Here is a 115343-nt window from a genome sequence, read left to right on the forward strand (position 1 = left end):
CGACCAGGGGAAACCGTCGCGATCCTCCCGCGCGATGGTACTGCAGCAGATCCAGCGTCAGCACGGATCGTCGAGCGACGCAGCGGGGGACAGGTCGTCGTCGAGCTCGATCCCATCGTCGCCGAGCGCCTCGACGCCTACGGTCATGTTCCGCTTCCTCCGTACATTCGGAAGCCTCTGCACGATCCTGAGCGGTACCAGACGGTCTATGCGACCCACCCGGGTTCGGTGGCTGCCCCGACCGCTGGGCTCCATTTCACCGAGCGGCTGCTCGCTGAACTGCGTGACCGCGGTATCGACATCGTCCCGTTGACGCTTCATGTCGGTATCGGAACATTCAAGCCGATCGAAGTCAAGGACGTCCGCCTCCACACGATGCATGCGGAGAGGTACCGCGTGCCCGCTGCGACGATCGACGCGATCCATCGAACGAAACGGACAGGGAAGCGCGTCGTCGCAGTCGGCACGACCGCTGCCCGCACGCTCGAATCGATCGCCGACGCGCTCGAGCGCGGCGAGGCTCGCGAGCTGACGGGTTGGACCGACCTGTATATTTACCCAGGCTACCGCTGGCGCGTTGTCGATGCGTTGATCACGAACTTTCACCTCCCCCGTAGCACGCTCATGCTGTTGGTCGCGAGCTTCGCCGGTCGAGACCTCATCCTCGAGGCTTACCGGGAAGCGGTTCGTGAGCGCTATCGTTTCTACAGCTTCGGCGACGCCATGCTGATTCTGTAGGAACTCCTTTCCCTCACACCGCGAAAGTAATACGGGCAGGAACACCCCGCCCCGACGGGCAAGGCATTCCTGCCCCGCTCTGGTCAACAGGACGATCGGCTCAAGCAGCCTCGTGCGTCGTCCGGCGCTGTCGCAAGGCCTCGATCAGTGCGGAAGCATCCTGCCGAGCGAGCTCCTCCAGCCCCACCCCGTACTGCTCGCGGGCCTGCGCATCCAGCTCGTCCTCGCTCATCCCCAGACGCCGAGCCATATCGCGCAGGTATTCGAGCTGTCGCGGTGTAGCCCGACCGCTGCCACGGCGACCGCCCAGTCGGCTCACGTCCACCGGCGTGTCTACAACCCGCTGTTCCGCAGCCCCGAATTCGAAATCCGGGCAGAACTGCGTGCCGTACCCGAGAGCAGCCAAGGCACGTCCGAGTGCCTTCGTCTCCGCTTTCTCCAAATAGTCCGTGAAGTCTTCAGCCGATTCGCTGCCCCATCCGGTTGCCGAGCCGCCACCCGGTATCCGCACACGAGCTCGGAAGACCGCCACGCCGTCGCGGTGCTCCACGAGTTCGGTCTCGATCTCGCCGTCCGGATGATCGGTCCGGAACCAGAGGAGTCGCCACTTGACCTCGAGGTAGTCGTTCCCGTTGACCTTCATCAGGAACTTCGACGGGTCGAACGCCTGCCGCTCGTTTCGGTCTGCTGCCATGGTCTTCGCTCCGTTCCGATATACCAGAACATCTGTGCTAATCGTAGCACCGGATGCGACCACTGTCAATGGACTGCCCGACCGTCTGCATGCGACAGGGCATCTCGCTGCTATAATTGCGCCAGGATCGTGTACGGACACCCAGGAGGGGGCTTCCGGTGGAGTTGCGGTGCCAACAAGCGGATCTGGATCAGGCATTGCATCTCGTTTCCCGCGCGGTGGCGCGCCGATCGACGTTGCCGATTTTGAGTAACGTGCTCCTCGATGCCACTGAAAGTGCCCTCCGTCTCACCGCGACCAATCTCGAGATTGCACTCAGTGTCTCGCTTCCTGCCGAGGTGCGAGAAACGGGACAATTGAGCGTACGCGCTGACGTTTTTACTGACTTCGTCGGAAGCCTGCCTCGTCAGGACGTTCTTCTCAGCGCCCCCTCGGGAACGACCGATCTCCGCGTCACCTGTGGCACCTCGAAGGCTCGTATCCCCGGCATTCCGGCTGAAGACTTCCCCACGATCGCCCGGATCGGTGATCAGCCTCCAACGGCTCTCGTCGACACGCAAGCGCTGCGGGACGCAGTGAGCCAAGTCGTTTTCGCAGCGGCAACCGACGACAGTCGTCCCGTCCTCTCGGGTGTTCTGCTCGAATTCCGAGGGGACGAACTCACCCTGGCAGCTGCCGACGGGTTTCGCCTCTCGGTGCGCACACTCGCGCTGCAACAACCCGCTGCGACCGACCTCGCGATCATCGTGCCAGCCAAAGCCCTCGCCGAGCTCGCGCGCGTGGCCGGCGAGAGCGAGGAAGCACTGCAGTTACTGGTCACGCCGAATCGCAGTCAGCTGCTCGCCCGGAGCGGCCGTCTCGAATTCCTGTCCCGTCTGATCGACGGCACGTTCCCTGAGTTCCGCCAGATCATCCCGAGGCAGTGGAAGACACGCGTGACGGTCGACCGCGAAGCATTCCTCGCAGCGGCGCGGCGAGCCAAGATCTTCGCCCAGTCCAACAACGAGGTCGTAAAATTGCAGTTCGTGCCCGGCGATTCCGAACTCGATCCCGGTTCGATGGTTGTCTCGGCTCACGCTGCGGATGCCGGCGACGCCGAAGACGTGCTGCCAGCGCGTGTCGAGGGCCCACAGGCGACCATCGCGTTCAACGGTCGCTACCTCACCGACGTCCTTTCGGTCACGAAGGCAGCCGAGATCACTATCGAGATGACGTCGTCCAACGCAGCAGGCGTCTTCCGTCCAGTCGGCGACGAGACGTTCCTGCACGTCGTCATGCCGATGGTGATCGGTACGGCGTAGCGTTCCCGCCACACCTGTGCTGTTCGTCAGTTATCGCCCCTTCCCCCACATCACCTGGGGTAAGGCAGGAACGATGCGTATCAGTCGGCTCGAGCTGGAAGAGTTTCGCTGCTTCCGCAGCTTGTCGCTGGATATTCCGCCTGCTGGATTCCGTCTCTTCGGGAAGAACGGCTCCGGCAAAACGAGTCTGATCGAAGCGCTGTACCTCCTCGCCACCACGCGCTCGTTTCGCACCACGACGGAGCGGTACCTCATCCATCGCGAGAGCGCCCGGGAGTTCGGTTTGCAACCGTACGCCCGCGTCGCTGCTCACCTGGCGTCCCCCGAAGGCGACCGTACGGCCGAAATCGTGCTTCGCCTCGACCCTTCCACGCTGACGATTACCAAGCGATACCGCCGCGACGGCCGACCGGTCAGAGCGATGGATTTCGTCGGCACCGTCCGGGTCGTCCTGTTTTCACCCGAAGACATCGAGCTGGTGACCGGTAGTCCATCGATACGCCGCCGCTACCTCGACGTGATTCTCTCGACGATCGACGCGACGTACCTGCGCGCTCTGGCTCAGTACGCCCGCATACTGGAGCACCGCAATAGCTTGCTCAAACAGCTCGCCGGCAAGGATCGACGTACGATCGACGACGAACTCGCCTTCTGGGACGAGCAGCTGGTCACGTTCGGGAGTTACCTCATCGTCGCCCGCTACCGGTTCCTGGCCAAGTGGGACGAGACGGTGAGCGAGCGCTTCCGCGAGCTCACCACTGGGAACCAACTCCTCACGACGCGGTACAGCTGTAGCCTGTCTATCCCACCCATTGTCGAAGCGGAACTCACCGAGCGACCGCTTCCCGATGCTCAGGCAACGCTCAGTCCGCTTTACCGTGAGGCACTCGAGCAACTCCGGGCCGACGAGATTCGCCGGGGCAGCACGCTCCTCGGCCCGCACCGGGACGATCTCGTCTGGCTTCTCGACGACGAACCGCTCGTTGCGGTCGGTTCTCGCGGTCTCCAGCGCCTTGCCGTCCTGGCCGGGAAGCTCGCCGAGATCACCACGATCCAGCACGCGACCGGCGACTGGCCCATCTTGCTGCTCGACGACGTGCTCTCCGAACTCGATAGCGGGCACCGGGCTCGTTTATCGACGACACTCGCTGCATTTCCAGCGCAGCGAATCATCACGGCCGCCGACCGGGCTCCGCTCGAACGACCCGAGTTCGCTGCTCTCCCGCTCGCTGTCCTCGATGAGGCGCAGCGTCGTATCTCCTTCGTCTGAAGCACGGATCACGGTCGTTCCACGATCATCGCGATCCCCATCCCACCCCCGATGCAGAGTGCCGCCGCGCCGTAGCGTCCTCCGGTTCTCCGCAGCGCGTGGACGAGCGTGACGAGGATCCGCGCACCGCTCGCCCCGATCGGGTGCCCCAAGGCGATCGCCCCGCCGTAAATGTTCAGCTTTCTCCCATCGATGCCCAATTCCCGTTGGACCGCGAGAACCTGCACAGCGAACGCCTCGTTCACCTCGAACAAGTCGATATCGCCGATGCGGAGTCCGATCCGCGCGAGAGCCTCGCGAAGCGCCGGGATCGGACCGAGCCCCATGACGCGCGGCGAGACACCTGCCCACGCCCACGAGCGAATGATCGCAAGTGGTTCCAAGCCCAACTCGCGCGCACGCTCCTCGGCCATGACCACGAGCGCCGCCGCTCCATCGTTGATCCCGGAAGCATTCCCTGCCGTCACTGTACCCTGCGGGTCGAAGACCGGACGGAGTCGCTGCAAGGCCTCGAACGTAGTGTCGGGCCGCAGATGCTCGTCCCGCTCGAAACGGTCCGTGCCACGCGCTCCCTCCACCTCCACAGGGACGATTTCGTCAGCGAAAATCCCTTCATCCCAGGCACGGGCAGCGCGACGCTGACTCTCGAGCGCGTATCGATCCTGCTCCTCCCGACTGATCGCATACTCACGGGCGATGTTCTCGGCTGTGACCCCCATGTGACAATCGTAGAAGGCATCGGTGAGACCATCCGACAACATCGAGTCGACCAGTGTCCCATGCCCTAATCGATAGCCGAAACGCGCACCTTTCAAGAGATAGGGCGCTTGGGACATGCTCTCCATCCCACCGGCGACGACGATCTCTGCGTCCCCGATCGCGATCGCCTGCGCTGCTGTTGCAACTGCACGGAGTCCGGAACCACAGACCATATTGACGGTCATTGCCGGCACCGACTCCGGAATCCCCGCGGCGATCGCTGCGCGGCGTGCTGGGTTCATCCCTTGGCCAGCCTGCAGGACATTACCGAGGACGACGTCATCGACCGCAGTGGGTTCCAGGGCCACGCTCCGCAAGGCGTCCACGATGACCGTTGCCCCGAGCTTCCAGGCTGGGACATCCTTCAACGCACCACCGAAACGACCGATCGGTGTCCGCACAGCGCTGACGATGACCGGAACCGCCATTTCGCACCTCACAACGCTCCACTAGGGTTCAGAAAATGCTTGCGGCGGGGAGAGCCCCCGCCGCAAGCCGATCAGGACGACACCGTCGCTAGGCCTGCTCGCCGTGTTCCGCGATCCACGTTCGCTTGATCTCCTCGACGACGGCGGGATCGGTCAGCGTCGTCGTGTCGCCCAGCACCCGCCCTTCGGCGATGTCGCGGAGCAAGCGTCGCATGATCTTCGCACTCCGCGTCTTCGGTAGGTCGGCGACGAAGATCACCCGCTCCGGCCGTGCGATCGGCCCGATCGTCTCCGCGACGTGCTGCCGAAGTTCCTCGGCGAGCTGCTCGCTCGGTGTGTAGCCAGCCCGCACACTGACGAACGCGACCGGCACCTGCCCCTTGATCTCGTGGCTCACCCCGATCACCGCGGCTTCAGCGACTGCGGGATGCGCCACCAGCGCGCTCTCGAGCTCCATCGTGCCCAGCCGGTGCCCCGCCACGTTGAGCACATCATCCACCCGGCCGAGGATCCAGTAGTAACCGTCTCCGTCGCGCTTCGCACCGTCACCGGTCACGTAGATCGACGGCCCGTACTTCGAGAAGTAGGTCTTGACGTAGCGGTCGGGATCCCCCCACAGCGTGCGCGAGATCGCCGGCCACGGCCGCCGGATGACGAGATAGCCTCCTTGTCCGACCGGAACGGGATTGCCCGCTTCGTCGAGGATATCCGGCTCGATGCCGGGGAACGGCAAGGTCGCCGAACCCGGCTTCGTCGTCGTGAGGCCGGGGAGCGGTGTGATCAGGGTCATGCCGGTCTCGGTCTGCCACCAGGTATCGACGATCGGGCAGCGCCCTCCACCGATCTGCTGGTGGTACCACATCCAGGCTTCCGGATTGATCGGTTCTCCGACCGTGCCGAGGAGCCGCAAGCTCGAGAGATCATGCCGGGCCGGATACTCGGGCCCCCAGCGCATGAATTGCCGGATCGCCGTCGGCGACGTATAGAGGATCGTCACATGCCGCCGCTCGACGATATCCCAGAAGCGGTCCTTGTCGGGCCAGTCCGGCGATCCTTCGTACATCACAACAGTCGCCCCATTGGCGAGCGGCCCGTAGACGATGTAGCTGTGACCAGTGACCCAGCCGATATCGGCTGTGCACCAGTAGATATCATCCGGCTTGAGATCGAACACCCACTTTGACGTGATGTAGACACCGGTGAGATAGCCACCGGTCGTGTGTAGCTGCCCCTTCGGCTTACCGGTCGTCCCGGAGGTATAGAGGAGATACAGCGGATGCTCGCTGTCGAGCGACTCGGGCGGACAGTAGCGATCTCGAACCGTCGCGAGGAGGTCGTGCCACCAGAGATCGCGACCGTCCTGCATCGGGACCGGTTGGCTCGCTCCGACTCGGCGGACGACCACGACCTTCTCGACCGACGGACACCGCTCGAGCGCCTTGTCGGCGATTTCCTTGAGTGGAATCACGCGGCCACGGCGATAGCCGCCATCAGCCGTGATGAGGAGCCGAGCGCCGCAGTCGTTGATCCGGTCTGCCAACGCATCGGCACTGAACCCCGCGAACACGACCGAGTGGGGTGCCCCGATCCGGGCACAAGCCAGCATCGCGATCGGCAACTCCGGGATCATCGGGAGATAGATAGCGACACGGTCTCCTTTTTGGATGCCGAGCTGCCGCAGCGCGAGAGCCACACGGTTGACCTCGCGGTAGAGGTCCTGATAGGTCAGGACACGCTCGTCGCCAGGCTCGCCCTCCCAGATGATGGCCGCTTTCGTCCGGCGTCCAGCGCGCACATGCCGATCGACGCAGTTGACCGATGCATTGAGCTTGCCACCGACGAACCATTTGACCCACGGCGGGTTCCATTCCAGAACGGTATGCCAGGGCTCGTCCCACTCGAGCTCCCGCGCGATCGCAGCCCAGAACCCTTCGGGATCCTGGCGTGCCCGCTCGTAGATGGTGGGATCGTTGATGTTCGCTTGGGCTGCAAACTCAGGCGGTGGCGGGAAACGGCGCGTTTCGACGAGCAACCCCTCGATCGCTCCGGCAGCACCCGTTCCGACCTGATCCGGCATGGTCGCCTCCCTTCGTTTCCGACAGCGCGGTCGTGCGAGTAGGACCGATAACGATGCATGGATTCTTGTCCCTAGTCTAGCCGATCCGGTCTCCGTGACACAAGCCACGATTGGCATACCATCGGATCACTCGACGCTCTGGGCTCCTTCGCTCGCGTGCAACACAACTGTGCCCTCGTCGAAACGGTGGTTCTCCCAGCCCCTGCCTGCCCGCGAAAAGACACGAGCAGAGCAGCTGCACACCTCCCTTCTTCCAGATCTCTTCCATCCGAGCGCAGCCGTATCGTGCACGATCCACGGCTGCGCATGTTCGAGTGAGCACGGCTGGTACCGTGTGGTATTCTGTAGTGAGATGACGGATCGTCCGGCTCGGCCTGTGAACATCGTGACAGCATTCACCAATGAGGGTAGAATAGGCCGCGAGGTGGTGACTCGCACGGTTACACAGGGTCGGCGCTGTTGCGGGGAAGGGGCAGAAAGCGTGAAGCGATGGCAGCGAACAAGTCGGCGATGGCGGTGGATCTGGTTCTTTCCACTCGTCGCTTTTCCTGCGTTCGCGAGCGGTTGTGGGGTGATCGGCGGCAAGATCGCGTCGACATCGGATCCCGCAGGTGACCAAGCGAGGAAGATCTGGGACCTCTTCGTCGTACCGGTCTGGTGGCTGACCGCCGCGGTTTTCCTCTTGGTCACGGTCTGGATGCTGCTCAATATCGCTCGCTTTCGCCGCAAGCCAGGTGACACGCGTATTCCCCCACAGGTGCATGGAAATACGAGGCTCGAAATTGCCTGGACGCTCATTCCGGCGGTTATTCTCGCTTTGATCGCGATTCCCTCGACGCGGCTCATCTTCGAACTGAACCGCGACCCCGGCCCCGCGAGCGATGCATTGCGCGTGCAGGTCATCGGCCACCAGTGGTGGTGGGAGTTCCGCTATCCGGAATACGGCATCGTCACCGCGGGTGACCTGCACCTGGTCGTCGGCCGACCAGTCGTGCTCAAAATTACGTCGCAGGACGTTATCCACTCGTTCTGGCCACCTCGTCTCGCTGGGAAAGTCGACGCCGTTCCCGGTCGGGAGAACACCATGGTCTTTACCCCAGAGGAGACCGGCGTTATCTATGGCCAGTGTGCGGAGCTGTGTGGTGCGCAGCACGCCCACATGCAGTTCCGCGTGGTGGTGCAGACGCAAGAAGAGTTCGACGCCTGGGTGGCTAAACACAAGCAACCGGTGCCGCAGCCTGAGCAGGGTACCCTTGCTGCGACAGGAAAGCAGCTGTTCGAAGGTGAAGCCGGCTGCACGGGCTGTCATTCGGTCAACCCCACCTATGATCCCAGCACACCGATCAACAAGCCCCTCATGATCGGCCCCAACCTCGCCTATGTCAGCGAGCGTCACACACTCGCTGCTTTCGAGACGAACACACGGGAAAATCTACACCAGTGGATCGCGCAGACGTGCGATGTGAAGCCCTATTCGGTCATGTGTGAGAAGTGGCGGAGGATCAGAGCGCAGCAGAATATGGTGCTCACCGAAGACCAGGTCAACGCGATCGTCGCCTACCTCGAATCCTTGCGTTGATGTTCGGGTCGACATGGCGGAGCAGGGAGAACCGGGAGTGGAGTAAATGCGGAAAACGAGTCGCACCATCGATCCAAAACGTCGGAACCCGACGACAGTGAAGACAGCCCAGTGAGGGATTCGGGAGGGCAGCATGGCTGAGGCAGCGATTCGACTCGAACGAGCGGAATACCGGCGATCAGCACTGGTCGAGTGGTTGACGACGGTCGACCATAAGAAGATCGGCATCCTGTATTACTGGACGTCGATCATCTACCTCTTACTAGCGGGCTTCCTCGCTCTACTCATGCGCATCCAGCTCGCTCAGCCGAACATGCACTTCCTGGGTCCCAAGACCTACAACGAAGTGATGACGATGCACGGGACCATGATGATCTTCGCGGTCGCCATGCCCCTGAACGCAGCATTCTTCAACATCGCGGTCCCGCTCATGATCGGCGCCCGGGACGTCGCGTTCCCGCGGCTCAACGCCTTCTCCTACTGGTCCTTCCTCTTCGGTTCGCTCTTGATGTGGTCGAGCTTTCTCTTCGGCCATGCACCGGATGCCGGCTGGTTCGGCTACGCGAACCTCTCCAGCAGCCGGCTCTACTCGGCCGGTCCAGGCCTTGACTTCTGGGATCTCGGACTTCAGGTTCTCGGTATCAGTTCGATTGCGGGCGCGCTGAACTTCTTCGTCACGATCGTCAACATGCGCGCTCCGGGCATGTCGCTCATGCGGATGCCCGTCTATGTCTGGATGGTCCTCGTCACGGCAGTGCTCATTTTGCTCGCCTTCCCCTCGCTGACGGTCGGCCTCTTCCTGATCATGTTCGATCGGTTCTTCAATACCAACTTCTTCAACCCGCTCCACGGCGGCGACCCGGTGATCTGGCAGCACCTGTTCTGGATCTTCGGGCATCCTGAGGTCTACATCCTCGTCTTGCCCCCGATGGGAATCATCTCCGAGATCCTTCCCACCTTCTCGCGCAAGCCGCTCTTTGGTGCACCGTTTGTCATCTTCGCCGGTATTGCGATCGCCTTCTTGAGCTTCTTCGTCTGGGCGCACCACATGTTCACGGTCGGCCTCGGGCCGGTGCCCAATGCGCTCTTTGCGGCATCGACCATGATGATCGGAATCCCAACCGGCGTGAAGGTTTTCAACTGGCTGGCCACGATGTGGGGTGGGTCCATCGACTTCAAGGCACCGATGAAATTTGCCGCTGCTGCTGTCTGGCTCCTGATGATGGGTGGTGTCACCGGCGTCATGCACGCGACCGTACCGCTCGACTACCAGCAGCAGGACTCCTATTTCATCGTTGCCCATTTCCACTACATCATCTTCGGTGTCATTGTCATGGCCCTGCTCGGTGCAACCTACTACTGGTTCCCCAAGATGTACGGACGCCTGCTCGATGAGCGACTCGGTACTGTCCACTTCTGGTTGACCTTCCTCGCGATGAACCTCACCTTCTTCCCGATGCACTTCGTCGGACTCGACGGCATGCCGCGTCGCTACTTCACCTACTCAGCGGAGACGGGCTGGGGCACCTGGAACCTGGTCATCACGGTCGGTGCGTTCATCCTCGGGTTCTCGCAGCTCCTGCTCCTCGTGAACGTGATCAAGACGCTGCGCCAGCCAGCGACTGCACCCGCCGATCCATGGGACGGTCGCACACTCGAGTGGTCGATCCCCTCACCGCCACCGGCCTACAACTTCGCGGTGATTCCGACCGTCCGAGGGCGTGACGCCTTCTGGATCGAGAAGTACGGTGACGGGCACCATGCGGCGACCGATACGACACAGCGACGCACTGTACCGGTTCACCGCGACAATCCTGGCCACGGTCTTCCGGCAGGCGTCCATTTGCCCAAGCCGTCCTGGTGGCCGATGATCGTCTCGGCCGGACTCACGGCGATGGCAGCGGGCATGATCATGCATGGAACAGAAACGCTCGGGGCCATCGGATTCCCGATCGTCGGACTCGGTGCGTTCGTCGTCTTCTTCGGTCTCCTCGGTTGGCATTTCGAGCCAGCGATCGAGCACGTCGAGCACCAGGAAGTTCATGCGGCGTGAGTGTGCGGGTGTGACGGAGACCTCACTCCGTCACACCCTTCTCGTGCGAGAGACCGTACGGTGTTTCGGGGGAGGGTTAGTGCAGTGAGCCACGCACAGGCAGCAGCGTCGCACCCGGTCGAGGAACACACGACGACCGGAATCTCCCACAATCGGTTGATGATGTGGACCTTCCTCGCGAGCGACTGCATGTTCTTCGGCTCGCTCATCTGGGTCTATTTCGCCTACCGTGGTCGCTACTTCGAACCGCCCTACCCGCGTGACGTGCTCGATATTCCCTACACGTCGGTCTCGGCTGCCGTCCTCCTGCTTTCGAGCTTCGCCATCGTCATGGCACTCACGGCACTCGAGCGGGCCGACATGAAGGGCTTTCGTGGCTGGTTGCTCGGCACAATCCTCCTCGGTGCGCTCTTCCTCGGTGGTCAGTACTACGAGTTCACGACCTTCTATCATGAGGGGTTAACACTGACTTCCAATCTCTTCGGAACGACCTTCTTCGTGCTCACCGGCTTCCACGGTACGCACGTCTTCATCGGGATCGTCTGGCTCCTCGTTCAATGGCTGCTCTCGCTCTTCGGGAAGCTCACGCCCGCGCATGTCGAGCGCTTCTTCGTTACGACCCTCTATTGGCACTTCGTCGATATCGTGTGGATCATCATCTTCATGTTGGTGTATCTCATGCCATACTGATGGCACCGTACGGTTCTTGACGGGAGGAGCGAGCGAATGCACGACCAGTCGACTGCCCACGCCCAGCCTGGACCGGCAACCTGGATCCGTGTCCTCATCCTGCTCACGATCGCAACCGTTCTCGAGGTGCTCACCTATGCCCTCGAATCGACCCTCGGTGCCCTGACCGCTCCGATCCTGATCGTGTTCGCGATCGTCAAGTTCGTTCTCGTGGTGGCCTACTACATGCACCTCAAGTTCGACAATCGTATCCTCACGGGAATCTTCGCGTGGGGTATGCTCATCGCGATCAGTATCTTCGCTGCGATGGCCGCACTCTATCATATCTATGGCCAACCACTGTTGACACCGTAGCGCGCGATCGGCATATTCTCGACTTGTCGCCCTCCGGCCATGATGGCACCATCTGGCCGGAGTCTCGTGTGTCCGGACGACGTTGAGTCCGATCTGACCGGGGACGAGAGCAACCGATGTCGAGTCCGATTAGGGAGGGGTGACAGGACGATGGAGAATACGGCACTCTATCTCGCTCTCGCTGCTGCCCTTCTAGCGGTCTTGTACGGCGTGTTCCTCATCCGCTGGGTCCTCGCCCAGCCTCGAGGAGACGAGCGGATGCAAGCCATCGCCTCCGCCATCCAGGAGGGCGCCGAGGCCTATATGCGTCGACAGTACAGCCTGGTCGCCATCGTTGCCGTGATCGTCGCGCTCATCCTCGGCCTGGCAGTCGACTGGACGACCGCGATCGGCTTCCTCGTCGGTGCCGTGGCATCCGGCCTCGCCGGATTCATCGGCATGTCGATCGCCGTCCGAGCGAATGTCCGCACTGCCGAGGCAGCCAAGCGCGGACTCGAGCAGGCGCTTGCCGTTGCATTCCGCGGTGGCGCGGTAACCGGACTTCTGGTGGCCGGTCTCGGTCTCCTCTCGGTCACGGTCTTCTATCTCCTCACTCGGAACGTGACGGCCCTCGTCGGTTTGGGCTTCGGTGGGAGCTTGATTTCCGTCTTCGCGCGTATCGGCGGAGGTATTTACACGAAAGCAGCGGACGTCGGTGCTGACCTCGTCGGCAAAGTCGAGGCTGGTATCCCGGAGGATGACCCGCGGAACCCCGCCGTCATCGCCGACAACGTGGGTGACAACGTCGGGGACTGTGCTGGGATGGCGGCTGACCTCTTCGAGACGTACGCGGTGACCGCGATCGCTGCCATGCTCCTCGGTCACCTCGTCTTCGGCACCGAAGTCGCCGTCGTCTACCCGCTCGCACTCGGCGCGGTCTCCATCGTCACCTCTATCATCGGCACCTTCTTCGTCCGCCTCGACCGCAGTGGCTCGATCATGCGCGCCCTCTACAAGGGCGTCATCGCCGCGATGCTGTTGGCAGCGATTCTCTTCTTTCCGGTCACCGCCTGGCTCATGAGCGACAATCAAGTGGTGACCGATGGGCCGGTCTCGCTCTTCGGCCTTACCTTCTCGCTGTCCGCGACTGCGAAGCTCTGGTTGAGTGCACTCGTCGGGCTGGTCGTTACCATCGGGATGGTCGTCTTCACCGAGTACTTCACCTCGGAAAAGTACAGCCCGGTCAAGCGTATCGCCACTGCATCGGAAACCGGCCATGCCACGAACATCATCTCCGGCCTCGCTGTCTCGATGCAAGCCACCTTCCCACCGATCGTTCTGATCGCTCTGGCCATTTATGTCGCGTACAGTCTCACCTACAACCCGGATGTCGCGCATAGTGGGCTCTACGGTCTGGCAGTCGCCGCGATGGCCATGCTCTCGATGACAGGGATGATCGTTGCTGTCGACTCCTTCGGGCCGATCACCGACAACGCTGGCGGCATCGCCGAGATGGCCGAGTTACCGGATGAAGTGCGTGCGGTCACTGATCCGCTCGATGCTGTCGGGAATACGACCAAGGCGGTCACCAAAGCCTACGCGATCGGCTCAGCTGGTCTCGCCGCGTTGGTGCTGTTCGCCTCGTACTACCTCGAGCTTTCGGAGCAACTCGTCTTCGAACTCTCCAATCCGCGTGTGGTCATCGGCGTCTTCATCGGCGCAGCTCTTCCCTACTTCTTCGCGAGCTTTCTCATGGAGGCGGTCGGTAAGGCCGGTGGTGCTGTCGTCCAAGAGGTACGCCGGCAGTTCCGCGAGATCCCGGGCCTGCTCGAAGGCCGTGCCCGGCCCGAATACGGCCGCGCGGTCGACATCGTGACGCGCGAAGCGCTGCGCCAGATGCTCACGCCCGTCCTCGTGACTGTGCTGGCTCCGATCATCGTCGCGTTGCTGCTCGGCAAGGAGGGTCTGGGTGGCCTTCTCATCGGGTCGATCGTGACCGGTCTCTTCGTCGCGATCTCGATGACGACCGGCGGAGCTGCCTGGGATAACGCCAAGAAGTTCATCGAAGCTGGCGCACACGGCGGGAAGGGAAGCTTCGCCCATCAGGCCGCTGTGACCGGCGACACCGTGGGTGACCCGTACAAGGACACTGCTGGCCCAGCCATCAACCCGATGATCAAGGTGGTCAACATTGTCGCGTTGCTGATCGTCAAGGCGCTCGGCTGGGGCTGATCATCGAACCGCGCGATGCGAGAGGGGGCCGTCTCTGCGATTCAGCAGGACGGCCCCGGTCGTTTTCCCTCCCCTGCCTCGGCGCCGCGCGCGTCCTACTGCAGCCAAGCACCGACCACGCAATCGCACCGTGCTCCGCTCCAGAAAGCCGCTCCCGTCGGTGACTGGATAGCTAGTCTGCACTACTCTCCGCACGCCCACTGTTCCGGACGCGCATCCAGCTCGGTCACCGGGACGCACGACTTCTCGACTGCCAGCACGGTGGAGGCATACTCATCCGCGTGGATACCTCTTGCTCCGGGCCCCGAACCATCGAGCCAATGGCGCAGTACGGACGAGCTACGCCGAGCGGTCAGTCGCTGGCATCGACATCTCACGCCTGGGTCACAGGTGTTTACCGGCTGCAACTCACGAGCGAAAGCTGCTCGTCTCCGAACCAGGGGTCGAAACCTCTGTTGCAGCCACCTGCCGCTGACTCAACCGGAGGACTGCACGGATCAGCCGTGGGCGGACGATTTCGCGCCACCCGCGCGCGACGACGCGAATTTCCTCCGCTTTGGCCGGTTGCCGCCCATACCGTTCGCGCATGTAGAGCTCGGCGATCGCCACAGCTGCCCGGCGCGTACCCGGCACGGTGCGGCCGATCTCCCACGCGAGTTCCAGAGGAGTGGTCGCATCACCGACCTGCACCCCTGCCAAGCGGGCTAGACGTTGCATGCGCACGAAGAGGCGCGCGATCGGCGAGAGCCGCCACGTCCCCCACGTCCACCACAACATCGCGCCCGCGATTCCCGCACCGATCAAAGCGAGCAGGACGAGCAGAACATTCCGTACCGGATGAGGCTCGCTCGTGTCGACTGCTGCACTACCGACCGCACCTGCCCGCTCCGGTCCACCCAGTTCCGGCAACAGCAGTCCGAGCCGCTCATCTGTCGGCAGGTTGGCTCCGAGCGTAGGATCGAGCGGGAGAAGATCACCCGACGCTGTGCTCGTCTCGCGCGGGAGCGGCGGGCGTGACGCGGTCGGCTCGAACGGAACCCAGCCGTAACCGGGAAAGTAGACTTCGACCCAGGCATGGGCATTCCGATCCCGATAGATGAAGCCGCCGAGTTCGCTATCGTACTCAGCGGGATAGTACCCGACCGCGACCCGCGCCGGGATTCCGAGGATTCGCAGCAGCACCGCCATACTCGATGCGTAAAACGTGCAATATCCCTCCGGCCGCTCGAAGAGGATCGTATCGACCGCGTCGATGCCGGACGGCACGGGGGCTGATTCGTTGTACGCAATCCGCTGGCGAACGAACTGCTCGATCGTCGTCGCGATATCGTAGAGGTTCGATCTGCCTTCGGCCAGGGTATAGGCGAGCTGGCGCGTCCGTGCCGTCACCGTATCCGGCAACTGGGTATAGCGCTCGTACAAGTCACGCGGATAGGCGACACCGTACGCCGTCATCACCAGATCACCAGCAGCACGCTCGGTGTCCTCGCCGGATCCAACCTTCCGTAGATCCTCGGCACTCACCGGATCGGACTCGCTGACGAACTCGTAAGTCAGACCGCGTTCCAGCCCGTCCGCAGGGTAGACCGCCTCGAGATCAGCGTAGTCGGGGAACCGACCACGGTAGGCGATCCGCGTGATACGAAACGCCCCATCTCCATTCGTCTCCCACCAGAACCGCACCTCAATTCCCCGGGCGGTCAAATCCCGGACCATACTGTCGATGTCGTCGAGGACTGGCGAATCGCGCATGAACCACCAGAACCACGGCTCGTTCTCGTAGCGGCTCGGCGTTATGGTCACGCTGCCCTCGGGCTCCGGCGCCGGACGGAACTCCGTCCGAGCCAAAAGTTCCGTGAGCGGGCGCAGTTCGACCGGGATATCTTCCTCGCCAGTCGCTGAGAGGTCGATCGTGTGCCATTCGGTGGTACCGGTCCACCCATACAGTGCTCGCACCGGAATGCTGAAAGAAACAGGACGTCCCGCGTAGGGGAGCGCAGCTCCTCGCGGTTGCAGGACTTCGATACGGTACGTTACGGTCTCCTGCTCGTCCGCCCTGCGGTGATCCCGCGGCAATGCATCGTTGGCTCCGAATTCGACGAGGGGAACAGGTTCGCTCGATTGACCAGAAGCTCCTGGAGTCCCGCTACTCGACCCTTCGGCAGTCTGGTCCTCCGGTACCGCACTCGACCGCCACCCTTTGCCAGTGTACGTGTCGTACGTCCGGACGGTCAGGTATTCCCCGCGGTTCCCGCTCAACAACAACACGGCCTCGTCGCTCAAGCGCAACGGGCCACCGATATCGAAACGATCACCGAAACTCGCGAAGCCACCGGCCCCTCTCCCAGTACCCCCCGGCCCCCGTACGGATGGAAACCAGCGCGCCAGCGTATCACGTACTTCAGTCCACGGCCGACTCGTGGGTCGAAGCGCTGCTGCCGCACGACTCGAATGCGTCCCGAATGGCACGATCCACCCAGCGATCAGGATCGCCACCGCGAGCCAGCTCAAGACCCACAACGACTGCCAGGTAAGGCCGGATGCGACCGGAACAGCTCGCCGACGCCAGAGCCGTACCCGGTGCATCAGCGTGACGCGGCCGACGATCAAGAGGTCGATGATGACCGCAATCGCGACGAGGACAGCGGAAACGTGTCGCGAGTACCCCGCATTGATCAAGATCACGACTGTCGGCAACAGAACACTGAACCACGCATGATTGTGGCGGACGAGTAACCACGTGGCGATGTAGCCGATCGCGAGATGGGTTGCCGCAATCAAGAGGAGGAAGAGGTAGACATCCTCCGCTCGCCCCCCTTCTCGCACGGCAAGATACCACCGTTCCCACCGGATCCAGAGAAAGGACAGCTTCGCGCGCCAGTCACCGATCTGATCGCTCAGGAGTCCCTGCATCAGCCAGAGAACCGCCACAGCACCGGTCGACACACCGACCGGATGCGCGATCCACTCCGGGAACGCGAGCGGCTTGGCCAGCAGGTACGCGAGGACGATGCCGACCAGCACCGCCCGAACAGCGATTCCCAACCCGTCCGACCAGTCAGCACGATACGTCGAAACTCCAGCGAGGAGACAGAGAACGGCAAGAAGCGAAAACGCGAACCAGCCCGTGTCTGGAGTGAGTCGACGCCAGAGAATTCGTCCCACGACCGCCTCCTAGCGAGTCCCGTTGGCGAGCGCGAGTCCCGCCGGCGTCGCGAGCGCCCGTCGCAGGTCGTCACCGTACTTGACCAACACGAACGGCACACCGAGGGCTGCCAATTCGCTTACCACCAGCAACGAACTCTCGGTACCACCGAAGGTGCTCGGCTCGACGAGCACCGCCAGAGCTCGCACTGAACGGACGACCAGATCCGCCAATACCCGCACCCATGCCTCATCAGTCGACGGCGTGATGATGATGAGCGAACTCTGGCGCCCGAAGTGAGCCTGCTCAGCGAGCAAGACGTTCTGCAGCGGCTCGGTTCCCTCCGCATGAAAGTCGGCGAGAAACTCGAGCATCTTCACCAGCTGACGCGCTCCCCGATCGGTCGGTAAAACGATCGGACGCGCTCCCTGTGCAATCAGACCGACCGCGCGGTTCTGCTCGAGAAAAAACCGGGCCAACGATGCCGCGATCGTTACGGCATATTCTTCCGTCGAATCGAGCCATGCTTCGATACCAGTGCTCCCTCGTTCTCCACCGTCGATCGAGAGACGAACATGATGGCGGCGATCGCCATCGACAACGAGCCACAGATCGGTGCTCGGATCGAGCTCGAACTCCTTTACCATGAGCTGCCCAGCCCGCGCCGAGGCACTCCAAGCGATGCGGTTGAAACTATCCCCTGGCTGATACTGCCGAATACTCGCCACGTTGGGCGTCACGTACGGTGTCCGCTTTTGTAACTGGCTCCCTCCCGGCAGTTCCCCGGCAGGGAGGCGAACAGTCGAAAGATCGACGACTGCGGGGTAGACGACGAGTTGGTGCGTCGCCGGAATCAGCACACGGCACTCGAAAAGCCCAAAAGGATCACCGCTACGCAAAACCATGGGGCCGAGGCGGAAGCGACCACGTCGGGTGCACCAGGTTTTCGCTCGCCAGCTCACCTTCGCATGGCCACCGAGCGTCACGACGCGGCTGAGCCGGTGGCCCGGTAGGTCGGACTGATCGATGACTTCGACCCACAGTTTCCCCAATCGGCTCCGATTCTCGAGTTCGACGTACTCCACCAGCTGGTCACCGACGTGCGCGCGGTCCGTCACGGTGCGGCGCCTCACCGCGAGGCCGGAGAGTGCCAAGCGGCTCCAAACGAACGACACGAGGAGCACCGTCACCAGCACGAAGAACAGCTTGTCGAAGACCACCCATCGATTGAGCTGGGAGAGGAACAACACGATGAGAGCGAGAGCGACGACGCGAACCCATCCCATCATGCACCACCGAAGGGAAGTCGCCGGCGTGTCGTTGATTCGCCCGTACCGATCGGGCGAGCACCAGGCACCGGAATCGTCTGGACGAGCTCACGCACGATCGTCCGTGCGTCGACGTTGCGCATCCGTGCTGCTGGGCTCACGATGATCCGATGCGCCAACGTTGCCTCTGCCAACTCCTTTACGTCGTCCGGGATCACGTAGTCACGGCCCTGCATCGCAGCCCACGCACGCGCAGCGTTGTAGAGTGCCAGGGAGCCGCGCGGGCCTGCCCCGAGGTAGACATCTTCGTGCCGTCGCGTCGCCTCGACCAGCGAGACCACGTATTCTTTGAGGAGATCGTCCACGTACACCTGCCGTACCGCCAGCTGCGCACTTCGTAATTCATCCAGCGTCGCGACTTGGCCGATGCGGTCGAGCGGGTGCTCGAAGTGCTGCCGGCTCAGCATCTCGATCTCACCGCGACGACTGGGGTACCCGAGCGAGATGCGAATCAAGAAGCGATCCAATTGCGCCTCTGGCAGCGGAAACGTTCCTTCGTACTCGATCGGGTTCTCGGTCGCCAGAACGACAAACGGTTCTGGCAAAGGATAGGTGACACCGTCGACGGTCACCTGCCCCTCTTCCATCGCTTCCAGGAGTGCAGACTGCGTCTTGGGAGTCGCCCGGTTGATCTCATCGGCCAGTACGATGTTCGCGACAACCGGTCCTGGCCGGAACTCGAAACGACTCGTCTGCTGGTTGAAGACGTTGACACCGGTGATGTCGGAGGGCAGCAGGTCAGGCGTGAACTGGATGCGCTTGAATGACGAGCCGATACTGCGGGCGATCGCCTTCGCCAGAACGGTTTTACCGACCCCGGGGACATCCTCGATCAACACGTGACCACGGCAGAGCAGCGCGACCAAAACGAGACGAACCTCCCGGCTCTTCCCGACGATAACCTGTTCGACGTTCGCGGCAATGCGCTCGGCGAGCGTGCGGACATTCATCATCGCTGTACCGTCCTAACACCCAGCATGGGAACCTGTTCGTCCATCTCGACGGCAATTCGGAGATTCCTCGATGAACCGATCAGCCGAGACACGACTCACGACCCGCGGAAGCATGCGAATTATAGCAAGCGCCTGATCTCCCAACCTGTCGCATCCCACTGCACAAGCCTACCGAGTGAACCTGAGAAATTGCTGAGACGACGAGACGCGAAGCGGTCTATAATCCCCGCGAGCTGAGGAGCTGGAGCCGATGACCGAACGCTCGTCACGTTCCACATTGGTCCTCGTCGATGGACACGGTCTCGCCTATCGTGCCTACCATGCGCTTCCGCCGACACTGGCAACGAGCAGCGGCGAGCCGACGCATGTCGTTTTCGGTTTCGCCAGCATGCTGCTCGAGGTACTGAACGACTTCCAGCCCGATTACGTGATCGTCTGCTTCGATAGTGGGAAAAGCTTTCGGCAAGACCTTTTCCGTGAGTATAAGGCGCACCGGCCGGAGACCCCGGACGACCTCAAGCGACAACTCGACCGCATTCGTCAGCTGCTTGACGCGCTGGCGATACCGATCGTTACATCGGAAGGGTACGAAGCGGATGACCTCATCGGAACACTCGCTCGCCAGGCTGTCGAACAGGGACTGGACGTCCTGATCGTCTCCGGCGATACCGATCTCCTTCAACTGGTCGACGAGCGCGTTCGCGTTATCTTGCCTGGTCGTCAGCGCTTCGGTGATTACCGTGTCTACGACCGGCAAGCAGTCCTCGAACGGTATGGGTTCACGCCTGAGCGGCTCCCCGAGTACAAGGCGTTGGTCGGAGATCCGTCCGACAACATCCCAGGAGTACCAGGTATCGGCGAGAAGACCGCGGCCAAGCTCATCCAGGCATTCCCATCGCTCGAGGCTCTGCTCGAACAGCTCGAGACAGTGGAGCCAGCACGGGTACGCGAGGCGCTCCGAGCAGCCCGCGAGACGGTGCTGACCAGCCGCTCGCTCGCCACGATCGTTCGCCACACCCCAGTCAAGCTCGATCTGGAGCGTGCCCGGTTCGGCTCGTTCGACCGCGAGCGTGTCCTCGCACTCTTCCGCGAGCTCGAATTTCGCAGCCTCGTTGCTCGGTTACCGCAACCTCGCCAACCGGCCCAACGCAGGACTCCTCCACCGAGCCAACGCCGAGCTGTTTTTACCGAACACGACTTGGAGCAGCTGGCGGGCGACTTGGCCAGCTGCCAGGCTTTCGCACTCGACGTCGAGACCACTGCCCTTCATCCGATGTATGCCGATCTCGTCGGACTCGCGATCGCAACAGCACCCGATCGGAGTTACTACATCCCGCTGGGCCATACAACTGGCGATGCGCAGCTCGAACCAGCGCGTGTGGTCGCGACACTGGGGCCGTATTTCCGTGCTGAACACATCCAGCGGTATGCCCACAACGGCAAATACGATGCACTCGTCTTGGAACGGGCGGGCTTTCCCCGCCCCCGGATCGACTTCGACACCATGATCGCTGCCTATCTTCTCGGCGAGAACGCCGTCGGTCTCAAAGAGCTTGCCTTCACCAAGCTCGGTTGGGAGATGGAGGAGATCACGGAGCTGATCGGCCGCGGGAAGAAGCAGCTGACGATGGACCGTGCGGAGATCGCTCGGGTGACCCACTACGCCTGCGCCGACGTCGAAGCGACGCATCGACTCGTCGACATCCTTCGGCCCCAACTCGAGCACCAGAACCAGGTGCGGCTCTTCACCGAGATCGAGCTCCCTCTTATCGACGTGCTCATCGATATGGAGAAGGCAGGCGTCGCGATCGACGTACCGTATCTCCGGGATCTATCGAAAGAACTGGAGCGTCAACTGCTCCAACTCGAGCGACGCATCTACGAACTTGCCGGTCGCCCGTTCAACATCAATTCACCGCAACAGTTGAGCACTATTCTCTTCGACGAACTGCGTCTCCCGCGTGGCAAACGCACGAAAACCGGTTACTCCGTCGCGCAGGAAGTGCTCGAGAGCCTGCGTGATGCGCATCCCATCGTCGATGCGATCCTCGAATACCGGCAACTCGCCAAGCTCAAGTCCACATACGTCGATGCGCTTCCCGAGCAGGTGCATCCAGAAACCGGACGCGTCCACACGATCTTTCACCAAACGGTCGCCGCGACAGGTCGGTTGAGTTCCTCCGATCCCAATCTGCAGAACATTCCCGTGCGCGGCGATCTCGGCCGTGCGGTCCGACGAGCCTTCGTTGCCGACAACCGCCCCGGCCTCCGGATCGCCGACGAACCGATTCTCTTGCTGTCGGCCGACTATTCGCAGATCGAGCTGCGATTGATGGCGCACTTCAGTCAAGATCCCGCCCTACTCCGCGCCTTCGCCGAAGGGAAGGACATCCACGCTGCCACCGCGTCTGAAGTCTTCGGTGTTCCGCTCGAAGCGGTGACGCCCGAAATGCGACGCATCGCGAAAACCGTCAATTTCGGAATCATGTACGGTATGCAGGCGTATGGCCTCGCCCGTGACACCGGCATGAGTCGCCAGGAAGCGCAGAAGTTCATCGAGGCATATTTCCAGCGCTTTCCTGGCGTTGCCCGCTATCTCGAGGAGACCAGGCAGCGTGCCGCTGAGCGCGGGTACGTCGAGACGCTCTTCGGTCGCCGTCGCTACCTTCCCGAAATCAACTCGTCCAATCCAGCTCGACGCCAGGCGGCTGAACGTATGGCTGTGAACATGCCGCTCCAGGGTACAGCCGCCGACATCATGAAGTTGGCGATGATCCGTATTCACCGAGCACTCCAGGAACGCGGCCTGAAGTGTCGTATGCTCCTTCAGGTCCATGACGAGCTGGTTTTCGAGGTTCCTGAATCCGAACTCCACACGGCCGCGGAACTGGTTACCTCGGTCATGAGTTCGGTCGTCGAGCTGACCGTGCCGCTCGAGGTGGACGCGAAGGCCGGTCCGAATTGGGCCGATCTTGAGCCTGTCCATATCAAACTCTCCCACTAGACCTTGCTCAACTTCGCGAACCCGGTTACAATACGACGCGGAGACTTGCGGCACGGTTGGCGCGGGAGGGGTGCCGATGCCGATTTACGAATACGAATGCACGAGCTGTGGCCATCGCTTCGAAGTGAAACAGCGCTTTTCCGATGACCCGGTGGCGACATGCCCGACGTGCGGGAACTCCGTCCGTCGTCTCCTGCATCCTGCTGGCATCATCTTCAAGGGATCCGGCTTCTACATCACGGACTACAAGCGCGGCAACTCGTCCAACGGGAAGAGCGAGACATCGTCCGAGAAAGTCTCCTCGAGCACCAGCGACTGAGTGAACGATTCGAGCACGGGGCGGTCGCTTGACCGCCCCGTGCTCTTTTCTGGCCTCCGCATCGGCGAACTCGATGGGGTATCCTCCAGGCAGCGAGTTTGACTGGTGGCTGGAGAGGACGCCTCTGATGGGCTTGCGTGTCACCAATACGCTCACGCGCGAAAAGGAACCCTTCGAGCCGCTGGAACCGGGTCATGTCCGCATGTACGTCTGTGGGCCAACGGTGTACGCCGACGCGCACATCGGGCATGCGATGTCGGCGATCGTCTTCGACATGATCCGACGCTACCTCGAATATCGCGGATACCGCGTGACCTTCGCGATGAATTTCACGGACGTCGATGACAAGATTATCCAGCGTGCTGCGTCACTCGGTATTCCACCGAACGAACTTGCCGAGCAGCTGATCGATGCCTGGCTCGACGAGACAGCTGCACTCAACATCAAGCCCGCAACGCTCTATCCCCGCGCGACGCAAGAGATTCCGACCATCATCGCAATGGTTCGCGGGCTGATCGCAAAGGGCCATGCGTACGTCGTTGACGGTGACGTCTATTTCCGCGTCCTCTCGTTCCCTGAGTACGGAAAACTGTCGCATCGGACCCTCGACGAGATGATGGCCGGTGCCCGGGTCGAGATCGATCCGCGCAAGGAACACCCGATGGACTTCGCGCTCTGGAAAGCGGCCAAACCAGGAGAACCAGCCTGGGAAAGCCCTTGGGGACCGGGCCGACCAGGCTGGCACATCGAATGCAGTGCGATGATCTACCACCACCTCGGTGAGCAGATCGACATCCACGGAGGCGGTGCCGATCTCATTTTTCCGCATCATGAGAACGAAATCGCCCAATCGGAGGCGTTCACTGGCAAGAAGCCGTTCGTCCGCTACTGGTTGCACAACGGTCTCCTCCAGCTCGGCGGTGAGAAAATGTCAAAATCGATCGGTAACCTTATCACGATTCGCGAACTCTTAGAACGGGATGGAGCCGGGCCTTTCCGCCTTCTCGTCCTGAGCTCTCATTATCGCAGTCCGCTTACCTTCACCGACGAAGCGTTCGACGCAGCAACCCGCGGTTTCGAGCGCCTTCGGCAGGCCGTCCGCGGCGCACCGACTGAACCCGTCGTGCGCCCGGTTCATGCACTCGCCTCGCTGGCTGACGAAACGCGCGAAGCCTTTCACGACGCGATGGACGATGACTTCAACACCCCTTCCGCGCTGGCACGGCTCTTCGAACTCGCCCGGGCGATCAATCGGGCGCGAGCCACCGGTGATCCGAAGGAAGCGATCGCGTACGCGCAAACCACGCTGCGTGACTTGACCGGCGTGCTCGGTTTTCGTTTCGACGATGTCGTTCCCTCGCGACGATCGGCCGAGCCGTTCGTCGAACTGCTCATCGACATCCGCAGCCGGTTGCGTGCAGAACGGCGATGGGAACTGGCTGATTTGATTCGCGAGCGGCTGAACGAACTCGGGATCATCGTGGAAGATACACCAGCCGGTACGACCTGGCGCTGGGCATGAGGAAACTCCAGCGGGGAAGACCGACCGAATACCTGTACGGCCGAAACGCTATTGCGGAAGCGCTGCGAGGCAGGCGTCGTCACCGTCGCCTCTACGTGGCCCAGGGTATCGAGCACCATGCGCGCGTTGCCGCGCTCATCGAGCAGGCACGCCACCTCGGTCTTCCTGTCTCGCTCCTGCCGCGCGAAGAACTCGACCGATTGGTGGGCTCAGTCAATCACCAGGGTGTCGTCCTCGAGACGAGTCCTTATCCGTACGTGGACCTTGCGACGTTCTTTTCCCCGGGACCGACCAGCGTCCTTCTCGTTCTCGATCATCTCGAGGATCCGCAGAATCTCGCCACCTTGCTGCGGACCGGTGAAGCGGTGGGCATCGATGGAGTCGTCATCACGGAAAGACGATCGGCCGGTATTACGCCGGCCGTCGTGAACGCCTCGGCCGGTGCGGTGGAGCACTTGCGCGTGGCCATCGTGACGAACCTCGGTCGTGCCGTGGACGACCTCCGCGAGGAGGGATACTGGGCGATCGCCCTGGAACCCGGTTCTCAGGCACAATCACTGTTCGTCGCACCGCTTCCGCGCCCCCTGGTCCTCATGGTCGGCTCGGAGGGACGTGGACTCTCTCCTGTTCTGATACGACGTGCCGATGTGCAAGTGATGATCCCGATGTTCGGACGGGTCACATCGCTCAATGCCGCAGTGGCCGGCTCGATCGCACTCTACGAGATCGTCCGGCGAGCACTTCTGGCGGACGCAGGCACAGGGTAGAGCGGCGATACAGCACACCGACCGACGGATCTTGCTCAGCCGCTAGAACAGGGCAACACGCTTGCGGCCTGCTCGCCGGAGCCCTTCGCGATTCTTGTACAGGGTGAGGATCGATTGGCCGTCGCGGTCCAGAACGATCACCAAACCGTGGAGACGCTCGACCCAACTACCCAAGTAACGGTACCGCTCTACTTCTTGCTTCCCGAAGAACACGACCAGACTGTCCGGACCTCGGTACAAGCGGCCATGCTCGAGGGCAAACGACAGAGCGTGTGGACGTACCGCACGTTGTGCACACCGTTCGACGGCGTGCCGGGTCAGCCGAGCGATCTTCTCGGTGATGGGACCCCTCCTTTTCTGGACTCGGCTGTATCGCCGCCTGATCCCCGTGCAGCTCCAAGTATCGGTCGGCCTGCTAGGCCTGTCGAGTGAACGCTGCGAACGCGCAGGTGCGACAGGAACGAGAACCGTGTGCCCGGCAGGCAAAATTGCGATGAGCACGCAGCAGTCGGTATAGTTGACGACGTGATACACTGGGTGTACGGACACCCGTCGGTTCGGAGCAGAAACCAGGGGAGGAACGATGAAGGTCATTCTGCTACGCGACGTCCCCAATGTGGGCAAGGCCGGCACCATTACGGTGGTCTCCGACGGGTTCGCGCGCAACTACCTGTTTCCGCAGCGGTTGGCCGAGCCGGCTACGCCTGACCGCCTCGCTATCGCCGAGGCGCGCCTCGCTGCCGAGCGACGACGCATCGAACGTGCCGAGCAAGCGATGCGCGAACTCGCAGAACGGCTCGAAGGATTCCGGCTCGTCATTCCGGTTCGTGTTGGCGAAAGCGGGCGCCTGTACGGGTCGATCACGGCTCGTGACATCGCGGCGCGCTTGAGCCAGGCCATCGGGCAGGAGATCGATCGCCGCACGGTGCACCTCGAGGAACCGATCCGCTCGCTCGGTGAACACCGTGTCGTGATCCATCTCGTCGGTCGGCTGCGCCCGACGATCGTCGTCGAAGTCGTTGCGGAGGAAACACCGGAAACTTCAGCCCAGTGAGCGGGGGATGGCGATGACGAGCACGGCACCGGAAGCCGTCGAGCGGCTACCACCGCACAACATCGAGGCCGAGCAAGCCGTGCTCGGAAGTCTCCTCATCGATCGCGACGCGATCATCCGCGTCGCGTCCTTCCTTCGTCCGGACGACTTCTATCGCGGTAGCCACGCGGTGATCTACCAGGCGATCCTCGATCTCTACAACCGTCGGGTGCCAGCCGATTTCGTGACAGTCGTGGACGAACTCGAGCGTACTGGCCGGCTCGACGATGCGGGTGGCGTGGCCTATCTGACCGAACTCCTTAGTGTCGTCCCGAGTGCCGTTCACGTCGAGTATTACGCGCGGATCGTCGAACGAACGGCGACACTGCGCCGGCTCATCAACGCCGGGACCGAGATCGTTCGCCTCGGGTTCGACGAACGGATCGAGGCCGATGAGGCGATCGAGCGAGCCGAGCGCCTCATTTTCGATGTCTCGCAACGACGCTCCGCTCGCGATTTCGTGTCCGTGGGCCAGGTGCTGGAGCAATTTTTCGAGAAACTCGACTACATCCAGCAGCACCGTGGCGAAGTCATCGGCATACCGACCGGATTTGCCGACCTCGACAAGCTCACTGGCGGGCTGCAGCGCTCCGATCTGATCATTCTGGCTGCGCGACCGTCGGTCGGAAAGACGTCGTTCCAGCTGAGCATCGCGCATCATGCGGCTGTCAAGGCCGGCAAGGTCGTCGCGATCTTCAGCTTGGAGATGTCGGCTGAGCAACTCGTCCAGCGGTTGCTGGCGATGGAAACCGGGGTCGACACTCACCGATTGCGGCTCGGGTATATCGACGAGCAGGAGTGGGACGCGATCTCTCGCGCGTTCGGCCGCCTCGCCGAAGCCAAAATTTTCATCGACGACACGCCTGGCATCAGCGTGATGGAACTCCGCAGCAAGGCCCGGCGCTTAATGGCGGAGCACGGCCTCGACCTCGTGATCGTCGATTATCTCCAGCTCATGCATGCGCGCCGCGCCGAAAACCGTGTCCAGGAGATCTCGGAGATTTCACGCGGCCTCAAGGCACTCGCTCGCGAGTTGAACGTTCCCGTTCTCGCGCTCTCGCAGCTTTCCCGCGCAGTCGAAACGCGAACCGATCACCGCCCGCTCTTGAGCGACCTCCGGGAGAGCGGAAGCCTCGAGCAGGATGCAGACGTTGTCATCTTCATCTATCGCGACGAGATCTACAACCCTGACACTGATCGTCGCGGTATCGCCGAAATCATCGTGGCCAAACATCGGAACGGCCCAACGGATACGGTGCACCTCCGCTTCTTCGACCGGACTGCCCGTTTCGCCGATCTCGAACTGTACCGTGAACCCGGTACCTGAACGAGGGGGAGAGCATGGCAGGCTATCAGCCCTTGGTAACCCCCTATTGCCTTCCGCTCGACCTCGCCGAACGTCTGGTGCGCGAAGCGGGCGATATCGCGACACTCAAAGTTGTCCTGGCAGTCGCTCGCCTGGCCATCCGCCAGGGACAGCCAGCCGTTCCCATCGCTGCCGTGTACAGCGACCAGGCGCTCCGCCAGGGCCTGCGTCCGGGTGGAACGGATCGTGAACCGCGCAATGAGATCGCTCACGCGATCGACATTGCGGTCGCCCGGGGCTTCCTGATCCGGCTCCGCGGCACGACGCTCAGTGGGCAGGACCTCGAGTGGGTAGCCCTGGCGAACCCGGAGACCATCGCTCTGGCACACCATCAGCCACACCAGCTCGTCCCGCGGGGCACCGAGCCGCCACCCTCCATTGTCATCGAACGTCCCAATGTCTTCTCCCTCTACGAGCAGAACATCGGCCCGTTGACGCCGCTGATCGCCGAACAGCTCGCCGAGGCGCTCGAACGCTACCCTCCAGCCTGGGTTGAGGCAGCGATCGTCGAAGCGGTACACTACGGACGCCGAAACTGGCGCTACATCCAGCGGATCCTCGAGCGGTGGGCGACCGAAGGACGGAGCGATGAGACCCATTCGCGAGATCAACGCGCTCGGCGACTCGATCCGGACAAATACCTCCGGGGAAAGTACGCTCCACTCTTCTGGAGTACCGAATAGTCTTTCGGTGGAGCCCCTCCTCCAGCGATCACCTGACACCTGCCCAATCTGTAAAGGGGCAGGCTATCTGCGGCTCGATGTTCCGGTCGGTCACCCGAATTTCGGTCGCATCATTCCTTGTGAATGTAAGATCCGCGAGCGGGAAGCGAAGCTCCTCCGCCAGTATCTGGAACTCAGCGGATTGGAGCAGCTCGAAGACTGGACGTTCGAGACGTTCGATCCGACCGTTCCCGGAGTCGGCGACGCCTATCGCATTGCACTCGAGTATGCGCGTAATCCGGATGGTTGGTTGCTGCTCATGGGGACCTATGGTTGCGGCAAAACGCACCTCGCAGCAGCCATCGCCAACTACGTGTTGCGCCACCAGCGGCTCTTCCCGCTTTTCACCGTCGTACCCGATCTTCTCGATTATCTCCGGGCAACGTTCGCACCTGATCGAACCCAAAGTTATGATGATCGCTTCGAGCAAGTCCGGAACGCGGGCCTTCTCGTCCTCGACGACCTGGGAACGGAGCACACGACGCCATGGGCGACCGAGAAGTTGTTCCAAATCATCAACTACCGGTACAACCAGCGCAAACCGACCGTCATCACGACGAACCGCGACCTCGACGATCTCGATGAGCGTATCCGCTCGCGTCTCTGCGACCGGGCTATCTGCCGAGCCGTTTTCATCCGTGCAGGGGACTATCGCCTCCGGCGTTCACGGGTGACACCTTGAACGACTTCAGCTCCTGAACCGTCATGCCGAAGTTCATCATGAGCGCTTCTGGACGGGATTCGCATCGTGAGTTCGGCAACGCCACGACACCAGCACGATGCAGGTTCGATCCGTTACGATCGGATCGACGGCATTCTCGATCACTGGCGACTGGAGTCGCTCGCCCTCGGCGGTGACCTCTCCCGTAGCGCGCACACGCGAGCCTGGAACGCGGTACTCGACGCCATCCTCACCGAAATCGCCGCACATCCGGATTCGCCTGACCCGTACAGTGCGTTCGTCGAATACGCCGTGCTCCGAGGTCGTGTTGCGGATGCCAGACTCCTGCTCCGCACGATCGAGCGACAGCTGCAGATCGATCCCTCGTGGCTTCACCCGACCACCTATCGAACGCTCCTGTGGCTGGTCGAGTCGATGGAGCCCGCACGACTCATCGAACTCGGCTGGGCGCTCCTGGACGGACCGGCCCCACTCCGTCGTGCCTTCCTTCCGTCCATTGTCGCGGAGCTCGCCACGACCGACGATGCGACGACGCTGAGCAGGGAGTGGAGACAACAGTATCCCAACGAACCCGAAGCCTGGTGGACTGCCGTCGCCATCGCTCTCGAGCACCACGACTTCCAGTACGCGAGAACCCTCTGCTCAGATCTGCAGCTGCCCCTGACAGCACGTCAATCGGTCCTCGCAATTCTGCTCCTGCCCGTTCTACCCGAGGAAGTTCGGTGGTCCTATCTCGCCGACTTCCTTGACCTCTTCCGCCAACGGCCTGTTCCACTCGAGCCTGTCACGAAAACGATCGAACGCCTCCGTGCAACCGGACAGCTGGATGCACTCCTCGTCGCTGCACTGCTCGCCTACCGGCTCGGAATCGCATTCGACGCTCGGGAACTCTGTTCACTTCCGGAGCCGACAACTCCGATAGCACGCGCGCTGCTCGCCGGTCTCGCGTCGCTCCTCCTTGCTCCGGACGACACCTCGGCAGCAATTCGAAGTTGTTTCGAAACCCTACTCCATGAATTACGGGAGCATTCCGCCACAGCACGCACCGTACTCCGGCTCCTGCCGACCCTCCGGCCACACCACGTTGTCGAGTTCGCTTGCCTGCTTCCGGACGACCATCTCGCCGGACGTATTCAGCAGATGCTCGAGGGCCCGGATTTCACGCTGCACCAACTCGATGAGCTGGCGACGCGCCTGTACGAACGAGGACGGATCGACCGTGCAGTCGTCCTCCTTCGGCTGGCTGCACGCCGGGCTGGGCAGAGGAACGACCGCACGAATCTCGTACGTTTTCTGCGACAACTCGCGCGACTCGACCCCTTCGACGATCGCACACTCGAGTTCGTTATCTCCCACGATACGCGTACCGGCCACTATGCTGAAGCCGTAGAGACCCTCATCGCTGCCGCTGCTCGTGCGAACGCGCTCGGCGATACAGCACGACGGGTGATGCTTCTCGAGCGCGCTGCAGCGATCGCTGAACTCGCGGACGATCGTGGTCGTCTCGCAGCACTCGCTGAGCTCCTCGCCTCGAGCGATCCGGACAATCCCGACCGTTCTGTCTACGCGGCGACTGCTGCTGTTCGGGCTGGGCAGACCGAGCGTGCGCAGGCGTATCTCTGGACGGCGCTGCGCGCCGCACTCCGGCAACGCCGTCCGCTCGATGCACTGAGTATTGCCGAGCAACTCGTGGCACTGGCACCGGAAGACGATGCAGCGCGCGCACATCTGGAAGAACTTCGAGCCTTACGCGCCCGCCTGCAGCGACTCAATGCGAACCGAGCGGATCTGCAGGCCTCCTAGACCGTTTCCGGCAACCGAGGCGAGGAAAACCCGCGGGGTGTTAGAATTCCCCGCAGCACGCAGGTGCGGCGAGCTGTAGGGGCGTCGGGAATGGTCGACCTACCATGGATCTTCACCCGCATTGACTTGCGGGCTATCGTTGACATTCTCTCTGTGGCACTGATCTTTTATTGGCTTCTTTGGGTCGTTCAGGGGACACGTGCTGCTCAGTTAGTTCGTGGATTAGCGATCCTCATTATTGCTGTCGTCGGTGTAGCCAATCTTTTTCAGTTACAGGCATTGAACTGGTTACTCCGGCAAGCATTGCCAGCATTGATCATCGCGATCCCCGTCGTCTTCCAACCAGAACTGCGGCGCGCGCTGGAGCGACTCGGTCATACCGGAGCCTGGTTGCGGACACCGTTGAGCAGCCACGAGGTGCAGACCGAGGAAACGATCGAAGAGATCACGCGTGCTGCTCTGCAACTGTCGCGCTTACGTTATGGAGCGCTGATCGTCATCGAGCGAGAAACTGGCCTGCAAGACTACGCAGATCGCGGCATTCCGCTCGATGCCACGCTCACCCAACAGCTCCTCGTGAATATCTTTTTTCCGAACTCACCGCTGCATGACGGGGCAGTGATCATTCGCGGCAATCGCATTCTCGCTGCCGGATGTGTTCTCCCACTCAGTGAAAATCTTCCCGATCCGCAGCTCGGAACACGACACCGAGCTGGCCTCGGAATGACCGAGGAATCCGATGCGGTCGCGATCATCGTTTCCGAGGAGACCGGGCAGATTTCGCTCGCGGTCAATGGTCGCCTCTACCGCAATGTGGATGCTGAACGACTCCGTCGTGCACTGCGCGCCTTACTCCACGTGGAGCGTCCGAGCCGACGTCGGCTCGCCGAACTTCTCGACCGTTCCACCCGTTCGACCAGCCCCGACGGAGAGCCTCCCGCAAAGGAGCCGGAGAGTGGCCCGACTCGCGAAGATGCGCGCGCGTCTGCTTCGCGCCTGGGATAACCTGCGACCGACGATCCGACGAGAAAACGTCGCACGTTTCATCGTTGCAGTGGCACTCGCTTTTGCACTCTGGGCTTGGGTCGAAGCGACGAACGATCCGGAAACACAGCGCACGATTTCCAATATCCCGGTCATCCCTGCCAATTTGCCGCCATCACTCGTCGTGACGAGCGAACTCCCCACCGTCACCGTACGGATCCAAGGGGCGCAGAGCCGCGTTCAGGCGCTCGAAAGCGGAGCGATACAGGCAACGGTCGACTTGGGCGACGTTACGGAGCCGGGGATCTATACGCGGCGCGTCCGCGTCGAACTGCCCGCCCGTCTCCGCCTCCGTGAGGTCATTCCGCCGGAGGTTACGGTGCAAGTCGACCGGCTCGCTGAACGACCGGCCGTTCCGGTCGAGGTGACGATCGCGAACGAACTGCCACCGAACCTCGAACTGGTGTCCACGCAGGCCGATCCCCAGACCGCCACCATCCGCGGCCCTGAACAACGAGTCAACCAGGTCGCCCGCATCAGCGCCCCCATCCAAATCTCCGGTCAGTCCGAGGTCGTACGCGAATCGGTGGCCTTGGTTCCAGTGGATGGAAACGGAATCACCGTCCAGGGAGTCACTGTCGAACCATCGACAGCGAGTGTGACAGTCCAGCTCCGGATTCGCGGACAAGTCCGACGCGTCGTCCCGACCATCGTCGGCGCCGATCGTCTCGCACCGGGCTACGAGCTCGCCGGCCCGCCGACAGTCTTCCCGACTGACGAAGTCGTTGTCGAAGGACCCGAATCAGCCCTCGCCGCGATTCCGTATCTCACGACCACGCCGATCGACGTGAGTGGATGGAGTGAATCACGCATCCTTTGGGACGTTCCGATCGATACGTCCCGGCTTCCGGCTGGCGTCACGGTGGACCCAGCGGCCGTCAACGTCTCGATCCAGATTCGCCGGGCTGAGGAATCTCGAACGCTTCAAGGCATACCGGTCACACCGATGAATGTGCGCCCCGGAACGACGGCTGAACTCTCACCAGCCACCGTCGATCTCGAACTCAGCGGCCCCAGCGATCTCCTGGACCAGTTGAATCCTGCGGAGATCCTTGTCTTCGTCGACGTGGAGAATGCGGATGCCGGCGTGTATCAGCTTCCCGTGCGGGTAACCCTTCCTCCCGGCGTACGATTCGAGCGTGTGACGCCGACCGTGATCCAGGTCACGGTTCGCACGCCGACGACACCGATTCCAACTCCGTCGCCATGATCGGAGCAATTGGAAACGCGGAACCGAAGCGGGCTACTGCCGTGTCTCGCTGGAACGACTGCCGCTCTCCAGCTGATGAGCGAGCAGGATCGCTTCAGCGATCTCGCGCATCGACTTCCGGCTATCCATACTGAGACGGCGCATGCGCTGGAACGCTTCGGCTTCGGTGAGTCCATGAACCTGCATCAGAATGCCCTTGGCCCGTTCGATCAGCTTCCGCGCCTCGAGCGCCTCCTGCAGCTCGACGACCTGCTGTTCCAGTCGCTGGAACTCGCGGAACTGGTTCAGTGCGAGCTCGATGACCGGCATGATCTCGCTTTCGCGGAACGGCTTCACCAGGTAACCAGCGACCCCAGCACGGCGCGCGCGCTCGACAAGCTCCCGTTCACTGTAGGCCGTCAGCAGGACCACAGGCGCGAGGCGCTCCCGATGGAGCACTTCCGCCGCGTCGATACCGTCGACCTCAGGCATCTTGATGTCGAGGATCACGAGGTCTGGCTTCAGCTTCCGGGCAAGTTCGACCGCAGTTCGGCCATCCGCCGCCTCACCGACGACATCATAGCCGAGCGAGGTGAGCAGCTCACGCAGATCCAGCCGAATGATCGGCTCGTCGTCAGCGATCAGAATGCGAATCGGTGTCGCAGCCACACTCATCGGAACCTCGTAGCGAGAAGGCCGCACCCCGAGGTGCGGCCGCATCGTCGGGGCGAGAGGATTTGAACCTCCGACCTCCGGTACCCCATACCGGTGCGCTACCGGGCTGCGCCACGCCCCGAAGTTCGCTCGCAGTATAGCATAGATTCCCGGGGGAACGCCAGTCGGCGTTCCCCCGGGGACGCGCGCCTACTTGATTTCCACCTTCGCGCCGACAGCTTCCAGCTTCTGCTTGATCGTCTCCGCTTCCTGCTTCGAGACACCCTGCTTCACCGGCTTCGGCGCTCCCTCGACGAGATCCTTCGCTTCCTTCAACCCGAGCTGGGTTAACTCGCGGACAACCTTGATTACCTGGATCTTGTTCGGCCCAACTTCCGTAAGAATCACGTCGAATTCGGTCTTTTCTTCCTCTGCCGGTGCAGCAGCTGCCGCGGGAGCTCCGGCCGCTGGTGCCGCAGCCACGGCAACGGGAGCCGCTGTGACACCGAAGCGCTCTTCGAGCGCCTTGACGAGCTGCGACAGCTCAAGCACTGTCATTTGCTCGATCGCTTGGATGATCTCTTCGAGCTTCTCTTGTCCGACCGCCATGCTTCACCTACCTCCGATCGTCCTCAACGACCCATTCTCCGTCACCTCAAGCCGCTTCCGCCTCTCCACCGAGCTGCCGCATCCGCCCTTGCAAGACGTAGAGCAACCCGCGGATCGGCCCCGAAAGCACCCAGACCAGCCCGTACAGGGGTGCTTGGAGACCACCGACGACCTTGGCCAGGAGTTCCTCACGGGACGGTAGCGTCGCGAGCGCCTCGACATCGGCAGCCGAAAGCAGTTGCCCGCCGAGCAAAGCTCCCTTGACGGTGAGGATTCGGGACTGTCGGGCGAACTCGACCGTCAGCTTCGCTGCCGTCACAGGGTCACCACTCGTGTAGACGAGCGCTGTTGGTCCCTCCAAGAGTGGAGTAATCACCGCCGTGCCGGTGCGCTCCGCCGCGATGCGGGTCAGCGTGTTCTTGACGACCCGCAGATTCGCCTGCTGCTCCTGGAGCCGGCGCCGGAACGCGGTCATATCCGCGACGGTGAGTCCGCGGTAATCGGTAAGAATCGCCAGGCTCGCCGTACGGAGAATCTCGCTGATCTCCTCGATTTGTCGAGCCTTCTCCGGTGTCGGCACGAGCACCTCCTTTCACCAAAAATCCCCTGCGCATGTGCGCAGGGGGACACGTTCGGCACGTCCAGAATGCGCCGTGGTCTCGTCCACCCCGCGCCTCGGCTGGATGATTAAGCGCTGCGCGCCCCAGCGGTCAGCGGCGCGGCGTTACGCCGGAAGAAGAGTGTATCACTTCACGAAAGCCCGTGCCTCCTCCAGCGTCGTCGCGACATCCAACGGAATCCCCGGCCCCATCGTCGGCGCGATCGTCATCGACCGGAAAAACTGACCCTTCACTGCAGCTGGACGCGCCCGGGCGATCGCATCCACTGCGACGTACAGGTTCTCCAGGATCTGCTGTTCGGTGAAACTCTTGCGCCCGATCTGGATGTGAATGTTGCCAGTCCGATCGTTCCGGAACTCGATGCGGCCACCCTTGATCTCACGGATCACCGCTGGCAGATCCTCGGGATTCCGCACGACCGTACCTGTACGCGGGTTGGGCATCAAGCCACGACGGCCGAGGATCCGTCCCAAGGGGCCCACTTTCCCCATCTGATCCGCCATCGCGATCGCTGCATCGAATTCCAACCAGCCGCTCTCGATTTGTTTGATGAGCTCATCCACACCGACGTAATCGGCACCGGCCTCCTCGGCGATCCGAGCGGCCTCGCCGACGGCGAAGACCAAGATGCGAGGCACCCGCCCGGTCCCGTGTGGCAACGTCACGGTTCCGCGCACATTCTGATCCGCCTGCCGCGGATCGATATTCAGATTGATGTGCAGGTCGATACTTTCGTCGAAGTTCGCGTGTGCGACCTGCTTCACCAGCGCGACCGCCTCCTTCGGCGGATAACGCCGGGTGACATCGACCAGCTTGAGTGCCTCGAGATACCTTTTCCCATGCTTCGGCATGATCGCACAACCTCCTCGTGGTTCTCGCGGAGCCGCCGCTCCTCCCACGTCACCGTTTAGCCGACAACCTCGATCCCCATACTCCGTGCCGTACCCTCGATCATCCGCATGGCCGCCTCGAGATCGCGCGCATTGAGGTCAGGCATCTTCAGCTGCGCGATCTCGCGGATCTGGTCACGCGTGACTCGTCCAACCTTCTGACGCTTGGGATCGGAGGCCCCCTTCTCGATACCGGCCGCCCGGCGCAGGAGATCGGCGGCCGGCGGCGTCTTCAAAACGAAGGTGAACGATCGATCTTCGTAGATGGTGATAACGACTGGAATGATCTGCCCAGCCAAGTGCGCCGTCTTCTCGTTGTACTCCTTGACAAAATTCATGATCGGCACTCCGTGTTGACCGAGTGCCGGTCCGACCGGTGGTGCCGGCGTCGCCTTTCCAGCGGGTAGTTGCAACTTGACGATCGCCTTTACTTTCTTCGCCACTGCGCTTCACCCTCCTCGCTCGGACACGACGAACCGCGGCGAGTCGAAACTGCCGCGGTTCGCGATTATGTCTCACGTTCGACCTGAAGGAAGTCGAGGGTAACCGGCGTTTCCCGTCCGAAGAAGGACACCAGTACGCGCACCTTACCCTTTTCGTTGTCGACCTCGTCGACAACACCACGGAAATCGGTGAACGGCCCGTCGATGATCCGTACCACATCGCCCGGCAAGAGCGTCGTCCGCACTTTCGGTTGCTCCGTCTTGGCACCGCGAATGATCGCCTCGGCCTCCGCACGGTCGAGTGGCACGGGCCGGTTTCCGACTCCGACGAACCCGGTCACCCCAGGGGTGTTCCGGACAACGTGCCAGGACTCGTCGTCCAGGATCATCCGCACGAGCACATAACCAGGAAAGACCTTTCGCTGCACCGTATGTCGCTGCCCACCCCGGATTTCGATCTCCTCCTGAGTAGGGATCACGACCTCGAAGACCTTGTCGGCGACGTCCATCGTCTCGACACGATGCAGCAGGTTCTGCCGCACCTTGTTCTCGTACCCCGAGTAGGTATGCAGCACATACCACTCGCCCTGCTGCTCCGCACCTTCCTGCGCGGCACCGCGCTTCTGGGCGAGTCGTTCACGAAGTGTCCGCGGCATAACGCTCACAACCCTCCGAGTAGATTCCACAGTCGGACGAAGAGGGCGTCGACAGCACCGAGAATCAACCCCAGCACGGTGGCCAAGCCGATCACCAGGAGCGTCAACTTTCTCGTCGTCTCACGATCCGGCCAGGTGATCTTGCGCCACTCGGCCCGGATGTCCGCGATCGCTCGCCTGAGCCCTGCCAGGCGCCCCGTCCCACCCCGAGCCGGTCGCTCCTGCGCCTTCACCTTTGCACTCGCCCGGGCCGTCGTTTGCGTCTTCGTCGCCATTTCGCCCGTCCTCGTCATCGTTCGAGACGCCCACCGTACACGCAAAAGGGGCGAGCCGCCTGGCTCAACCCCTCGGCAGGTTCCGGCCGGGGCTTCTCACTGCGAGCTACCAGGTGGCTCGGCAGGGCCGGAGGGACTCGAACCCCCAACCTGCGGTTTTGGAGACCGCTGCTCTGCCAATTGAGCTACGACCCTGTACTGCCCCGGCCGGCTCCCGCTTACCGCGTCTCGCGATGCACCTGATGGCGGCGGCATCGCGGGCAGTACTTCCGAAGCTCCAGCCGCCCCGGATCGTTGCGCCGGTTCTTCTCGGTGACGTAGTTCCGCTCGCGGCAGACCGTACACTCCAACGTGATGATGATCCGGTCGGCCTTCGCTTTCTTTGCCATGATACCACAACTCCCGCGCTCGCTGCCAGTCCCTCAGCCTACTTGATGATCTTGGTGACGACGCCGGCGCCGACCGTGCGGCCCCCTTCGCGGATGGCAAAGCGCGACCCTTCCTCCAGCGCCACCGGCTTGTCCAACACCACCCGCAGCCGCACGTTGTCCCCCGGCATCACCATCTCCACCCCCTCCGGCAGCCCCGCGACCTCCCCCGTCACGTCCGTCGTCCGAATGTAAAACTGCGGCCGATACCCCGCAAAGAACGGCGTGTGCCGCCCCCCCTCCTCCTTCGACAACACGTACACCTCCGCCTCGAACTCCGTGTGCGGCGTGATCGACCCCGGCGCCGCCAGCACCATCCCCCGCTCGACCTCGTCCCGCTCGATCCCCCGCAACAAGCACCCGATGTTGTCCCCCGCTACCGCCTCGTCCAACACCTTCTGGAACATCTCGATCGACGTCACCACCGTCTGCCGCGTCGGCCCCAGCCCCACGATCTCGACCGTCTCCCCAGGCCGCAGCCGCCCACGCTCTACCCGACCCGTCACCACCGTCCCACGCCCTTTGATCCCAAATACGTCCTCGATCGGCATCAAAAACGGCTTGTCCACCGCCCGCACCGGCGTCGGGATGTACTCGTCCACCACCCGCAACAGCTCCCAGATCGGCGCATACTCCGGCGCCTCCGGATCCGTCGCACTCGACTCCAGCGCCCGCAGCGCCGACCCCCGTACCACCGGCACGCTCTCCCCCGGATACCCATACTGGCTCAACAGCTCCCGGACCTCCAGCTCCACCAGCTCCAACAACTCCGGATCATCCAGCATGTCCACCTTGTTCAAAAACACCACGATCGCCGGCACTTCCACCTGCCGCGCCAGCAAAATGTGCTCCCGCGTCTGCGGCATCGGCCCATCCGGCGCACTCACCACCAAAATCGCCCCGTCCATCTGCGCCGCACCCGTGATCATGTTCTTGATGTAGTCCGCATGCCCCGGACAATCCACATGCGCATAGTGCCGCTTCTCCGTCTCATACTCCACGTGGCTGATCGCTATCGTGATCCCCGCGCCCGCTCCTCCGGCGCCTTGTCGATCTGCTCGTACGGCTTATAGTTCGCCCACCCCTTGAAACTCAACACCTTCGTGATCGCCGCCGTCAACGTCGTCTTCCCATGATCCACATGCCCAATCGTCCCTACGTTCACGTGCGGCTTCGTCCGCTCAAACCGCGGCTTGCTCATGCGTTGTCCTCCTCGTCGCCGCTCTGACTCGCTCTCACATCAAAGAGCCCACGTCCGATCCCGTGGGCCCATCCGCCGATCCGCGGCATCGTGGGGGGAGAGGGATTCGAACCCCCGCAGCTTGCGCACCTGGTTTACAGCCAGGCCCCTTTGGCCACTCGGGCATCCCCCCGATTTGGCGCGCGAGAGCCGATGGTGGGACTCGAACCCACAGCCCGCGGTTTACAAAACCGCTGCTCTGCCAATTGAGCTACACCGGCCTGGACACCGCGCCAGTACCAGCGCAATTCTACGGTGCCGTGCCACGCCTGTCAATCCAGCCGAGAATCCACGTTCCACAGAGGAGGTACAACCAGGCCATGATCCAACCGGGAGGACTTATCGTGACACCCGTCGCATTCGGCATACTCGCCAAACTCTCACCGACTGCGACGATCCAGCGACCGGCCAGCCAGGCCGGGAGCCCGACGACTTCACCAACTCCCGGTACGACGAGATCGACCAGCACCGCCACAGACACCGCCATCAGGACGGGCACGACGGGTTCCACCAGGACGTTCGCGAGCGGTGCCACGAGCGAGTACGTCCCGAAACGCTGGAGGAGCAGAGGCGTTACTGCGAGTTGCACGAAGACCGGCAGAACGACACTCTCCCACCGGCCTCGATAGACTAACCCTCCTACGCAGAGAACTGCCGTCGCGATGCCTGATAACTGAAACGCCAGGGAGTCGATCAATGCTGGTCGGGCGAGCAGCACGATGACAACCGCCCAGCCGAGTGCAGAGATCGGTTGGCGTGGCCACCCCCGCCAGCGAGCGAGCAAGTACAGACTCGCCATCGTCGCCGCACGCAGGACCGGCGGGTCCAGACCGGTCACGACCGCGTAGCACCAGACGCCCAACCCCACCGGCACCAGCCGGACCCATGTCCGCCAGCGTATTCGGCGGAACAAACCTTCCAAGAAGCCAGCGACGACTGCGACGTTCCAACCACTCACCGCAGTCAGGTGGGACAGTCCGACTCGACGGAGCACCGCTCGAGTCTCCGTCGCTAGTCCTCGATCGTCACCGATGAGCACACCCAGCGCGAGGGAACCGCTCGGCTCCGGTATGGTGCTGAGAACAGTCTCCCGCACCCGCGCACGGACGCCCGCGAGCAGCGCGTCGGCGCCAGTGATCACTCGAATGCTCTCCACCTCGTACGTTCCGATGACCTGGATTCCGGCCACGCGCCGCCGCCCGGGTCGATACGCTCCGCGCCAGGCAACGCGCTCTCCTGCTCCTACCGTCGCACCGGATGGTGCTGACAACGCCACGAGCCTCCCGTCATCCCGTAGGGCGACGAGATCGCTCCCGAGTCCATCTGCTGACCACTGCACGATGCCCACCGCTTCCGCCGTTGCCGGAGATGGTTCGTGAAGGACCACGATACGACCGATTCCCAGAGCGAAGCCGACTCCGAGCATGACCACCGTGCGAGCGAGGTCTTGGGGAACCCGCCACTTGGTGAGCGCGACGACAACGAGAACCGTCGAGCACAAACCGACCCCAGCGAGCCAGGATGATCGGGCGACCAGCACACTGGTCACGATGCCGAGCGCCAGCCAGGAGCCGATCACTCGGTACCCCCGATCGTGACCAGATCACCCCACTCAGCGACCATCCGTTCCGAGATACCAGCAACGTTCGCGAGCTCGTCGACCGAGCGAAACGGACCATGCTCCTCTCGATACGTTACGATCCGCTGTGCTAAGGCAGGTCCCACGCCGGGCAAGCGCTGGAGTTCCTCGACGCTCGCCCGGTTGACGTCGATCGGCCCTGATCGGTCAGCTGGATTTCCCGGTTCTCGGGGACTAACACCACCTTCTTCCGAACTACCAGCGACAGGGGACTGGTACGGAACAGTGATCGTCTGCCCGTCACGGACTCGCTCTGCCATCGGTACCCGTGCGAAATCCGCTGTTTCCAGAGGACCTGCCAATTCGACGACGCTCCCCACTCGTGCATCGCTCGCCACCTCGTACAGCCCAGCACGACGAACCGCTCCCTGCACGTACACGACCACTCGCGTCGGGGTCACCGCCGGCTCGACCCGAACCACCAGTTCATCACCCGAGAAGAGTTGCGCTGCGATTCCTGCACCGATGAACGCGCCGAGCACAGTACCGAGAGCGAAGAGTGCCCAACCGGGCACGTTTCTCTGCAGCATGGCTACGGTCCCTTCTGGACCATGGTATCGTTGTACGATGTCCGTTCGCACCCGCCCCAGTTCCTGGCGGTGGGGCGATACCTATTGTCCCAGGAGCCTTTCTATCGGTCGAGGAACATGGCTCTGCAAGCGGTCGTTCGGCGCATCGCACAGACGAGATCGTTTCAGGCTGTCAGCACTCAGATCACCTCCGGACGCTCGGCCACGATCGAAGGGCTTCCTGCAGCGGCACGTCCGTGGGTGGTCGCCGCACTCGCGCTCGAGCTGCACCGTCCGCTCCTTCTCATCGTGCCGCGCCAGATCCATGCCGACGAGTTCGCCGAAACGATCGGGCAGCTCGTCCCGCAGGTCCCAGTCATGACGTGGCCGGCGCCGGAGACGTTGCCGTACGACATTTTCACCCATGACCGCCCGACCGCAGCGGACCGCAGCTGGTTCCTGGAGCGTCTCGCGAGCAACCATCCCACGATCGCGATCGTGCCAGCTCGAGGTCTCACTGAGCTGCTTCCACCAGCCGGCGCACTCCGCGACCAGCGACTCCTGCTGAAGCCAGGCACGCGACTGACTCCCGAGCGCCTGGTCAACCACCTCCTCGCGAGTGGCTACGCGCTCAGTCCACTCGTGCAACAGCCGGGAAGCTACAGCCGTCGTGCCGGCATCGTCGACTTCTGGCCACCCGGTACCGAGCAGGCGATACGCGTGGAATTCTTCGGTGATGAGGTCGACTCGCTGCGCGCTTTCGACCCGGTGACGCAGCGAACCGTCTCCCGTCTCGATACGGTTACCATTCTCCCGGTCAGCGACGTACCGATCGCGTCCTATCGAGAAGCAGCGGCTCACCTCCGTGCGCTCGATCTCTCCACGCTCCGCCCGGAAGTCGTCGCGGAGTGGCAGCGGCTCTGCGACCGATTGGAGCGTGGACAACTTGTTCCGGCACCGGAACTGGTGCGACCGTTTGTATTCCCTGCGGCAGCATCGCTCCTCGACTACCTGGGCCCGGGTAGTTCGGTTGTGGTTATCGACCCGGGTGCGGTCCATCTCGCGCTCGAACAGTTCGAGCGTCAAGCCGAAGAACTCCGCGAGGCGAGCGAACAGAGCGGAGAGTTACCGTTCGGGCTACCCCGTCCCTACCATCCTGCCGAATCGGTCTGGCGCGCCCTGACGGAACACGCAACACTCTGGCTCGGGACGACTACCGCTGTTGAACAAACACCGGACGGGAGCGCCACTTGCATCGGCTTTTCGACTAGCGTACCCACGCTGGGGGGCCGCTTGAACGCACTGCTTGAGCAGCTCGGTCCCTTTCGGGATGCCGGCTACGCCATCGTTCTGGTGACGGAACAACCCGATCGCCTTACCCAGGTACTGGAAGAGCACCGTCTCGACGCCCATCGGGGGGACAGTGCAAACGGCGCCATTGCGATCGAGCGCGGCCGCCTTTCCGGTGGATGGGGGCACGAGGAAGCACGCCTGCTGCTTCTGACCGACCGCGAGTTGTTCGGGTTGCGGCGTTTCCCACGTTCGCCGCAGCGTCGCCGGGCTTCCGTATCCTCCGGCGATCTCCTCAGCCGACTCGTCCCCGGGGCCTACGTCGTGCACGTCGATCACGGCATCGCCCGGTACGGTGGGCTCGTCAGTCTCACCATCAACGGGGTGCACCGCGAGTATCTCCTCCTCGAATATGCGGACAACGACCGGCTCTACCTCCCGGTGGATCAACTCGACCGTATCACGCTCTACGAAAGCTTCGACGGCGAACCGAAGTTGACACGTCTCGGTTCGCCTGAGTGGAGCCGGATCAAACGGCGCGTCCGCGAGGCGGTTCGCGAACTCGCCTTCGAGCTCTTGCAACTCTATGCGGCACGCGAAGCGACCCCCGGGATCGCATTCGGCCCTGATACCCCTTGGGATCGGGAGCTGGAGGAATCGTTCCCGTATGAGGAGACACCGGATCAGTTGCGGGCCATCCAGGAAGTCAAGGCGGACATGGAAAGCCCGCGACCGATGGATCGCTTGCTGTGCGGTGATGTCGGCTTCGGCAAGACTGAAGTCGCCCTGCGTGCCGCATTCAAAGCGGTGAACAACGGCTACCAAGTGGCGGTGCTCGTTCCGACGACAGTCCTGGCGCTCCAGCACTACGAGACCTTCCGCGAGCGACTCGCTCCGTACCCGGTGCGGGTGGAGATGCTGTCGCGGTTGCGCCCTAAGAGCGAACAACGGGAAATCGTCCAGGGTATTCGGGACGGCACCGTCGATATTGTGATCGGAACCCATCGCTTGCTCCAGCGTGACGTCCAGTTCAAGCGGCTCGGCCTCGTCATCATCGACGAGGAACACCGGTTCGGTGTGGCGCAGAAGGAGCACTTCAAGCGACTTCGCACCAACATCGATGTCCTCGCTATGACCGCGACACCGATCCCCCGAACGCTCTATCTCGCTCTCTCGGGGCTTCGTGATCTCTCGGTCATCGCGACACCGCCTGTCGAGCGGACTCCAGTGCGCACCTTTGTGACTCCTGCACGCGACTGCGTCATCCGCGAGGCGATCCTGCGCGAGCTCTCGCGCGGTGGGCAGGTCTACGTCGTCCACAACCGGGTTCAGTCCATCCAACGCTTTGCTGAGCACCTCCAGACACTGGTACCTGAAGCACGGATCGCTGTCGCCCACGGCCAAATGCCGGAAGCCGAACTCGAACGGATCATCATCGCCTTTATCGAGAAGGAATTCGACGTCCTCGTCTGCACCGCGATCATCGAGTCCGGCATCGATATTCCCTCGGTGAACACGATCATTATCGACCGGGCCGACCAGCTCGGTCTGACACAGCTCTACCAGCTCCGCGGGCGAGTTGGGCGCCGACACATCCGTGCCTACGCATATCTTCTGTACGACGACCGACGCCCGCTTTCGCCGGAAGCCCAAGCACGGCTCGAGGCGATCCAGGAGGCAACAGAACTGGGTGCGGGGTTCCAGATCGCGCTGCGTGATCTCGAGATCCGCGGCGCTGGCAACATCCTCGGACCCGAGCAGAGCGGCCACATCGCAGCAGTCGGGCTGGAGCTCTATACCCAGCTCCTCGCGCGCGCCGTCCAGGAAATTCGCGAGGGACGGCCGATCGACGAGCCACCGAGCGTGACGGTCGACCTTCCGCTCGATGCAACGATTCCACCCGAGTATTGTGGAGATGAAGCGGTTCGCATGAGCCTCTACCAGCGCTTCGCCGCTCTTCGCACCGCGACCGAGCTCAATGATCTCGTCGCCGAGCTGCGCGATCGCTTCGGCCCCTTGCCAGAACCCGTCCAGCGGCTCGCTGACCTCGCGGCACTGCGGATCTGGGCGAATCGACTGGGATTGGCCTCGATCCTGGAACGCGATGGCGAGGTGTACATTCGGCCGGTGGTCGGTGCACGACTGGATCGCGAGCGACTCCGCCGTCTCGTCGGTTCAGGTGTCTACGTGACCCCGAACCAGGTTCGCCTCGTCCTCGCCCGTCTGGAGGTTCCGCTGTGGGAGGCCGTCCAGGCCGTGCTCCGCGAGATCGAGACGCGCCGAGCAACGGTCCTCCTGGGGGCACCGCTACCGGAACGGTCCGCCAGTACGCGATAGTCCCTTATGACTCGCCATTCCGGCTGTCTTCGAGGGATGCCAGCACAGCCGCTGCCCGCGCGACATCGCTAGCCCGGACATACAGTGCATGTTCGGCCGCGAGCGTCGACCAATAGGCAGCACCGAGCCCCAGGATTTTCACCAGGACGGGTATCCCCTCCGCCTCGAGCGCTCCGCGCCACAGCGCCGCGACGAGCTCGTTGGGAGCCAAAGCGAGTCGGACCAGTTCGTCCTCGTCCTTCATGATCCTGCCCTCATGAGCGAAGATAAACGATCGTCACACCATGTCCACCTTCACCTGGTCCAGCGAGCTCCCAGCGCTCGACGAGCGGATGGTCGCGCAGATAGTCATGAATCGACTGACGGAGCGTACCGGTTCCTTTCCCATGGACGATGCGTACCCAGGGTAGGCCAGCCAGCGCTGCCCGGTCGAGATACCGATCCAGCCGGGACAACGCTTCGTCGACCCGGAGACCGCGCAGGTGCAGCTCGGGCTCGACAGTCGACGTCGGAAGAATGATAGTCGAGCGCGTACGCAGCTGGTGGATCTGCGTTGGCGACTTCTCTCTTTCGATTCGACGCACCGCCGTGAGCGGCTGACGCACACGGAAGTTCCCCACCTGGACTTCGACCTCGTCTTCGTCAGGGAGGACAGCCACCACCTCACCTTCGAGACCGAGCGCTGGAACTTCCACCCGATCACCCACTCGCACCGCAGCGGCTGCCGAACCTGGAGCCGAAGCCGCGCGAAGTCGCCGACGTGCCTCTTCCAGTGCTCTGATACTTTCCTCGACCACACGGGGTGCTGGATAGACAGTCGATTCAGCGCGTCGCTCGAGACGACGCACCAGCTCGCGCACCCGACGGAGTTCGGTTTCAACCTCGACCAGCGCTGCCGCCCGTGCTTCGTCTCGCTCCCGTTGCGCCTCAGCGAGCAGCCGTTCGGCCTCGGCGCGGAGACTCTCCGCTTCTGCTCGTGCCCGCGCTGCTTCCGCTGCTTCCTTCTCTGCCCGAGCGAGACGAGCCTGCAGTTCCGCGATCCACCTGTCGAGTTCCAGTTGACCACCTGTAACCAGCTTCTGCGCTCGGCGCACGATCGATTCCGGCAGGCCGAGACGACGGGCGATCTCGAGCGCGTGTGAACGTCCCGGTAACCCGATACGGAGCCGATAAGTCGGACGCAATGTCACTGGATCGAACTCGACGCTGGCATTCTCCAACCCGGGCGTACCGGCTGCGAACGCTTTCAACTCCGGGTAGTGTGTCGTCACGACACCGAGCACGCCGAGCTCCAACAAGCGCTCGAGAATGGCGCGCGCCAGCGCCGACCCTTCCTGCGGATCGGTGCCAGCTGCCAGCTCGTCGAGGAAAACCAGGCTCTCCGCGTCCGCTTGCTGGAGCGTCGCCACGATTCGTTTCATGTGTGATGAGAAGGTCGAAAGGTTCTGTTCGATGCTCTGTTCGTCACCGATATCGACGAAGACTGCTGGGAAGACGCTCAGGCTGCTTCCCTCCGCAGCGGGGATAAAGAGGCCAGCTTGTGCCATGAGGACGAGCAAGCCGACCGTTTTCAGTGCGACCGTTTTGCCGCCGGTGTTCGGACCGGTGATGACGAGAATCCGGAAGCGTTCGCCGAGTTCGATGTCGAGAGGCACGGCGGTCTTGGGATCCAGTAGCGGATGACGAGCCTGGCGCAAACGGATGCGCTTGTGCGGGTGGCCACCGGGGAAGGCCGTTCGGCGAGCTTCCACAAGCTCCGGTTCAGTCGCAGCGAGATCGGAAGCGAACCGCGCTTTCGCCAGGGCGAGGTCGAGTGCCGCACCAGCTTCGACCAAGCGCAGGAGTTCCTCGCGATGCTCAGCGATCAGCTGCGTCAACTTCCGCAGGATGCGTTCGATCTCGTGCGCCTCGGCTGCTTGCAGCTCCCGCCAGCGGTTGTTCAAGTCCAGAATTTCGAGCGGCTCGATGAACACCGTTTGGCCACTACCGGAAACGTCGTGCACGATACCGGGAACGCTCGAGCGGCGATCAGCACGAACCGGAATCACGTAGCGCCCTTCACGAACCGTAAAATAGGCTTCCTGAACCGCATCCTCGCGCTCGACAAGGAGCCGCCGCAGTCGCTCGAGCAACCGTTCGTGGGCGTCTTTCAGCGCGTGCCGGATCCGCGCCAGCTCGGGCGATGCCGAGTCGAGAACCTCACCGCGCGGCCCGATGCTCCGAGCCAGTTCAGCGCGAAGCCCGGGGAGATCCGGCATCGCCTCGATGAACTCGCCGAGATTCGGAAAGCGCTCACGCCAGCGCTCCTGCTCACCGAACTGACGTCGGACGACGCGGGCTGCTTCCAGTGTGTCCAAAATAGTCCGGAGCCCGATCGGCTCGAGAACCATCCCGTGACACGCCTGCTCGATCAACGAACGGATGTCGCGAAAGCCGCCGATCGAGAAGTCGGGGCGTTCGGCCAGGAGCCGCACCGCTTCACGCGTGACCGCCAGGAGATACGTCACGTGAACGGGATCGGCTGATGGTACCAACTCGAGCGCACGTTCACGTGCCACCGAGTATTGGCACCGTGCTGCCAGCATTTCGCGGACTTTATCGAATTCGAGCAGTCGAACCAGATCGCTCATCTTGCGTTTCACCGACCACCGAGGAGCGACGGTGGCTCCCCCGGAACCCAGTCGATAGCGACCGTACGGAGCCACGGCTCGCTATCGCGTACGATCGGTACGAGTCGCGAGCGCGTCATCTCAGCACGCAGTCGTTCACTGAAGGCATCCGGGGGCAGCTGCTGGATCGTGTTGCTCGCGACCATCACGAGAGAGGCGACGAGCAAGACGGCAAAGACCATCGCCAAGAGCGCTTGCGAGAAGAGCCCGAGCGGGCCGACTCTCTGGCGTTGCCAGCGGCCAGCGACCACCGGAGCTGCTCGGAGCGACCAAAGACTGCCCCAGACCCCGAGCACGCCGATCGATACGACCACGAGCACGAACGCGAGCAACTCGCTCGCCCAACGCGACATCGCTGGTACCAGGCTGCGCAGCGCGGCAGCCATCGGGCCGGTGAAGAATGCCGCTGCAACCATCACCACGAACCAGCTCACGAGCGCTGCGATCGTCCGCGCGCGACCTGCGAGAAAGCTGACAGTGTAGATCGCCACGAACAGCAGGAAGATCGCCCCATCGACCAACGACATGCTCCGTTACGCTCCGCTCGCGCAGCCAGACACCATTCGAACCTTGACACGAACGGATGTTCGCACCTATACTGGTCCCGATGTCGAGTGGTTCGAGAAAGCGAAGGGTTCGCATGGGCAAGCGGTTGACCAAGCGCCAACAGGAGATCCTCGAGTTCATTCGAACGTTCATCGACGAGCATGGCTTTCCGCCCACGGTGCGCGAGATCCAAGCCGGACTCGGCATCTCGTCCACCAGTGTCGTCGATTATAACCTCAACGTTCTCGAGTATCTCCGCTACATTCGTCGGAACCGCAATATCTCCCGTGGAATCGAGCTACTCGAGCGCCGCCAAGTTGCCTCCGATCGCATTGTCCGCGTGCCGCTCGTCGGCACCATCGCAGCGGGGCAACCGCTACCGGTTCTCGAGCCGGTTGAGGCGAACGGCGCGACGGAATATATCGAGATCGGGAGCGCGCTGGTTGGCCAGTCACCACACGAGCTGTATGCCCTGCGGGTCAAGGGTGTCTCGATGATCGACGCCTTGATCGACGACGGGGATATTGTCATCCTGCGTCGTCAGGCGAGTGCAGAAAACGGTGACACCGTAGCCGCTTGGCTCAAGCGTGAACAAGAGACCACACTCAAGCGCTTCTACCGCGAGGGCAACCTGATTCGACTGCAACCTGCCAACGCCACGATGCAACCGATCTACACGACACCGGACAACGTCGAGATCCAAGGGAAGCTTCTCCTCGTCATTCGACGCTTGGAGTAACCCACTGCGGCTGCCGTCAGGACGGGAGAGAAAATCGCGTTCCGCCCTCACCGGTACAGCCGCGGCAGCTCCGTGGTCCGACGCCTATTGTCCACTCGCCCGCAGCTCGACGAACCGTGCCCCGGCAGCCGACGCGGCTGCCGCCGTGCGCGGTCGGACACAGAACATACGCTGTCCTGAGACCGCCGCGCGTCGAACGTGCACGACCTTTTCGCTCATTCTGCCTTACGTCTACCAACCCAGCACCGAGTCAGCACCAGAGCAAGAAAGGCTTGCCCTTCCGGAAGTCAGGCACTACACTGCTCGCAGCCAGGCCGACGTACCGCAACAGAGGGAAGGGATAACGGAAGATGGATATCGGTCGCGCATTCTCCTACGTGTTTCAGGATCCTCAATGGCTCAAAAAGCTCCTCATCGCGCTCGTCATGCTGATCATCCCGATCATCGGCTGGTTGATCCTGTTCGGGTACATTCTGCGTATCGTACGAGGAGTAGCCAGCGGCTCGGACGTCCCACTCCCGGAGTGGGACGACTTCGGGCGAGACCTCGCCCTCGGCTTCAAAGGTGCGGTGACGTCCTTCGTCTGGTCGCTCCCCGCCACGCTCATCGGCGTGTGCTCGCAGGTGGCGAGCGTCCTGTCTACCGATAACGGCGGGCGCGGGAGCGGGCTCGGAGCGTTCACACTGGCTGCGATCTGTCTCGGTTGCGTCTCGTTCATTCTTTCTTTCGCGACCACCTACGTTCTCCCGGTTCCGCTCAGCCGGCTCGCGGTGACGGACCGGCTGAGCGAAGCGTTCGCGCTCTCCGAAATCTTCAGGGAGATCGGTCGGGCAGCGACGCCCCTCCTGCTCGTGTTGCTGATCACGGTTGGTCTCAGTTTCTTCGCCTTGTTCGGCGTCTTGTTGTGTATCGTCGGTATCGTCGCGACGATCCTCTATGCGTACCTCGTGCAAGCACACCTCTGGGGGCAAGTCCGCCGCCAGCTCCAGTCCGGCGAGACTACCGGTGCTCCGGTACCGGTCGTGACGTGACGGCACCCTCGATCGGCCAGAGGAAGCACGGCGATGCGGCACCGCGTTCGCGAAAACCAGTTGTTCGGTCGGTTGCGCACGCATGCACCTCAGCGGAAGGAGAGTCCAACGAGGACAACCGTGTCGATAACCACCGATCGGCAAAGGGACGAACCGACGTGAGCACGAAAGACCTCGAACTCGGCAGTCAGCCGGTCTGCTCAGGCCCATCGGCACCCGCTCGACTCGAGATTCCAGACATCGAGCGGACTGAAGCGGCGCGGGTGGTCCGGGAGCGGCGGAGTGTGGGGCGCGAGACAGCGCACGGCTGGAGGGACCGGCCGATCTTGCACCCGCCGATCGCACGAGGGTTGCTACGGAACGACTCAAGGGTTATACTCCTCGAGCGAAGTATGAGAACGGTCGAGGTGGCAGGCGGCGATGGAGTTCAAGGATTACTACAAGATCCTCGGCGTGCCGCGCGATGCGGATCAGGAGACGATCCGGAAGGCCTATCTTCGTCTCGCGCGGAAATACCACCCCGACGTCAATAAGTCGCCCGAGGCTGAGGAAAAATTCAAGGAAATCAACGAAGCCTACGAGGTACTCCGCGACCCCGAGAAGCGCGCCAAGTACGACCGCTTCGGCGCCGACTGGGAGCGTTACCAGCAAGCGGCTGGCGCGCAGGGCGCTGCCACCGACTTCGCCGAGTGGTTCTTCGGTACTCGCGAGCGGGCACGCGAACGACGCCGACGCTCGAGCGATTTCTCGGAGTTCTTCGATCTTCTCTTCGGTGACCTCGGCGATCTGTTCGCGAGCGGCGGGGAGCATGTCCGTGTCCGGGCGCGGCCGGAGCGCGGCCAGGACTACGAGCACCCGATCGAGGTGACGTTGCGCGAGGCGTACCGTGGTGCGACGCGACGGATCGATGTGAAGATCGACGAGGTCTGCCCCACCTGCCACGGTACCGGGCTCAACGGACGCGGAATCTGCCGCACCTGCGGTGGAAGCGGCTACATGACACGAACGAAGACGCTCGAAGTGAAGATCCCACCCGGTGTACGGGAAGGTTCGCGCATCCGTATCGCGGGTCAGGGGGGGCCTGGGGTCAACGGCGGCCCGCCAGGCGACCTCTACTTGCGCGTTCATCTCCTCCCCGATCCGCAGTTCACGTTGGACGGGGACAACCTGCGCACCGAAGTCGAGGTGCCACTGTATACCGCCATTCTCGGCGGCGAAGTAACGGTACCGACGCTCGACCGGCCGGTCGTGTTGCGCATACCACCCGGGACCCAGAACGGGCAAGTCTTCCGGCTGCGCGGGAAGGGGATGCCTTCGCTGCGCACCGGAGAGCGGGGCGATCTCCTCGTAAAGGTGAAGGTCGTCCTCCCGACCGACTTGACCGAGGAGGAACGTCGCCTGTTCCAGCGACTGCGTGAGTTGCGTGAGGCGCGCGTCCGTGCCTGACGACCAGCGAGTGCTATAGTTCTGGGGGCATCGTGCCCGCACAGCAGGCTGAGTACGAGGAGACCGTCCATGCCAGTTGCCATCGTCCTGGGCGGCCAGTGGGGCGACGAGGGGAAAGGGAAGATCACCGATGCCCTCGCTGCCTCCGCCGATGTGGTCATTCGCCCGAACGGCTCGACGAACGCCGGGCATACGGTGGTCACCGACGACGGCGTCTTCAAGTTGCACGTGATCCCATCGGGCGTCCTCTATCCGCACTGCACGTGCGTGATCGGTGCCGGGGTTGCGGTCTCGCCACCTGACCTCTTGCGCGAGATCGCCACACTACGCGAGCGGCATTCCCGACTCGGGCAGCTGTACTTGAGCGATCGCGCCCACGTCATCATGCCCTACCATCCGCTCCTCGATGCCTACGAGGAGCAGCGTCGCGGTGCGGCAGGAATCGGCACGACCCTCCGCGGCAACGGACCTGCCTTCACCGACAAAGTCGCCCGGCGTGGGATCCGTGTCGCTGATCTCCTACCCGGCGCGGAGGCGTTCTTGCGCCAGAAGCTCGAAATCCTCCTCCCGGAAAAGAACACCCTCTTCGTCCACCTTTATGGGCGCGAGCCGATCGATCTCGAGGAACTGCTCCGCGAGGCCCGGTACTGGGGCGAGCAACTGGCGCCGTACGTTATCGCGGCGGAGGTCTTCGTTCAGGACGCGATCGCAGCGGGGAAGCGCGTTATCGTCGAGGCTGCCCAAGGAACGATGCTCGACCTCGACTACGGTACCTACCCTTATGTGACATCGAGTCCGCCGACCGCTGCTGGAGCATGTCAGGGGGCCGGTATCGCACCGACCCAGGTCGACCGTGTCGTCGGTGTGTTCAAGGCCTACACGACTCGAGTCGGAGCAGGTCCCTTCCCCACCGAACTCCACGACGACATCGGCCAGCTCCTGCGTGAGCGTGGCCGTGAATACGGGACGACGACCGGTCGGCCACGCCGTGTCGGCTGGTTCGATGCAGTAGCGGCACGGTACACGGCCCGCCTCAACGGTATGACCGAAGCGGCCTTGACCAAGCTCGATATGCTCGATCCCTTGCCGGAGATCCGTATCTGCACCGGCTACCGGCTCGGCAATCAGCTCCTGTCTGCCCCACCGGCCCGCATCGATCTGTACGAAACGATCGAACCGGTCTACGAGACGCTACCGGGCTGGCGCTCCGATACGAGCCACGCGGCCTCGTTCAGCGAGCTGCCGCTCGAAGCACGTCGCTATGTCGAACGCATCGAGGAATTGATCGGCGTACCGATCACGATGATCGGCATCGGGCCAGCCCGGCGGCAGATCGTCTGGCGGCATGCCGAAGCGTTGGCTTGAGGGACGGGTGTCGATGATCCTCGAAGCCTGGCAGATTCAGGAAATTCTCCCACACCGCTATCCCTTCCTGCTGGTCGATCGCATCGTCGAAATCGAGTGGGGACAGCGCGCCGTCGGCATCAAGAACGTGACGGTGAACGAGCCGTTCTTCGTCGGACACTTTCCCGGTAATCCCGTCATGCCGGGCGTCCTGATCGTCGAAGCGCTCGCTCAAGTGGGTGCCGTGGCGCTCCTCGGTCATGAGGAATACCGCGGGAAAATGGCCTTCTTCGCTGGCATCGATCGCGTGCGCTTCAAGCGCCCCGTGCGACCGGGCGACACGCTCCGCCTCGAGGTTCAGCTCGGCAAGATCCGCCGGAATATCGGCACCGGTACGGGGAAAGCGACCGTCGATGGGGAACTCGCCGCCGAAGGCGAGATCCTCTTCGCGATCCTGGATCCGGACATGGCTCGATCGGCGCGCTGACGGATGCAGCGCATCCTGGTCGTGAAACCATGTTGCCTGGGCGACGCGCTGATGGCGACACCAGTGCTCCGTGCGCTCCGCACGGCTTACCCAAAGGCCACCATCGACGTGGTCGTCTCTGCTTGGGCTGCTCCGGCCTTCGACGAGCATCCCGCGGTACGACGGCTGATCGCGTACCCTGAGCGACCGACAATCGCGCGGATCGTTCGTTTGGCCAGCCGCCTGGCGAGGGAGCGCTACGACTGGGCGCTCGGACTCGATCGCTCACCCTACGTCGGAGCACTCCTCTGGCTGAGTCGCGTACCGCTTCGAGCCGGGCTCGGTTACGGCTGGCGTGCACGGTTCTACACGCACCCCGTCCGCCCGAACCCGACACAGCATGAAACGGAAGCCTACCTTGCCGTCAGTCGCGCGCTCGGTGTACCGGACCAGGGTTTCGAACCCGAATACTTCGTCCCGCCTTCAGTACGGGAGACGATGCTCGCCCGTACTGCTCCCTTTGCGCGACCGCTTATCGTTCTGCATCCCGGCGGTGCTGTGAACCCGGGGAGTCACCTGCTCGCTAAGCGGTGGCCACCCGATCGTTTTGCAGGCCTCGCCGATCGACTCGTGAACCGGTTCGGTGCGACCGTCATCCTGGTGGGTGGACCCACCGACCGCGAAGCAGTCGAGGCTGTCCGTCGTCTGGCTCGGCAATGCCTGGTCGATTGGTCCGGCCAGCTGTCGTGGAAGGAACTGGCGGGTCTCCTGGCCGTGGCTGACCTCTTCGTCGGGAACGACACGGGCGCGGGGCATCTGGCAGCCGCTGTCGGGACAGCGACCGTCTCCATTTTCGGTCCGACGAGTCCGCTGCGGTACCGGCCGCTCGGTCGCCGTGCGATCGTCTGTGCGCCGCCAGCCAGCTGGCACATTGCAACCGAGCAGGACTTGCGTCGGCCGTTCGCGATACCGGAGCAGTTCGACATGCGCTTGGTAACGGTGGAAGAGGTCTTCGCAGCGTGCTGCGCCCTCCTCCAGATCGATGGGAAACTGGTATGATGCGTGCTGTGGCACGCGCACTCGCACGAGCCATCGGACGCTCGCTTCCATCACCGGTGACTCCACCTGCACCGCGCCGAGAGATTCTGCTGATCCAGCCGGATCACCTCGGCGATGGCATTCTCGCGCTCCCAGCACTGTGGTGGCTCCGGCGCTCGGTACCGTCACTGCGCCTGACGCTGGCGATCGGCCCATGGAATGTCCCTCTGTTCAGCACCGTGCGAGGGTACGACGGTCTCCTCGTCCTTGCCTTCCCCGGATTCACTCGCCAAGGTCCACGGACACCGCTCGCTCCGTATCGCCTTCTCCTCCACGAAGCCGCCCGACTCCGGCGACGGAGCCCGCTCGCCGCAGTGATCTTGCGCGACGATCACTGGTGGGGTGCGTGGCTTTGCGAACTGGCCGGCATTCCGCTCCGTATCGGCGCTGATCATCCGCATGTCCGTCCCTTCCTCACGCACCCGGTGTCGCTCCACTCGACGCATGTCGCGGCCCGTAACATCGAACTCGTCAGTGCGCTCCTCAGCCTCCTCGGAGCCGACCGCGAGGTCGCGGAGATTTCCCCGACTCGTTTCCCGCTGGTCTGGCCGATCGACGAACGTGCACAGGAACACTTGGACTGTATCCTACAAGATCACGCTGTCACCCAGCCGTTCGTCGTCGTGCATCCCGGCTCCGGTGCTACTGCCAAGTGCTGGCCAGCCGATCGCTGGACGATCGTCATCGATGCGCTCGCTGAACGCGGAATGCATGTCGTCCTCACCGGTTCCGCGAGCGAGCGGCCAGAACTCGAGGCGATCGCCCGCTCGACCGGTGCTCGGGTCACTGTCCTCGCTGGCATTCTTTCCCTACCGATGCTCGCCGAGCTTTTGCGATGCGCCCAGCTGGTGATCGGCCCGGATACTGGTCCGCTCCATCTGGCAGTCGCCGTGGGGACGCCCTCGGTGCATCTTTTCGGACCGACCCACCCAGCGCGGTTCGGCCCCTGGGGACCGTCGGATCGCCATCGCGTCATTCGCTCACCGTTGGTCTGCTCGCGGTGCGGCGATATCGGACCGGATCGAAGCCTCGGACTCGGTTGTATGATCGCGCTGACGCCCCAGCAGGTTATCAGCACGGTGGACGAACTCCTGTCATCGAGCGCACCGAGATGAAACCACGTGTTATCGGCATCGACGCGAGTCGCATCGCAGTCCCGAAGGTGACTGGCACCGAGCGGTACGCCCAGTGCATCGTCGAGCACCTGCTCCAGATCGCGACTCCATTCCGGTTTCGCCTCTTCGTCAGAGGCCCGCTCGAGCTTTCGGTTCCGGCCGAGCGGGCCGAGTTCCGCGTGATTCCCTTCCCACGCCTCTGGACGCATGTCCGTCTGGCTGCCGAGCTCGTGCGACACCCTGTCGACCTTCTCTTCGTCCCGGCACACGTCCTTCCGGTCTGGTGTCCGGTGCCAGGCGTCGTCACGGTGCACGACCTCGGATACCGGTACGAACCGGAGGCGCATCCTCTGCTCCAGCGCCTCTACCTTGAGTTCGGCACGCTGCGGAGTGTCCGTCAGGCACGACGAGTGATCGCGATCTCGCAGGCGACCGCTCGCGATCTCGTTCGCTTCTATCGCGTACCGCCCGAGCGAATCGCCGTCGTCCCGCATGGTGTCGATCGCCAGTTCTCACCTCGGACTGCCGAAGAGGTCGCGCGCGTTCGGGAGCGCTACGGATTACACAAGCCTTTCCTCTTGCATGTCGGTACGCTGCAACCACGCAAGAACCTCGTCCGGCTGATCCGGGCTTTCGAACGCGTGGCAGCGACCGATCACGAGCTCGAACTAATTCTCGCCGGAAAACGTGGCTGGCTGGCCGAGCCGATCGAGACAGCGATAAGGTCGAGCCCGGTACGACAGCGCATCCGAGTGCTCGGGCACGTCGTGGACAGCGATCTCCCCGCGCTCTATAGCGCTGCTGAGCTGTTCGTCTTCCCGTCGCTCTACGAGGGGTTCGGGCTACCAGTGCTGGAGGCAATGGCCTGTGGTATCCCGGTCGTGACGAGCCGCCGCGGCGCGCTCGCCGAAATCGCCGGGCCAGCGATCACCTGCGATCCGCTGAGCGTCGAGGACATCGCTCGTGCGATCGCTGAGGCGCGAGACCCGGTGCATCGGCCGCAACTGGTGCGGGCTGGGCTCGAGCACGCGAAACAATTCACCTGGGAACGATCGGCGCACCTTACTCTGGATGTTCTCGCGGAGGCGATCGGAACACGTCATGCTGACACGGTTTCATCGCATACTCGTCGTGAAGATCGCTGATCTCGGCGACACGGTTCTCATCCTCCCGGCTATCCGCGCCCTTCGGCGTGCCTTTCCCGAGGCGAGGATCGATCTTCTGACGTCACCGGTCGGTGCGGAACTCGCCGCCCTTTGTCCCGATATCGACGGTATACACGTCGTGGACAAAGCCAAGCTGCGAGAAGCGCGCGGTTTCCTGACCCTCGGTCGAACCTGTTGGACTCTCACCCGCGCCGGTTACGATGCGGTGGTCCTGCTCCATCACCTCACGACCAGGGCCGGATGGTGGCTGTATCGCTTGCTCCTCGCAGCGACGCGCAGTCCGGTAACCGTCGGTCTCGATAACGGAACGGGCGGATTTTTTACCCATCCGATACCAGATCGAGGCTTCGGTGCGTCCTCCGAATGGCAGTACGCACTGCAGGCAGTCGAGGCACTCGGTGCCACCGGCCAGGTGAGTGGCCCCTATCTCGTCATACCGGAGGCGGCGCGGCGAGCTGCATCTCGACTTCTGGCATCCGTACCCCGGCCGTACGTGGTGATCCATCCCGGTGTCGGTCCGTTCGCACCAGCCCGACTGTGGCCGCCCGACCACTTCGGAACCGTTGCCCGTCAGCTCGCTGACGCTGGATTCGGCATCGTCGTGACCGGAACAGCGCACGAGACAGACCTGGCACGCCCCATCCAGCGAGTAGCGCGTGCACTCGATCTGGCAGGGCGCACCAGTCTCCCGGTGCTGGCAGCAGTACTGGCCGACGCTGCCCTCGTCATCGGCAGCGACTGCGGTGTGGTTCACCTCGCGGCAGCACTCGACCGGCCGACGCTCGCCCTGTTCGGCCCGACGAACGTCGAAGCCTGGCGTCCACTCGGCAGCACGATCGTGACACCGGACGGCACGCCGCCTTCCGGCACGCGGATCGTTGCGCTGACGCGACAGCTGCCGTGCTCGCCCTGCTGTTACGTCGGCTATCGGATCGGTCGCCCACATGGTTGTCGTGTCCGGAGCTGTTTGCGCCAACTCCAGCCCGAACCGGTCGCCCGCCTCGCACTGGCACTGGTCGGGAATGCTCCGTCTCCTACCTCCGATAGCGGGATTCCTTCTGCACGGTAGAGCCCCGCGGGCACGAAGACGCGAAGACCGGTCGCATTGACGGGGGCTCATCGTCGCTTTACAATCGCCCCGGAACTGGAGACCGTTTTCGTGTTGGACTCGTCTTGAGGAGAGGAAAGCGATCGGCCGTGGGAGATCGAAAGATTCGTGTCGCGATCATCGGCGTCGGAAACTGTGCTTCGGCCCTGGTTCAGGGTGTGCACTACTACCGCAACGCCGATCCGAAGGAGTTCGTCCCCGGGCTCATGCATGTCGATCTGGGTGGGTACCATGTCGGCGATATCGAATTCACAGCCGGGTTCGACATCGACGTGAACAAAGTCGGGAAAGACCTCTCGGAGGCGATCTTCGCACCTCCCAATAACACCTATAAGTTCACCGATGTCCCCTTCCTCAATGCACCGGTGTACCGGGGGATGACGCATGACGGACTCGGCAAATATCTGTCGCAGGTCATCACCAAGGCACCGGGTCCGACCGCGGATATCGTCGGCATTCTCAAGGAAACGAAGACCGACGTCGTCGTCAATTTCCTCCCAGTTGGCAGCGAGATGGCCACCAAATGGTATGTCGAGCAGGTACTCGATGCCGGTTGTGCGTTCGTCAACTGCATCCCGGTCTTCATCGCGCGCGAAGAATACTGGCAACGGCGTTTCCAGGAACGCGGCCTGCCGGTGATCGGCGACGACATCAAGAGCCAGGTCGGTGCGACGATCGTCCATCGCGTTCTGGCTCGTCTCTTCGCTGACCGTGGCGTGCGCATCGATCGGATGTATCAGATCAACTTCGGCGGGAATACCGACTTTCTCAACATGCTGGAGCGTGAACGACTCGAATCGAAGAAGATCTCCAAGACGAACGCCGTCACGAGTATCCTCGACTATCCGATTCCAGAAGAGAACGTCCACGTCGGTCCGAGCGACTACATTCCGTGGCTCAAGGATCGCAAGTGGTGTCATATTCGGATCGAGGGTACGACCTTCGGCGACGTACCGATCAATCTCGAGCTCAAGCTGGAAGTCTGGGATTCTCCGAACTCGGCTGGCGTTGTCATCGACGCTATCCGCTGCGCCAAGCTCGCGCTCGATGCTGGCATCAGTGGCGCACTGATCGGTCCGAGCGCCTACTTCATGAAGTCGCCGCCTGTGCAGTATCGCGACGAGGAAGCCCGCGAACTCGTCGAGGCATTCATCCGCGAGACCGTCGCGCAGCGCGAGCGGCTGGCAGCGACCGAGAACGCGTGAACGTATGCAAGGCAAGGAGACCAGCCCGGGGGGTGGTCATGCGTCGCACCACCCCCTCGCTGTCTCGCCAGCTCCACCAGGATCGCCTGCTCTCGTCGCGCCCGATCCCGGGGCGCTGCGCGTCAATCTCTCCTATGTTCTCCACGAACCGTCCTGGAGTCGGGTGGTAACCGAGCACGTCCAGCTCGTCCTGAGGCAAGCAAAGCGTGCTCGGCGTGCGGTACACCAACTCGCGAACCTTCCTGATGGCGCTTTGGTGACGCGGATCGTCGCCCGCGACGACCGCGCCCTCGATCGCCTGCAACGCGATTGCCCGTCGTGCATCGTCTCGATCGATCTGGGCGCCAGCCCGCTTCTCCGCCGTGTCCTCCCGCTCATTTTGCCGTCTGGTAGGCCTCCTCCCGACATCATCTGGCTCGATCGACCATCCCCACAGTCCATCGTCCTCGAACTGTTCGGTCGATCGGTGCGCTTAGCAGTACCACAACTCGACGCTCCGATCCTGTGGTTCGCTATTCTCGTCTCCCGACCTGGTTGGAACTCGTTACTCCTCGATGCGGTTTGGGTGACAGGAGAGCACCTCGTGTCGCACCTCGCTTTGACGATCGAACGAGTGCTCCGTGACTACACGGATCAGTGGTGGGCACAGCGCGCCTGGTGGGATCGTCCCGCTGAGATGGCCTACCCCGAACTCCGCGAGGAGGCACAATGAGCCTCCTGTGGGCCCTCCGTATCGGAGCCTTGTTGACGCTCGTCGTTCCGGTGCGTCTCGGCTACTGGCTCTGTCGATTGATCGGTATCACCGTTTTTCTCGTTCATCGGCGAGCACGACGAAACGTCCTCGAGAATCTTCACCACGTGTGTCCGCGCTGCTCGGCCGTTTGGCGCTATCGCCAGGCAGCGCGGGTCTTCATTACCGCAGTCATGAACTACTACGACTTGGTGCGCCTTCGCTCCGTCGATCGTGACCGGCTTCGCGACCTCGTCGAGGTACGGGGATGGGAACATGTCGAAACTGCTCTCTCGCGGGGTCGAGGAGTCATCGTCATTTCCGCACATCTCGGGAACTTCAACGTCGTCGCGCAATATCCGGCCGCGCTCGGTTTCGAAGCTGCCATCGTCGTCGAGCGAGTGCGACCAGCCCGGTTGTTCGCCTACCTCTGTCGCTTGCGGAGTGCCACCGGTGTACGGGTCCTCCCGTCCGGCCCTGAGGCCGTACCTGCGATTCTCCGGCTTCTCAGGCGCAACGGCATTCTGCTGGTAGCCGGTGATCGTGATGTGACCGGCCACAGCCGGTGGGTACGTTTCTTCGATGCTCCTGCTCCCTTACCGATCGGGCCAGTCGCGCTCGCGCTCCGGACCGGAGCGACGCTCCTTCCGGCATTCACGATTCGTTTGTCGACGCGTCGCTCGCTCGTCGTTGTCGATCCACCACTCGAGCTCATTCGCACGGGTGATCACGAGCATGACATCGTCGCCAACCTGGAAACGGCCGCTCGTTGCTTGGAGCGGATGATACGGACCGATCCAGGTCAATGGACCGTTCTGCAGCCGATTTGGGCAGCACCTCAGGCGAGAACGCCGCTCGCCGAGGCACTCGGCAGTGTTCCCCTCGTCGAGCACGCGCCCGGCGAACAGGACAACGCCACGCAATACCGACGCAATACTCCCGAGAGCTGAGCCTCGTCCGAAGACCCGTTTCGTGTCTCCATCCGGTTACCGCAGGAGTCCGACTATCGAGTAGGCCCAGCGATTTGGTACGATTGAGCGGCATTGGAGTGAATGGACGACGCGACGATGAGCGACAATCGGATCGGCCGAGTACGGGTCATCAGCATCGAAGAAGAAATGAAGCGCTCGTATCTCGATTACGCGATGAGCGTCATCGTGCAACGAGCGCTTCCTGATGTTCGTGACGGTCTCAAGCCCGTGCAGCGACGAATTCTCTACGGTATGCACGAGATGGGCTTGCGGCCGAACGCGAAGTATCGCAAAAGCGCCGGTATCGTCGGGGAAGTCCTGAAGTCGTACCATCCGCACGGCGACAGCGCAGTCTACGATGCGCTCGTGCGCATGGTGCAGCCCTTCACGATGCGCTACCCGCTGATCGACGGCCAGGGGAATTTCGGTTCCGTCGACGGTGACAGTGCAGCCGCGATGCGCTATACCGAAGCACGCCTCGCTCCGATCGCCGAAGAGCTCCTGGCCGATATCGACAAGCAAACCGTTGACTTCGTACCGAATTACGACGACAGTACACGCGAGCCTTCGGTCCTGCCAGCCCGGCTCCCGAACCTGCTCGTCAACGGTGCGAGCGGAATCGCCGTCGGGATGGCGACGAATATCCCGCCACACAACTTGGGCGAGGTCGTTGACGCGCTCGTGTATCTGATCGACCATCCCGAAGCGACTGTCGAAGAGCTGGTCGAGCACCTGCCGGGTCCGGATTTTCCGACCGGTGGCATCATCCTCGGCCGCGAAGGTATTCTGGCCGCCTACGCGACTGGCCGGGGACGCATCGTCGTCCGGGCGCGGGCGCATATCGAGGAGACCGCGCGTGGCCGGATGAGCATTATCGTCACCGAGTTGCCGTACCAAGTCAACAAGGCAGCACTGATCGAGAAGATTGCGGATCTCGTCAAGAACGGCCGCCTCGAAGGAATCCACGACCTGCGCGACGAGTCTGACCGCGACGGGATGCGCGTCGTCATCGAACTCAAGCGCGATGCGCAACCGCGCGCTGTCCTCAACAATCTCTTCAAGCACACGCAGCTCCAGACGACCTTCGGCGTCAACATGCTGGCGCTCGTCGATGGGACGCAACCACGTGTCCTGACTCTGAAGCGGATGCTCCAGCTCTACCTGGAGCATCGGCAGATTGTTGTCCGGCGACGTACGGAATACGAGCTGCGGCAAGCCGAGCGTCGTGCCCATGTGCTCGAAGGGCTCAAGATCGCACTCGACCATCTGGATGCGGTCATCTCGACCATTCGCAACGCGCGCTCGGCAGATGACGCGCGCCAGCAATTGATGAGCCGTTTCGGTCTGACAGAGGTACAAGCAACCGCGATCCTCGACATGCAGCTGCGCCGGCTCGCTGCGCTCGAACGACAGAAGATCGAAGACGAGTACCGCGAGCTTCTCGAGCGTATCGCAGAGCTGCGTGCACTGCTGGCCGATCCTGTGAAGATCCTGGCGGTGATCCGTCAAGAACTCCTGGAGCTGAAGGAACGGTACGCTGATAGCCGACGTACCCAGATCCAGGAAGTGAGCGGCGAACTCAGCGATGAAGACCTGGTGCCCAAAGTCGACGTCCTCGTGACGCTGACGGCGCGTGGTTACGTGAAGCGAAGCACCAATGGCCACTATCGCATCCAACATCGGGGGGGTCGTGGTGTCAACGGCATGGCAGTGAAAGACGAGGACTACGTCCAGCATATCGTGCTGGCGAGCACGCACGACTCGCTCCTGTTTTTCACCAACCGAGGCCGGGTCTTTCAACTTCCTGTGTACGAAGTGCCTGATGCCGGACGGAATGCGCGCGGCATGCCGATCGTCAATTTCCTCAACCTGCAGCCCGGTGAGGAAGTGACGACGCTCCTGCCTGTGCACGATTTCGACAACGCGACGTTTCTCTTCTTCTGCACGCGCCAGGGTCGGGTGAAGCGCGTCCGTCTCGAGGAGTTCTCCAACGTCCGCTCGAGCGGACTCATCGCGATGTCGCTCGACGCGGGCGATGAGCTGGCGTGGGTCCGCCCGACGAGCGGCTCGGACGACATCATTCTGGTTACCGCACAGGGGCAAGCGATCCGCTTCGCCGAAAGCGAGGTGCGGCCGATGGGACGCCAGGCCGGGGGGGTGATCGGTATCCGGCTTGAGGAAGGGGACTCCGTCGTCGCAGCCGAAGTCGTCCGCCCCGGTGCTGACCTACTCCTCGTTTCGCGAGCTGGCTACGGGAAACGCACCGCTCTCGACGAGTTCCGGACACAGGGACGCGGCGGAAGCGGTGTCATCGCTATGAAGGTGACTCCTCGCACGGGCCATGTCGCCGCCGCAACCGTCGCTCGCGAGGAGGACACTGCCGTCCTCGTCAGTCGCCGCGGTCGCCTCATCCTGATACCGGTCCGACAAATCCCCAAGCAGGGGCGGTCGACACAGGGTGTAAGCCTGATGCGGTTACAAGAGGGGGACGAAATCGCCTCGATCGCGGTCGGCCTTCTCAGCGAGACGCTCTCGACGGACGGTGCCGAAGCCAAGTCGAGCCTCGGAAACGGTCTGGAGAGCGCGTAGGATGCGCTCTCGCACCGGTGAAAGAAGGAAGCTCAGTCCAGCCACCATCTGGATGATCCAGGCGAGCAGTGCCACCGGCGGCCGGTCGGCGAGGATGTCCAAAGCACCACTGGAGAGGATCAGCACGAAGTACCCGATCGTCCCAGCGAAAACCACCCATGAGGCAGCGCGAACTGGCGCGACACGCGCCGCCAACGTCACCAGGGAAGCGGCGAGAAAACAGCCACCGAGAGAAAATGCCAGTGCTGGCGATGTCGCCGCGCGAGCCGAAGCGAGCACCGCAGCTGGGAGAATGCACCCCGGCCAGAGGACGAGGGTACGTGCTGTTGCACTCCACACTTCGCGACGGCGCTCGATCGCGATCGCCTGCCCGACTTGAGCGAAGAGCAGGGCAACCGTGGTCTCCAGTACGAGAGACATCCCTCCTCTGGTCAGGATGGCCCCCGGATGCGCGACGTACGCTTGGATGACGGCCACCGGGGCAATGACACCCACGGTTATCGCTTCGATACGACTCGCTGCCCGCAAGCGGTACGGCAAGCGAAAGACCGCGGCCGAGGACAGCACGCACGCAGCAGCGAGGAAGCTGACTGACAGCAAGAGCAAAGGACGGTCTGGCCACAAGACCGACGACAAGAGCAACGCAGCGACACTTGTTCGGATCGCGATCAGCCATCCTACATCCAGCCGTAGTCCGGCTGGACGTGGGGACAGCGGCTGGACCTGCCCGAGCTTGCGCCGTGGTGGTTCCCACCGTTCGAGCGTCTCGTCCCGGAAGAAGGACTCGTCCACGCTCTCGTCCCTTCCGCGCAGAGTGTACGATTGCCGACAGAGGAGTGAGATCCGACAGGGGAGCGACACGGTGGCACGTATCGGGATTTTCGGTGGGACGTTCGACCCGGTTCATCACGGACATCTCATCGTTGCTGAGGTCATGATGGAAGAACTCGGCCTCGACCGGGTTCTTTTCCTTCCCGCTGGTCAACCGCCGCACAAACTCGACCGTCCCATCACACCGGCTTTTCACCGGTTAACCATGCTGCAACTCGCCCTGCAAGGAAACCCGCATTTCGGCATCTCGTTCGTCGATGTCGAACGTCCCGGACCATGCTATACGGTAGACAGTCTAGCCATCCTCCGCCGGGAGTACCCAGGTGATGAGCTCGTTTTCCTCATGGGAGAAGATTCCTTGCGTGATCTCCCGACCTGGCGGGAGCCGAACCGGATCGCGGAGCAGGCGTTGCTGGGCGTTGCCCTCCGACCCAACGTCGAGGTCGACCTCGCGACGGTCTTCGCGGCGGTGCCAGCAGCCCGTGACCGTGTCCTCCTCGTTCACGTCCCACTGATCCAAATCGCCGCCAGCGACATTCGTCGCCGCGTGGCCGAAGGGCGTACGATCCGTTACCAGGTGCCACGCGCGGTGGAACAGTATATCGAGCGGCACGGACTGTATCGAACCGTTACGACACCGGTCGGCCGACAGCGAGCCACCGAAGTTCGGGGAGTATAATCCCGGGGTGTCGCACGGAACGGCGACGGTGGAAGCGAGGTAGAAGGAACAGTGCGCATTCGACCGTGGCAGACGCTGATCGTTATCGTCCTCTTGAGTCTCGCCGCAATCTGGGTCGACCTACCCGGGCAGAGGCTCGACCCGTTCGGCTGGAAGCGCAATATCACCGTTCGGCAAGGACTCGATCTCCAAGGCGGTATCCAGCTCGTGCTCCAGGCGCGGCCACCAGCTGGTACTGTCGTGACGCAAGAGGTGCTGGAAGGAACCCGCGATACGATCGAGCGTCGCGTGAACGGTCTCGGCGTCAGCGAGCCGGTTATCCAGACCCGCGGGAACGACCAGATTCTCGTCGAACTGCCAGGTTTCCAGGATCCGGAACGGGCCGTCCGTGTCCTGCAACGCACCGCTCTGCTGGAAATCATCGATACGCAGGGCCAGTTCCTCCCCGTGGGAACGATCGTCAACACGACCGCTGGGCCAGCGCCCGAAGCGAACGCGACACCCACGCCCACTGCCGGTACGGCGACACCAACCGCTTCGGCTACTGCTGCGAGTAGCGCAGCAGCGGGCGCTACACCGCAAGCCACCACAACTCCTGGAGCGACGCCGACCCCCGAAGCGACAGCGACCCCGAGCGGTCCGGTGTATGAGACGATCATCACCGGCGCGGACCTGAAGGACGCCTATCCGACAACGGATCAGTTCGGCAATCTCGTCGTCGGCTTCGAACTCAAGCCAGAAGCTGCTGACCGCTTCTACCAGTACACGAGTACGCACATCGGCCAGCCGATGTCGATCGTCGTCGACAAGCAAGTGATCAACACGGCGACGATCCGGGATGCGATCCGCGATCGCGGCATCATCCAGGGACTGAGCGCACAGGAAGTGCGTGATCTCGCGCTCCAGCTCAAGTCCGGCGCGCTCGCCGTTCCGCTGGAGGTCGTCCAGAGCCGAACCGTCGGCCCCACGCTGGGTCAGGACTCGATCCAGAAGAGCATCATCGCTGGATTGGTGGGCCTGGGGCTCGTTGCCTTGTTCATGATCCTGTACTATCGGTTGCCTGGTGTGATCTCCGTGATCGCGCTCTTGCTGTACACGGCGTACGTCTTCGCACTCTTCAAGCTGATTCCGGTCGTACTCACGCTCCCGGGCATCGCCGGCTTTATTCTCTCGATCGGTATGGCCGTGGACGCCAATGTCCTCATCTTCGCGCGTATCCGCGAAGAATTGCGGCTCGGCCGGCCAATCGCGCGCGCCATCGAGGAAGGGTTCAACCACGCCTGGCCATCGATCCGCGACTCGAACATCTCGACGATGATTTCCTGCATGATTCTGTTCTGGTTCGGCCGCTACGTCGGCGCCACGATCATTCAAGGTTTCGCCCTGACGCTGTTCATTGGTGTCGCTGTGAGTATGTTCACTGCCATCGTCGTCACGCGTACCTTCCTACGTTTGCTTCTGACCCGTCCGTTCTTCCGCGACGTCCGGTGGTACGGTATCGCGCCGTCTCAAGTAGCAACTGCACAAGCAACAGGTGACTGAAGGGGTCAGAGAGATGCTCGATCTTGTCGGCAAGCGCTACTACTGGTTCCTTCTCTCGTTCTTGGTGATCGTCCCTGGTCTCATCTCGCTGGCTGTCCACGGATTGCGCCTGAGCATCGACTTCACTGGCGGTTCCCTCTGGGAACTCCGGATGAGCCGTCCTGTCCAACCGGGAGAGGTACGACAGGTACTCGCCCAGCACGGCATCGACGATGCGATCGTCCAGACGGCGGACAACAACGTCGTCTTGATCCGCATGCGCGAGTTGAAGGAGGGATCTCCCGAGAAGAATCAGTTGGCCCAGGCCCTGCGCGACACCTTCGGTGACTTCACCGAGCTACGCCTGGAATCGGTCGGTCCCACATTGGGCATAGCCATCCGTAACCGTGCGATCGCGGCTGTCGCGCTCACCACGCTCGGCATCCTGGGGTACATCGCCTGGGCATTCCGGAACACGAACAACCCATTTCTGTACGGCATCGCCGCCATCATCGCGATGTTGCACGATGTCGCGGTCGTCGTCGGGATCTTCTCCATTCTCGGATGGCTTCGTGGCGTGGAAGTGGACGCGCTCTTCGTGACGGCCTTGCTCACTGTGATCGGCTTCTCGGTACACGATACGATCGTCGTCTTCGACCGTATCCGGGAGAACCTGGCTCGTCGGGCTGCCCCGACGTTCGAGGAAATCGTCAACTACAGTCTCGTCCAAACGCTCGTGCGCTCGCTCAATACGTCGCTCACCGTCGTCTTCACGCTGCTCGCGCTCTACCTCTTCGGCGGGGAAACCATCCGGACGTTCGTTCTCGCCCTCCTCATCGGCATCATCAGCGGAACCTACTCGTCGATCTTCAACGCGAGCCAAATCGTCGTCGTTTGGGAGAATCGGGAGCTGCACCGCCTGTTCGCCCGCTTGCGAGGCCAGCACGCCCCGGCGTGAGGAGCAGTCGATGTCCGTCCGGTTGCGTATCGGCGTCATCGGTGGTGGAATCGCCGGACTCACTGCTGCCTACCGACTGAGCCGTCTCGGCCACGAGGTCATTCTCTGGGAACGACAGCATCAGCTCGGCGGACAAGCCGCAGCATTTCCGCTTCTCGGTACCGCGATCGAGTACTTCTACCATCATCTCTTCATGAGCGACCGGGAGATCGTCGCACTCATCGAGGAACTCGGTATCGGTCACCACCTCGTCTGGTTGCCGAGCCGGGTCGGCTTCTACGCACGAGGCCGGATTTACCCGCTGTCCTCGGCGCTCGATGTCCTCCGCCTCGGTATCGTCCCCTTGCACGATCGGCTGCGCGTCGGTCTCGTCACCTTCTACCTTCAACATGTTCACGACTGGCGCCGCTTCGAGGAGGTGACGGCCGAGCAGTGGCTGCGCCGTTGGGTCGGGAACCGTGCATTCGAGCGCATTTGGGGCGCTCAGTTGCGAGCCAAATTCGGCCCTCGCGCCAGCGAGGTCGCGATGGCCTGGTTTTGGAACAAGATCTACCTGCGGACGAGTTCCCGGCGTTCCCTCTTCGAGCGCGAGCGGCTCGGCTACATCATGGGCAGCTTCAATGTGCTGATCGATCGTTTGGCCGATGCCATCCGGGAATCGGGAGGCGTGATCTATACCGGGATCGGCACGGAGTCGATCGAGCGCTCGGAAGGTCTGTGGGTCATTCGCGATTCCACTGGCCGAACGACACCGGTCGATGTCGTCGTCGCGACCGTCCCGTCACCGTTGGTCGCCAAGCTCTTTCCGCAGCTTCCCGAATCGTACCGGGCCAGGCTCCTCGGTACTGTATACCAGGCAGCGGTCACGCTGCTCCTCCAGACGCGCCACGCACTCAGCGACATCTATTGGCTCAACATCGGTGATCCGAACTTGCCTTATACCGGTATCATCGAGCACACGAACTTCATCCCGCCCACCCACTACCAAGGGCACCACTTGATCTACGTCAGCAAATACGTTGAGCAATCGCACCCATATCTGGCGTTGCGGGACGAGGAAGTTCTGCAAGCAGCCTTGCAGCAGCTCCCCAAGGTCAACCCGAATTTCTCCGCCGAATGGGTGGAGGACTACTGGGTCTTCCGTGAACGCGCAGCACAACCGATCGTCACGCTCCGGTACAGCCAGCAGATTCCTGAGCACCGCACGCCACTCCCGGGAGTCTATGTCGCGAACACTGCGCAAATCTATCCGGAAGACCGCGGAACGACCTACTCCGTCCGGCTCGGGAACGTCGTGACGTCGCTCGTGCAGGAAGATCTGGTTGCAGGACGTCTCACGCCGACGGTGAATGCCAGCAACGCCCATTCGGCTCGGTGAAGCGAACGCTGCTCGGCACCCATAAATGCGCCTGTTGCGAACCATAACCTCGCGCTTGACAACCCCGCGTCAGCTCGGGTATCGTCGCCGTCTGGGCTTGGCATGCGTGGAAGCGCGTCGCCGCGTTCGGGAGAGGATGCGACACGAGCATGAAGTATGTAGTAACGCCGGAAGGGAAGAAACTGGTCACGCTCATTCCGGGTGACGGCATCGGCCCGGAAATCGTGGAAAGCGCCTGTCGTCTCATCGAGGCAGTCGGCGCTCCGATCGAATGGGAAGTCCGGCGAGCTGGTGCGAGTGTCTTCCGCGAAGGTATCGCCAGCGGCGTCCCCGACGACACGATCGAGTCGATCAAGCGGACGCGCGTCGTGCTCAAAGGCCCGCTCGAAACGCCGATCGGCTACGGCGAGAAGAGCGCCAACGTCACGCTTCGAAAGCTTTTCGAAACCTTCGCGAACGTCCGGCCAGTCCGCGAACTCCCGTCCGTTCCGACCCCGTACCGTGGTCGGAACATCGATCTCGTCGTCGTGCGCGAGAATATCGAGGATCTCTACGCGGCGATCGAATATCGCGAGACAGCCGGCGTCACGACCGCGCACAAGTTGATTTCGTACAAGGGAAGCGAGAAGATCATCCGCTTCGCCTTCGAACTGGCCCGCGCCGAGGGTCGCCGCAAGGTCACCTGCGCCACCAAGTCCAACATCCTCAAGTTGACCGAAGGCTGGTTCCAGCACATCTTCGAGGATATCGCCCGCGAGTACCCCGACATCGAGTCGAACCATCTCATCATCGATAACTGCGCCCACCAGCTCGTCAAGGCACCAGAGCAGTTCGACGTGATCGTCACGACGAACCTCAACGGGGACATCATCTCCGACCTCGCTTCTGGTCTGGTCGGTGGGCTCGGCTTCGCTCCCTCCGGAAACTACGGTCACGAAGTCGCGATCTTCGAGCCCGTCCACGGTACCGCTCCCAAGTACGCTGGGAAGAACGTGATCAATCCGACCGCGATGATTCTCACCGCCGTGATGATGCTGCGGTACCTCGACGAGTTCGAGGCTGCCGAAACGATCGAGCAAGCGCTGATCGTGACGCTGGAGGAAGGGAAGGCGCTCACGCGTGACGTCGTCGGTGACGAGCGTGCCGTCTCCACGACCGCGTTCACCGATGCCATCATCGCGAATCTGGGCCGCCGATCCGCGACATGGACCTCGCGCCCCTATCGGCCCATCCGCATTCCTGAGCAGCGGCCGGAGTTCGACCCGGTACGGCCAGCACAACGCCGGACGGTCGGCATTGATGTCATCGTCGAGGCGAGCGAGCCGCCCGATGCGATCGGTGCCACGCTCGAGGGATTGATCGGCGACCTGCCGCTTCGCCTGCACTTGATTTCGAGCCGGGGCCTGCAAGTGTATCCAGAAGCGGACACCAGGATCGATTACGTCGATCATTGGCGCTGCCGTTTCCTGGCCACCGAAAGCGAGGTCACGATCCCGACGGTCCTGACGCTCGTCGAGCGCATCAGCACGCGTTATCGCTGGGGTCATGTTCAGCTCCTATACGAGATGGACGGACAGCCTGGTTTCACGAAGGCCCAAGGCGAAGACTGAGAACCGGAGGGACAGGTGGGAACCGGCAACGAGGTTCCAACACATCCGATCGTCGGCATCATCATGGGGTCACGGTCGGATTGGGACACGATGAGCCATGCCGCAGCGACACTCGAGACCCTGGGGATCCCCTACGAGGTCCGTGTCGTTTCCGCTCACCGGACCCCTGACCTGATGTTCGAATATGCGTCCGAGGCCGAGCGGCGTGGTATCGAGGTCATCATCGCGGGAGCCGGAGGCGCGGCACATTTGCCAGGCATGACGGCTGCGAAAACGGTCTTGCCTGTCCTGGGCGTGCCCGTGCAAACCCAGGCTCTCCATGGTCTCGACTCGCTCCTGTCGATCGTCCAGATGCCAGCCGGAGTCCCGGTCGGCGCGCTGGCGATCGGACGAGCCGGTGCGGTCAATGCAGCGCTCCTGGCTGCCGCGATCCTCGGCAACAAGTACCCGGCCATCCGTGAGGCGCTCCGCGCTTTTCGCGAGCAGCAGACACGCTCTGTCCTCGATCACCCCGACCCTCGAGAAACCGAGTGACACTGTCCAGGACAGGAGCGTTCCGTGCTGATCGGTATTCTCGGCGGCGGACAACTTGGACGCATGCTCGCGCTGGCCGGCTACCCATTCGGCTTGCGGTTCCGCGGTCTCGATCCAGCGCCCGATGCACCTTTAGGCCAGCTCGCTGACCTCGTCGTCGCCCCGTACGATGACTCCTCAGCGTTGGATCGGTTCGTCCGGGACCTCGATCTCGTCACGTATGAATTCGAAAACGTTCCCGGTGCCACAGCGCAGTTCCTGTCAGAGCGTGTCCCGGTTTTTCCGCCGCCGGAAGCACTGATCCACGCACAGGACCGCCTCTTCGAGAAACAGCTCTTCGAGACCTGTGGCATCCCGGTGCCACGTTATGCTCCGGTTTCCAGTCCGGATGACTTCGCGCGTGCCCTGGAGCAGGTTCCCTTGCCAGCGCTCCTCAAGACACGGCGTCTCGGCTACGACGGGCGCGGTCAGGCACGCGTGGAGAGAGCGGAAGACCTCCCGCTGGCTTGGGAGCAACTGGGCGGCGTGCCGTGCCTGCTCGAGGAGCGTATTCCGTTCGACTTCGAGGTCTCGCTGCTCGCAGCACGCTCTCGCAGCGGCGAACTCGCTTTCTACCCGCTCGTCGAGAACCAGCATACGGAAGGTATTCTCGCCATTTCCCGCGCTCCGGCACCACGTGCATCCCGCCAGCTCCAGCATCTGGCAGAACGGTACGTGCGCGCTCTGCTGGAACGGCTCGCGTACGTCGGCGTCCTCGCTGTCGAGTTCTTCGTCGTCGGCGACCAACTGCTCGCCAACGAGATGGCACCGCGTGTTCATAACAGTGGGCACTGGACGATCGAGGGAGCCGAAACGAGCCAGTTCGAGCAGCATCTCCGCGCTCTTCTGGATTGGCCCCTCGGCTCGACCACGCCACGCGGCCATGCGGCGATGGTCAACCTACTCGGCACGGTCCCACCGATCGCATCGCTCCTCGCCATACCGAACGCGCACGTCCACCTGTACGGGAAGGCACCACGGCCACGGCGGAAGCTCGGGCACGTGACGGTGCGCGCAGATACAGCGGACGAGCGAGATGCACTCGTCCGCCGCGTGCTGGAGGTCGTCTCGCTTCCCGCACCGGTCTCGATCTGAAAGCCGAGGGCCGGAACCTGTCCGGCCCTCCGTGCGAGGACTTGTTCCTCGATCGCCGATCACATCCATCTCGGCGTGCGCAAGATCGCACCTTCGGACGCCGAACTGACCAGCGCGGCATAGCGAGCGAACACACCGTGCGTGAATCGGGGCGGTGGCGGCGTCCAGCGCGACCGGCGCTCCGCGAGTTCAGCCTCCGTGACCTCGAGATCGATACGCCGGTTTTCGACGTCGATCACGATCGTGTCACCGTCTTGCACGAATGCGATCGGTCCACCGACCGGTGCCTCAGGCGCGACGTGACCGATCATCAACCCCTTCGTACCGCCGGAGAAGCGACCGTCGGTCACCAGCGCGACGTGCGGCCCTAGCCCTTCCCCGACGATCGCGGCGGTGATCCCCAGCATCTCGCGCATACCGGGACCACCCTTCGGTCCCTCATATCGGATCACCACGACGTCTCCCGGCTTGATCTGTTGATCGAGGACCGCCTGCATCGCGTGTTCTTCGGCATCGAAGACACGCGCCGTACCGCGGAAGTACATCTGCTCCGTGCCAGCGATCTTGAGCACTGCTCCCTCCGGTGCCAGCGAACCACGCAGGATCACGAGTCCACCATGCGGTTTTAGCGGGTTGGACGGATGGTAGACTACCGGCTGACCCGGGGCTTCCTGCGCATCGGCAACCGACTCGGCCAATGTCTCGCCTGTCAGCAAGCGCGCTTCACCGTCGACGAGACCAGCTTCGAGCAACCGCTTGACGACCAGCTTCGTTCCACCGGCCTTGTAGAGACTCCAGGCGACGTACTTGCCCCACGGCTTGAGATCGGCGATGACCGGTGTCCGCCGGCTAATTTCGTCGAACTCGTCGATGCTCAATGGGATGCCGAGCTCGTGCGCGATCGCCAGGAGATGCAACACTGCGTTCGTCGAGCCACCCGTCGCAGCCACCGCCGCGATCGCGTTCCGCAACGACGTCTTGGTGAGGAAATCCCGCGGCGTGCGGTTCGCTCGGACGACATCCATGAACCGTCGTGCCGCCTCGCGGGTCGCTTCTGCCTTTTCAGGAGCGACCGCCGGTATCGCGTTGTAGCCCATCGGCGAAAGGCCCATCACCTCGAGCGCCATGGCCATCGTATTGGCGGTGTACTGTCCACCACAGGCGCCAGGGCCGGGAATCGCTCGCCGCTCGATCTCGCGGAGCTCTTCGAGCGTGATCTTCCCGGCCGCGTACGCACCGACCGCCTCGAAGACCTCGACGATCGTCAGCTCGCGATCGCGCCAGTGCCCAGGTGCGATCGACCCTCCGTAGAGCACCATCGCTGGCACACCGGCTCGGATCACCCCCATCGCCCCGCCTGGAATCGTCTTGTCGCAGGAGACGATGGCGACGAGGGCGTCGAACTGGTAGCCGTATGCCATCAGCTCGATGGAGTCGGCGATCACCTCCCGGCTGATGAGCGAGGCCTTCATCGCCTCGGTGCCCATCGAGATGGCGTCATTGACCGCGATCGTGTTGAACTCGACCGGTACCCCGCCCGCTTCGCGAATCCCTTCGCGCACGTACTGGGCCAGCTCGCGCAGATGGTAGTTGCAGGGCATCGCGTCAGTCCAAGTGTTCGCGATCGCGACGATCGGCTTCTCGAAATCCTCGTCGCGAAAGCCAACCGCCCGCAACATCGCGCGAGCCGGCGCTCGATCGATCCCGTGCGTGATCCGTTCGCTGCCCATCGTCGATTCGACTCCTTTCCCGTCACGCCACCGTGTTCCAGCGCATTGTACCGCCGCATTCGCGTGGCATGCGGGTTTGCTTTTCTCAGATGCCCCTGACTACCATCAGCGCAGCACGTGCCGCGGGCCAACAGCGAGGGAGGGAGCATCAGTGGAGCACGTACCGTTCGTCTGTCTCGTCGTCCTGGATGGCTGGGCGATCGGTCCGGACTACCCTGGCAACGCGATCCGCGCAGCCCACACACCGGTGATGGATCGCCTCCAGGCGACCTACCCGATGACGACGCTCCGCTGCTGGGGCCGCGACGTTGGACTCCCCGACGATCAGATGGGCAACTCGGAAGTCGGTCATCTCAATCTCGGAGCCGGCCGCATCGTCTATCAGCTCATCACGCGCATCGATCTCGCGATCGAAGACGGGTCATTCTTCCGTAATGAAGCCTTCTTGAAAGCTGTCCAGCGAGCCCGCGAGCCCGGTCGCACGTTGCACCTTATGGGACTCATCGGCGATGGCGGCGTACACAGCCACCAGCGGCATCTCGTGGCGCTGCTGGAACTCGCTGCGCGCACTCAGGTTTCACGCGTCGCCGTGCACGCATTCACCGATGGTCGCGACACCTCCCCGAATAGTGGTATCGACCACATGCGCGAACTCCTCGCAACGATGGAACGTCTCCACACGGGCTTCGTCGCCTCCGTCAGCGGACGGTACTACGCGATGGACCGCGACAAGCGGTGGGAACGAACGAAACGCGCCTATGACGCGATCGTCTGTGGCCAGGGACGAACAGCCCGCTCGCCGCTCGAGGCGATCGAGCGGAGTTACGCCGAGGGCGTGACCGACGAGTTCATCGTTCCGACCGTGATCGTCGACGAGAACGAGCGACCACTGGCGACGATTCGCGACGGCGACGCGGTCATCTTCTTCAATTTCCGGGCCGACCGAGCCCGGCAGCTGACGCAGGCGCTCACCGATCCGCACTTCACCGCCTTCGAACGCTGTTCCTGGCCGGGCGACCTGTTGATGGTGACGATGGCTGAGTACGAACCGCACTTTCCTGTCCTGGTTGCGTTCACCCCGGATCTCGTCGAAATGCCGCTCGCACGCGTCCTGTCCGAAGCTGGCCTCCGCCAGTTCCATACTGCGGAAACGGAAAAATACGCGCATGTCACCTATTTTTTCAATGGCGGACGAGAGGAACCGTTTCCCGGTGAGGACCGCTTGCTCGTCCCCTCACCGAAGGTGCCGACCTACGACTTGAAACCGGAAATGAGCGCTCCTGAAGTGACCGACGCCGCGGTCGAGGCTATCCGTTCAGGAGCGTACGCGTTCGTTCTCGTCAACTACGCCAATCCCGATATGGTCGGCCATACCGGCGTGTTCGAGGCAGCAGTCAAGGCGGTCGAATGCGTCGACACCTGTGTCGGCCGGATCGAAGCAGCCGTGCGCTCGGTCGGTGGCTATCTCGTCGTCACGGCCGATCACGGGAACGCTGACGAAATGCTCATACCGGGCACGAACGAAGTCTGGACCGCCCACACGAAGAATCCCGTGCCCTTCGTTCTGGTAGCCCCGGAGGGAAGCCGCTTCCGGCATGTCCCGCTGCGTCGTGGCGGACGACTCGCCGATGTCGCCCCGACTATCCTCGAGCTGATGGGGATCCCGCAACCGACTGAAATGACCGGGGTGAGTCTCACGCGGCTGGATTGAAACGATCGAAGTACCGCGCTAGCTGGAACGAGCGCGACCCGAATCGGTCACGATCGCTCCGATCCGGGTCGCGCTGAATCTGACGCTCACCTGTACCGCACCGGTTATCAACCGAGACGACGCAGTCCAGCGGGAAACCCCTGCCAGCCGGCATACACGGCGTCGGGCCCCAGCTCCTCTTCGATGCGCAACAGCTGGTTGTATTTCTCGACACGGTCCATGCGCGCCGGAGCACCCGTTTTGATCTGGCCTGCATGCACCGCCACAGCGAGGTCCGCGATGAAGCTGTCGGCCGTTTCACCGCTCCGGTGCGAGATAATCGTCGCGTAGCCGTGCGTACGAGCGAGGCGGATGGTGTCGAGCGTCTCGCTGAGCGTACCGATCTGATTGGGCTTGACGAGTACGGCGTTCGCTGCCCCGAAGAGGATCCCGTGGCGAACGCGATCCGGATTCGTCACGAAAAGGTCGTCGCCGACCAGTTGAATGCGCTGGCCCAGTCGTTGCGTCAAACGTTGCCAGTGGTCCCAGTCGTCCTCAGCCAGCGCATCCTCGATCGAGACGATCGGATAGCGGTCGACCCATTCCCCCCAAAACTCGATCAGTTCGTCAGGCGAAAGCGACCGTCCTTCACCCGGCAAGCGATACGTTCCATCTTCGTACAGTTCGCTCATCGCTGGGTCCAACGCGAGGCCGACCTGCTCACCTGGACGGTACCCGGCACGCTCGATCGCCGCGAGGACAGCCTCGACCGCCTCGCGATTGCTCCCGAGCCGCGGAGCGTAGCCGCCCTCGTCACCGACCGTCGTCGCAGCGCCACGCTCGGCCAGCACCTTCCGCAGCGCATGGTAAATTTCGACTCCCCAGCGAAGCGCCTCGCTGAAACTCGGTGCGCCCACCGGGACGATCATGAACTCTTGCATGTCCACTCCAGAGCCAGCCGCATGCTTCCCACCGTTCAGGATGTTCAGCATCGGTGTCGGCAAGACATGCGCATCTGGGCCACCCAGATAGCGGTAGAGGGGAAGCCCGACTGCCGCTGCCGCCGCACGGGCTACCGCGAGCGAGACGCCGAGCAACGCGTTCGCACCGAGTCGGCTCTTGCTCGGTGTCCCATCGAGTTCGATAAGCGTCCGATCGACCGTCCGCTGATCGAGCCCGTTCAGGCCGCGGATCGCGTCCGCGATCGGGCCGTTGACGTGCGCGACCGCTCTGCGAACGCCCTTTCCGCCGTAGCGCGCCTCGCCGTCTCGCAACTCGACCGCTTCGTGCCGGCCAGTGGAAGCCCCCGACGGAACGGCTGCTCGCCCGAGCGCACCGCAGGCCAGACGAACCTCCACCTCGACCGTCGGGTTGCCACGCGAGTCGAGAATCTCGCGGCCGTGAACCGATACGATCGTTGTCCCGCTCATCCTGCGCCCTTTCCCGTGACAGGACTCCCTCGTCCGCTGGCCGAAGTGTACCGACGATTCCGCGCGATCGAAACGATCACGGTATAAACGTTTTGGGCAATTCGCGCTTGACACCCGTCATGGCGCATTCTTATGCTCAGGCCGCGTCCTCCGGACGCGCGACGAGAGACCGGAGTCGACGATGCTCTCGAGTCCCGGGAGGCATGGGGTGAGCAGCGGGGAAATCGATCAGCTCCGTGAGCGCGCACTGCACGAGTTGCAGGAAGTGACGACGCACGAAGCGCTCGCACAATGGCATGCGCGGTACCTCGGCCGTCGCGGTGAAATCACGCAGCGGTTGCGCGGCCTCGGATCGTTGCCAGCGGACGTCCGGCCACAGGTGGGGCGTGCGCTCAACGCGCTCAAGGAAACGCTGGAGACCGCGTACGCGGAACGCGAGCGCATCGTCCGCGAACTCGAACTCGCCGCTCGCATCGAGGCCGAGGCAGTCGATGTCACCTTACCTGGCCGCAGGCCAGCGATCGGCACCCTGCACCCTGTCACGCAGATGATCCGCGAGGTAACGGATATCTTCGCGCACCTCGGTTTCCAGGTCGTCGAGGGACCGGAGGTCGAATATGGCTACTACGCGTTCGACGCACTGAACATTCCGCCTGAGCATCCGGCCCGTGACGTCTGGGACACGATCTTCATCGAGTCGGACCAGAAGGAGATCGTCCTCCGGCCGCATACATCTCCAATGCAGATTCGCGTGATGGAGCGGCGGAAGCCGCCGGTCCGCGTCGTCGTACCGGGGCGATGTTACCGGTACGAGGCGGTCGACGCGACACACGAATGGCACTTCCACCAGATCGAAGGGCTCGCTGTCGACGAGCACATCACGATGGCTGACCTCAAGGGGACACTCGCCGAGTTCGCGCGGCAGCTCTTCGGTCGTGAACGACGCGTGCGCTTCCGCTGCGACTTCTTTCCCTTCGTCGAACCAGGCGTCGACTTCGCGATCGATTGCATGTTCTGTCGCGGGGAAGGCTGCCGGGTCTGTGGGGGATCTGGTTGGATCGAGATCCTCGGTGCCGGAATGGTCCATCCGCAGGTGCTCCGGAACGTCGGCTACGATCCCGAACGCTACACTGGATGGGCATTCGGGATGGGTGTCGAACGCCTCGTCATGCTGAAATACGGTGTTCCGGATATTCGCTACTTCTACCAGGGAGACCTCCGTTTCCTGAGCCAGTTCGAGCGGATTCCGATCTGATCGACACCTCGCACGGAAGGTGGGCGGATTCCGATGAAGGTACCGATGCGCTGGTTGCGCGAACTGGTTGCGACCGACCTCACAGCCGACGATCTCGCGGAGCGTCTCACGCTGGCGGGACTGGAGGTCGAAGCGATCGAGCGAATCGGTGCGCACTGGGACAACATTTTCGTTGGCGTCGTTGAACGCATCGAGCCGCATCCGAATGCTGACCGACTCGTCTTGGCGACTGTCGCTGCTGGAGTCCATCGACTGACCGTCGTGACCGGCGCTCCCAATATCGCTGTCGGGCAAAAGGTCGCACTCGCCCTCGCTGGCGCCAAGCTCTACGACGGGCACAGCGCCGAACCACGCCTCATCACGCTCAAGCCAGCCACCATTCGCGGGGTCCGCTCCGAGGGAATGGTCTGTTCGGAAAAGGAGCTGGGGCTCTCGGACGAGCACGAGGGGATCATGGTGCTCGATCCTGACGCTCCGGTGGGCACACCGCTCCGGGACTATCTCGGCGACGAGATTCTCGAAATCGCGATCACACCCAATCGGGTCGACGCCTTCTCGATTATCGGTATCGCACGGGAAGTCGCAGCGCTCACCGGTGCACCTTTGCATATACCACCCTTGGCACCACTCGAGGCACCGATCGATCCCACCCTCGCGACGATCGAGGCGCCCGATCTCTGCTATCGGTTCGTTGGCGTCGCCTTGGAAGGGATTCGCGTCGCCCCTTCGCCCTGGTGGCTTCGCCGACGTTTGCAGCTCGTCGGCATCCGGCCGATCAACAACGTCGTCGACGTCACCAACTACGTCATGGTGGAGTGGGGACAACCGCAGCACGCGTTCGACCGTGCGCGTCTCAAAGGCAATCGGATCGTCGTCCGGCGCGCCCGACCAGGTGAAGCGATCGAGACACTCGACCACGTACAGCGGACGCTCACCGCTGACACCCTAGTGATCGCAGATGCCGAGCGGCCAGTCGGGATCGCTGGTGTCATAGGTGGTCTCGACAGCGAGATCACCGACGAGACGACGAGCGTGTTGCTCGAGACCGCAAACTTCGACATGCTCAGCATCCGTCGCACCGCACGGGTACAGCGCCTACGGACCGAAGCATCGGCACGCTTCGAACGCGGTCTCGATCCGAACCTGTGCTGGCCAGCTGCCCAGCGTGCTGTTTACCTCCTGAACGAACTGATCCCGACTTGCCGCGTGGTCTCGATCGTCGATCACTATCCCTCCCCGCGCCTTCCCCGTCGCATCGAAATGCCGCGGACGGAGATTCCGCGCTTGCTCGGCGTGGACTATCCCGATGAGGAGATCCGCAGTGTCTTCGAGCGGCTCGGATTTTCGGTCGAAATCCAGCCGTCAGCCTCCCGCCCGCTCTGGGTCGTCGAAGTTCCGACCTACCGGAGCGATGTCACGATCCCAGCCGATCTCGTCGAAGAGGTTGCCCGTGTGATCGGTTACGACACGTTGCCGGAGCGCCTGCCCGTCGGCCAGACCGTACCGGTGGAAATCGACCCCGAGCTTCGGCTCGTGCGGCAGCTCCAGAACGGCTTCGTCGCAGCTGGCCTCCACGAGGTCATCACCTATCCCATGGTCGACGATGTGAGTCTCCGAAGCCTCTCGAGTTCCGGTAGCGAGCTTCCGGAACGACTCGGTTTCTACGCCCGACCCGACCGCGACTTCGTCCGCGCTCGCAACCCGATCCGTCCGGAATGGTCGGTCATGCGGCCGACGCTCGTCGCGACCCTCCTCCGTAATGCGGCGGAACAACTCAAGTTCAACGACGCAGTCGCTGTGTTCGAGACCGGTAAAGTCTATCTGCCGCGGGATCGCGACGAATTACCGGACGAACGGCGCGCTGTCGGGTGCCTCCTAGCCGGTCTCGCCACGCTGCGCGATCTGTATCACGAGGAACGGCCGGTCGACTTCTTCGACCTGAAGGGTGTGCTCGAAGAGGTGTTGCCACGCATCGGTGCTCGGTCGATCGCCTTCCGTCCGATTCGCCATCCCAGCTTGCATCCGGGACGCAGCGCTGAGATCGTGTATCGCGACCAGCCGATCGGCATCGTCGGTGAGGTGCTCATGACAGTCAGCGAACGGTTCGGCATCGCTCCCCAGCACCGGGTCGTCGTAGCGGAGTTGGATATCCCGACCTTGCTCGCACTCGGTCTCGACTCTGTTTCGATTCGCCCTGTCTCGCGGTATCAGCCGGTCGAACAAGACTTCGCGATCGTCGTCGACGAGGCAACTCCTGCCGCCGAGGTCGAAGCGGCGATCCGAGCGGGTGCTGGCCCACTCGCTGTGGCCATACGACTCTTCGATGTCTACCGCGGTCCAGCGATTCCGGAAGGGAAGAAGAGTCTCGCTTTCCGCGTCATCTTTTCGGCACCAGACCGGGCCTTGAGCGACGAGGAGATTCAGCGCCTGCGCGAGCGGATCGAACAACACGTTCGGCGACGCGTCAAGGGAGAGTTTCGCCGGTGACCGCGAACCAGTCGTCCGACCTCCTCCAGCCGCTCGAGCGGTTGCGCGGCATGCACGACGTGGGGCCGGAGCGATTCCGCCGCCGGCAGCGTGTTCTTCGGCGTATCCAGCACGTCATCGAGCGGCACGGCTACGAATTCGTCGAAACGCCCATTCTCGAGCCGACCGAGCTCTTTCTGAGAAAGGCTGGGCCGGAGCGGATCGCGCAACTGTACGCATTCACGTTCCGGAATCGCGATATCGCCCTGCGGCCCGAGCACACGGCCTCGATTCTTCGCTACTACATCGATGCGCGCCAGAACGACCCGCTCCCCCTCCGGTTAGCGTATGCCGGCCCAGTTTTCCGCTACGAGCGTCCCCAGGCCGGTCGCACCCGGCAATTCACCGAGATCGGTTGCGAGCTCCTCGGTGCACCGGGAGCGAGCGGTGATGCGGAAATCATCCACCTTGCCAGTGAGATTCTCGAGTCGCTGGGCATCAGACCGCGGATCGTCATCGGTCATGTCGGCATCGTCCTCGACTATCTTCAGCGTCTCCCGCTTCGCCAGCGGGCCCGGGATTGGTTGCTCTGGTCGATGGAGCGACTCCGCAAGGGACAGGAGGTCGATCTGGAAAAGGACCTGCCTGGTCTGACAGGCGGCAGTACTGTCGCGCAGTTATCGCGCGAGCTCAGCGAGAAACTTGCACCGCTCGACCGCGCTGAACTCGAGCGACTGGTCCTTGCGCTCCTTCGCGAGGTCGGCCTCCAGGTTACGAGCGGTTCCCGCACACCCGACGAAATCGTGCGCGGCGTGCTCGCCAAACTGGAGCGGAGTACCGATACCGAAACCCTCCGACGGGGCTACGCCTTCGCCCGCGAACTCGCGGGTCTCAACGGAACGCCCGACAGTGTCCTCCCGGAGCTGCACCGCTTGATCGAGCGTTACGCGCTGGATCCCGAGCCACTCCGACAGATCGACCAACTGCTCACGCTGCTCGCTGGCTACGGCATCACGACGGATCGCATCGAACTCGCTCCGGGCATGGCACGCGGACTTCACTACTACACCGGCATTCTATTCGAAATCTATCCTGAGGGCGATGGAGACCTCCAGCTGTGCGGCGGCGGCCGCTACGATGACCTCGCCCAACTGCTCGGTGCACGCAGTCCCTTGCCGGCTTGTGGTTTCGCTGGCGGCATCGAGCGTATCGCCGATGCAGCGACGCTCACCAATCCACCAGCTATTCCGCGCCTGCTGGTCATGGCGACCACCGTCGATGCCCTCCCGCAGGCGGAACGCGTGGCGGAGCAGCTTCGCGCCCAAGGAGCGATCGTCGAACTCGACGTCCGGCAGCGGTCGTTGAGTGCCAACCGCCGCTATGCTCGACGCCGTGGCATCCATCGGCTCATCGTCGTCGACTTGTCAGGTACCGTCGAAGAAATCGATCTCCTCCAGGGCAGGGCCGGCGATGGGTGAACCGCTGCGTCTCACGATCGCATCCAAGGGTTCCTATGAGGAAGCGACGCTTCGTTTCCTCGAAAGTGCCGGCCTGAGCGTTTGGCGTCCGAATCCGCGTCAGTACGTCGGTCGCCTCTCCGGAATCGATGGCGTCGAGGTTCTGTTCCAACGGACCGCCGATATTGTCCACCAGGTCGCGAGCGGTGGCGCCGACCTCGGCATTACCGGGTACGACCTCGTGGCAGAACTGGCCGGGGATGATCCGAACGTGCTCGTGGTCATCGACGATCTGGGATTCCGCCGCTGCGAGCTGGTGCTCGCTGTTCCAGAGAGCTGGCTCGACATCACGACGATTTCCGATCTCGCTGACCTCGCTGTGGAGTGGAAGCGACAGGGTCGGACCTTGCGCGTTGCGACGAAGTTCCCCAATTTGACGCGCGAATTCCTCTTGCGGAACGGTGTGAACTACTTCACGCTCGTCGAAGGGCACGGAGCACTCGAAGTGGCTCCGGCACTCGGCTACGCCGATCTTATCGCTGACCTCACCGAAACCGGTGTCACGCTGCGCGAGAACCGGCTCCGCGTGCTCGAAGGCGGCGTGATCCTGCGTGCACAAGCATGCCTCATCGCGTGCCGCCGGACACTGCGTCAGGCGCCAGAGAAGCTCGAACGCGCACGGTTGATCATTGAGATGCTCGAAGCGCGGCTCCGTTCTCGGCGCTATCGCCTCATCACTGCCAACGTACAAGGACGCGATGAGGACGAGGTCGTCCGGCACGTCACCGCTCATGTCGCCACGACTGGTGAACTCGGGCCGACCGTGGCTCGTGTCTATCCGAAGTCCGGCGACACGCGGTGTGGCTGGTACGAGGTCACGATCATCGTTCCGGCTCATCTCCTGATGCAGGCCGTCGATCATCTCCGCTTGGCTGGGAGCACCGGCATTACCGTCACATCACCGGACTACGTCTTCGATTCCCGATCGCACGCGTACGAGCGGCTCCGTCGCGCTTTGGAGGAACCCGTATGACGATCGCCATCCGCTGGTTCGAAGACCTCGCCGAAGCAGAGCGCTGGCTGGTTCGCCCGAGGCAGCTGCCGACCGAAGTCCCGGAACCCGTTCGGGAACGAATCCGCGATGTCTTCGGTGAGGAGCTTTCTCCCTTGCACGTCGTCGAGCGTATCCTGCAAGCCGTCCGCGAACGCGGTGACGAGGCGCTCCGCCAGTTCACCCTGGCGTTCGATGGTTGCCGCCTCGAGGAGCTGCGCGTCTCGGAGGAGGAGTTCGCACTCTCCCGTGACTCTGTATCAGCTGACGTGCTGGAGGCGCTGCGCTTCGCGCGCGAGCGGATCGAACGCTTCCACCGGCGGACGCTGCGGCACTCGTGGATCGAGTTCGACCGCGAGGGCGCGCTCGGGCAGCTGATCCGGCCCGTCGAATGCGTCGGTATCTACGTGCCGGGGGGACGAGCACCATTACCATCGTCGCTCTTGATGACCGCGATTCCAGCCCAGATCGCCGGTGTCCGTGAAATCATCGTCTGCACTCCACCAGGGCGCGACGGCCGGGTCGCCCCGGTGATCCTGGCTGCTGCCGATCTTCTCGGTATCCGCACCGTCTTCAAAGTCGGGGGAGCTCAGGCGATCGCTGCGATGGCGTTCGGGACCCAAACGATCCCGAAAGTCGATATCGTCGCCGGACCAGGCAACCTTTTCGTCGTCCTCGCGAAGCGACTCGTCTACGGGGAAGTCGGGATCGATCAGCTGCCGGGACCAACGGAGACGTTGCTGATCGCCGACGATTCGGCGAATCCGGTGCTCTGCGCTGCTGACCTGCTTGCCCAGGCTGAGCACGACCCGCTGGCGAGCGCGATTCTCATCACGACCTCCCGTCTCGTTGCAGAGCGGACCGTCGAGGAGCTCAACCGCCAGTTAGAACGCCTGCCACGCGGAGACGTCGCGCGCAGTTCGCTCGAGCACAACGGTGCGATCGTTCTCGTGCCTGACCTCGAGCGAGCGTTCGACCTCGCGAACCGATTCGCCCCCGAGCACTTGTGCTTGCTCGTCCGCGAACCATGGCGCTACATCGATCGGGTCCGCAACGCTGGTGGCGTCTTTCTCGGTGAAGCATCGCCCGAAGTGATCGGCGATTACACGGCGGGGCCCAGTCACGTGATGCCGACCGGTGGGACAGCCCGGTTCGCTTCTCCGGTTACCGTCGATACGTTCCTCAAGGTCACGAGCCTGATCGCGGTGGCCCCAGGAGCGCTCGAACTGCTGGGCCAGCCGGCGATGCGCCTGGCCTACGCGGAAGGGCTACAGGCGCACGCGTCGGCAATCGAACACCGGCTGGAACGCTTGCCTCCCGCATAATGCCAGTTCTTTCATGCCGGAGCGAGATGGCGGAGCGCGGCCACGATGCGCTCTTCGAGTGTCGTGGCTGCCTGCACATCCGGGTGTACAGCGACCGATCGCGCCTCTTGGGCTGTATAGCCCAGCGCCTGCAACGCGGCGACCAAATCGGCATCGATCTCCGCTCCAGCAGCACCCGGAGCGGTTGCTGGCAAGCGACCGCGTAGCTCGAGCACGATACGACTCGCCGTCTTCTTCCCGATACCCGGAGCGCGTGCCAGCTGGTCGACGCGTTCCTCGCGGATCCATTCGGCGATGTGCTCCACAGGAGCCAGCGACAGGAGGCTCAGTGCAGCCCGAGGCCCGACACCGCTGACGGAGAGGAGGGAGAGAAAGAGCTCCAGTTCGGCCTCCGTTCGGAAGCCGTAGAGTGCGAGTTCCTCCTCGCGCACCTGGAGATGGGTGACGAGTTCTACCTCGTCCCCCGGATCACCAACTTCCTGGAACATCGTCGCTGGAGTCTGCACACGAAAGATGACGCCATTGACATCCAGCAGGATTTCGCCCGGTCGCTTGGCAACCAGCCGACCACGGAGACCGCGGATCACGCGCGCTTTCCCCCCAGCGAGAGCCCGTAGACACGCGCCGCATTGTGAGCCAGGATGTTGGTGAGTTCTGCCTCGTGCAATCCACCCTCGACACGGACACGCTCGAGGAAGCGCTTCTGTTTGAGCACAGGGAAGTCGCTGGCGAAGAGGACGCGATCGGCTCCGACCAGGTCAGCCACGAGGCGGAATACCCGGAAACGGTACAGGTACGTGCTCGCAGCCGAGTCATACACGACGTTCGCAGTTACCCGTGCGACCTCCGGCATGAGCTCGTAGAAGGGTAGCCCACCTCCCCAGTGAGCGGCCACGACCGTCAGTTCCGGGAAACGCTCGACGAAACGGATGAATCGCTGTGGCCAGGCTGTCCCCTTCCCCGCATAGTCGTGCCCGAGCGGTTCACTGACATGCGCCATGATCGCCCGATGCTCGACGAGACACACCTCGACGAGTCCAGCCAGCGCTTCCGGTTCGTCCCAGCTGAACCCCTGAGCGTCGGCATTCAGCTCCCCGATGCCGCAGGCACCGAGCCGGAAGGAGCGCAATGCTTCCCCCGGTGCGTGTCGATCATGGGGCACCACTGTGGCTAGCCAGGCGATACGGCCGCCACTGCGAGCAGCGGCGTCGGCGAGATAATCGTTGTGATACGCGCAGAGACCGGGATCTGCCCAAGGGAAGCCAGCGGCGATCGAGACGTGCACACCGGCCTCCTCCATCGAGGTGAGTAAGTCCTCGGCCGTCGCGAGTCGGGCCCGTTCGTTTCGATACAGGTGATGGAACCAGGGGTCGCGGTCGCAGAATGCCTGCCGGTCTCGCACGATCTCCGGCGGGAAAATATGCACGTGGGCGTCAACCACCCAGTTCATCCACCATACCCCAAGCTCAGAATGACACCGATGATCGCGATGAACACGACCAGCCCGAGGACGATGAGAACGATCATCCAGCGGTTGCCGGTGGACTCTTCAGCTTGCTGTTCGGCCTCATGGATATGCGGTGGTTTCAACCAGGCGACCACAGCTGAGGCATTGTCTTGACTGCCTCGCTCGATCGCTCGCTCGACGAGGAGGCGCGCGGCACGGTCCGGCTCTTCGCTGAGGACGATCATCGCCAGCTCCTCGTCAGTCAAGACGTCATGCACTCCATCCGACGTCAGCACCACGCGATCATCACTCATGAGACGGATCTCGAAGATATCGACGTCGACTTTCGGTCTATAGCCGAGCGCGCGCGTGATCACGTTCCGGTACGAACTGCCACGCGCTTCCTCCTGTGTCATGAGCCCCGCTTCGACCTGCTCCGCGACGAGCGAATGGTCGCGCGTGATCCGCGTCGGCCGTCGAGCTCGGATCAGATAGGCGCGTGAGTCCCCCACATTGGCCACCACGAGCGCGTCACCCCGAATCACCGCCGCAACGAGTGTGGTGCCCATCAGTTGTTCTTCACCATGGGGTTGCCACTCGCGCAGGATCCGCTCGTTGGCTCGCCGGAACGCTTGCTGCAAGCGCGTGGCGATCTCGGCGCGCTCGACCGGCGCAGCATAGTACTCCTCGCGGAGCGTCTCGATCGCGATGTGGGCAGCCACTTCTCCGCTGCGATAGCCCCCCATCCCGTCGGCCACCGCGAGAAGCACGCCATCCTGCTGTGCCTCCGGACTCGCCGGATCGACGACGAGAACGGCATCCTCGTTCTGTTCTCGCACCGGACCGGGATCGGTTGCCGCCCCCACCAGAAGAGTCGTTTCGCGCACTCGCGTCCGTGCAGTCACGGTCGACGCACCCTTCCTCCCGCATATCGCGCTCAAGTATGGGGTGCCGGAGAAGGGCTCGCAACAGCTCACCGCCTATTGTGCACACTGCTCAGGCGAAGTTATCTCGCGCAGGCATGTTCTGTCACGATGTCGTAATACCCTCGGCCCCGCTGGTGGCTAGGCTAGAGACGTGCGGGAAGCACGCCTCGCACGATCGGGAGGCGAGCGATGACGACCACACTCGTGTTACCAGAGGTACCTGCGAAGTCCTGGGTCGAGGAGTGCGTCTGCGGATACACACTCCGGTATTCTGTCGATCAGCCAGCGCCAAACCAGTGGGTTGCCGTCGGGCTCCTGTACGTCGCCGGTCGAACGATTTTTCTCGCGATGTCCGCTCCGTCCGAAGCGGCCGCCCTCGCGGGTTTGCATGCTCGGGTGATCGAACGTATCGATCGCGAGGCCGCGGCTTCCTCGCGCGGCATCGAGCTCTACGCGAGCGATTACAGAAACGATGCTGCGTTGGCCGCCTCACAGTCTCATTCACCGGGCATGGATGGCACACGTCTTCCGTGAACTCCCTACCCTTGCTTATGCTGGGCTGGCGACCGGCACTGGCTCAAGTACGCGTGAACCGACTGGGTAGTTTCATTCCGAGGCGACTTCCCTCAACACGCAAGTGAGACGCCACGCCCAGTCTGACGACGCGTAGGCTGCCATGAGGCTCCCAACGCACTGCTTTCGCCGCCGAGTGACGCCACCACCAACTCGCTCCACAGGAGCGAGTTGCTCAGTTAGCCGCGACGAGCGGTTCAGCGAGAAGATACCCGAGCCCAGGGCGCGTCAGGATGATCCGGTGGGGTTCGGCTTCGTCTCGCAGCTTGGCGCGGAGCCGGCTCACCCACGTGCGTAGGTAGTACGTTTCTCGAGCGAATTCCGGCCCCCACACGTGCGTCAACAGCTCGGCATGACGCATCACGCGCCCCGGACTGCGAGCCAGTTGCTCGAGTAACGCCCATTCGGTCCGGCTGAGTTGCACTTCTTGACCGTCGACGTAAACGCGACGCTTGCCGAGATCGATCGTGACGCCATCGTACTCTAGGACGAGACACCGGCGCTCCGCGGAACAGCTGCGCCGCAACACTGCGCGCACGCGTGCCAACAACTCATCGAGATGGACCGGCTTCGTGACGACATCGTCAGCCCCAGCCTCGAGCGCACGAATGCGCTCCTGGCGTGATGCATCCTGGGAAATCACGATAAGCGGCACGTCGGAAGACGAACGCAGCTCCTGGAGCATCGCGAGCCCTTTACGGCTCGACACAACGGTATCCAAGAGCACCAGATCGGGACCATGACGATCCAGCACTGCGAGCGCACCGCGCACCGATTCCTCGACGAGGACACAATACCCGTTCGTCTGCAGCGACGTCGTCAGTAGACGCTGCAGAGCCAGATCGTCGCTGACGATCAGGACAAGCAGCTTCCCCATGAACACACCCCACCGTCCCGTCACGAAAGGACGGACACATTCCGAACTGTCGACCCACCCCGCAGCATTCATCGTACCGATCGCTCTAGGCACGGTCAAGCTCTGCATGACGCATCCGAGCACAGGTGAGTGAAAGCACAACGAGCCGGAACGGACAGCACGCAGCATCGAGGCCGCTCGTGCCTGCCGGAATCACCCAGATCAGCGGCCTGTGTTGCGTTTCGGGAATGAAACAGCTGACTCCCCGAGGTTGCACGCCCAGCATCTGATCTCGCATACTGGCGCTCGGCTCAGAGTTGAGGAGCGACCGATGGCCGATCCGATCGGAACGCGCCTACCCAACGAATCGCACGTCCTCTTGCGCCTGAGCGGTGCTCGTGAGCAGCTGGCGATCCTGCGCGAGGCACTCCGCACGCAGCGGCAGGTAGTTGCCGAAGCGGCAGCCTGTGCGGTCGTCGACCAGGCGATGAAGTCGGTCACCGCCGCGCTGCACGGCTTCAACCTTCTGCTTCCGCAGCCACTCCCGGCTGAACGGGTCAACTGGCGAAACTTGCGAGCACGCTTCGTCGCCGTCCAGGCCGAGAGCGCTGTCCTCGATCTGCTCGACGAGCATCTCCGCCCACGGGCTGGATGGCTCTGGTGGCTGGAGCGTAAGGAGCACGCGAGCGCGTTCGCACCGCTCCTCCGTTTCGACCCCGACGCCAGCTCCGTCGCCGTGTGGCGGGATCCGCTCGATCCCACGCTCGGGACGGAAGCCGGAACACCGGAGGAATACTTCTCCGGGATCCTCGATCGAATCGACGATCTGGTCCGCGAGATCGGGCGTCTGGCGCGTCGCGACGTGGACACCTTCCGCCAAGCTGCCCGCCGCCAGCCAGGACGAATTGCCTGATTGTCTGCTCCAGCCTCACGGCCTGTCGAGCCATTCGTGCGCGAGTATGTCGACAACGGGCACTCGGACGTTCCGCTTCTCGATCTTGACAGCATTCCACGCTTCTGGTAGGCTGCAAGAGAGTGACAGAGAGCCTCGGGAGGACGATCCCTGTGAGCCGTCGACTTGTGAAGAGTGTTGAAGCAACCACAAGGCGCAGTACCGCGCAGGGATCGGTCATGCATGCTCCCGACTGCCGCAGTGCGCTCGCACTCCCGGTAGTAGGCATTCTCGTACTTACGGGCCTGCCGTCGGCGGGAGGCTGAGCGAGCGCACGATACCGGAAACGAAAACGATGCGCATCGCGAGCCTCCCCAAGCGGGAGGCTCATGGTGTATCAGGGATGGCGAAGGGAGGACAAAGAGATGGCGATCGAGACACGCGAGCGCCCTCGCGTCAGTGAGGAACCACAGCGCGAACCGCAACTGGGTGCCCACCTGGTGCTGCAAGCACTGGTGCGTGAGGGAGTGGAGGTGATCTTCGGGTATCCAGGTGGCGCGATCCTGCCTGTGTACGATGCGCTCCCGTATTACCCGATTCACCACGTGCTGGTGCGTCACGAGCAGTCGGCTGCGTTCGCCGCCGACGGCTACGCACGGGCGACCGGCAAAGTGGGCGTCTGCATGGCGACCTCAGGACCAGGTGCAACGAATCTGGTAACCGGCATCGCGAACGCGATGATGGATTCCATACCGATCGTGGCGATCACGGGTCAGGTGCCACAGAGCGTGATCGGTATGGATGCCTTTCAAGAAACGGACATCACAGGTATCACGCTGCCGATCACGAAATACAACCTGGTCATCCGCAGTGTCGACGAGATCGGTCCCGCGATCCAGAAAGCGTTTTACCTCGCCCGCACCGGTCGCCCTGGCCCGGTGTTGGTCGACATTCCCAAGGACGTCCAGCTCACCAAGGGGTTTCTCGCACCGCGCCAGGAACTCAATCTCCCAGGGTACCGGCCGACCATCGTGCCGCATCGCCGCCAGATTCGCCGGGCCGCAGAACTCATCCGTCGGGCAGAGCGACCGCTCATCCTGGCCGGGCACGGCATCATCATCAGTGGGGCGACCGAGGAACTGGTCCGTTTCGCTGAGCGTACGCAGATCCCGGTCGGCCTGACGCTCCTCGGTATCGGCGGCTTCCCTGCTTCCCATCCACTCTGCCTCGGCATGGTCGGCATGCACGGTCACGCACACGCCAACCGCGCGATCCACGAAGCCGACCTCATCATCGGGATCGGCATGCGCTTCGATGACCGAGTGACGGGTCGCCCGAGCGAGTTCGCGCCGAACGCTCGGATCATCCACATCGACATCGATCCAGCGGAAATCGGCAAGGTGCTGAAGACGGAAGTTCCGGTGGTGGGCGACGCACGGGAGGCACTGCGTCTTCTGCTCGAGGAAATCGAGCCACTGGAACACGAGGATTGGCTCAGCCAGATCCGGAGCTGGTATCGACCGATCCGCACCGAGCCGTCCGGACCGGATGGCGTGCTGCAACCACAGTACGTGATCGCACGCCTGCACGCCCTCACCGAAGGCAAGGCTATCGTCACCACCGATGTCGGCCAGCACCAGATGTGGACAGCCCAGCTCTATCGTTGTGACATACCCAAGCAGTGGATCAGCTCCGGCGGCCTCGGCGCCATGGGCTTCGGTGTGCCATCGGCGATGGGCGCGGCGATCGGTCGTCCTGAGGCTGAAGTATGGGCGGTCGTCGGGGACGGTGGCGTCCAGATGACACTCAACGAGTTCGCAACCATCGTCGATGAGCAGTTGAACGTAAAGGTGGCCATCATCAACAACGGCTATCTCGGAATGGTGCGGCAGTGGCAGCAGCTCTTCCACAACCGGAACTATTCCGAGACACCGATCTCGAGCCCCGACTACGTGCTGCTCGGCCAGGCCTACCGCATGCCGGCCCGCCGCGTGACGCGGCCCGGCGAGGTCGATGAGGCCATCCAGTGGGCACGGTCGTTCCGGGGACCGGCACTGATCGAGTTCGTGGTCAACCAGGAAGAGAACGTCTATCCGATGATCCCGTCCGGTGGTTCCTTCCGCGATATGATCGACGATACTCAGATCGAGGGGGAATGGTGACGGTGCGCAGCCATACACTCGTGGTGCTGGTCGAAGATAAGCCGGGTGTGATGAACCGGATCGTCAGCTTGTTCCGGCAGCGTGGTTTCAACATCGATTCGATCGCTGTCGGTCACTCGGAGACGCCGGGGCTGTCGCGGATCACGCTGGTAGCGCAGGGGGATGACCGCAAGATCGAGCAGCTCGTCAAACAGCTGTACAAGATTCTCGAAGTGATCAAGATCACCGACGTCACCGACGACAACCCGATCCAGCGGGAACTGGCCTTGATCAAGGTGACCGCAACGGAACGCAACCGGAGCGACATCATCCGCCTGGTGACCGATGTCTACCAGGCACGCATCGTCGACGCGACGCCTGATTCGCTCGTGATCGAAGTCACCGGATCGCCGGAGAAGGTCGACTCGCTCATCACGATGGTGCGCTCCTACGGTATCAAGGAGATCGCACGCTCTGGCGTGATCGCCATGGCCCGCGGCGCTCGCGTCGTTGCGCCGGCCGCACAACCCGTAGTAGCATGACGACGATGCTGACATGATCGCTTGTCGGATGGAGGGCAAGAGAACCGATGGCAACCATTTACTACGATAAGGATGCTGATCTCAAGTACCTCGAAGGGAAAACGGTCGCGATTCTCGGCTATGGAAGCCAGGGGCATGCCCATGCGCAGAACCTGCGCGACAGCGGTGTCCAGGTCATCGTCGGTCTGCACGAGGGCAGCCGCAGCCGGGAGCGTGCCCAGAACGATGGCTTCGAGGTCGTGACACCACGCGAAGCCGCGGCACGTGCTGACATCATCTCGATGCTCATGCCCGATCATGTGCAGAAGGGGGTCTACGAGGAAAGCGTTGCTCCCGAGCTGAAACCGGGCAAACTCCTCATGTTCGCGCACGGCTTCAATATCCATTACGGACGGATCGTTCCCCCGGCTGACGTCGATGTCGCGATGGTCGCACCGAAGAGTCCGGGACACATCCTGCGTGACCTCTATGTTCAGGGTATCGGCGTCCCGGCTCTGCTCGCTGTCCACCAGGACGCCAGTGGTCAAGCCAAGCAGATCGCCCTAGCCTACGCCAAAGGACTGGGCTGCACCAAAGCGGGCGTCATCGAGACGACGTTCAAGGAAGAAACAGAAACCGATCTCTTCGGTGAGCAGGCCGTGCTCTGCGGAGGCGTCAGCCATCTCATTCAGGCCGGGTTCGAGACGCTGGTCGAAGCAGGCTATCAACCGGAGATCGCCTATTTCGAGGTCCTCAACGAACTCAAGCTGATCGTCGATCTCATCTACGAGGGTGGCTTGAAGTTCATGCGGTACTCGGTGAGCGATACGGCCGAGTACGGTGACTACGTGAGCGGCCCGAAGATCATCGACGACCACGTGCGCGAGACGATGCACCAGATTCTCCAGGACATTCAGACCGGGCGCTTCGCACAGCAGTGGATCCAGGAGAACGAGGCTGGGCGCCCCAACTTCTACCGCCTGCGCGAGGAGCACCTCAAGCACCCGATCGAGGAGGTCGGCGAGCGGCTCCGCGCGATGATGCCCTGGCTCAAGCAGCGGCAAATTCCATCGTAAGCGACGGAGCGGCCGAGCGGAACGCTCCGCTGGTGGCCGCGGAGCGCTCCGCTCGCGCTTCGCATGCCTTCCGACAGGAAACGTTTCTGCTATACTGCAACTGTTGTGAGTGGAGAAGCGCTGATTGCGCAGAGCGATCGGGGGATTCGCACAGCGATGGCGTTGTACAAGGCGCAAAAGGCTGCGATCATCGAGCAATTCCGCCAGCACGAGAACGATACAGGCTCTCCCGAGGTGCAGATCGCGCTTTTGACCGAGCGTATCAATATCCTGACCGAGCACCTGCGTGAACACAAGCACGACTACCATTCACGCCGCGGCCTCATGAAGCTCGTCGGCCAACGACGCAGACTGCTGCGCTACCTGAAGCGGACCGATGCCGACCGGTACAAGGCACTCATCGAGCGACTTGGCCTCCGCGGATAATCGCGGCGGCGGTCACAATACGGCTGATCACGTAGGGTGCAACGCGATCCGCCGCACCCACAACGGTCGAAAGCGTTCCCGCGCAGACCGGCCCAGGGTTCGACTCCCTGGGCCAATTCGTTGCACCGCATCCGAAATGGGCGAATCCTGACAGCCGGAGGAGTGTGAGAACATGCCACCAGTCATCCATGAGCGTTCGATCGAAGTCGCAGGCAGAACCTTGACGATCGAAACCGGACGAGTCGCCGAACAAGCGGACGGCGCGGTCCTCGTGCGGTACGGTGAAACCGTCGTGCTCACGACTGTCGTCGGAGCCAAACAACCGGTTGAGGGTATCGACTTCTTCCCCCTCACGGTGGAATACGAAGAGAAAATGTACGCGGCAGGGAAAATCCCTGGTGGGTTTTTCCGTCGTGAAGGTCGCCCGTCCGAGCAAGCCATCCTGGCCGCACGGCTGACCGACCGACCGATCCGGCCACTCTTTCCGAAAGGCTATCGTAACGAAGTTCAGGTCATTTCCACCGTGCTCTCGGCCGACCAGGAGAACGAGCCCGACGTCCTTTCGATGATCGGTGCGTCGGCAGCGCTCACGCTTTCGGATATCCCCTGGTACGGGCCGGTCGGAGCGGTACGCATCGGCGAACTCAACGGCGAACTCGTCGTGAATCCGACGAGTCACCAGCTCCTCGAGAGCACGATGGACATCGTCGTCGCCGGCACAGCCGATGCGATCTTGATGGTCGAAGGCCAGGCAGACGAGATCAGCGAGGACCGTTTCATCGAAGCTGTTGTCCTCGCCCACGAAGAGATCAAGCGCATCGTCGCGATGCAACTCGAGCTGCAAGCCGTCGCGGGGAAGCCCAAGCGGGAGTTCGTGCCACCGCAGGAGAATCTCGCACTCAAACAGCAGATCGCCGAGTATCTCGGTGATCGTCTCCGCCAGGCTGTTTTCAACCCTGACAAGACGCTCCGCGTCGAGGCAACCGCAGCACTCCGCGAGGAGGTCATCGCTCATTTCGTACCGGCCGAAGCACAGCCCTCACCCGTTCCCATCGCGGGTGTCCCGACTACGAAAGAAGTCGGTGACCTCTTCGATTCGCTCGTGAAGGAGCTGGTCCGTCGCACTATTCTCGACCAGGGTGAACGTCCCGATGGGCGTCGCCCAGACGAGATCCGAGAAATCTGGATCCAGGTCGGTGTTTTACCGCGACCGCACGGATCGGCGCTCTTCACGCGCGGGCAGACGCAGGTGCTCACTGTCTGCACGCTGGGCACGAAGGAAGAGGAGCAGTTCCTCGATACGCTCGGCATCGAGGAGACCAAGCGATACATGCATCACTACAACTTCCCACCGTTCAGTACCGGCGAGATCCGTCGCCTGCGCGGGCCGAGCCGCCGAGATATCGGTCACGGCGCGCTGGCTGAACGAGCGCTCCTCGCTGTCCTGCCGAGCGAGGAGGAGTTTCCCTACACGATGCGCCTCGTCTCGGAAGTCCTCAGCTCCAATGGCTCGACTTCGATGGCCAGCGTCTGCGGATCGAGTCTCGCGCTGATGGACGCGGGTGTGCCGATCCGCAAGCCGGTCGCAGGCGTAGCCATGGGCCTGGTGACCGATCCGGAGACCGGACGCTATACGATCTTGACCGACATTCAGGGAATCGAAGATGCGCTGGGCGACATGGACTTCAAGGTCGCCGGGACACGCGACGGCATCACGGCCATTCAGATGGATATCAAGGTCATGGGCATCACGCCACAGATCATGCGCGATGCCCTCGAACAGGCACGTCGCGGGCGACTGTACATCCTCGACAAGATGTGCGAGGTGATCGACGCACCGCGGCCAGAGATGTCACCGTACGCGCCGCGCGTCATCCGCATCAAGATCAAGCCGGAACAGATCGGGGAGGTGATCGGTCCGGGCGGCCGCGTCATCCGTGCCATTCAGGAGCAGACCGGCAGCAAGATTTCGATCGAAGAGGACGGCACCGTCTTCATCACCGCAGCCAACGAGGACAGCGCACGCCGTGCGGTCCGCGAAATCGAACGCCTCACTCGCGTGCCGGAGGTGGGCGAGATCTTCTACGGTCGTGTCGTGACGATCATCCCGTCCGGTGCCTTCGTCGAAATCCTCCCTGGCAAAGACGGCTTCCTGCATATTTCCGAAATCGCACCTGGTCGTGTCCGTTCCGTCGAGGATGTCCTCAAGGTCGGCCAGGAAATCAACGTCATGGTCATCGGCGTTCGCCCCGACGGGAAAATCAACCTCTCGCGTAAGGCGCTCCTCGAGAAGGAAGCGGCCGAACAAGCTGCCGCTACCGCAACCCCGGCCGATGGACGGAGTGCCCAGTCGCGGACACCACAGCGACCAGGAGCGTCCGGTAGTCGTCCCGACCGCCAGGGACCACCGCCAGGCAAACCGGAACCTCGGGGCCCGAACCGGCCAGCGCGGCCACAGGCCAAGCGCCCCGGACCACCTCCCGGTCAGTACCGGATCGGGGACCGACTCAAGGAACTCCTCGGTGACGAGGACGCCAGCTGAGTTCGCGTCAGAAAACCCCTGAAAAGGAACTCGCTTGCGGTCGAGCCGGGTTTTGGATCGACCGCTCTTGTGTCTTCATCGCTCGCTCGAGTCGAGAAGCTGTGCGACCACCGCTCCCTGGCGCGGTTGCAGTGGAAGGAACCGTAGAACCTTTCTCTGCAGCCACAGGAGCGCAGCACAGCCGCTCAGGACACCGAACCAGAGGGTACCGAAGCGGATCAGCACGGTCGCCGTCGCTGCCTCAGCGGGCGTCATCCCAGGGCGAAGGAGCAACAGCAATCCAGTGATTCCCGCCTCCGCCGCCCCAAGACCGCCAGGAAGCAGGGACAACGCTCCTGCGATCGACGAGACAGAGAGAACGAACGTCGCCACTGCCAAGAGTTCGACGCTCGGTTCAGCTCCGACACCGATCAGGATGACGAACAAGCCGAGACATTCCAGCGACCACGAGAAGATGCTCAAGCCGCTCGTGGCCACCAGCCGACGCCAGCGAAGAATCGCCCGCGTTGCATCGTAGAGCCCATTCAGTGCCTCCGCCCGGCTCCGCAAGAGCGGTGCGCGCGCAGCGAGTCGCAAGAACGGGCGCGCGACGCGTTCCTCCTGGACCAACCACAATCCAGCCAGCACCATCCCAGCGAGCACCACGAGCGGCTGCCAACCACCGAGCCCACCGAAGCCAGCGACGAGCGCGAGGATCAGCATCGCGATACCGTCCGTCAAGCGTTCGACCGCGACGACCGGCACCACCGGTGCGACCGGCCCGCCCCCCAGTCGTGCGACGAGGAACGCCTTGATCCATTCACCGACTTTCCCCGGTGTGATCGACATCGCGAAGCCACTCAAGAACACGGCGAGACTCTGCGAGCGCCGAAGGCGCGGCGCACCGACCCACCGCAGGTACAACTCCCACTTCACGAACCGGCAGGCGTAATTTCCCGCAGTCAGAAGGAGGACGAGTGGGAAGAGCGACCAGTCGAAGTGCCGCAAGGCCGGGAGCACCCGGCGGAGGTCACTGAGCACCATCAGCCCCGCGACGATGACGATACCGAAGACGATACCGAGTACGATACGTCCCCACAGACGCTCGACTCCGACCGTCGCGTGCGACGTGGTTGGGCTGTTCGTTTCCTGCTGCACCACCTGTGCTACCCTTGTCATCCGGTGCCGAAAAGGTACGATCGGAGCACCGTATGCGAGACGAGCTCCGCGCCAAGTATGAACGATTGCTGGAACGACTCCGAGCCCTCGGCTCGGTCGTTGTTGCCTTCAGTGCTGGCGTCGATTCGACACTCTTGCTCTACGCTGCTCGCCAGGCGCTGGGCGAACGGGTGCTGGCGGCCACCGGTCTTTCCGAGACATACCCCGAGGAGGAAATCGCCGAGGCGCGCCAGCTCGCCGAAGAACTCGGCGTCCGCCACGTGCTCATCCGGACCGAGGAGCTGACCGACCCACGTTACACGATGAATTCCCACCAGCGCTGCTATTTTTGCAAGAACGAGCTGTACGGGAAGCTACGCGCACTCGCGGCCGCCGAGGGATTCGCGGCAGTCGTCGACGGGACGAATGCTGACGACTTGCACGACTACCGCCCGGGCCTCCGCGCTGCTCGCGATCTCGGTGTCGCTCATCCACTGGCTGAGGTGGGACTGACCAAGCAGGAAATCCGCGAACTGAGCCGGGAATTCGGCCTCCGGACCTGGGACAAGCCCGCCTATGCCTGCCTCTCCTCGCGCTTTCCTTACGGTACGCCGATCACAGTCGAGAAGCTCAGACAGGTGGCGGCGGCGGAGCGAGCATTGCGCGAACTCGGCTTCCGCGGCTTTCGCGTTCGACACCATGACACACTCGCACGCCTGGAACTGCAGCCTGGGGACCTTCCGCGAGCCCTCGAGTTGCGGGAAGAGATCGTCGAGCGGCTGCGCTCGGTCGGATACGAGTTCGTCACCCTCGACCTCGAGGGTTATCGAAGCGGCAGCTTCAACCGCGCTCTGCCCGAACGACTCGTCACGCATGGACGGGAGAAAGCTGGTAGTCGATGAGCCTGCGCCTCAGTGAGCAGCCCGACGGTAGTCTGGAATTCTGGGTACACGTGCAACCACGAGCAGCGCAGACAACACTCGTCGGAATCCGCGACGGAGCCCTGGTCGTCCGAATATCGTCACCGCCAGTCGACGACGCAGCGAACGAAGCACTCCGCCGTTTCCTCGCCGGGTTGCTCGACGTCCCGTATCGCTCCGTCACGATCACGGCGGGTGCCCGAAGCCGACGTAAGCGCGTGCGCGTCATGGGTATACGTGCATCGGTCCTCCGCTCGCGGCTCGGCGCATTCGACGCGAATGGCTAACGCTCGTCTTTCCGGATGAATCGCCGCAGCATCCACCATGCGGCGGAAAGACCGAGCAACGCCAAAGCACCAGCCCGGACCACCTGTGCGGATCGGGGTTGCGGACGACCACGCCCGAGCCCCTGTGGAGGTCGGTACCAGAGTAGCAGCCACCAGAGCTGGAGCACCTCCCGCATCGCCCGCAGGATGACGCGCACACTGCCGCCTGAAGGCTCGCCGCTCAACCGTGGATAGTGGTGTACTCCCACTTCGACGATGGTGGCACCAGCACGCTGAGCTTTCGCGAGGAGTTCCGTATTGACCAGTGCCCCGTTCATGCGGAGATCGAGCGCACGGACGAGGTCGCCGCGCAAGACCTTGAACGCACAGTCGATATCACGCACGGTGATTCCGAAGAGCAAACGCATCGCCGCATTGAACAGCGCAGCATAGACTAACCGGATCCAGGGATCGCGACGCCGGACACGGTACCCGGCTACGATATCGGCATGCGGCAAGAATGGTGCGAGGTGCGCGAAATCCGCCGGATCGAACTGCTGATCGGCGTCCATGAACATGACGAGCTCACCGTGACTCGCCGCGAACCCCGAGCGCAACGCCGCACCATAGCCGCGATTGACCGGATGGTGAACCACCCGGATGCGTTGGTCTTCGCGAGCGAGCCGCTCGGCGATCTCATCGGTTCCGTCTCGACTGCCGTCATCGACGATAATGATTTCGAAGCGCTCGACCAATTCCGGGAGCACAGCCAGTGCACGTCGAACGACTGCTTCGAGATTCGCTGCCTCGTTGTACGCTGGCAGAACGAGCGAGAGGCTGCCACGCACTGGCAGCACTCCCGCCCGCTCACCGTCCACGCGCTGTTCCCTCATTTCGGCATCTCCTGCAGAGCCCGATAGGCCGGTCGCGGACTCCAGTCGGTGTACACGACTGACCAGGGAAACTTCTCGTCACTGGGATCGGTGATGGTGCTGAAATTGAGGTTCCACACGAGCATCACACCGACCCATGGCCATTCGGTCCGCGCGATTTCGAACGCCCGCACCAGGTACTGGGCCTGCTGTTGCTCGCTGATGTAGTTCCCATACTCGTACCCGGGCGCCTGGTTGGCCGTCGACCACCCGAATTCGGTCAGCCAAACCTGCTTCGCGGCGTCCCCGTTCTCCACCATGACCTGCCGCAACTGCTCCGCGCGCCGGAAATAGAAGCTCGGGTGGTCCAGCCAACCTGGGCCGGGACCGGGCCGATCTGGCCACAGCGTATCAGGTGGGTTGAGCGTTCCGCCCGGATGCGTCGCGAGATGATCGAAGTACTGCTTCACTTCACCGTTGTTATAGGCGTACACCATACGGAGGTATTCGACATCGTCGATCGCGATCGATGGATCCATGACTCCCGTGGGCGTCAAGCCGCCGAACAGCACGATCGCGCGCGGATCGGACTTCTTGATTCCCTGGTACGCCACCTTCAGGAGGTTCACGTATCGCCCCACGTCGACATGTCCACCAGTCTCGTAGGCGAGGTTCTGCTCGTTCCAGATTTCCCACGCATGGACCTTTCCAGCATAGCGCTTGGCGAGGAACTCCATGAGTTTTCCATAGGAGGACGGGTCAGCCGGCATCATCCCGTTCGGATCCACCCACGTCGGAGGCGGTCCCACCACGCTGACGACGATCTTGACACCGTTCGCAGCTGCCGTGCCGATGATACGATCGAGAGCGTGCGTATCGTAGCGCCCTGGGCGCGTCTCGATGTCCCGCCAGATTGCCTGGAAGCGGATCCAGGAAAAGCCGGCTCCCTTTACCAGATCCATGGTTCGTTGGTTGAAGCCATCTCCGTCATGGTCGCCCCGCCAGGCGATGTTGAATCCATAGCCGACATGTGGGCCGTATTGCCGGTTGCGGATCGGATCGTACGGCGGCAGAGCTGGATCCTGCCGGGCGAGCGCCTCCTGAGGCGCTCCTCGCACTGCCAGATACTCTCGTCCGAGCAGGCCGAGCAGCACTTCATACGGCGTACCGGCATATTCGGGGTGATACTCGAAACGCGCCCGCTCGAAATACTGAACCGTGTGCACCGCCCCGTCACCAGCCGGCGGGGGCGGGTTCTGTTCGGAAAATTCCTCAGACAAGGGCAGGCCGAAGACCCGCCAGCCGCCGTAGCGATCCCAGTACGCCTTGAAACCGAACGCCAGGGAGTGTCGAGTTTCTGGGAAATAGCGGCGGTCTCTCGTGTCGGGGAACCACTCGATCGGGCGGAAGGGTTCCTCGTCCTCGCGTCCGCTCACTCGCCAGGCTCCCACCCGGACGAGTTGCACTTCATCCTCGGTTCCGGCGGACTCGGGGTGATACTCGAAGACCGCCCGTTCGAAGTATTGTCGCCAGTAGCCGTCCTGCTTGAAAACACCGGTGATCGGGTAACCGAAGATGAAGAGACCGCCGTGCGTCTCCCAGAAACGGCGGAAGGGTCCTTGTACCCAGAAGCCTGTCTCGGAAAAGTAACGCGGCATTTCCAAATCTTCGGGAACGCTCGGTGCAGCTGCTCGAACGGGTAGCGGAGACGCAGGGGCGACCGAGCCGAGCAGCAGCCATACCAGCGCGAGGCAACGCAGGATTTTCACCAATCCCCCCTTCCCCTGAAGGTCGACCCCTGTACGGCTACCGAAACATGCTGCCGGACAAGACACAAGAGAAGCGGCCAGCTACCCGCTTCTCCTGCTCCCCGTTTTCCCTCATCCTAGCATCGGGAGTACACTCCTGCACGCACTCGCAAGCTGCCGTTCAGGGTGCCAGCACCAAACGGACATCACCGAGTTCGATCACATCCCCGTACCGCAGACCAGTCGGCGCCGTGACCGGTCGGCCGTTCACGCGCGTACCGTTCGTGCTCTTCAAATCGGTGATCCACCAGCGACCATGCTCCCAGGTGAGCTGCGCGTGTTCCGTCGAAACGAACGCATCATCGAGTCGGATCGTGCACGAAGGGTGACGCCCGATCACGGTCACTGGATCGAGCGGTAACCGCGTACCGGGACGGAGCCCAGTCGTACCCGGCGACTGGACGATGAGATGGCCAGGCGGGCCACCACCCTCGCTGCTGCTGCTCGCCACAGCGGCCAGTTCACGAATCGTGATCCGCGCGATGAGGAAAATGAAAAAGTACAGCAGGAACGCGAAGACCAAACGGAGGAGCAGGACGAACCACTCGAACGGCAGCTGAACGAACCCGTCCATCCGGCTGACTCACGCCCCTGGAAGCGAGAACTCGAGTACGACGGTACCGAACACAACTCGATCACCGTTGCGGAGTGGAGCACGCTCCACACGCATGCCGTTCACGAGCGTGCCGTTGGTCGAGCCTCGATCGATCACCTCGAATCGACCGTCCACGTACTCGATCCGCGCATGGTGCCGGGATACATCGAGCGCTTCGAGGACAATGTCGTTGTCCAACGCGCGACCGATCGTCGTCACGCGCTTTCGGATCAGATACGTCTGTCCGGTCAGCGGCCCCTCGACCACGCGGAGGAAGGCTCGCGGAACGTTGCCGGTATCTTGGAGGACGCGATAGACCTCCGTCCGCTGCCACGTTTGCCGCCCAGCGAAGTCGTCCGGAGGAAGCTCAGCCATTCTCGCCTCGACAACGACTTGCCGCCGCGGCACCGCCGGATCACCGACGAGTCGCACACGCACCTGGTCCACGAACCCGTAGTCACGCTCCTCAGCGATATCCAGCAACCATTCCTCGAGCTGGAGTGATAACGAGTCAGCGAAGTCCGCGAACTGCACGAAATCGTCAGGATGCAGCCGAACGAGGAAATCGTTCGGTACGATCGGTCCTTCCGGTGTGGCCAGCTGCTGGGCATCCATCGCGCGCTCGAGCCGGCGCGCGATCTCAGCCGGTTGGACCGTCGTCCGAAAGATTCGCCCGACGGTACCTTCCATCAAACGCTCGACGAAGTCTTCGAACTGCTGCAGCCGGTTCAGCATCCCTCATCCCGTCACCCGTGGCGAGTATACGCTGCACCACCGGTCACGACCCCATGCTCCGACCGGAGCGCCAATCCCGCGGGAGTCGTGCCTGATAGGTATCTTCGAGTAGCCCGCCATGTGCGAGCCGGGCAAAGAGCGACCGGCCTACCGGCTCCCCGGCCAGCACGTACGGTACGACGAGGTCGAACACTGAGACTCGACCGTACAGCTCGCAGCTCGCGAGCCCGAGGATGGGCACCTCGCTCCGGTAGGCAACCCAGAACATGGTTCCAGGATCGACCGGTGCACCACGCACCGCGAGTCGTGCACCGATCGGCCGAAGAGCCCGCAGGAATGCATCGTCCGGGTCGAGCATGATCGATCCAGCCGTCAAGACCAGCTCGATCCCCTGATCGATCCACTCGGCGAGACGCTCGGCGATACGCTGCGCCTCGTCCCGGTCGAGTCGTGTCGTTTCGACGAGCTCAGCACCGAACCGGGCGAGTTTCTCGTGCAAGGCTCGTGCAGCGACATCGACGGCCGCTGGCCGCACTCGCTCGCCGGCTAGCAAAGCAACCCGGCGCAGTCGGAACGGTACAACCCGCACGACCGGTCGCCCACCGAGCTTGCCGAGCGCTCGCGCCAGTCGATCCTCAGGGACGAAGTAGGCCGGTGCCTTGACGATCGCGATCGTCTCACCCGGCTGTGCGACTCGCCCGTCGAGGACAGTCGCAACAAGCGCCAGCCCGCTTCGGACCAGCCGCTCGAGTCGCGTACTGTCGACGCGCACGACACCGGAGATCGACGCCCGCACATTGACCTGTCCCTGATGCGGTGGGTCGAGTTCGGTACCATCCCCTGTCACAGCTTCGGCGATACGCGCGGAAGCAGCGTGCTGCTCGATTTCACCCGGGTCCGGAACTGCGATCGGCACACGAATGCCCGAATACCTCCCGATCTTTTCGAGAAACTGCTCGAGCGGAAGACCACGCCGAAATTGTTGCCGTCCGTCCGCTTCGAGAACGACATCGCGCCGCAAGATCGCACCAGCTGGGACGGGATCGCTTCCGACGACATACCAGGTTCGCCTCATGACCCGTTCTCCTTTCGATCCCTCGGCAAGCGTAGCGAAGGGCCGAGTACACTCAGTGAGCGGTCGGGTTGACCGCCCGGAGAAGCTCATCGAGGGATCATCATGGCACTTTCATTCGGCTCCAGACGGCCGATGCTCTCACCATCGATCTTGAACGCCGATTTCTCCCGCCTCGGAGCGATCGTCCAGGAACTCGAGCAGGCGGGCGCAGATGCTGTGCACCTCGACGTGATGGACGGCCGTTTCGTCCCGAACATCAGCTTCGGTATCCCGGTCGTTGCTGCAGTCCGGCGTTCGACACATTTGCCGCTGGACGTGCATCTCATGGTTGTTGAGCCGGAACGCTACCTGTCCCAGTTCGCCGAGGCTGGCGCGACCCTCTTGACTATCCACGTCGAGGCGACCGTCCATCTGCATCGCACCGTCAGTGCGATCAAGGAACTCGGTCTCCTCGCTGGAGTCGCGCTGAACCCAGCAACACCCCTGGCTGCCATCGAGGAAATCCTCCCCTTCGTCGATCTGGTACTCGTGATGACCGTCAACCCCGGCTTCGGTGGCCAGACCCTCATTCCGGCCGTACTGAAGAAAGTCGAACGGTTGCGTCGAGCGATCGACGACGCCGGACTCTCGTGTCTCATTTCCGTCGACGGGGGAATCAAGCTGTCCAACCTGGAGTCCGTGCTGCGTGCGGGTGCCGACGTGATCGTGACTGGCTCAGCGCTCTTCGACAATCATAGCCCACCGGGTTCGCTCCTTCGGCTGTTCCGGGAGCGGCTGGACGCGGTCGTCGCGCGTGGAAGGCCGCCTTCCGGGCAATAAGGCTCGCGTGAACTAGCTGGAAGTGCAGCCTTGCACACCGGGTCCGGAGCGTGCTATACTGTCGGGTGCCGGTGGCAGGGAACACCGGCAGACGAAACGAAAACGTGCGCCCGTAGCTCAGTGGATAGAGCGTTAGGTTGCGGACCTAAAGGTCGGGGGTTCGAGTCCCTCCGGGCGTACCAGGTATGCGTGCAGGGCTTCGGCCCTGCATCTGCCATGTGGAGGGGTGTCCGAGTGGTTTAAGGTGCCGCTCTCGAAAAGCGGTAGGCGTGACGAGCGCCTCGTGGGTTCGAATCCCACCCCCTCCGCTCTCTCGCGCCGCTGCGCACTGACGAGTGTGCGGGCGCGTTTTTCGTTCTCGAAACCACGGGAGACAACTTCCCGCGTTATTCTGCATTCTGCTCCGCACCGACTGAAACGCGAGTCCATCTCAGAGCTTCCCCTTCCAGCATGCAAGAAAAGCGGTTCCCCCATAGTGTGCAATCACCGGTCAAGCATTCTGCCGAGAAGCATCCGTGGCGCCCAGCTCGGGGCAACCAACACGCTGAGATATGGTCGATACCAGGCGACAAAGCCACCGAATGCGAAAGCCATTGCGGCGATGAGCCCACCGAGCCGAGAACGCCAGAGTACCTACGCCAGCGCACAGGTTCCGATAGCTGCCCAGAGGACATGGCTCGCAGCGAAGAATTCCATCCAGAAATACGGGAGAAGCTCGGTGCTCCAGGACAGGAGATCCATCAGCAACGCCGGGGGATAGAACGACAAGGTCAGTGGATCAGCGACGATGGGATAGCCGCCGAGAATGAAGGTGCCCAACAGGCAGACTCACCATCCACCAAAGCCCGGTGGAAGAACGCTCGGAACAGGTCGTGCTGGTCGATCAGGTCGTACGGAACGAGATACTCTCGACGACCCAGGAGAGGCCAGAAAAAGAGCCCCCAGAACGATACAAGGAAAAGAAGATCGAGTACCAGCGACCAGGCATGCCGCATCCGCCGATGCATCACACCGACGATGACCGGGCTCTTCATCGTTCCGGACGAACCTGTTCCTGATCACGGCCGAGCAGGCAGAGCGCCTTCCACTGCGATGCGTTGACGGTCGGCCAGTGCGGAGCACGCCCCCTGCCGACACCAGCGTCCCAGACGCGGTCGGCGAGAGAGCTCGGCAGTGGCGCAGGCCGACGATGATCCGGTGCGTTCGCGCAGGAGGAGCACCTTCCCACACCGCAGAATGACCACGGCCTTTTGCACGCCACCCATCGCTTGCTCCGGAGCGCATCGTCCAGGTAGACTTCAGTATTGGCACACGATCGATCAGCCTTGCGCGGAAGGGTCGCATAGTGGCCGAGTGCGCACGGCTGGAAACCGTGTGGGGGCGCAAGCCCCTCGTGGGTTCGAATCCCACCCCTTCCGCCGTGACGAGCCATCGGTGGGCAGAACGGGCCGGGTGCAAAGCCCGGCCCATGATGCGTCTTTCGATCCTGCCAGCCAGAAGTTCAATACGCACGCGCCCAAATGACCTGATACCGGCCAGGAGAACCACACACGAGGCACGGCTCCATTTCGGACGGTTGTTCGAACGGTATGCACCGGATCGTCGCCTTGGTTTCCGCCTTGACGCGGGCCTCACAGTCCGGGCTGCCGCACCAGAAAGCCCGATTGAATCCTGCGTGCGTCGCGACGCGCTCCTTCAACCGCTCGTAGTCTCGAACGTCCTCGGTATGCCGATCGAGCATCTCGCGAGCCGCTCGGAACAGGCTCGCCTGAATCGACGCGAGTTCCTGCTGCACGGCATCGACGACATTCGCGATTGGTACCGTTCGACGCTGGCCCAGCACGTCACGCCGCACCAACGTGACCTGGTCGTTCGCCACGTCACGCGGCCCGATCTCCAGTCGGATCGGTACCCCCTTGAGATCCCAGTCGTTGAACTTCCAACCGGGTGTCTTGTCGTCGCGGAGATCGGCATGGACACGAACCGTCCGTCGCAACATGGTGCGCACGCGCTCGACCGCCTCTTCGACCTGGCGGCGCTCCTCGTCCTTGCGCCAGATCGGAACGATGACGACCTGGATCGGCGCCACGCGAGGCGGGAGTTTCAGGCCACGGTCGTCACCGTGCACCATCACCATCGCACCGATCGTCCGATGGGAGAGTCCCCAGCTGGTATTGAAGGCATACCGCCGCATTCCTTCTCGATCCAGGAACATGATCTCGAAGACCTTACCGAAATGATCCCCGAGGTTATGCGAAGTGGCGGATTGCAGGGCCCAGTGCTTGCCACCCATCATCGCCTCGATGGTGTAGGTGCGGAGCGCACCAGCGAACTTTTCCGATTCGGTCTTCTGCCCCGGAATGACCGGAATCGCGAGTTCGGACTCGACGAAGTCCCGGTAGACCTCGAGCATCAATCGAGCCCGTTCTTCCGCCTCTTCCAGCGAAGCGTGGACGGTATGGCCCTCCTGCCAGAGAAACTCCAGTGTACGGAGAAACGCGCGTGGACGCTCCTCCCAACGGACGACGCTGCACCACTGGTTGATCAGGATGGGCAAATCGCGGTAGGACTGTACCCAGCGCGCGAACATCGGGCAGATGATCGACTCGGAAGTCGGACGAACGGCCAACGGCTCCTCGAGTTCCTTGTCGCCGCCGCGCGTGACCCAAGCGACCTCCGGCGCGAATCCCTGGATATGCTCCGCCTCACGCTCGAGGTAACTCTTCGGGATGAAGAGCGGGAAATAGGCATTCTGCACGCCCGTCGCCTTGATCCGGCGGTCGAGTTCGGCTTGCATGTTCTCCCAGAGGGCAAAGCCATAGGGCCTGATCACCCGGGTGCCGCGTACCGGCGACTCGTCCGCCAGCTCAGCCTTTTGGATCACTTCGACGTACCAGCGGTCGAAATCGTCTTCTTGCTCGATGAGTTCCTCGACGTACTTCCGCTCCGTCGTCATCGCTCGTACTCCCCCAGGGAAACTCCAGCACCATGCTCGCCATCACCGCGCTCGCGTAGAATGCGCAGGGGCTCTGTCGGGGCGGACATCGGTTCGTTCTCGACGCTGAGTATACCTGTCTGTCCGCGGTACGGAGCCGAAACGGGGGGCCGAGGTGGCGAAACGACGCATCGGAGTGCTCACCGGTGGTGGCGACGCACCGGGCCTGAATGCTGCTCTCCGCGCCGTCGTCAAGACAGCGATCCTCCGTTATGGTTGGACGGTCGTCGGCTTCCTCGACGGATACGAAGGTGCCATTCTGGGCCGGGTCTGCGAACTCGGCCTGGACGACGTGCGCGGCTTACTCGTGCGCGGCGGCACGATCCTCGGTGCTTCCAACCGCGCGAATCCATTCTGGTTCCAACACCCCGATTTGGGTGATACCGAGCCGCGCGACCACAGTGCCACCCTCATCGCGACCCTGGAGCGGTTCGCCCTCGATGCGCTCGTCGTCATCGGAGGAGAAGGAAGCCTCACGATCGCGCACCGGCTGCACCAGCTCGGCGTCCCGATCGTCGGTATCCCCAAGACGATCGATAACGACGTCCGCGGTACGGCTCAGACGATCGGCTTCGATACCGCGGTTACCACTGCGACCGACGCGATCGACCGGCTCCACACGACCGCGGAGAGTCACCATCGCGTGATGCTCGTCGAACTGATGGGTCGGGACGCTGGTTGGATCGCGCTCCATGCAGGCGTGTCGGGTGGCGCGGACGTGATTCTCATCCCGGAACTTCCCTTCACATTGGAACGCGTCGCAGCAGTCGTCCACCGGCGTCGCGAGCGCGGCCGTCACTTCACGATCGTCGCGGTCGCCGAAGGAGCGCGACCGTCCGGCGGCGAAGCGGTGTTCGAGCGCACCGGTCCGCTCCCCTATCAGCGCAAGTACGGTGGTATCGCAATCGCCTTGCAACAGCAGCTGGCCCAACTGGTTCCAACGGAAGTCCGTGCGGTAGTGCTCGGTCACTTGCAGCGTGGCGGCTCGCCGACCCCAGCAGATCGCGCACTGGCGACAGCTCTCGGCGCAGCGGCAGTCGACGCGCTCGCCCAGGACGAACAGGGGATCATGGTCGCCGTACGAGCCCATCCGACCGGTCAAGTGACCTGGGGGATCGTTCGCGTGCCGCTCGCCGAGGTCGCCCGCGGCCCACGATTGGTACCGCTCGATCATCCGCTTCTGCTCGCGGCCCGCAACATCGGCATCAGCTTCGGGCAGGCAGACGAGGGGTGAGAGGCGTGCCGGAGCAGCGACTGCACATCGGCAAGTTGCCGGCCGATCTCCTGGCGAGTTTCCTCGGCAGGATCGCACTCGACGATACGGTCGTTCTCGGCCCCGGCATCGGCCGTGACGCCGCTGTCGTCCGCGTCGGCGAGCGACTCGTGGCACTCAAGAGCGATCCCATTACGTTCGCGACGGACGCGATCGGTTGGTACGCCGTGAACGTCAATGCCAACGATATCGCCTGCCTGGGCGCTATCCCCCGCTGGTTCTTGGCTACCGTCCTGCTCCCCGAGACAGCGACGGTGGAACTCGCCCAGCGTGTGCTGGACGACCTCGCGCACGCTGCCAGTAGCCTCGGCATCGCGCTCGTGGGTGGCCACACGGAAATCACAGCTAGCCTGGATCGTCCGATCGTCAGCGGGACGATGGTCGGCGTCTTCGAGCGAGAGCACGTCTTGCGACCCGAGCTCGCTCGCCCAGGCGACGCGATTCTCCTCGTGCGCGGCATCGCGATCGAAGGCACGGCGCTCCTCGCGAGGGAGTGCGCACGCACACTCGAGCGAGCGCTCGGCCCCGAACTCCTGGCACGCTGCCAGGCCTTCTTGACCGATCCCGGGATCAGCGTCCTCGGTCCGGCCAAATTACTCTACGAGCAGCTCGGCCCAGCGCTGCGATACCTGCACGACCCGACGGAAGGTGGCCTGGCGACTGGCCTGCACGAGCTCGCAACCGCGTGCGGCACAGGCATCCGGGTCCGGCAGCAGGCGATCCTGGTGTACCCTGAGACAGAAGCGGTGTGTCGTGTGCTCGCTCTGGACCCGCTCGGACTCATCGCATCCGGTGCCCTCCTCGCGGTCGTCGCACCCAGTGTGGTCGAAGAGGCGCTTCGCGTGCTCGCCGAGTCCGGAATCCCCGCCACGCAGCTCGGCTGGCTCGACCCTGACCCTGACTGCCGCATCCTCCTGACCGAAACCGGTGCGCAACCGTTACCGACGTTCGTCGTCGATGAAGTGGCGCGGCTATTCGCCGACGGAGGCTGCACTTAGCGGGGCTTCGGCATCGCACTCAGCGCACGGTAGGCTGGACGCGGCGACCAATCCGCGTTGAGCACTGACCAGGGGCCTTTCTCGTCATCCGGCCCGACGATCGTCGAGAAGTTCAAGTTCCAGACGAACATCCCGGTGACCCACGGCCACGCGCGCCGTGCAAGATCGAAGGCTTCGACAAGGTACGCCGCCTGCTGCTCCTCGCTGACGTACTGACCGTACTCGTAGCCGGGAGCGGGATTCTTCGTCGTCCAGCCGAACTCAGTGATCCAAACCGGTCGCTGGTCACCATGTTTTTCCATAATCGCGCGCAGCTGCTCGACGCGGCGGAAATAGAAGCTCGGATGATCCCGCCAGCCAGGGCCCGGACCGGGGCGCTCCGGCCAGAGGGTATCGGGGGGATTCAGCGTCGCGTTGGCATGAGTTCCGAGAATATCGAAGTAGCGCGTCCATTGGCCACCGTCGAGCTGGTAGAAGGCCTCCAAGTACAGTGCGTCATCGATCGCGAGGTTGGGGTCGTTCACGCCGGTCGGTGTGAGACTCCCTGACACGACGATCGCGCTGGAGTCGCCTTCCTTGACGCCCTCGTATCCCGCCCGGAGCAACCGCGCGTAGCCGTCGACCCGGATCGGGCCGTAGACGTTGCTCGCGATATTCTGTTCGTTCCACACCTGCCAGGCCTGTACCAGCCCTCTGTACTGCGCAGCGAAGCGGCGCATCGCCGCACGGAAGACACTGAGGTCCCGCACGATCGCACCCGACGTCTCTCGCGCCCAGGCCGGAGCCGAGACCACCGACACCAGGATCTTGAGTCCGTACTCCGCATAGATCGGGAGCACGCGATCGAGCGGACGGAGGTCCCACTGCCCCGGTTGCGGCTCGTGCGATTCCCACTGCACCTGGACGCGCACCCAGTCGAAACCAGCAGCCCGCACAGCCTCGGCCGTGCGACGATTGAACGGTTCCCCGTCCTCGTCACCGCGCCAGGCGACATTGAAGCCGTAGGCGAATCCCGATCTCGCGCTCGGCGGTGTCGCGGTTGCTTGCTCCACGCGAGTTCCCGGTGTCGTGCTGTTCGGTGTCCGGGCGGCTGACACCGAACTGGAAACCGGCGTCGCAGTCGGTGTCGGATAGACGACCGGGCTACGGCAGGCCGGGAAGAGCATCCCCCCGACCAGCACGAGGAACCGTCGACGGTCCATCGCTTCCACGTCCTTTCCGCTCGGTTCACAAGCGTACCTTCTCCGTCGTCCTCGCGCGTCTCCTTTTTGCAGCGAACCATCGCCTGCCACCGCTCGCCGCGAACGAATGCCGAGAAATTCCACAACTTCTTCCTTGACGAAGTGTCGTAACCCCGGTATAGTGAGAACGGTTCCGCTCGTCCTCGACGGTAGGAACCGGTTTTGGTGTTGCAAACGTCCTCCCTCCCCTGCCACACCCATCCCCCACCTCACCGTGCGGGCGTCGGCCGGAGCCGGCGCCCGCTGGTGTATCCTCAATGGCGGCGATCGGCCAGAACATGGAGCGGGAGATGGTCGGACGGCACGAATACCCGGAACTCACTGTGCTCGAGGCGGAGGCGATCGGGCAACCAGGCCAGCGACGGTTCCGGTTGATCGCTGGAGTCGGCCTCGACCTCGTCTCGCTGTGGATGGAAAAAGAACAGCTGCAAGCGCTCGGGCTGGCGATCGAGCAACTGTTCGAGCAACTCCGGCTGGCCGGACTCCTCCGCTCGCGTATTCCGGAAGAACCTGCCACCCGGCAAACCCCGCTCCCCCCGGACATTCCCGAGTACGTCGTCGGGAAGATGGCCATAGGGTACGACGAGGAGCACCAGCGCATCGCGATCTTCGCGCACGATATCGAACAGGACGAAGATGAAGATCCCGTCTTTGCAGGACGTGCGACGCTTCCGGCCGCGAAGGCGCTGGCCAGCCAGATCGCACGCGTCGTCGCAGCTGGTCGACCCCGTTGCCCACGCTGCGGCGCGGTCATCGGTCCGGAGGGCCACGTCTGCCCGCACGACAACGGGCACCTTCCGCTCGAATGATGCTCACCAGCCCAACGCGCACCCTTCGGCCCGCGGGTCCGACGCCCCACGCAGAACACCATCGTCTCCGATCAGGATAAGATGCGCGTGCCCCATGAGCGAGGCCCATGGCTCGGTCACTTCGACACGATGCCCACGCCGGACCAGTTCCGCACGTGCGCGCTCGGCGAGCAGCGGCTCGAGATAGACCGTCTCGTGCTCCTCACCAGGCTCCCGGCGAGAAACCCATCGCGGTGCCTCGATCGCCTGCTGTGGCTCGAAACCGAAGTCGACGATGCCTGTCACCAGCTGCAGATGGATGACCGGCTGGCTGTGCCCCCCCATCGTGCCGAATACGGCCCACGGCCGACCATCCTGCAGCAACATCGCTGGTATCAGCGTGTGCAACGGTCGCTTTCCCGGTTCCAGCACGTTCGGCGACCGCTCGTCCAGGACGAAGCACGCCCCGCGGTTGTGCAAGACCATGCCAGCAGCCACGAGCCCACTACCGAACGAGTTATAAAGACTCTGGATCAGCGAGACGGCCCGGCCCTCTCGGTCGACAACGCACAGCGCGATCGTGTCGCTTTCCCAGTTCGGCGCCGGGGGAATCGCCGCCCGGTCTGGATCGATCCGGGACCGGAGCTCGGCAGCGTACGATTTGTCGAGAAGCCGGTGGACCGGCACAGTGACGAAGGCCGGATCACCGAGGTACCGGTCGCGGTCAGCGAAAGCGAGCTTCTTCGCTTCCAGCATGAGGTGCAGGAGCTGCGGCGATCCCCAACCGAGGTCGGTGACCGGAAAACCCTCCACGATGTTGAGCAACTCCAGCGCTGTCACACCTTGCGTGTTCGGTGGGAGCTCGACGACCTCGACAGTACGGTACGTCGTGCGCAGCGGTTCGGTCCACTCCGACCGATGCGCAGCCAAATCGTCGGTGCTCATGACCCCGCCCTGCTCACGAATGACTGTGACGATCTCCTGCGCGATCGGCCCACGGTAAAAGACATCCTGACCACCCTCGGCGATCGAGCGCAGTGTCTCGGCCAGCGCCGGCTGGCGAAGCACCGTGCCAGGGGACGGTACGCGCCCTCCGGGCAGGAACCGGGCTGCGGCGGCAGGCTGGCGACGGAACGTTTCCACCTCTTGCGCGATCGCCGCCGCGAGTTGCCGGCTCACCGGGAAGCCCTGCTCGGCATACCGGATCGCTGGCTGCAAGAGCTCGCCGAGTGACCGCGTGCCGCAGCGCTCGAGGACGGTCGCCCAGGCGTCGACCGCACCAGGTACCGTCACGCCCCAGGGGCCCTTCGGTGGGACGGTGCGATAACCACGAGATCGCAGATCCTCGGCTGTCAGGCTACGCGGTGCTCGCCCGCTACCGTTGAGCGCCAGGAGCCGTTGCTCGCGGGGCTCCCAGATCAAGAAGAAGGCATCGCCACCGATGCCGCACATGTGCGGGTAGACGACCGCCAGAACCGCATTCGCCGCGATCGCCGCATCGACGGCGTTGCCACCCTCCTGGAGGACGCGCAAACCCGCCACGGTCGCCAGGTAGTGCGGTGTCGCGACCATCCCCTCGGTCGCGAGCGTCGTCGGTCGACCCGTCACGAAGTCCACCATCGCTCGCCTCCAACGCACGAACGTCTCGTCCCGGCCGGCATCCTAGCACGTCCGGCCGGAAGGCCCAACGTGGTACGATTCGCGACCGGTGCAGCGAAGGGACGAGTCGTTGGGCATGATCGACGTCTGCTTACTCGGCACAGGCGGGATGATGCCGCTCCCGGAGCGCTGGCTCTCTGCGCTCCTGGTGCGGTGCGAGGGGCACACGATCCTGATCGACTGCGGTGAGGGAACGCAGATCTCCTGGCGATACACCGGCTGGGGGTTTCGCGAGCTCGACACGATCCTCCTGACACACCTCCACGCCGACCATGTGGCTGGCTTGCCGGGCATTCTCTTTTCGCTGGCCTTCGCGGAGCGCGAAGAACCCGTCCGCATCGTCGGCCCTCACGGGACGACTCGTATCGTTCATGCGCTGCGCTCGATCGTCCCCGTGCTCCCGTTCGCCGTCGAAGTGACCGAACTGGAAGGGACGAGCGAGCTGGTCCTGCCCGGCGGGATGCTCGTCCGGAGCCTACCGGTCGCGCATCGCGTTCCCTGCCTAGCCTACGCGATCCATCGCCCACGTGGCCGACGCTTCTTGCCGGAGCGGGCTCGGGCACTCGGCATTCCGGTGGAGTTCTGGCGCCGACTGCAGCATGGCGAACCGATCGAGCTCGCTGGCCGCACGATTTCTCCCGACGACGTCCTCGGCCCTCCCCGGCGCGGCATTACCGTCGCATTCGTGACGGACACCCGCCCGACACCCGATCTCCCGGCGTTCGTCCGCGACGCCGATCTCCTCGTCTGCGAAGGGATGTACGGAGACCCTGCCATGTTGCCGCGTGCCGTCGAGCGAGGACATATGGTCTTTCACGAAGCCGCTGAACTGGCCCGCACGGCTGGCGTACGACGACTCTGGCTCACGCACTTCAGTCCTTCGCTCACCGATCCCGAAGTCTGGCTCCCGCTCGCGCGTGCGATCTTTCCTGCGACCGAGATCGGCCCCGTCCACCGTACCGTCACCTTGCGTTTCCCCGACGAGTGAACGGCCGATCTTCTCCAGCGGCCGCCATATGCCCCGTCTTGCGGCAACACTCTGGGAAGTCGAACCCGAGCGCAATCGGTTCACTGCGCCGCCCCGACGATCCGGACTCGCCGCTCTGCACCGGCTGCGACTGTGATAGACTGTCCAGCAGAGTGGGTCTCTCGCTGACACAACCTGCACTCGGTCGAGCTAGCGATCCAGCGCGCCCAGCTCGCTGAACCGGTTCATCGCGACCCGAACGCACACCGTACGTGGGGTGATCGAGTTCGTGCCTCGGAGGTGAGGAGATGAACAGAGCCCTGACACGCCGTGAGATCCTGATGCTAGCCGCCATCGTCCTCCTTGCTTGTCGCCGACAGCGCGGTCAATTGGTCACGACTGTCAATGTCGAACTCGATGAGTACGTCATCCGCGTTGACACGGCGCAAGTACCGGCTGGGCGAGTGCGCTTCGTCACCACGAACGTCGGGCAGCTCGAGCATGAACTCATCGTGCTGCGCACCGATCTACCGGCAGACCAGCTTCCCTACAGCGAGGCGAAACAGACCGCTGAGGAAGAAGAAGCCGGTGAGGTCCTTGGCGAAATCGAGCCGGAGGACTTACCACCAGGCAAGACCGCTGAAATGACGCTCGAGCTTCCCGCTGGGCACTACGTTCTCCTTTGCAACATCCCCACGCACTATAGGTTGGGAATGCACCTCGACTTCCGCGTCGTCTAAGGGTGGCGTATTCGTCCCCGGTAACGGAGGCTCACCCGAGTCGGACGGGGAGGTGCTGGCGAGAATCAATTCGCCTGGCTCCGGACGAGCTGGTAGAGTAACGGGTCGCTACGGAAGATCTCGGTCAATGTCTCCAACCTCGCGATCTCCTCGCCGATATGGAGCTCACGGCCGAGAACGTCCATCACGAGGACTTCGACCGCGGTGAAGATCTCATTGGCCGTCGGTGAGACATCGGCCGGAAGAATGGCGACGATCCGCTCGAGCCGCGTCACCAGCCGATCGCGAAGGCGTGCGTGCTCTTCAGCTGGCACTGCGGTATCGAGCAGCACCTCGAGTTGATACAAGGCACAGATGACGGGCGTCAGCCGATCGAGCACGGCAAGCGCCGCTGGCGAAAGAACCGGTTCGAGCACGGCCCGGTAGGTCGACATCGGCGTCGCCTTCGCTCCTCGATGCGTGACCCGGCACGCGCACACGAACGAGATGGGCTAACCATACCACGAGCACCCATCCTCTAGGAGAAACGGGCTCCTCGCGGTTTCAGCAGTACGTAGCGCGCCGTGCCGCTCCCATTCCCATGTCGACCAGCGCACCATCGGCGGCCGTCAGTACGAGGCCAGCACGAAGCTCGCTGCGAGCACCCCGAGGCTCGTCAGGAGATCGTAGGCGAAGAAGAAGCCCCCAATAACCACCAGGACCCACTGCCAGACACTGACCCGATAGGGCAGCGGTCGGCGCTCGACCGCGTCCCAGTACGCGTTCAACGCCTGTTGCCCGTAGACAACGAAGCCGACGAGGCGGAAATACCCAGTGGCCTGTCTCCAACCGGAAAGACTTGACGAAGCTCCGCGATTTTGCTACCGTCCTGTCTCGCCAACCGAGACGGCCGCGGGAGCTCGGGGTTAACCGGGCTGAGAGGGTGGCTCGACACCCCGCCACCGACCGTGGAACCTGAACTGGGTAATGCCAGCGGAGGGAAGGCCGTGCACGAGAACCCCCCACACGACGAAAATTCGTCCCGCCAGTCGAGCGGTTCGTTCGTCCCATTCTCCTACGCTGTCGTCCGCCGGTCGCGATCGCGCACTCGTCGACCCGGGGG

General features: G+C 63.0%; 99 protein-coding genes, 7 tRNA genes, 1 pseudogene and 1 riboswitch (1 of these 108 only partly in view). Of the genes and pseudogenes, 63 read left to right on the forward strand and 44 right to left on the reverse strand.

What is annotated here, in order from left to right; genetic code table 11:
- On the forward strand, nt 1-738 hold the 3' portion of the coding sequence (gene queA / locus OO015_RS01525; RefSeq protein ID WP_265941004.1) for a tRNA preQ1(34) S-adenosylmethionine ribosyltransferase-isomerase QueA. Its footprint begins 324 nt before the window's first position; the window shows 738 of its 1062 coding nt (coding positions 325-1062); the start codon falls outside the window, past its left edge; its stop codon occupies nt 736-738.
- Between the two features lie 100 nt (nt 739-838).
- Here queA and OO015_RS01530 read toward each other — a convergent pair whose 3' ends face one another.
- The gene (locus OO015_RS01530; RefSeq protein WP_265939107.1) at nt 839-1432 is read right to left on the reverse strand and encodes a hypothetical protein; all 594 of its coding nucleotides are present in this window, start codon (nt 1430-1432) and stop codon (nt 839-841) included.
- A 158-nt stretch (nt 1433-1590) separates the two neighbouring features.
- On the opposite strand from OO015_RS01530, the gene dnaN reads away from it, so the two are divergent.
- Nucleotides 1591-2733, forward strand: a complete 1143-nt coding sequence (gene dnaN / locus OO015_RS01535; RefSeq protein WP_265939109.1) for a DNA polymerase III subunit beta — start codon at nt 1591-1593, stop codon at nt 2731-2733.
- A 73-nt stretch (nt 2734-2806) separates the two neighbouring features.
- Complete coding sequence (recF, locus tag OO015_RS01540; protein ID WP_265939111.1) at nt 2807-4003, forward strand: DNA replication/repair protein RecF; 1197 nt, start codon at nt 2807-2809, stop codon at nt 4001-4003.
- Nucleotides 4004-4011: 8 nt separating this feature from the next.
- Here recF and OO015_RS01545 read toward each other — a convergent pair whose 3' ends face one another.
- Together OO015_RS01545 and acs are read right to left on the reverse strand one after the other, a co-directional pair.
- The gene (locus OO015_RS01545) at nt 4012-5190 is read right to left on the reverse strand and encodes an acetyl-CoA C-acetyltransferase (RefSeq protein ID WP_265939115.1); all 1179 of its coding nucleotides are present in this window, start codon (nt 5188-5190) and stop codon (nt 4012-4014) included.
- A gap of 88 nt (nt 5191-5278) precedes the next feature.
- Nucleotides 5279-7267, reverse strand: a complete 1989-nt coding sequence (gene acs, locus OO015_RS01550) for an acetate--CoA ligase (protein ID WP_265939117.1) — start codon at nt 7265-7267, stop codon at nt 5279-5281.
- A gap of 481 nt (nt 7268-7748) precedes the next feature.
- On the opposite strand from acs, the gene coxB reads away from it, so the two are divergent.
- The 5 genes from coxB (at nt 7749) to OO015_RS01575 (ending at nt 14154) form a co-directional block, all read left to right on the forward strand.
- Nucleotides 7749-8846: a cytochrome c oxidase subunit II gene (gene coxB, locus OO015_RS01555; protein ID WP_265939119.1), complete on the forward strand. Its 1098-nt coding sequence runs from the start codon at nt 7749-7751 to the stop codon at nt 8844-8846.
- A gap of 133 nt (nt 8847-8979) precedes the next feature.
- The gene (gene ctaD / locus OO015_RS01560; RefSeq protein ID WP_265939122.1) at nt 8980-10899 is read left to right on the forward strand and encodes a cytochrome c oxidase subunit I; all 1920 of its coding nucleotides are present in this window, start codon (nt 8980-8982) and stop codon (nt 10897-10899) included.
- Nucleotides 10900-10983: 84 nt separating this feature from the next.
- Entirely contained in the window at nt 10984-11589 is a 606-nt protein-coding gene (locus tag OO015_RS01565) for a cytochrome c oxidase subunit 3 (RefSeq protein ID WP_265939124.1), read from the forward strand.
- 36 nt (nt 11590-11625) lie between these two features.
- Nucleotides 11626-11943 carry a cytochrome C oxidase subunit IV family protein gene (locus OO015_RS01570; protein ID WP_265939126.1) on the forward strand — a complete coding sequence of 106 codons (318 nt, stop codon included), beginning with the start codon at nt 11626-11628 and terminating at the stop codon, nt 11941-11943.
- A 150-nt stretch (nt 11944-12093) separates the two neighbouring features.
- A complete protein-coding gene (locus tag OO015_RS01575; protein ID WP_265939128.1) occupies nt 12094-14154 on the forward strand; it encodes a sodium-translocating pyrophosphatase in 2061 nt (686 codons plus the stop codon).
- Between the two features lie 408 nt (nt 14155-14562).
- On the opposite strand, the gene OO015_RS01580 is transcribed toward OO015_RS01575, so the two are convergent.
- From OO015_RS01580 to OO015_RS01590, 3 genes are read right to left on the reverse strand one after another with little or no spacing between them, the layout of a single operon-like run.
- Nucleotides 14563-17319 (reverse strand): transglutaminase domain-containing protein, encoded by a 2757-nt coding sequence (locus OO015_RS01580; RefSeq protein WP_265939130.1) that lies wholly within the window; start codon nt 17317-17319, stop codon nt 14563-14565.
- 9 nt (nt 17320-17328) lie between these two features.
- Nucleotides 17329-18588 (reverse strand): DUF58 domain-containing protein, encoded by a 1260-nt coding sequence (locus tag OO015_RS01585; protein ID WP_265939132.1) that lies wholly within the window; start codon nt 18586-18588, stop codon nt 17329-17331.
- A complete protein-coding gene (locus OO015_RS01590; RefSeq protein WP_265939134.1) occupies nt 18585-19580 on the reverse strand; it encodes an AAA family ATPase in 996 nt (331 codons plus the stop codon). The genes OO015_RS01585 and OO015_RS01590 overlap by 4 nt, the downstream gene beginning before the upstream one ends.
- 250 nt (nt 19581-19830) lie before the next feature.
- Here OO015_RS01590 and polA point away from each other — a divergent pair, with 250 nt between their 5' ends.
- The 4 genes from polA to rlmB all read left to right on the forward strand — a co-directional run bounded on the left by polA (nt 19831) and on the right by rlmB (nt 25192).
- On the forward strand, nt 19831-22584 hold the full coding sequence (polA, locus tag OO015_RS01595) for a DNA polymerase I (RefSeq protein WP_265939136.1): 2754 nt from the start codon (nt 19831-19833) through the stop codon (nt 22582-22584).
- 76 nt (nt 22585-22660) lie between these two features.
- Nucleotides 22661-22903, forward strand: coding sequence for an FmdB family zinc ribbon protein (locus OO015_RS01600; protein WP_265939138.1), 243 nt, complete (start codon nt 22661-22663; stop codon nt 22901-22903).
- 127 nt (nt 22904-23030) lie between these two features.
- The gene (gene cysS / locus OO015_RS01605) at nt 23031-24425 is read left to right on the forward strand and encodes a cysteine--tRNA ligase (RefSeq protein WP_265939140.1); all 1395 of its coding nucleotides are present in this window, start codon (nt 23031-23033) and stop codon (nt 24423-24425) included.
- Entirely contained in the window at nt 24422-25192 is a 771-nt protein-coding gene (rlmB, locus tag OO015_RS01610) for a 23S rRNA (guanosine(2251)-2'-O)-methyltransferase RlmB (RefSeq protein WP_265939142.1), read from the forward strand. The genes cysS and rlmB overlap by 4 nt, the downstream gene beginning before the upstream one ends.
- A gap of 42 nt (nt 25193-25234) precedes the next feature.
- On the opposite strand, the gene OO015_RS01615 is transcribed toward rlmB, so the two are convergent.
- Nucleotides 25235-25432: a hypothetical protein gene (locus OO015_RS01615; protein WP_265939144.1), complete on the reverse strand. Its 198-nt coding sequence runs from the start codon at nt 25430-25432 to the stop codon at nt 25235-25237.
- Between the two features lie 343 nt (nt 25433-25775).
- Here OO015_RS01615 and rplI point away from each other — a divergent pair, with 343 nt between their 5' ends.
- The 7 genes from rplI (at nt 25776) to OO015_RS01650 (ending at nt 33112) form a co-directional block, all read left to right on the forward strand.
- Complete coding sequence (gene rplI, locus OO015_RS01620; protein WP_265939145.1) at nt 25776-26246, forward strand: 50S ribosomal protein L9; 471 nt, start codon at nt 25776-25778, stop codon at nt 26244-26246.
- A gap of 13 nt (nt 26247-26259) precedes the next feature.
- Nucleotides 26260-27612, forward strand: coding sequence for a replicative DNA helicase (gene dnaB, locus OO015_RS01625; RefSeq protein WP_265939147.1), 1353 nt, complete (start codon nt 26260-26262; stop codon nt 27610-27612).
- A 14-nt stretch (nt 27613-27626) separates the two neighbouring features.
- On the forward strand, nt 27627-28334 hold the full coding sequence (locus tag OO015_RS01630) for a DnaD domain-containing protein (RefSeq protein WP_265939149.1): 708 nt from the start codon (nt 27627-27629) through the stop codon (nt 28332-28334).
- Nucleotides 28240-29055: an ATP-binding protein gene (locus OO015_RS01635; RefSeq protein WP_265939151.1), complete on the forward strand. Its 816-nt coding sequence runs from the start codon at nt 28240-28242 to the stop codon at nt 29053-29055. The genes OO015_RS01630 and OO015_RS01635 overlap by 95 nt, the downstream gene beginning before the upstream one ends.
- A 66-nt stretch (nt 29056-29121) precedes the next feature.
- On the forward strand, nt 29122-30858 hold the full coding sequence (locus tag OO015_RS01640) for a hypothetical protein (RefSeq protein WP_265939153.1): 1737 nt from the start codon (nt 29122-29124) through the stop codon (nt 30856-30858).
- Between the two features lie 90 nt (nt 30859-30948).
- The gene (gene cdaA / locus OO015_RS01645; protein ID WP_265939155.1) at nt 30949-31863 is read left to right on the forward strand and encodes a diadenylate cyclase CdaA; all 915 of its coding nucleotides are present in this window, start codon (nt 30949-30951) and stop codon (nt 31861-31863) included.
- Nucleotides 31814-33112, forward strand: a complete 1299-nt coding sequence (locus tag OO015_RS01650; RefSeq protein ID WP_265939157.1) for a YbbR-like domain-containing protein — start codon at nt 31814-31816, stop codon at nt 33110-33112. The genes cdaA and OO015_RS01650 overlap by 50 nt, the downstream gene beginning before the upstream one ends.
- Nucleotides 33113-33145: 33 nt before the next feature.
- Here OO015_RS01650 and OO015_RS01655 read toward each other — a convergent pair whose 3' ends face one another.
- From OO015_RS01655 to OO015_RS01725, 15 genes and pseudogenes are all read right to left on the reverse strand, one after another.
- Nucleotides 33146-33766 (reverse strand): ANTAR domain-containing response regulator, encoded by a 621-nt coding sequence (locus OO015_RS01655; protein ID WP_265939159.1) that lies wholly within the window; start codon nt 33764-33766, stop codon nt 33146-33148.
- 47 nt (nt 33767-33813) lie between these two features.
- Nucleotides 33814-33887 (reverse strand) — tRNA-Pro (locus OO015_RS01660).
- 68 nt (nt 33888-33955) lie between these two features.
- Nucleotides 33956-34354 carry a 50S ribosomal protein L7/L12 gene (rplL, locus tag OO015_RS01665; RefSeq protein WP_265939162.1) on the reverse strand — a complete coding sequence of 133 codons (399 nt, stop codon included), beginning with the start codon at nt 34352-34354 and terminating at the stop codon, nt 33956-33958.
- A 46-nt stretch (nt 34355-34400) separates the two neighbouring features.
- Complete coding sequence (rplJ, locus tag OO015_RS01670) at nt 34401-34934, reverse strand: 50S ribosomal protein L10 (protein WP_265939164.1); 534 nt, start codon at nt 34932-34934, stop codon at nt 34401-34403.
- A gap of 165 nt (nt 34935-35099) precedes the next feature.
- Nucleotides 35100-35825 (reverse strand): 50S ribosomal protein L1, encoded by a 726-nt coding sequence (gene rplA, locus OO015_RS01675; protein ID WP_265939166.1) that lies wholly within the window; start codon nt 35823-35825, stop codon nt 35100-35102.
- A 56-nt stretch (nt 35826-35881) separates the two neighbouring features.
- A complete protein-coding gene (gene rplK / locus OO015_RS01680; RefSeq protein WP_265939168.1) occupies nt 35882-36307 on the reverse strand; it encodes a 50S ribosomal protein L11 in 426 nt (141 codons plus the stop codon).
- A 65-nt stretch (nt 36308-36372) separates the two neighbouring features.
- On the reverse strand, nt 36373-36963 hold the full coding sequence (gene nusG / locus OO015_RS01685) for a transcription termination/antitermination protein NusG (protein ID WP_416236561.1): 591 nt from the start codon (nt 36961-36963) through the stop codon (nt 36373-36375).
- A 5-nt stretch (nt 36964-36968) separates the two neighbouring features.
- Entirely contained in the window at nt 36969-37238 is a 270-nt protein-coding gene (secE, locus tag OO015_RS01690; RefSeq protein ID WP_265939172.1) for a preprotein translocase subunit SecE, read from the reverse strand.
- Nucleotides 37239-37360: 122 nt separating this feature from the next.
- A tRNA-Trp gene (locus OO015_RS01695) sits at nt 37361-37433 on the reverse strand.
- A 23-nt stretch (nt 37434-37456) separates the two neighbouring features.
- Nucleotides 37457-37627, reverse strand: coding sequence for a 50S ribosomal protein L33 (rpmG, locus tag OO015_RS01700; RefSeq protein ID WP_265939174.1), 171 nt, complete (start codon nt 37625-37627; stop codon nt 37457-37459).
- A gap of 38 nt (nt 37628-37665) precedes the next feature.
- Nucleotides 37666-38867: pseudogene (tuf, locus tag OO015_RS01705) on the reverse strand (elongation factor Tu).
- Between the two features lie 91 nt (nt 38868-38958).
- Nucleotides 38959-39039, reverse strand: a tRNA-Tyr gene (locus OO015_RS01710).
- Between the two features lie 15 nt (nt 39040-39054).
- Nucleotides 39055-39127: transfer RNA gene (locus OO015_RS01715), tRNA-Thr, on the reverse strand.
- A gap of 29 nt (nt 39128-39156) precedes the next feature.
- Nucleotides 39157-40485, reverse strand: a complete 1329-nt coding sequence (locus OO015_RS01720; RefSeq protein ID WP_265939176.1) for a ComEC/Rec2 family competence protein — start codon at nt 40483-40485, stop codon at nt 39157-39159.
- Nucleotides 40482-41075 carry a ComEA family DNA-binding protein gene (locus OO015_RS01725; RefSeq protein WP_265939178.1) on the reverse strand — a complete coding sequence of 198 codons (594 nt, stop codon included), beginning with the start codon at nt 41073-41075 and terminating at the stop codon, nt 40482-40484. Before OO015_RS01725 ends, OO015_RS01720 begins: the two co-directional genes overlap by 4 nt.
- 117 nt (nt 41076-41192) lie before the next feature.
- Between OO015_RS01725 and mfd the strand changes: the two genes are divergently transcribed.
- Entirely contained in the window at nt 41193-44681 is a 3489-nt protein-coding gene (gene mfd, locus OO015_RS01730; RefSeq protein ID WP_265939180.1) for a transcription-repair coupling factor, read from the forward strand.
- Nucleotides 44682-44685: 4 nt separating this feature from the next.
- On the opposite strand, the gene OO015_RS01735 is transcribed toward mfd, so the two are convergent.
- Genes OO015_RS01735 through OO015_RS01745 form a run of 3 tightly spaced genes read right to left on the reverse strand, consistent with a single transcriptional unit; the run spans nt 44686 to nt 47877 of the window.
- Nucleotides 44686-44925, reverse strand: coding sequence for a hypothetical protein (locus tag OO015_RS01735; RefSeq protein ID WP_265939182.1), 240 nt, complete (start codon nt 44923-44925; stop codon nt 44686-44688).
- Between the two features lie 10 nt (nt 44926-44935).
- Nucleotides 44936-47311: an endonuclease MutS2 gene (locus tag OO015_RS01740; protein WP_265939183.1), complete on the reverse strand. Its 2376-nt coding sequence runs from the start codon at nt 47309-47311 to the stop codon at nt 44936-44938.
- Nucleotides 47312-47319: 8 nt separating this feature from the next.
- A complete protein-coding gene (locus tag OO015_RS01745) occupies nt 47320-47877 on the reverse strand; it encodes a hypothetical protein (protein ID WP_265939184.1) in 558 nt (185 codons plus the stop codon).
- Nucleotides 47878-47990: 113 nt separating this feature from the next.
- Here OO015_RS01745 and lexA point away from each other — a divergent pair, with 113 nt between their 5' ends.
- From lexA to gyrA, 13 genes are all read left to right on the forward strand, one after another.
- On the forward strand, nt 47991-48635 hold the full coding sequence (gene lexA, locus OO015_RS01750) for a transcriptional repressor LexA (protein ID WP_265939185.1): 645 nt from the start codon (nt 47991-47993) through the stop codon (nt 48633-48635).
- Between the two features lie 350 nt (nt 48636-48985).
- A complete protein-coding gene (locus OO015_RS01755) occupies nt 48986-49666 on the forward strand; it encodes a DUF4013 domain-containing protein (protein ID WP_265939187.1) in 681 nt (226 codons plus the stop codon).
- Nucleotides 49667-50086: 420 nt separating this feature from the next.
- Nucleotides 50087-51112 carry a DnaJ C-terminal domain-containing protein gene (locus tag OO015_RS01760; protein ID WP_265939189.1) on the forward strand — a complete coding sequence of 342 codons (1026 nt, stop codon included), beginning with the start codon at nt 50087-50089 and terminating at the stop codon, nt 51110-51112.
- Between the two features lie 69 nt (nt 51113-51181).
- Nucleotides 51182-52477, forward strand: a complete 1296-nt coding sequence (locus OO015_RS01765; RefSeq protein ID WP_265939191.1) for an adenylosuccinate synthase — start codon at nt 51182-51184, stop codon at nt 52475-52477.
- A gap of 16 nt (nt 52478-52493) precedes the next feature.
- The gene (gene fabZ, locus OO015_RS01770) at nt 52494-52943 is read left to right on the forward strand and encodes a 3-hydroxyacyl-ACP dehydratase FabZ (protein ID WP_416236581.1); all 450 of its coding nucleotides are present in this window, start codon (nt 52494-52496) and stop codon (nt 52941-52943) included.
- 3 nt (nt 52944-52946) lie between these two features.
- Nucleotides 52947-53981 (forward strand): lipopolysaccharide heptosyltransferase II, encoded by a 1035-nt coding sequence (waaF, locus tag OO015_RS01775; RefSeq protein ID WP_265939195.1) that lies wholly within the window; start codon nt 52947-52949, stop codon nt 53979-53981.
- Nucleotides 53978-55135 (forward strand): glycosyltransferase family 9 protein, encoded by a 1158-nt coding sequence (locus tag OO015_RS01780; RefSeq protein WP_265939197.1) that lies wholly within the window; start codon nt 53978-53980, stop codon nt 55133-55135. Before waaF ends, OO015_RS01780 begins: the two co-directional genes overlap by 4 nt.
- Complete coding sequence (locus tag OO015_RS01785) at nt 55132-56280, forward strand: glycosyltransferase family 4 protein (protein ID WP_265939199.1); 1149 nt, start codon at nt 55132-55134, stop codon at nt 56278-56280. The genes OO015_RS01780 and OO015_RS01785 overlap by 4 nt, the downstream gene beginning before the upstream one ends.
- Entirely contained in the window at nt 56237-57370 is a 1134-nt protein-coding gene (locus OO015_RS01790) for a glycosyltransferase family 9 protein (RefSeq protein ID WP_265939200.1), read from the forward strand. The genes OO015_RS01785 and OO015_RS01790 overlap by 44 nt, the downstream gene beginning before the upstream one ends.
- Nucleotides 57371-57498: 128 nt before the next feature.
- Nucleotides 57499-58614: an inositol-3-phosphate synthase gene (locus OO015_RS01795; protein WP_265939202.1), complete on the forward strand. Its 1116-nt coding sequence runs from the start codon at nt 57499-57501 to the stop codon at nt 58612-58614.
- Nucleotides 58615-58618: 4 nt separating this feature from the next.
- Nucleotides 58619-59326 carry a hypothetical protein gene (locus tag OO015_RS01800; RefSeq protein ID WP_265939204.1) on the forward strand — a complete coding sequence of 236 codons (708 nt, stop codon included), beginning with the start codon at nt 58619-58621 and terminating at the stop codon, nt 59324-59326.
- Complete coding sequence (locus OO015_RS01805; protein WP_265939206.1) at nt 59323-60294, forward strand: lysophospholipid acyltransferase family protein; 972 nt, start codon at nt 59323-59325, stop codon at nt 60292-60294. Before OO015_RS01800 ends, OO015_RS01805 begins: the two co-directional genes overlap by 4 nt.
- A gap of 117 nt (nt 60295-60411) precedes the next feature.
- Nucleotides 60412-62904 carry a DNA gyrase subunit A gene (gene gyrA, locus OO015_RS01810; protein WP_265939209.1) on the forward strand — a complete coding sequence of 831 codons (2493 nt, stop codon included), beginning with the start codon at nt 60412-60414 and terminating at the stop codon, nt 62902-62904.
- Here the strand turns inward: gyrA and OO015_RS01815 are convergent.
- A complete protein-coding gene (locus tag OO015_RS01815; protein ID WP_265939211.1) occupies nt 62791-63696 on the reverse strand; it encodes a hypothetical protein in 906 nt (301 codons plus the stop codon). The two genes, gyrA and OO015_RS01815, sit on opposite strands and share 114 nt — an antisense overlap.
- A 70-nt stretch (nt 63697-63766) precedes the next feature.
- On the opposite strand from OO015_RS01815, the gene nadD reads away from it, so the two are divergent.
- The 7 genes from nadD (at nt 63767) to OO015_RS01850 (ending at nt 71549) form a co-directional block, all read left to right on the forward strand.
- On the forward strand, nt 63767-64414 hold the full coding sequence (gene nadD / locus OO015_RS01820; RefSeq protein WP_265939213.1) for a nicotinate-nucleotide adenylyltransferase: 648 nt from the start codon (nt 63767-63769) through the stop codon (nt 64412-64414).
- 51 nt (nt 64415-64465) lie between these two features.
- The gene (gene secD / locus OO015_RS01825; RefSeq protein ID WP_265939215.1) at nt 64466-65956 is read left to right on the forward strand and encodes a protein translocase subunit SecD; all 1491 of its coding nucleotides are present in this window, start codon (nt 64466-64468) and stop codon (nt 65954-65956) included.
- Nucleotides 65957-65969: 13 nt separating this feature from the next.
- On the forward strand, nt 65970-66893 hold the full coding sequence (gene secF / locus OO015_RS01830) for a protein translocase subunit SecF (RefSeq protein ID WP_265939217.1): 924 nt from the start codon (nt 65970-65972) through the stop codon (nt 66891-66893).
- Nucleotides 66894-66903: 10 nt separating this feature from the next.
- A complete protein-coding gene (locus tag OO015_RS01835; RefSeq protein WP_265939219.1) occupies nt 66904-68271 on the forward strand; it encodes an NAD(P)/FAD-dependent oxidoreductase in 1368 nt (455 codons plus the stop codon).
- 149 nt (nt 68272-68420) lie between these two features.
- Complete coding sequence (locus tag OO015_RS01840; protein ID WP_265939221.1) at nt 68421-69881, forward strand: NADP-dependent isocitrate dehydrogenase; 1461 nt, start codon at nt 68421-68423, stop codon at nt 69879-69881.
- A gap of 63 nt (nt 69882-69944) precedes the next feature.
- Nucleotides 69945-70415, forward strand: coding sequence for a 5-(carboxyamino)imidazole ribonucleotide mutase (gene purE, locus OO015_RS01845; protein ID WP_265941005.1), 471 nt, complete (start codon nt 69945-69947; stop codon nt 70413-70415).
- A gap of 24 nt (nt 70416-70439) precedes the next feature.
- On the forward strand, nt 70440-71549 hold the full coding sequence (locus OO015_RS01850; protein WP_265939223.1) for a 5-(carboxyamino)imidazole ribonucleotide synthase: 1110 nt from the start codon (nt 70440-70442) through the stop codon (nt 71547-71549).
- Nucleotides 71550-71608: 59 nt separating this feature from the next.
- Here the strand turns inward: OO015_RS01850 and ilvD are convergent, their stop codons facing one another.
- Nucleotides 71609-73279 carry a dihydroxy-acid dehydratase gene (ilvD, locus tag OO015_RS01855; protein ID WP_265939225.1) on the reverse strand — a complete coding sequence of 557 codons (1671 nt, stop codon included), beginning with the start codon at nt 73277-73279 and terminating at the stop codon, nt 71609-71611.
- A gap of 151 nt (nt 73280-73430) precedes the next feature.
- Here ilvD and gpmI point away from each other — a divergent pair, with 151 nt between their 5' ends.
- Entirely contained in the window at nt 73431-74990 is a 1560-nt protein-coding gene (gene gpmI, locus OO015_RS01860) for a 2,3-bisphosphoglycerate-independent phosphoglycerate mutase (RefSeq protein ID WP_265939226.1), read from the forward strand.
- Between the two features lie 107 nt (nt 74991-75097).
- On the opposite strand, the gene eno is transcribed toward gpmI, so the two are convergent.
- Entirely contained in the window at nt 75098-76399 is a 1302-nt protein-coding gene (eno, locus tag OO015_RS01865; protein WP_265939228.1) for a phosphopyruvate hydratase, read from the reverse strand.
- Between the two features lie 181 nt (nt 76400-76580).
- Between eno and pheS the strand changes: the two genes are divergently transcribed.
- From pheS to hisD, 5 genes are read left to right on the forward strand one after another with little or no spacing between them, the layout of a single operon-like run.
- Nucleotides 76581-77654: a phenylalanine--tRNA ligase subunit alpha gene (pheS, locus tag OO015_RS01870; protein WP_416236562.1), complete on the forward strand. Its 1074-nt coding sequence runs from the start codon at nt 76581-76583 to the stop codon at nt 77652-77654.
- A gap of 33 nt (nt 77655-77687) precedes the next feature.
- The gene (pheT, locus tag OO015_RS01875; protein WP_265939232.1) at nt 77688-80141 is read left to right on the forward strand and encodes a phenylalanine--tRNA ligase subunit beta; all 2454 of its coding nucleotides are present in this window, start codon (nt 77688-77690) and stop codon (nt 80139-80141) included.
- Nucleotides 80138-81598, forward strand: a complete 1461-nt coding sequence (locus OO015_RS01880) for a histidine--tRNA ligase (protein ID WP_265939233.1) — start codon at nt 80138-80140, stop codon at nt 81596-81598. The genes pheT and OO015_RS01880 overlap by 4 nt, the downstream gene beginning before the upstream one ends.
- Nucleotides 81591-82610, forward strand: coding sequence for an ATP phosphoribosyltransferase (hisG, locus tag OO015_RS01885; RefSeq protein ID WP_265939235.1), 1020 nt, complete (start codon nt 81591-81593; stop codon nt 82608-82610). The genes OO015_RS01880 and hisG overlap by 8 nt, the downstream gene beginning before the upstream one ends.
- Nucleotides 82607-83953, forward strand: a complete 1347-nt coding sequence (hisD, locus tag OO015_RS01890) for a histidinol dehydrogenase (protein WP_265939237.1) — start codon at nt 82607-82609, stop codon at nt 83951-83953. The genes hisG and hisD overlap by 4 nt, the downstream gene beginning before the upstream one ends.
- 11 nt (nt 83954-83964) lie before the next feature.
- On the opposite strand, the gene ruvA is transcribed toward hisD, so the two are convergent.
- From ruvA to OO015_RS01910, 4 genes are all read right to left on the reverse strand, one after another.
- A complete protein-coding gene (gene ruvA, locus OO015_RS01895; RefSeq protein ID WP_265939239.1) occupies nt 83965-84540 on the reverse strand; it encodes a Holliday junction branch migration protein RuvA in 576 nt (191 codons plus the stop codon).
- Nucleotides 84537-85403, reverse strand: coding sequence for an amidohydrolase family protein (locus tag OO015_RS01900; protein ID WP_265939241.1), 867 nt, complete (start codon nt 85401-85403; stop codon nt 84537-84539). Before OO015_RS01900 ends, ruvA begins: the two co-directional genes overlap by 4 nt.
- Nucleotides 85400-86305, reverse strand: a complete 906-nt coding sequence (locus OO015_RS01905; protein ID WP_265939243.1) for a PP2C family protein-serine/threonine phosphatase — start codon at nt 86303-86305, stop codon at nt 85400-85402. Before OO015_RS01905 ends, OO015_RS01900 begins: the two co-directional genes overlap by 4 nt.
- Before the next feature lie 769 nt (nt 86306-87074).
- Nucleotides 87075-87776 carry a response regulator transcription factor gene (locus OO015_RS01910; RefSeq protein ID WP_265939245.1) on the reverse strand — a complete coding sequence of 234 codons (702 nt, stop codon included), beginning with the start codon at nt 87774-87776 and terminating at the stop codon, nt 87075-87077.
- A 310-nt stretch (nt 87777-88086) separates the two neighbouring features.
- Between OO015_RS01910 and OO015_RS01915 the strand changes: the two genes are divergently transcribed.
- The 6 genes from OO015_RS01915 to OO015_RS01940 all read left to right on the forward strand — a co-directional run bounded on the left by OO015_RS01915 (nt 88087) and on the right by OO015_RS01940 (nt 95353).
- Nucleotides 88087-88668, forward strand: a complete 582-nt coding sequence (locus tag OO015_RS01915; protein WP_265939247.1) for a hypothetical protein — start codon at nt 88087-88089, stop codon at nt 88666-88668.
- A gap of 404 nt (nt 88669-89072) precedes the next feature.
- Nucleotides 89073-90809, forward strand: coding sequence for a biosynthetic-type acetolactate synthase large subunit (gene ilvB / locus OO015_RS01920; RefSeq protein ID WP_265939249.1), 1737 nt, complete (start codon nt 89073-89075; stop codon nt 90807-90809).
- A complete protein-coding gene (ilvN, locus tag OO015_RS01925) occupies nt 90803-91330 on the forward strand; it encodes an acetolactate synthase small subunit (RefSeq protein WP_265939251.1) in 528 nt (175 codons plus the stop codon). Before ilvB ends, ilvN begins: the two co-directional genes overlap by 7 nt.
- Nucleotides 91331-91377: 47 nt before the next feature.
- Nucleotides 91378-92385, forward strand: a complete 1008-nt coding sequence (ilvC, locus tag OO015_RS01930; protein WP_265939253.1) for a ketol-acid reductoisomerase — start codon at nt 91378-91380, stop codon at nt 92383-92385.
- A 156-nt stretch (nt 92386-92541) separates the two neighbouring features.
- Nucleotides 92542-92811: a 30S ribosomal protein S15 gene (gene rpsO / locus OO015_RS01935; RefSeq protein WP_265939255.1), complete on the forward strand. Its 270-nt coding sequence runs from the start codon at nt 92542-92544 to the stop codon at nt 92809-92811.
- A gap of 172 nt (nt 92812-92983) precedes the next feature.
- A complete protein-coding gene (locus tag OO015_RS01940; protein WP_265939257.1) occupies nt 92984-95353 on the forward strand; it encodes a polyribonucleotide nucleotidyltransferase in 2370 nt (789 codons plus the stop codon).
- A gap of 75 nt (nt 95354-95428) precedes the next feature.
- Here OO015_RS01940 and OO015_RS01945 read toward each other — a convergent pair whose 3' ends face one another.
- The gene (locus tag OO015_RS01945) at nt 95429-96493 is read right to left on the reverse strand and encodes a lysylphosphatidylglycerol synthase transmembrane domain-containing protein (RefSeq protein WP_265939259.1); all 1065 of its coding nucleotides are present in this window, start codon (nt 96491-96493) and stop codon (nt 95429-95431) included.
- Between the two features lie 50 nt (nt 96494-96543).
- Here OO015_RS01945 and larE point away from each other — a divergent pair, with 50 nt between their 5' ends.
- A complete protein-coding gene (larE, locus tag OO015_RS01950; RefSeq protein ID WP_265939261.1) occupies nt 96544-97392 on the forward strand; it encodes an ATP-dependent sacrificial sulfur transferase LarE in 849 nt (282 codons plus the stop codon).
- Nucleotides 97389-97697, forward strand: coding sequence for a DUF167 domain-containing protein (locus tag OO015_RS01955; RefSeq protein WP_265939263.1), 309 nt, complete (start codon nt 97389-97391; stop codon nt 97695-97697). The genes larE and OO015_RS01955 overlap by 4 nt, the downstream gene beginning before the upstream one ends.
- On the opposite strand, the gene OO015_RS01960 is transcribed toward OO015_RS01955, so the two are convergent.
- The 5 genes from OO015_RS01960 to OO015_RS01980 form a co-directional block, all read right to left on the reverse strand.
- Complete coding sequence (locus OO015_RS01960) at nt 97694-98569, reverse strand: glycosyltransferase family 2 protein (RefSeq protein ID WP_265939265.1); 876 nt, start codon at nt 98567-98569, stop codon at nt 97694-97696. The genes OO015_RS01955 and OO015_RS01960 overlap by 4 nt on opposite strands.
- Nucleotides 98566-100317, reverse strand: a complete 1752-nt coding sequence (locus OO015_RS01965; RefSeq protein WP_265939267.1) for a cellulase family glycosylhydrolase — start codon at nt 100315-100317, stop codon at nt 98566-98568. The genes OO015_RS01960 and OO015_RS01965 overlap by 4 nt, the downstream gene beginning before the upstream one ends.
- Before the next feature lie 160 nt (nt 100318-100477).
- Complete coding sequence (locus OO015_RS01970) at nt 100478-100930, reverse strand: FHA domain-containing protein (protein WP_265939269.1); 453 nt, start codon at nt 100928-100930, stop codon at nt 100478-100480.
- Nucleotides 100931-100939: 9 nt separating this feature from the next.
- Nucleotides 100940-101686, reverse strand: coding sequence for an FhaA domain-containing protein (locus OO015_RS01975; protein ID WP_265939271.1), 747 nt, complete (start codon nt 101684-101686; stop codon nt 100940-100942).
- Between the two features lie 43 nt (nt 101687-101729).
- Nucleotides 101730-102761, reverse strand: a complete 1032-nt coding sequence (locus tag OO015_RS01980) for a molybdopterin-binding protein (RefSeq protein WP_265939273.1) — start codon at nt 102759-102761, stop codon at nt 101730-101732.
- Between the two features lie 102 nt (nt 102762-102863).
- On the opposite strand from OO015_RS01980, the gene rpe reads away from it, so the two are divergent.
- The 3 genes from rpe (at nt 102864) to OO015_RS01995 (ending at nt 103888) form a co-directional block, all read left to right on the forward strand.
- Nucleotides 102864-103580, forward strand: coding sequence for a ribulose-phosphate 3-epimerase (rpe, locus tag OO015_RS01985; RefSeq protein ID WP_265939275.1), 717 nt, complete (start codon nt 102864-102866; stop codon nt 103578-103580).
- Nucleotides 103581-103686: 106 nt separating this feature from the next.
- Nucleotides 103687-103762 (forward strand) — tRNA-Arg (locus OO015_RS01990).
- Between the two features lie 38 nt (nt 103763-103800).
- A tRNA-Ser gene (locus OO015_RS01995) sits at nt 103801-103888 on the forward strand.
- A 325-nt stretch (nt 103889-104213) separates the two neighbouring features.
- On the opposite strand, the gene OO015_RS02000 is transcribed toward OO015_RS01995, so the two are convergent.
- Entirely contained in the window at nt 104214-104399 is a 186-nt protein-coding gene (locus OO015_RS02000) for a hypothetical protein (RefSeq protein WP_265939277.1), read from the reverse strand.
- A gap of 512 nt (nt 104400-104911) precedes the next feature.
- Here OO015_RS02000 and OO015_RS02005 point away from each other — a divergent pair.
- Nucleotides 104912-104998 (forward strand) — tRNA-Ser (locus OO015_RS02005).
- An 83-nt stretch (nt 104999-105081) separates the two neighbouring features.
- Here OO015_RS02005 and proS read toward each other — a convergent pair.
- Nucleotides 105082-106536 (reverse strand): proline--tRNA ligase, encoded by a 1455-nt coding sequence (proS, locus tag OO015_RS02010; RefSeq protein ID WP_265939279.1) that lies wholly within the window; start codon nt 106534-106536, stop codon nt 105082-105084.
- 154 nt (nt 106537-106690) lie between these two features.
- Between proS and OO015_RS02015 the strand changes: the two genes are divergently transcribed.
- Nucleotides 106691-107809 carry a 6-phosphofructokinase gene (locus OO015_RS02015; protein ID WP_265939280.1) on the forward strand — a complete coding sequence of 373 codons (1119 nt, stop codon included), beginning with the start codon at nt 106691-106693 and terminating at the stop codon, nt 107807-107809.
- A 5-nt stretch (nt 107810-107814) separates the two neighbouring features.
- Nucleotides 107815-108846, forward strand: a complete 1032-nt coding sequence (locus OO015_RS02020; RefSeq protein ID WP_265939282.1) for an AIR synthase family protein — start codon at nt 107815-107817, stop codon at nt 108844-108846.
- Here the strand turns inward: OO015_RS02020 and OO015_RS02025 are convergent.
- Nucleotides 108843-110048, reverse strand: coding sequence for an endo-1,4-beta-xylanase (locus tag OO015_RS02025; RefSeq protein WP_265939284.1), 1206 nt, complete (start codon nt 110046-110048; stop codon nt 108843-108845). The two genes, OO015_RS02020 and OO015_RS02025, sit on opposite strands and share 4 nt — an antisense overlap.
- A gap of 296 nt (nt 110049-110344) precedes the next feature.
- Here OO015_RS02025 and OO015_RS02030 point away from each other — a divergent pair, with 296 nt between their 5' ends.
- On the forward strand, nt 110345-110896 hold the full coding sequence (locus tag OO015_RS02030; RefSeq protein WP_265939286.1) for a DUF3090 family protein: 552 nt from the start codon (nt 110345-110347) through the stop codon (nt 110894-110896).
- A gap of 3 nt (nt 110897-110899) precedes the next feature.
- Here the strand turns inward: OO015_RS02030 and ggt are convergent, their stop codons facing one another.
- Nucleotides 110900-112495, reverse strand: a complete 1596-nt coding sequence (ggt, locus tag OO015_RS02035) for a gamma-glutamyltransferase (RefSeq protein ID WP_265939288.1) — start codon at nt 112493-112495, stop codon at nt 110900-110902.
- 115 nt (nt 112496-112610) lie between these two features.
- Here ggt and OO015_RS02040 point away from each other — a divergent pair, with 115 nt between their 5' ends.
- Together OO015_RS02040 and OO015_RS02045 are read left to right on the forward strand one after the other, a co-directional pair.
- Complete coding sequence (locus OO015_RS02040) at nt 112611-113522, forward strand: ribonuclease Z (protein ID WP_265939290.1); 912 nt, start codon at nt 112611-112613, stop codon at nt 113520-113522.
- Between the two features lie 287 nt (nt 113523-113809).
- Nucleotides 113810-114241, forward strand: coding sequence for a hypothetical protein (locus OO015_RS02045; RefSeq protein WP_265939291.1), 432 nt, complete (start codon nt 113810-113812; stop codon nt 114239-114241).
- A 65-nt stretch (nt 114242-114306) separates the two neighbouring features.
- Here OO015_RS02045 and OO015_RS02050 read toward each other — a convergent pair whose 3' ends face one another.
- Together OO015_RS02050 and OO015_RS02055 are read right to left on the reverse strand one after the other, a co-directional pair.
- Entirely contained in the window at nt 114307-114675 is a 369-nt protein-coding gene (locus tag OO015_RS02050; protein ID WP_265939293.1) for a hypothetical protein, read from the reverse strand.
- 174 nt (nt 114676-114849) lie between these two features.
- Nucleotides 114850-115008 carry a hypothetical protein gene (locus OO015_RS02055; RefSeq protein ID WP_265939295.1) on the reverse strand — a complete coding sequence of 53 codons (159 nt, stop codon included), beginning with the start codon at nt 115006-115008 and terminating at the stop codon, nt 114850-114852.
- Between the two features lie 114 nt (nt 115009-115122).
- Nucleotides 115123-115240: riboswitch (TPP riboswitch) on the forward strand.
- Nucleotides 115241-115343: the final 103 nt, after the last annotated feature.

Source organism: Thermomicrobium sp. 4228-Ro (genome assembly GCF_026241205.1).
In the GTDB taxonomy this organism is placed as follows: domain Bacteria; phylum Chloroflexota; class Chloroflexia; order Thermomicrobiales; family Thermomicrobiaceae; genus Thermomicrobium.

Bases quoted from the DNA above. Each gene is read 5' to 3' on its own strand.
- OO015_RS01530 (WP_265939107.1), bottom strand. From the start codon at position 1,432: ATGGCAGCAGACCGAAACGAGCGGCAGGCGTTCGACCCGTCGAAGTTC.
- recF (WP_265939111.1), top strand. From the start codon at position 2,807: ATGCGTATCAGTCGGCTCGAGCTGGAAGAGTTTCGCTGCTTCCGCAGC.
- OO015_RS01545 (WP_265939115.1), bottom strand. From the start codon at position 5,190: ATGGCGGTTCCGGTCATCGTCAGCGCTGTGCGGACACCGATCGGTCGT.
- acs (WP_265939117.1), bottom strand. From the start codon at position 7,267: ATGCCGGATCAGGTCGGAACGGGTGCTGCCGGAGCGATCGAGGGGTTG.
- ctaD (WP_265939122.1), top strand. From the start codon at position 8,980: ATGGCTGAGGCAGCGATTCGACTCGAACGAGCGGAATACCGGCGATCA.
- OO015_RS01570 (WP_265939126.1), top strand. From the start codon at position 11,626: ATGCACGACCAGTCGACTGCCCACGCCCAGCCTGGACCGGCAACCTGG.
- OO015_RS01575 (WP_265939128.1), top strand. From the start codon at position 12,094: ATGGAGAATACGGCACTCTATCTCGCTCTCGCTGCTGCCCTTCTAGCG.
- OO015_RS01585 (WP_265939132.1), bottom strand. From the start codon at position 18,588: ATGATGGGATGGGTTCGCGTCGTCGCTCTCGCTCTCATCGTGTTGTTC.
- OO015_RS01590 (WP_265939134.1), bottom strand. From the start codon at position 19,580: ATGATGAATGTCCGCACGCTCGCCGAGCGCATTGCCGCGAACGTCGAA.
- polA (WP_265939136.1), top strand. From the start codon at position 19,831: ATGACCGAACGCTCGTCACGTTCCACATTGGTCCTCGTCGATGGACAC.
- OO015_RS01600 (WP_265939138.1), top strand. From the start codon at position 22,661: ATGCCGATTTACGAATACGAATGCACGAGCTGTGGCCATCGCTTCGAA.
- cysS (WP_265939140.1), top strand. From the start codon at position 23,031: ATGGGCTTGCGTGTCACCAATACGCTCACGCGCGAAAAGGAACCCTTC.
- rlmB (WP_265939142.1), top strand. From the start codon at position 24,422: ATGAGGAAACTCCAGCGGGGAAGACCGACCGAATACCTGTACGGCCGA.
- rplI (WP_265939145.1), top strand. From the start codon at position 25,776: ATGAAGGTCATTCTGCTACGCGACGTCCCCAATGTGGGCAAGGCCGGC.
- dnaB (WP_265939147.1), top strand. From the start codon at position 26,260: ATGACGAGCACGGCACCGGAAGCCGTCGAGCGGCTACCACCGCACAAC.
- OO015_RS01630 (WP_265939149.1), top strand. From the start codon at position 27,627: ATGGCAGGCTATCAGCCCTTGGTAACCCCCTATTGCCTTCCGCTCGAC.
- OO015_RS01635 (WP_265939151.1), top strand. From the start codon at position 28,240: ATGAGACCCATTCGCGAGATCAACGCGCTCGGCGACTCGATCCGGACA.
- cdaA (WP_265939155.1), top strand. From the start codon at position 30,949: ATGGTCGACCTACCATGGATCTTCACCCGCATTGACTTGCGGGCTATC.
- OO015_RS01655 (WP_265939159.1), bottom strand. From the start codon at position 33,766: ATGAGTGTGGCTGCGACACCGATTCGCATTCTGATCGCTGACGACGAG.
- rplL (WP_265939162.1), bottom strand. From the start codon at position 34,354: ATGGCGGTCGGACAAGAGAAGCTCGAAGAGATCATCCAAGCGATCGAG.
- rplA (WP_265939166.1), bottom strand. From the start codon at position 35,825: ATGCCGAAGCATGGGAAAAGGTATCTCGAGGCACTCAAGCTGGTCGAT.
- nusG (WP_416236561.1), bottom strand. From the start codon at position 36,963: ATGCCGCGGACACTTCGTGAACGACTCGCCCAGAAGCGCGGTGCCGCG.
- secE (WP_265939172.1), bottom strand. From the start codon at position 37,238: ATGGCGACGAAGACGCAAACGACGGCCCGGGCGAGTGCAAAGGTGAAG.
- rpmG (WP_265939174.1), bottom strand. From the start codon at position 37,627: ATGGCAAAGAAAGCGAAGGCCGACCGGATCATCATCACGTTGGAGTGT.
- OO015_RS01725 (WP_265939178.1), bottom strand. From the start codon at position 41,075: ATGCTGCAGAGAAACGTGCCCGGTTGGGCACTCTTCGCTCTCGGTACT.
- mfd (WP_265939180.1), top strand. From the start codon at position 41,193: ATGGCTCTGCAAGCGGTCGTTCGGCGCATCGCACAGACGAGATCGTTT.
- OO015_RS01735 (WP_265939182.1), bottom strand. From the start codon at position 44,925: ATGAAGGACGAGGACGAACTGGTCCGACTCGCTTTGGCTCCCAACGAG.
- OO015_RS01740 (WP_265939183.1), bottom strand. From the start codon at position 47,311: ATGAGCGATCTGGTTCGACTGCTCGAATTCGATAAAGTCCGCGAAATG.
- OO015_RS01745 (WP_265939184.1), bottom strand. From the start codon at position 47,877: ATGTCGTTGGTCGATGGGGCGATCTTCCTGCTGTTCGTGGCGATCTAC.
- lexA (WP_265939185.1), top strand. From the start codon at position 47,991: ATGGGCAAGCGGTTGACCAAGCGCCAACAGGAGATCCTCGAGTTCATT.
- OO015_RS01755 (WP_265939187.1), top strand. From the start codon at position 48,986: ATGGATATCGGTCGCGCATTCTCCTACGTGTTTCAGGATCCTCAATGG.
- OO015_RS01760 (WP_265939189.1), top strand. From the start codon at position 50,087: ATGGAGTTCAAGGATTACTACAAGATCCTCGGCGTGCCGCGCGATGCG.
- OO015_RS01765 (WP_265939191.1), top strand. From the start codon at position 51,182: ATGCCAGTTGCCATCGTCCTGGGCGGCCAGTGGGGCGACGAGGGGAAA.
- waaF (WP_265939195.1), top strand. From the start codon at position 52,947: ATGCAGCGCATCCTGGTCGTGAAACCATGTTGCCTGGGCGACGCGCTG.
- OO015_RS01780 (WP_265939197.1), top strand. From the start codon at position 53,978: ATGATGCGTGCTGTGGCACGCGCACTCGCACGAGCCATCGGACGCTCG.
- OO015_RS01785 (WP_265939199.1), top strand. From the start codon at position 55,132: ATGAAACCACGTGTTATCGGCATCGACGCGAGTCGCATCGCAGTCCCG.
- OO015_RS01790 (WP_265939200.1), top strand. From the start codon at position 56,237: ATGCTGACACGGTTTCATCGCATACTCGTCGTGAAGATCGCTGATCTC.
- OO015_RS01800 (WP_265939204.1), top strand. From the start codon at position 58,619: ATGCAAGGCAAGGAGACCAGCCCGGGGGGTGGTCATGCGTCGCACCAC.
- OO015_RS01805 (WP_265939206.1), top strand. From the start codon at position 59,323: ATGAGCCTCCTGTGGGCCCTCCGTATCGGAGCCTTGTTGACGCTCGTC.
- gyrA (WP_265939209.1), top strand. From the start codon at position 60,412: ATGAGCGACAATCGGATCGGCCGAGTACGGGTCATCAGCATCGAAGAA.
- secF (WP_265939217.1), top strand. From the start codon at position 65,970: ATGCTCGATCTTGTCGGCAAGCGCTACTACTGGTTCCTTCTCTCGTTC.
- OO015_RS01835 (WP_265939219.1), top strand. From the start codon at position 66,904: ATGTCCGTCCGGTTGCGTATCGGCGTCATCGGTGGTGGAATCGCCGGA.
- OO015_RS01840 (WP_265939221.1), top strand. From the start codon at position 68,421: ATGAAGTATGTAGTAACGCCGGAAGGGAAGAAACTGGTCACGCTCATT.
- purE (WP_265941005.1), top strand. From the start codon at position 69,945: ATGGGGTCACGGTCGGATTGGGACACGATGAGCCATGCCGCAGCGACA.
- ilvD (WP_265939225.1), bottom strand. From the start codon at position 73,279: ATGGGCAGCGAACGGATCACGCACGGGATCGATCGAGCGCCGGCTCGC.
- eno (WP_265939228.1), bottom strand. From the start codon at position 76,399: ATGAGCGGGACAACGATCGTATCGGTTCACGGCCGCGAGATTCTCGAC.
- pheS (WP_416236562.1), top strand. From the start codon at position 76,581: ATGCTCTCGAGTCCCGGGAGGCATGGGGTGAGCAGCGGGGAAATCGAT.
- pheT (WP_265939232.1), top strand. From the start codon at position 77,688: ATGAAGGTACCGATGCGCTGGTTGCGCGAACTGGTTGCGACCGACCTC.
- hisG (WP_265939235.1), top strand. From the start codon at position 81,591: ATGGGTGAACCGCTGCGTCTCACGATCGCATCCAAGGGTTCCTATGAG.
- hisD (WP_265939237.1), top strand. From the start codon at position 82,607: ATGACGATCGCCATCCGCTGGTTCGAAGACCTCGCCGAAGCAGAGCGC.
- OO015_RS01900 (WP_265939241.1), bottom strand. From the start codon at position 85,403: ATGAACTGGGTGGTTGACGCCCACGTGCATATTTTCCCGCCGGAGATC.
- OO015_RS01910 (WP_265939245.1), bottom strand. From the start codon at position 87,776: ATGGGGAAGCTGCTTGTCCTGATCGTCAGCGACGATCTGGCTCTGCAG.
- OO015_RS01915 (WP_265939247.1), top strand. From the start codon at position 88,087: ATGGCCGATCCGATCGGAACGCGCCTACCCAACGAATCGCACGTCCTC.
- ilvB (WP_265939249.1), top strand. From the start codon at position 89,073: ATGGCGATCGAGACACGCGAGCGCCCTCGCGTCAGTGAGGAACCACAG.
- ilvN (WP_265939251.1), top strand. From the start codon at position 90,803: ATGGTGACGGTGCGCAGCCATACACTCGTGGTGCTGGTCGAAGATAAG.
- ilvC (WP_265939253.1), top strand. From the start codon at position 91,378: ATGGCAACCATTTACTACGATAAGGATGCTGATCTCAAGTACCTCGAA.
- rpsO (WP_265939255.1), top strand. From the start codon at position 92,542: ATGGCGTTGTACAAGGCGCAAAAGGCTGCGATCATCGAGCAATTCCGC.
- OO015_RS01940 (WP_265939257.1), top strand. From the start codon at position 92,984: ATGCCACCAGTCATCCATGAGCGTTCGATCGAAGTCGCAGGCAGAACC.
- larE (WP_265939261.1), top strand. From the start codon at position 96,544: ATGCGAGACGAGCTCCGCGCCAAGTATGAACGATTGCTGGAACGACTC.
- OO015_RS01955 (WP_265939263.1), top strand. From the start codon at position 97,389: ATGAGCCTGCGCCTCAGTGAGCAGCCCGACGGTAGTCTGGAATTCTGG.
- OO015_RS01960 (WP_265939265.1), bottom strand. From the start codon at position 98,569: ATGAGGGAACAGCGCGTGGACGGTGAGCGGGCGGGAGTGCTGCCAGTG.
- OO015_RS01970 (WP_265939269.1), bottom strand. From the start codon at position 100,930: ATGGACGGGTTCGTTCAGCTGCCGTTCGAGTGGTTCGTCCTGCTCCTC.
- OO015_RS01975 (WP_265939271.1), bottom strand. From the start codon at position 101,686: ATGCTGAACCGGCTGCAGCAGTTCGAAGACTTCGTCGAGCGTTTGATG.
- OO015_RS01980 (WP_265939273.1), bottom strand. From the start codon at position 102,761: ATGAGGCGAACCTGGTATGTCGTCGGAAGCGATCCCGTCCCAGCTGGT.
- rpe (WP_265939275.1), top strand. From the start codon at position 102,864: ATGGCACTTTCATTCGGCTCCAGACGGCCGATGCTCTCACCATCGATC.
- proS (WP_265939279.1), bottom strand. From the start codon at position 106,536: ATGACGACGGAGCGGAAGTACGTCGAGGAACTCATCGAGCAAGAAGAC.
- OO015_RS02025 (WP_265939284.1), bottom strand. From the start codon at position 110,048: ATGGACCGTCGACGGTTCCTCGTGCTGGTCGGGGGGATGCTCTTCCCG.
- OO015_RS02030 (WP_265939286.1), top strand. From the start codon at position 110,345: ATGGCGGCGATCGGCCAGAACATGGAGCGGGAGATGGTCGGACGGCAC.
- ggt (WP_265939288.1), bottom strand. From the start codon at position 112,495: ATGGTGGACTTCGTGACGGGTCGACCGACGACGCTCGCGACCGAGGGG.
- OO015_RS02040 (WP_265939290.1), top strand. From the start codon at position 112,611: ATGATCGACGTCTGCTTACTCGGCACAGGCGGGATGATGCCGCTCCCG.
- OO015_RS02045 (WP_265939291.1), top strand. From the start codon at position 113,810: ATGAACAGAGCCCTGACACGCCGTGAGATCCTGATGCTAGCCGCCATC.
- OO015_RS02050 (WP_265939293.1), bottom strand. From the start codon at position 114,675: ATGTCGACCTACCGGGCCGTGCTCGAACCGGTTCTTTCGCCAGCGGCG.